Consider the following 114441-nt stretch of genomic DNA (forward strand, 5'->3'; position numbering starts at 1 on the left):
GGGCTCGCTGGGCATGGTGGCGTCCACGCTGCCTGTGCAGTGGGCACTGCCTTTGGTGGGGTGGCGGCCGCTGTTCTGGGGGTTGGCGGCGCTGATCGCGCTGTCGATGGTGGTGATTGCCGTTTGGGTGCCCGGCTGGGCGGCGGGCACACCGGGCGCGGGCGGTGGTGGTGGTGATGCCACGGCGGAGCGCGGCCCCAGCGGTGTCACTGTGCCACCGGGCTATGCGATGGTGTGGCGCCACCCGTATTTCCAGCGCCTGGCGCCCCTGGGCTTCTTTGTGTACGGCGGCATGGTGGCCATGCAGACGCTATGGGCAGGCCCATGGATGCAGCGGGTGGCGGGCTACTCGCCGCTGGAGGCTGCCACGGGGCTGTTCTGGATCAACGTGGCCATGCTCTGCACGTTCTGGACCTGGGGCATGGTCAACCCTTGGCTGCTGCGCAAGGGGCTGGGAGCCGACCGGCTGATGGCTGCGGGCTTGCCGCTGTGCCTGGTGGTGTTGCTGGGCATCATTCTGGCGGGGCCGCAGGCGGGAGGCGGTGCCTGGGCGCTGTTTTGTGTGTCGTGCACGTTTGTGTCGCTGTCGCAGCCTGCGGTGGCCATGGCGTTCCCGCAGGCGCTGGCGGGGCGCGCGCTGTCAGCCTACAACCTGGTGATTTTTGCGGGCGTGTTTGTGGTGCAGTGGGGCATTGGCCTGGGGGTGGACGCCTTTGCCGCGGCCGGCCTGTCCACGGTGCAGTCGTTCCAGGCCGCGATGGCGGTGTACCTGGCGTGCAACGCGGTCGCCTACGCGTGGTTCCTGCTGCAGGGGCGGCGCCATAATGTGTTGCAAACCACCACGCCATGAGCACCACCAGCATCCTCATCATTGCCCACGCCCCGTTGGCCCATGCACTGCGCGAATGTGCGCTGCATGTGTTTCCCGACTGCGGCGACAACGTGGCCGCTCTCGACGTGCAGCCCAACCAGCCGCCCGAAGAGTCGCTGGCGCAGGCCCGCATCATGCTGCAGCAACTGGGCGCAGATTCCACCCTGGTGCTCACCGACGTGTTTGGTGCCACCCCCTGCAACGTGGCGCAGCGCGTGATCGAGAACGTGCGCTCGCGCCTGGTGACGGGGGTCAACCTGCCCATGCTGCTGCGGGCCGTGAGCTACCGCCACGAACCCCTCGACGCGGTGGTCACCCGCGCCGTGGTGGGGGGCACCCAGGGCGTGATGCAGGTGGCCATCTCCGCGCCGCAGAACCAGAACACCCGTAATCGACATGATCAAGACACGTACGACCATCAGCAATAAATTGGGCCTGCATGCCCGCGCTTCGGCCAAGCTGACCAAGCTGGCTGGCAGCTTCCCCTGTGAGGTTTTCATGAGCCGTGGCGACCGCCGCATCAACGCCAAGAGCATCATGGGCGTGATGATGCTGGCCGCCGGCATGGGCACTGAGGTGGAGATTGAAACCAACGGGGATCGTGAACAGGAGGCCATGGATGCCCTGCTGGCCTTGATTGCCGACAAATTTGGTGAGGGTGAATGACTTTTTCCGTCCACGGTCTCGCAGTCGCTCGCGGCATTGCCATCGGCCGTGCCGTGCTGGTGGCGTCCAGCCGTGTGGACGTGGCGCACTATTTTGTGAAGCCAGAACAGGTCGAGGGCGAGATTGAGCGGGTGCGCAACGGCCGCAATGCCGTGGTCGAGGAACTGCAGCGCCTGCAGACCGACATGCCCGCCGATGCGCCGCATGAGCTGACCGCGCTGCTCGACGTGCACCTGATGCTGCTGCAGGACGAGGCCCTCACGGGCGGCGTCAAGCACTGGATCACCGAGCGCCTGTACAACGCCGAGTGGGCGTTGACCACGCAGCTTGAAGTCATCGCGCGCCAGTTCGACGAGATGGAGGATGAGTACCTGCGCGAGCGCAAGGCTGACCTGGAACAGGTGGTCGAGCGCATCCTGCGCTACATGAAGGGCGTGGCCAGCCCCGTGGCGCCGCCGGTCAGCAGCCCGCGCCGCCACAAGCAACTGGGCCTGCAGCAAGACCTGCTGCTCGACGACACGGTGGACGTGCCCCTGGTGCTGGTAGCGCACGACCTCTCGCCCGCCGACATGCTGCAGTTCAAGCAAAGCGTGTTCGCCGGCTTCGTCACTGACGTGGGCGGCAAGACATCGCACACCGCCATCGTGGCGCGCAGCATGGACATCCCGGCCGTGGTCGGTGCGCGCGCCGCCAGTCAGCTGGTGCGGCAGGACGACTGGGTCATCATCGACGGCGATGCAGGTGTGGTCATTGTCGATCCGTCGCCCATCATCCTGGCCGAATACGGCTTTCGCCAGCGCCAGGTGGAGCTCGAGCGCGAGCGGCTGGCCCGGCTGCGCCACACCCCTGCCATCACCATCGACGGCCACAAGATCGAGCTGCTGGCCAACATCGAACAACCCGGCGACGCGGCCACCGCAGTGCGCGCCGGGGCCGTGGGCGTGGGCCTGTTCCGCAGCGAATTCCTGTTCATGGGCAAGACGGGCAACCTGCCCGGCGAGGACGAGCAGTACCGCGCCTATTGCGAGGCCATTGACGGCATGCAGGGCCTGCCCGTCACCATCCGCACCATCGATGTGGGCGCTGACAAGCCGCTGGACCACAAGAGCCACAAGGACAACTACCTGAACCCCGCGCTGGGCCTGCGCGCCATCCGCTGGAGCCTGGCCGACCCGGCCATGTTCCGCACCCAGCTGCGCGCTGTGCTGCGTGCGGCGGCGCATGGCAAGGTCAACCTGCTGTTCCCCATGCTGGCGCACACGCACGAAATTCAGCAGACGCTCGCCCAGGTGGACCTGGCCCGGGGTGAGCTGGATGCGCGTGGCGAACCCTACGGCCCGGTGCAGCTGGGCGCAATGATCGAGGTGCCCGCCGCCGCGCTCATGGTGCGCACCTTCCTCAAGTACTTCGACTTTCTCTCCATCGGCACCAATGACCTGATCCAGTACACCCTGGCCATCGACCGTGCCGACGAGGCTGTGGCCCATCTGTACGACCCGCTGCACCCCGCCGTGCTGCGCCTGGTGGGCGACGTGATCGCCGAGGGGGAGCGCCAGGGCAAGAGCGTGTGCGTGTGTGGCGAGACGGCGGGCGATGTGACCATGACGCGGCTGCTGTTGGGCCTGGGCCTGCGCAGCTTCTCCATGCACCCCGCGCAGATCCTGGCTGTGAAGCAGGAGGTGCTGCGCGCTGACACGCGCAAGCTGGCGCCCTGGGCGCAGCAGGTGCTGGAGGGCGACGAACCTGCGGCGTTGCTGAGCTCTTGAGCGATAGGTTTTGCTCTTAAAATAATAGCTGTTAGCGCTTTATAGATGAGCGCTAGAGGCCAATCTGACGCGTATTTCTCATGGTCAGCGCGCCCGCATCCCCATCACTGCCGCGCTGATGATCATCACCGTGGCCAGTGCGATGCTCCAGCTGAACGAGCGGCCACTCACCACGATCAGCAGCGCGGTGGACGCCAGCGGAGTGATGTAGCTCAGGATGCCGATGTGCCGTGCGTCTCCGAGCTTGAGGGCCTTGTCCCACATAAAAAACGACGCCCCCAGCGGCCCCAGGCCCAGCACTGCCAGCAGGGCCCAGTCGCGCGGCTGCAGCGCCACGGCGGGCTCCAACACCACATGGCACAACAGGGACAGCACGCCGGACACCAGTCCGAACAGGCCGATGGCCGTGGTCGGAAAAGCCGCCACGCGCTTGGTCATGAGCGAGTACGTGGCCCAGATGAATGCTGCGGCCAGCGCGGGCAGGTAACCCCAGGCCAGCGTGCCACTCAGCTCGCGTCCACCCGCAATCGCAATGGCTGCGCCCCCAAAACCCAGCAGCGCCGCCAGCACATGCGGCAGGCGCAGAGCCACACCGGGCAGCACCACAGGCGAGAGCACCACGATGAACAGCGGCCACAGGTAGTTCACCAGATTGGCCTCCACGGGCGGCGCGTGGCGCAGCGCAATGAACAGCAGGAAGTGGTACGCAAACAGGCCATACACACCGAGCGCTAGCGTGCGCAGTGGAATGCGCCACTGCGACGGGTCACGCAGCACAAACGGCCAGGCTGGCACGCTGCCGATGATGAGCGCAATGCCCGTGAGCAGGAACGGTGGAATGTGGGTGAGCGAGACACCCAGCGAGGCGAGGGAGGCCCACAGCGCGATGGCGCCCAGGGCGTACAGGTTGGCTTGCATAGCGCCGAGCTTACGCGCGCAGGACATTCGGAATCGTCGCGCAACGATGGTCCGTCGTCGCGTGGTGATCGTCTGCTGGACGCGGCAGCCTTTGTCAGTGATTCAGTGATCTTCAGCGCGCCGCAGTGCCGCCGTGAGGGCCGAGGGCGAGCGGTAGCCCGTGCGCCGCGCCACTTCGGCCACGGCCATGCCTGTGCCCCGCAGCAGCCGCGCCTGTGCCAGGCGCTGGCCGCGCAGCCAGGCCATGGCACCCATGCCCTGGTCTTCGCGGCACCTGGTAGCGAACTGGCTGGGGCTCAGATGCACCTGCGCCGCCAAGTCGGCAACGCTGAGTTCGCGGTGCCATTGCAGGGCTGCCCAGCGCTGCAGAGCAGGCCAATCGATAGTGCGTTGGCGCGTGGATCGGTGGAGGGATGTATGGGGCGCTGAGCCCGCCAGCCACGCTTCCAGCAGCAATGCCGGGCCGTGGGTCTGCGCCAGCGGGCGGCCTTGTTGCAATGCGCTGGCCAGGTAGTGCGCCAGGGGCAGCGCATCGGTGGGCAGTGCGGTAGTGAGCTGCGCGCTGGCGCACTGCGCCCAGCCGGGGTGGGCGCTGTCGAGCACCAGGCAGACGCTGCCGCGCGACGATTTGAAGTCGTGGCGATCCCCCGGCGCAATCACGCAGCCGCCACCGGGCGCCACGCGCACACCGTGCCCCGCGACTTCCAGGTCCAGTGCGCCGGAGAGACCCAGCAGTATCTGGAAGTGATCGTGGCTATGGCTGCCCGGCGATGCGCCGTAGCGCCGCAGCGAGAGCGATTCCGCTGCGCCCATGATCGTGCTCTGGGTTGCGCGTCCCGCCAGGCTTAAACGCCAGCGGCGTGCGCCTGCTGGTCCGCGTGGTAGCTGCTGCGCACCATGGCGCCAACCGCAGCGTGGCTGAAGCCCATCTTGTAGGCCTCTTCCTCGAACATCTTGAAGGTGTCGGGGTGCACGTAGCGGCGCACGGGCAGGTGGCTGTTGCTGGGCGACAGGTACTGGCCGATGGTCAGCATGTCGATGTTGTGTTCGCGCATGTCGCGCATCACCTGCAGGATCTCTTCGTCCGTCTCGCCCAAGCCAACCATGATGCCGCTCTTGGTGGGAACATTGGGGTGCAGGGCCTTGAACTTTTTCAGCAGGTTCAGGCTGAACTGGTAGTCGGAGCCTGGGCGCGCTTCCTTGTACAGCCGGGGTGCGGTTTCCAGGTTGTGGTTCATCACGTCGGGTGGCGCGGCTTTCAGGATTTCGAGCGCACGGTCGTCGCGGCCCCGGAAGTCGGGCACCAGGATCTCGATCTGCGTAGCGGGCGATAACTCGCGGATGTTCTGGATGCACTCCACAAAATGGCCGGAGCCGCCGTCGCGCAGATCGTCGCGATCCACGCTGGTGATCACCACGTACTTGAGCTTGAGCGCGGCGATGGTCTTGGCCAGGTTCAGGGGCTCGTCCTTGTCCAGCGGGTCGGGGCGGCCGTGGCCCACGTCGCAGAACGGGCAGCGGCGCGTGCACTTGTCGCCCATGATCATGAAGGTGGCCGTGCCCTTGCCGAAACACTCGCCGATGTTGGGGCAGGAGGCTTCTTCGCACACCGTGTGCAGCTTGTGCTCGCGCAGGATCTCCTTGATCTCGTAGAAGCGTGTGGTGGGGCTGCCCGCCTTCACGCGAATCCACTCGGGCTTCTTGAGCACTTCGCCTTGCTCGACCTTGATCGGAATGCGCGAGAGCTTGGCGGCCGCTTTTTGCTTGGCCAGCGGGTTGTAGGCTTCGGTGGATTGCGCTTCGCGGACGACTTCAGGGGTGCTCATGGCATGTAGGCAGGTTCAGGGCGCCAACCGGATGCTGAGCTGCTGGCCCAGCACCTGCGCGGCTTCTTCCCAGGTGGTGTGGACCCCGATTGTAGAAAGGTCCACCGTTTGCAAACCTGCGTAACCGCAAGGGTTGATGCGCGCAAAGGGCTCCAGGTCCATCGCCACATTGAGCGCCACGCCGTGGTAGGTGCTGTGTCGACTGACCTTGATACCCAGGGCGGCGATCTTGCCCAGGCCCTCGAAGTCCGGGATTGGCGCCGCCGTGCCGATGCGCTTTTGCGGACGCTGCTGCAGCAGGGCGTGGCTGTGTGGGTCGTCCAGCCGCACATAGATGCCAGGCGCGCCGCCCACGCGGTGGCCCGTGATGCCAAAGTGCGCCAGCGTGCGGATCACGGCTTCTTCCACGCGGTAGACGTACTCCTTGACGAAGTAACCTGCGCGCTGCAGGTCGATCAGTGGATAGGCCACCACCTGGCCGGGGCCGTGGAAAGTGACCTGCCCGCCACGGTTGGTGGCTACAACCGGAATGTTGCCCGGGTTCAGCACGTGATCACTTTTGCCTGCGAGCCCTTGTGTGTACAGCGGTGCGTGCTCGCACACCCAGAGCACGTCGGGTGTACCGGCCGAACGCGCGGTGGTGTAGTCCTGCATGGCCTGGACGGTGGTGGCGTAGTCCACGCGGCCCAGCATGCGAATGTCGATGGTCATGCGGCAAATATGCTGCAGCCCCGGGGCTACAGCACCACTTTCACCAGGGGGTGTGACGACAGTGCGCGGTACAGGTCGTCGAGCTGCTCCCGGCTGGTCGCGGTGATAGTGATGGTTACTCCGAGGTAATTGCCAGCGCGGCTGTCTCGCAGTTCAATGGTGCTGGCGTCAAAAGTGGGGTCGAACTGGCGGGCCAGTTCAGTGACAGCATGCACAAAGCCGTCCACCTTGGCGCCCATGACCTTGATGGGGAACCTGGAGGGGTATTCGATCAACGAGTCTTTGCGTGGATCGTTAGCCTGTGTGTCGAGGCCATTGGCAGGTGGTGGGCTGGAGGTTGTCATGGTGCGTACTGCTTCGGTTTCAATAGCTGGCGGGGCTTTGCTATTGTGCGCCAGCGGGGTTGTTGTGCTGCCGCTTGGGTGCAGACAGCCTGCCCCAGGCCAGTGCACGGCAGTGCGGGAAGGATCGGAAAGCCGTTGGCCTGTCACCACAACAGCGCATGCACGCGCACCGGTTTTGGGCCGGGCTTGCAGGTCTTTGTCGTGCGTCACGGGTTTTTACTTATAATTAGAGGCTTTGTGAAAGTTGCAGTCTGTAACGCGGGCGTCATTCAACAATGAAAACAATCCCGCCTGAGACTGAAATTGAGGCTGAAGAATCTGACTTCAAGCCCCTGACGGCCGAGGAGGCTGAGGTGTGGCGCAGTCGCAATCCTTCCATCTCTGTGTGGAAGGTGGTGGCGGGTCAGGCACTGGTCGGGATGTTGGTGGCCCTGATGGCCTGGGCTCTGACGGGCAGTGCATCGGTGGGCTGGTCTGCGGCTTATGGTGCGCTGGCTGTGGTGGCTCCGGCAGCGTTGTTTGCACGCGGTGTGTTGCGCCATTCGGCGTCTTCCAAGCCGCGTGCTGCCATGGTGGGATTCTTTGGTTGGGAGATTGCCAAGATCGTGCTGACGGTGGCGCTGCTTGCTGCGGCACCTCGGCTGGTGTCGGGCTTGAGCTGGATTGCCTTGCTGGTTGGCATGGTGGTCGCAATGAAAACGTACTGGGTGGCGCTTTTGGTGCGACCCGGTGTCCGAAAAACCGATTGATATAGAGAAGAGTTGTCCGATGGCCGCAGAAGCGCACGCTCCGACTGCAAGTGAATACATCGTTCACCACCTGCAGCATCTTCAAAACGTCAACCAGACCAAGATTGTTGATTTCACCGTCATCAACTACGACTCGATCATCGTCGGTCTGGTTCTGGGTGTGCTCACCCTTTTGATTCTGTGGTCAGCTGCCCGTAAGGCAACCTCCGGTGTGCCCGGTCGCTTCCAGGCGGCGGTGGAAATGCTGGTCGAGATGGTGGACAACCAGGCCAAGGCCAATATCCACAACGCCGAGAGCCGCAAGTTCATTGCTCCTCTGGGTCTCACGGTGTTTGTCTGGATCTTCCTGATGAACTTCATGGACATGTTGCCGGTGGACCTGCTGCCCGCCATCTGGGCCAAGATCTATGGCGCTGCTGGTCATGATCCCCACCACGCCTATCTGCGTGTCGTGCCTACGGCCGACCTGTCCACCACCCTGGGGCTGGCATTTGCCATTCTGATCCTGCGCTTCTGGTACAGCGTCAAGATCAAGGGCGCTGGCGGCTGGGCGCATGAACTCGTGTCGGCTCCGTTCGGCACCAGCAAGAACCCCATCTTCGCCCTGATTCTGGGCGTCGTGAATCTGCTGATGCAGATCATTGAATATGTCGCCAACACCGTATCGCATGGCATGCGGTTGTTCGGCAACATGTACGCCGGTGAACTGGTGTTCATGCTGATCGCCCTGATGGGTGGTGCGGCTGCACTGTCGCTGTCGGGTGTGCTGCTGCCTGTGGGCCACGTCATCGCTGGCACCATCTGGACGCTGTTCCACATTCTGGTGATCTCTCTGCAAGCCTTCATCTTCATGATGCTTGCACTGATCTACCTCGGTCAGGCGCACAACGCGCACTAACGGTTCCCTTTCGTTTCCCTTTTCTTTTTCAACCTTTCTTTTTTTAACTCAGGAGTCATCATGGAAAACATTCTCGGTCTCGTCGCTCTGGCTTGTGGTCTGATCGTTGGTCTGGGCGCTATCGGCGCTTCCATCGGTATCGCACTGATGGGCGGCAAGTTCCTCGAATCGTCGGCACGTCAGCCTGAACTGATCAACGAACTGCAAACCAAGATGTTCATCTTGGCTGGTCTGATCGACGCCGCCTTCCTGATCGGCGTGGCTATCGCTCTGCTGTTCGCTTTCGCCAACCCCTTCGCTTCGACGTTCTTGGCCAACCTGCCCAAGTAAGTCCCGTTCAACGCCACTCTAGAAAGGTGTTGCCGTGAGTATCAATGCGACCCTGTTCATTCAGGCCATCGTCTTCTTGATCCTGGTGTGGTTCACGATGAAATTCGTGTGGCCCCCGATCGCGAAGGCGTTGGATGAACGAGCCCAGAAAATCGCCGAAGGCCTCGCTGCTGCCGACCGTGCCAAGTCCGAACTGACCGCTGCCAACCAGCGCGTCGAAAAGGAGCTGTCACAGGCGCGCAACGAAACGGCCTCGCGTCTTGCGGACGCCGACCGACGTGCCCAGGCCATCATCGAAGAAGCCAAGGCACGCGCCACGGAAGAAGGCAACAAGATTGTTGCCTCCGCCCGTGCCGAAGCCGAGCAGCAAACGGTGCAAGCCCGCGAAGCCCTGCGTGAGCAGGTGGCAGCGCTGGCCGTCAAGGGTGCTGAGCAGATTCTCCGTAAGGAAGTCAATGCCGGCGTTCACGCCGACCTGCTCAACCGCCTGAAGACCGAGCTGTAAGGGGACACACATGGCTGAACTCGCCACCATTGCCCGCCCTTACGCCGATGCCCTGTTCAAGGCCGCTACTGCGGGTGCGGGCATGGACCTGGCCAGCACCGCTGACTGGGTCGATGAACTGGCGGCCATTGCCGCCAACCCCCAGTTGCGTCAGCTGGCGGACAACCCCAAGGTGACGGCAGACCAGGTGTTTGCCGTCTTCACGGGTGTTGCGCGTTCGGCGCTGTCCGATACGGCCAAGAATTTCCTGCGCACAGTCATCGACAACGGACGCATCAACGCGCTCCCGGAAGTGGCTTCGCAGTTTCGTACCCTCGTGAATCGCCGCAACGGCTCTTCGGATGCCGTGGTGTACAGCGCTTTTCCGATGGACAGTGCCGCACTGTCCGAGGTCAGCGCAGCGCTGGAAAAGCGCTTCGGCCGCAAGCTCAATCTCGCTGTTCAGCAGGACGAGTCCCTGATCGGCGGCATTCGCGTAGTGGTGGGTGACGAGGTGCTGGACACTTCGGTCAAGGCCCGTCTTGAACAAATGAAAGCGGCCCTCACCGCGTAACGCGCGGCGAGGACAGCGAACCAAAGAAAGAAGGAAAGAGTCATGCAACTCAATCCCGCAGAAATTTCTGAACTCATCAAGAGCCGCATCGAAGGTCTGGCTGCCAGCAGCGATATCCGCAATCAGGGCACCGTGGTGTCTGTGTCGGACGGTATCGTTCGCGTTCACGGCCTGTCGGACGTGATGCAAGGCGAAATGCTGGAGTTCCCCGCCACCAAGGACGGCCAGCCTTCCTACGGCCTGGCGTTGAACCTTGAGCGCGACTCCGTCGGCGCCGTGATTCTGGGTGAGTACGAGCACATCTCCGAAGGCGACACCGTCAAGTGCACGGGCCGTATTCTGGAAGTACCCGTCGGTCCTGAGCTGATCGGCCGCGTGGTGAACGCCCTGGGCCAGCCTATTGATGGCAAGGGTCCTATCAACGCCAAGCTCACCGACGTGATCGAAAAGGTCGCTCCGGGCGTGATCGCCCGTAAATCGGTGGACCAGCCTCTGCAAACCGGCCTGAAGTCCATCGACTCCATGGTGCCTGTGGGCCGTGGCCAGCGCGAGCTGATCATTGGTGACCGCCAGACCGGCAAGACGGCAGTGGCCATCGACGCCATCATCGCCCAGAAGGGCCAAGGCGTGACCTGTATTTACGTTGCCATCGGTCAGAAGGCTTCGTCGATCAAGAACGTGGTGCGCGCACTGGAACAAGCCGGTGCCATGGAATACACGATTGTTGTGGCCGCATCGGCCTCCGAATCGGCCGCCATGCAGTACGTGTCGGCCTACTCCGGCTGCACCATGGGCGAATACTTCCGCGACCGTGGCGAAGACGCCCTGATCGTGTATGACGACCTGTCCAAGCAAGCTGTTGCGTACCGCCAAGTGTCGCTGCTGCTGCGTCGCCCACCAGGCCGCGAAGCCTACCCTGGCGACGTGTTCTATCTCCACAGCCGTCTGCTCGAACGTGCAGCCCGCGTGAATGCCGACTACGTCGAAGCCTTCACCAAGGGTGAAGTCAAGGGCAAGACCGGTTCGCTGACCGCACTGCCGATCATCGAAACGCAAGCTGGCGACGTGTCCGCTTTCGTGCCTACCAACGTGATCTCGATCACTGACGGCCAGATCTTCCTGGAAACCTCGCTGTTCAACGCCGGTATCCGCCCCGCCATCAACGCCGGTATCTCGGTGTCGCGCGTCGGTGGTGCTGCCCAGACGAAGCTGGTTAAGAACCTGTCCGGTGGTATCCGTACCGACCTGGCCCAGTACCGTGAACTGGCTGCGTTCGCGCAGTTCGCTTCCGACCTCGATGAAGCCACCCGCAAGCAGCTCGACCGCGGTGCCCGCGTGACTGAATTGCTCAAGCAGGCGCAGTACAGCCCGCTGTCCATCTCGCTGATGGCTTCCACGCTGTTTGCTGTGAACAAGGGCTTCATGGACGACATCGACGTCAAGAAGGTTCTCGACTTCGAACACGGCCTTCACCAGTTCCTGAAGACCAGCCACGCCGCTCTGCTGGCCAAGCTGGAACAGGCCAAGGCCATGGACAAGGACGCAGAAGCCGAATTGACCGCAGCCATCGCCGCGTTCAAGAAGTCGTTCGCTTAAACCGGACGAGGAGCCATCATGGCAGCAGGCAAGGAAATACGCGGCAAGATCAAGTCGGTGGAGAACACCAAAAAGATCACCAAAGCCATGGAAATGGTGGCTGCATCCAAAATGCGCAAGGCGCAAGAGCGGATGCGGGCTGCCCGCCCTTACAGCGAGAAGATCCGCAACATTGCAGCCAATCTTGGCCAGGCCAACCCTGAATACGTGCATCCGTTCATGAAAGTGAACGATGCCAAGACGGCTGGCGTGATCGTGGTGACGACCGACAAGGGCCTGTGCGGTGGCATGAACACCAACGTGCTGCGCGTCGTGACGTCCAAGCTGCGTGAGCTGCAGGGCGCTGGCGTGTCCACCGAGGCGGTTGCCATTGGCAACAAGGGCCTGGGTTTCCTGAACCGTGTCGGTGCCAAGGTGGTTTCGCACGTGACGGGCCTGGGCGACACGCCCCATCTGGACAAGCTGATCGGACCGGTCAAGGTGCTGCTCGATGCGTATGCTGAAGGCAAGATCAACGCGGTGTACCTCTCGTACACCAAGTTCATCAACACCATGAAGCAGGAATCGGTGGTGGAGCAGTTGCTCCCCCTGTCGTCCGCGCAGATGCAGGCCGACAAGACCGAACATGGCTGGGACTACATCTACGAGCCCGATGCACAGACCGTGATCGACGATCTGCTGGTCCGCTATGTCGAGTCCCTGATCTACCAGGCCGTTGCGGAAAACATGGCGTCCGAGCAGTCGGCACGCATGGTGGCCATGAAGGCCGCCACCGACAACGCCGGCAGCGTCATTGGCGAGTTGAAGCTGGTCTACAACAAGACGCGCCAGGCAGCGATCACGAAAGAACTTTCGGAAATCGTGGCTGGCGCCGCTGCTGTGTAAGCAGCTCAACCAACATCTTTATTGGAGCGAAAAATGGCTCAAGTGCAAGGCAAGATTGTTCAATGTATCGGCGCTGTGGTGGACGTTGAGTTCCCGCGCGACCAGATGCCCAAGATTTACGACGCTCTGAAGCTCGACGGTTCGACCCTGACGCTGGAAGTGCAGCAGCAGCTGGGCGACGGCGTGGTGCGTACCATTGCGCTGGGTTCGTCCGACGGCCTGCGCCGCGGCATCATGGTGACCAACACCGGCAACTCCATCACCGTGCCCGTGGGCAAGGCGACGCTGGGCCGCATCATGGACGTGTTGGGTGCTCCCATCGACGAACGTGGTCCCGTGAGCCAGGAACTGACGGCCTCCATCCACCGCAAGGCCCCTGCGTACGACGAACTGTCGCCTTCGCAAGAGCTGCTGGAAACTGGTATCAAGGTGATCGACCTGGTGTGCCCGTTCGCCAAGGGCGGCAAGGTGGGCCTGTTCGGTGGCGCCGGCGTGGGCAAGACCGTGAACATGATGGAACTCATCAACAACATCGCCAAGGCCCACAGCGGTCTGTCGGTGTTCGCTGGTGTGGGCGAGCGTACCCGCGAAGGGAACGACTTCTACCATGAAATGGCCGATTCCGGCGTGGTCAACCTGGAGAAGCTCGAAGAGTCCAAGGTTGCCATGGTGTACGGCCAGATGAACGAGCCCCCAGGCAACCGTCTGCGCGTTGCGCTGACCGGCCTGACCATCGCCGAGTCGTTCCGCGACGAAGGCCGTGACGTGCTGTTCTTCGTGGACAACATCTACCGCTACACGCTGGCCGGTACCGAAGTGTCCGCTCTGCTGGGCCGCATGCCTTCCGCCGTGGGCTACCAACCTACGCTGGCCGAAGAAATGGGCCGTCTGCAAGAGCGTATTACGTCGACCAAGGTCGGCTCGATCACCTCCATCCAGGCCGTGTACGTGCCTGCCGATGACTTGACCGACCCATCGCCTGCCACGACGTTCGCCCACTTGGACTCCACCGTGGTGCTTTCGCGTGACATCGCCTCGCTGGGTATCTACCCTGCTGTGGATCCTCTGGACTCCACCAGCCGCCAGCTGGACCCGAACGTCGTGGGCGAAGACCACTACGCTACGGCCCGTGCGGTGCAAGGCACGCTGCAGCGCTACAAGGAACTGCGCGACATCATCGCCATTCTGGGCATGGACGAACTGGCACCTGAAGACAAGCTGGCCGTGGCCCGCGCTCGCAAGATCCAGCGTTTCCTGTCGCAGCCTTTCCACGTGGCCGAAGTGTTCACGGGCTCGCCAGGCAAGTACGTTCCACTGTCGGAAACCATCCGTGGTTTCAAGATGATCGTGAACGGCGAATGCGATCACCTGCCAGAACAGGCGTTCTACATGGTGGGCACCATTGACGAAGCCTTCGAAAAGGCCAAGAAGGTGGCCTGATTGCCCGGCGGCTGAGCAGCCTACCGCCGCTCGGCCTTCAGCAATCAAGCAACCCACCTTTTCCTAGGAGCAATGATGAACACCATCCACGTTGATGTGGTCAGTGCCGAAGAGTCCATCTTCTCCGGTGAAGCGCGTTTCGTGGCGCTGCCGGGCGAAGCTGGCGAGTTGGGCATCTATCCCCGCCACACCCCGCTGATCACCCGTATCAAGCCGGGCTCGGTGCGCATCGAAATGGCTGACGGTTCCGAAGAGTTTGTCTTCGTGGCCGGTGGCATTCTGGAAGTGCAGCCCAATTGCGTGACTGTGTTGTCCGATACCGCCATCCGTGGCAAGGACCTGGACGACGAGAAGGCCAACGCCGCCAAGGCCTCCGCCGAGGAAGCGCTCAAGAATGCCAAGAGCGAAATCGACCTGGCCAAGGCCCAGTCCGAACTGGCCGTGATGGCGGCGCAGATTGCTGCGCTTCGCAAGTTCCGCCAGAAGAAGTGATTCAGATCTTGGTGGATCTGCCCCAAAACCCGGCTTGGCCGGGTTTTTTTATGCCCGCCTGCTGCAAAACAGCAAGCGGTCATGGAAGTCTGCACTAAGGCAAGGCGGGGGACGTTTCCAGCAGGTGAAGTTGCAGCCCTTCACACGCCACGGAAAGCACATCGCCGCTGTCCGCCTGGAGCAAATGCCGGCTGCTCAGAAAGGCACGCGCTATAGATAGTGAGCGCACGCTCAGCGACAGCGATTCAATCAGCAAGTGGTCTCCTGGAACCAGCTCCAGACAGACATCCGGCATGACTGCAATGGGATGGCCAGGCTGCGAGCCTGTGAGTGCCCACCAACGGTGCTGGTGTGTTTGCACATCCGGGGTGCCCATGCGCAGGGCATGCAGTCCGGTGATTCCCAGGGGGCCGCCCCCGCTGTCCTGCAGGGCCTGCCGATGCTGCGCGCGGCGTTCTACCGGCGTTGCGGTTTCGGGCCAGGGGTAGAGGGCCGCACGCCGATCCCACTCGCAAAAGAACACACAACAGCTTGGAGCGGAAAGCTCAAGCAGCACGGAATTGGTGAAATTGGTGAAGCTTTCGCCCCGGCTGTTCTCGGACTGGAAGGCGCGGGGAGGCTTGCAAGTGATGCCTGCCTCCATCGCGTACTCCAGACTTTCGGCCAAGGGCGAAGCAGGCTCCAGAGCAAAACCGTGGATCAAGGGCGGTTGCGCATGGTCGGGAAGATCGCCGTTGGCGGTCGCTGCCCACAATTCGAGGTCAGTGTTGCCCAGATGGACCCAGCCATACGTGGCGAAATCAGTGCGTTGCAAGGGCCAGGCCACGGGCAACCCGAAGGTCTCGCTGAAGAGCTGAAACAAAGGCTCGGCTGCGTGAAGGCGCAGCATGACATGGTCGATGGAGCGGTAGCTGGAAGCCATTGAGGTGTTCTGGGCCGGTGACTGTGCCATTGTCAATCTCTTCACGATTGGCAGGGCAGAAAAAAGCCGAGGCCCCTCACGGGGCCTCGGCTTTTTGCTTTCAGCATCGGGCTGCAGCCGTGACAACGACCGCAGTACCTCCCGCGCGAATTACATGGCGCTGAATTCGCCCGAAGGGATCTTGCCAGTGCGCAGGGCTTCAGCAGCCTGGGCGCGCACAGCAGCGCGGTCAGCCGTGGACGTGTAGGTCACCACACGCGAACCAGCAGGCTCGATGCTGCGGGTCTGGGCCACAGTGGCGGCTTCAGCGGCCACTTCGGCACGGGTGCGGTTCGTGTCGAACTTCAGGGCAAATTGCGAACCATCGGCTTCGTCAGCGTGGGCGCCGAAAGCAGTGAAAGCGGCAACAGCGGCGATAGAGAGGAAACGGACAGACTTGTTCATGGTGAAACTCCAGTGAAATTCAAAAAATAGGGACGAGGTACTTGGCAATACGAAAACGTGTGAACCGTGGATTCAACAAGAATCAACCACGTTCACCCGAAGGGATCTGGCCAGCTCGCAGGGCTTCTGCAGCCTGGGCACGCACGGCAGCGCGGTCAGCCGTGGACGTGTAGGTCAACACACGCGAGCCTGCCGGCTCGATGGAGCGGGTCTGGGCAACGCTGGCGGCTTCTGCCTGCACTTCAGCGCGGGTGCGGTTGGTTTCAAATTTGGTAGCGAATTGCGAAGCATCGGCTTCGTCAGCCTGTGCGCCGAAAGATGCGAAAGCGGCAACGGCAGCGATGGAGAGGAAGCGGGCGGTGTTGTTCATGATGAAAATCCTTGGAAGTTAAAAAGCGTCTCAAAAAAGCCGGGTCAAAAAACCATTCCTGAACCGGGTTCGGTGAGTCGCCTTGCGGGTTCGGCTCATCGATGGGTTGAACTGTACGCGGGCGAAGTCCAAAGAAAAACCACCGAGTCGCAAACTAACTGTTCCAGTATTGGAAACAATAGGCTGGGAACTTCGGTCGCGGATTTCGTAATGAGCGAGAAGATCGCCTTGAAACAAGGTGATCTAGAGGAAAACCCTGCGGCTCATTTGGAACAGTGAGAATGCCCTGAAAGACATGCACGGTGCAGGAAGCGCCAGCCACTCCCCCAACAAACCGCGCTTCTGCTGGGCCCGCAAATCGCTTGGGCGGGCCGTCAAAAGCCCGCAGCGTCAACCCACTTTCTGGAGGCAACTCCGTGCGATCAGCCTCCCGCCGTGGAGGCTGCGCGAGCGATGTCTAGCGCAGCACCGGTGCGTCCGGCAATTCGTTGTGCCCGGGCGTATCGGGCAGGCGTGGAAAGTGCCGGGCAAGGCGCAAGGACACGGCGTCGACGGCCTGTGCGAGACCCTCTTCGTACTGCTCCTGGCGAAAGCGGGGAGCCATCAGCGCAATCACATCGCGCCATTCGTCCGCTGCCACATGCCGGGCAAGGCCCCGGTCGGCCACGATCTCTATCGCGTGTTCGGGCAGCAGCAGGTAGATCAAGACGCCGTTGTTGTGCTCGGTGTCCCACACGCGGTATTTGCTGAACAGCATGAGGGCGCGTTCGCGCGCGCTGGCGTTGCGGCGCAGGTAGCTCCAGGGCAGGCTGGCTTCGGCGACGATGCGGATCTGGCCCGTGTGCTGCTGCTCGCTGGCAGCCACCCGCGCGGCCAGGCGCTCCAGGGTGTCGCCGGGTAGCGCACGGCGTGCCTGGGGTTCGCCCCAGCGATGGCAGGCCAGGCGCCAGAGGGCGGCCGGTAAGGTCGCTATGGAGGTGGTGGTGGTTGATCCTGGACCCATGTTCACCAGTCCCCCGAGGCGCCGCCGCCTCCAAAATCGCCTCCGCCACCCGAGCTGAACCCGCCACTGTCGCTGCTGCTGCCACCGCCGCTCCAGCCTCCGCCGCCGACACCCGCGCCCCAGCCACCGACCGCCGCACCGCCTCGACCACGCCGTCGGCTGCTGCCACCGCCAGTGCCGCCGAAGATCCAGGTGTAAAGCAGTGCGAGGAGGCCGGCGCCGCCCGCCACGATCAGGCTGGAGGTGACCACAAAGGCCAACAAGCCCACACCGCCGCCCATGAGCAGGCCCCCGAGGCGGCTGCCAAAAATGCTGCGCATCACCGGTCCCGCCACCATCACGCCGAAAAACAAAAAGATGGCGAGGTCCGTCCAGTCGAATCCGTCGCGGCTGGTGTCGGGGCTGTGGACTGCGGTGCCGCTGTTGCTCGCGGGTGCTGGCAACGCCTCACCGGCTATGCGTGCGGAGAGCTGGGTGACTGCGTCGCGCAGCCCGCCTGCATAGTCGCTTTGCTGGAACCGGGGCTTCATGGCGCCGTCGATGATGCGCGCTGCTGCAATGTCGGGGACGGCGCCTTCCAGGGCCTTGGCGACCTCGATGCGCATCTTGCGGTCGTTCTTGGCCACGATCACGAGCACGCCGTCACCCACGTCGCGGCGCCCGATCTTCCAGGTGTTGCCCACGCGGTTGGCGAACGATGCAATGTCTTCGGGAGCGGTGGTGGGCACCATCAGCACCACCACCTGCGCGCCCCGGGTCTGCTCCAGCGTTTGCAGCTGCGTCTCCAACGCGGCCTTGTCGGAGGCGCTCAGGGTGCCGGTCTGGTCGATGACGGGGCCGGTGAGCACGGGCACGGGCAACAGACCGCCGTCAGCATGCGCCCATGGGACTGCAGATGCTATTAATAATATAGCTATCAGCGCTTTATAGATAAGCGCTAGGAGCATATTTCGCTCAAACTCTCAGCGGTGAGGAGTGCCGTGTTCAAGGCTTGGGCTTGGACGCGGAGAAATCCACGGTGGGCGGCGCGGAGATCTGGGCTTCGTTGGCCACGGTGAAGCTGGGCTTGGGCGCATAGCTGAACGCCATGGCCGTCAGGTTGGTGGGAAAGCTGCGCGCGAGCACGTTGTATTCCTGCACCGTCTGGATGTAGCGGTTGCGCGCCACGGTGATGCGGTTCTCGGTGCCTTCCAGCGTCACGCGCAGGTCGCGAAAGCCCTGGTTGGCCTGCAGCGTGGGATAGCGCTCGGACACCACCATCAGCCGCGACAGCGCGCCCGACAACTCGCCCTGTGCCTGCTGGAACTTGTTGAACGCCTCGGGGTTGTTCAGGGTCTCGGGCGTGACCTGGATCGAGGTGGCCTTGGCGCGCGCCTCGACCACGCGGGTCAGGGTTTCCTGCTCGAAGTTGGCCTCGCCCTTGACGGTGGCGACGATGTTGGGCACAAGGTCTGCGCGGCGCTGGTACTGGTTGAGGACCTCGCTCCACGCGGCCTTGGACTGTTCGTCCAGCCGCTGGAAGTCGTTGTAGCCGCAGCCGGTCAATGCGCTGAGCGCCAGCAGGGCGGTCAGCAGGGCAAAAATGCGTTGGATCATGGTGGCTTCGCCAGGTGGAGTTCAGGGACAGTTTGGGGCACAGAGACAAGATGCCAAGGTGCCATCAACCGGCAGCTTGGCTGATTCTGCAACAAGTGCCGTACCTGGTGCCACTTTCCGGGCGGGCCACAAGGCTTTGGGAGATGGCCGCACAATAGCAACCCGCACATGGCGGGCCGCGTGGCCGCCGCGCCACCTTCCATCCCAGACGCCTCACCAACCACCATGCCCCGTTCTCGCGCCAGCGCCGCCACCCTCGGAGGTTCCTCGGACGAAACCGAAGCCGCGTTCTATGAGGCTTTGCAGCGGGGCGACATCGAGCTTTTGATGTCCTGCTGGGCAGAAGACGACGACATCATCTGCGTGCATCCCGGCGGGCCCCGGCTGCTGGGTGCTGGGGCGATTCGCACGGCGTTCGAGGCGATGTTTTCGCATGGCACGGTGCGGGCGCGGCCGTTGCAGGTGCACCGTGTGGTGGCGCTGACAAGCGCTGTGCACAGCGTGGTCGAGCAGGTCGAGGTGATGCTGCCCGACGGCCTGCACCAGGCCGTGGTGCTGGCCACCAATGTCTATCACAAGACCCCGGAAGGCTGGCGCCTGGTGGCCCACCACGCGAGCCCCGGCGTCGCGCCCGATGCGCAGGTGGTGGACGCCCAGCGGCCCGTGCTGCACTGAGTGGTGGGGCCTTGAATCCAAGCCTTTTTAGGGTCTGGCGCTTGATAGAAAAGCGCAAATAGCTATGAAATATGTAGCACCTCGATGGTTGCCCGGTGGACAGCTCCAGACCATCTGGCCAGCCCTGTATTCGCGCCGCGTGTTCGGCCCCCGCCCCGTGTACCGCCGAGAGCGCTGGGACACGCCGGACGGTGACTTTGTAGACGTGGATTTTCTGCTGGAGGAGGGGGCCACGGCGCCTGCGGCACTCCGGCCGCTGTTGGTGGTCTTCCATGGCCTGGAAGGCTCGTCGCGCAGCCATTACTGTGAGGCCTTTGCCGACTGGGCGCGCGAGCGCGGTTGGGCCTGCGCCTTGCCCCATTTCCGGGGTTGCAGTGGCGAGATCAACCTTGCACCCCGCGCCTACCACTCGGGCGACCATGCCGAGATTGGCTGGATGCTGCAGCGCCTGCGCGCCTCGCACCAGGGCCCCTTGGTGGCCGTGGGGGTCTCGTTGGGCGGCAATGCGCTCTTGCGCTGGGCGGCCGAGGTGGGCCAAGACGCCGCGCGCAGCGCCGATGCCGTGGCGGCCGTGTGCTCGCCCGTCGATCTGGCCGCAGGGGGGCACGCCATCGGGCGTGGCTTCAACCGACAGGTCTACACACGCATGTTCATGCGCACCCTGGTGCCCAAGGCGCTGCGCAAACTCGCGCAGCACCCCGGGTTGTTCGATCGCCAGGCACTGATGGCGGCGCGCGACCTGTATGCGTTTGACAACGTGTTCACCGCGCCGCTGCATGGCTTTCGCAACACCGAGGACTACTGGCAGCGGGCGTCGGCCAAGCCGCTGCTGCACCACATCCGCGTTCCGGCCCTGGTGGTGAATGCGCGCAACGATCCGTTTGTCCCGGCCGCCAGCCTTCCGCTGCCGCACGAGGTGCGCAATGGGTTCGTCACGCTCTGGCAGCCTCCACACGGCGGCCACGTCGGGTTTGCCCATGGCCGTCTGCCGGGGCACGTGCGTGCCATGCCCGACGCGGTGGGCGGGTGGTTGGCGGAACACGCAGGGGCTGGGACGCGGGCGGGCGCACAATCGCCGCATGGATGACATCGTCAAACAGGCGCTGGCCAAGTGGCCCAACGTGCCCGACTGCTATGGCTGGCTGGGCCTGGACGCGCGTGGCCATTGGTACCTGCGCGATGATCAGGCCCAGGCAGCAGGGCCGTTTCCACGCAGCAAGGGGTCCTTGCTGCAGCATGAAAAGCTCATCGAATTCATCGCGCGCAATTACGAAGCCGATGGGCAGGGGCGATGGTTCTTTCAGAACGGGCCCCAGCGGGTGTATGTGGAGCTGGAGGCTACGCCCTGGATCTGGCGCATACAGTCCGATTTTTCGGTGGTGTCCCACACGGGCCGTGGCGCGGCGGCGCAGGACTGCCTGGTGGACGCGCAGGGCCATGTCTACCTGACGTCGGCGCTGGGCGTGGGCCTGGTGCATACGCTGGACGTGCCTCTGGTGGCCGAAGCCGTGGAAGCAGGGCGCTGGCTGCCGCAGGAAGTGCTGGCGGAAGAGTTGCCTGATCGCTACGGCTTTGTCATGAGCCCGCAGGGCCAGTGGGGTGCCCGCGAAACCCCTGGGTCACCGCGCATGGTGGATACAAAGCAATCCTGAAAAGCAAAAAAGCCGGTCCACTGAACCGGCTTTTTTTATGCCTGCATGCAATGCCCCAAGGGTGCACCGCACATGCCGCAAGGGGAAGGCTTACTTGGCGGCGGCAGCCATGAACTCGACCGCTGCGCGCAGGTCGGCGTCTGACGCCTGGGCTGCACCGCCACGGGGAGGCATTGCGCCCTTGCCCTTGGCCACGCTGTTGTACAGTGCATCGATGCCGGCAGGCAGGCGGGCCGACCAGGCGGCCTTGTCACCAAACTTGGGAGCACCGGCTACGCCTGCAGCATGGCACACCTGGCAGGCCTGCTTGTACAGGGCTTCGCCTGCGCCCGCGGCGGCGGCCGCTGCCACCGGCGCGGCAGCGGCTGGCGCGGCTTCTGTGGCGGGGGCTGCTGCTGCCACCGGCGTGGCGGGGACGGCGGGAGCGGCTTCTGCGGCTGCCGGAGCAGCACCAGCCGCTGCGGGTGCTGCAGGCTCGGCAAATTTGGCACCGGCAGCATTGGCCATGTAGGCCACGGCCCGTGCGATTTCGGTGTCGTTGAAGTCGCCGCCACCTTGCGGTGCCATCGCACCCTTGCCCTTCAGGGCGGATTGCACCAGCGTTTCAAAGCCGGTCGCGATGCGGGCCGTCCAGGCGCCAGCGTCGGCAAATTTGGGAGCACCAGCGGCGCCGGTTGCATGGCAGGCGGCGCACTGACCCTTGTACACCTCTTCGCCGGCCCGGAGAGGGCGGTTGGCGTCACGGATCTCGACCATGCCCACCTTCTGGATGCGCTCGGCAATGGCTTTCTCAGGATTGACGGCACCAGCGGCAGGCTTGTCTGCCGACGTGACGTACAGGACCAAGCCAATGATGGCAAAGATCGGAATCACAAACGAGAAAAGTACCGCGACCAGCAACTGCTTGGGGTTCTTGATCGGGCCGGTATGGGCTTCTTCGTGGTGGTTGTCGCTCATGACGTCCTCTGGTGTATCGGGGGCTTTGATGAAATCAACCTTAAATTATATCTGCGGGGCTGTTGCCTTCGGGTCAGGCCCGCGCGCGCCCTGTATCTCACCCCACACAGCCTGAGCCTGGCACGCGCCCGAAAACCATGGGGGCTGCGCCAAGCTTGCCGCCGCCTGCGTCAGGAGGGGTTGCCTGCTGTCGCCTCGGGTGCACCGCCGCCCAGGGCCTTGTACAGAGCCACCTGGTTTTGCAATTGGGCAAGTTTCACCTGCACCACAGCCTGTTGCGCCGTGAACAGCGAGCGCTGGGCGTCCAGCAGGTCCAGGTAACTCGACACGCCATTGCGGTAGCGCAGATCAGACAGTTGCAGCCGGGAGGCCTCGGCCTGCGCTTGCAACTGTTGCGCCTGCGCCTGCTCGCCCAGTGTGGCCTGGCCGGCCAGCGCGTCCGACACTTCGCGAAAGGCCGTCTGGATGGCTTTTTCGTATTGCGCGACGGCGATGCTGCGGCCCGCTTGGGCGCTTTCCAGGTTGGCCTGGTTGCGCCCTGCATCAAAGATGGGCAGCAGCAGGGAGGGTGCAATCGTGAACCCCCACGAGCCGCTCTTGAACAGGCCCGACAGCTCGCCGCTGGCGGTGCCTGCCTGCGCTGTGAGCGAGATGCGCGGGAAGAACGCGGCCCTGGCGGCGCCAATGTTGGCATTGGCAGCAATCAGCTGCTGCTCCGCCTGGCGGATGTCGGGGCGGCGGGTCAGTAGTTCGGATGGGAGCCCCGCCGGCAGCTGTGCCATGGCGGGGGCGGCTGCCAGTCTGCTGCCTGTAAGGCTGGCACGAATGTCATCGGGCAGGGCTTGTCCCAACAGCAACGCCAGGGCGTTTTCGTCGAGCGCGCGTTGGCGCTGCTGCTGGGCCAGCGTGGCCCGCGCCGCCTGGGTCAGTGACTCGGCCTGGCGAAAGTCCAGCTCCGAGGCCACGCCTGCATCGAGGCGCATCTTGGTCAATCGGATGGACTCCTCGCGCGAGGCGAGGGTCTGGCGCGACAGGTCCAGCAGTTCTTCATCGGCCAGCAGATTCAACCAGCCGTTGGCTACGGCAGCCACGAGGCTGACCTGTGCGGCGTTGCGGCCTTCTTCGGTGGCGAGGTACTGGGCAAGGGCCTGTTCCTTGAGGCTTGCAATGCGGCCAAAGAAGTCGATCTCCCAGGCCGAAACGGCCAGGCCCACGCTGAACGAGTTGGTCAGATCGCCGGACCCTGCGGCGGGCGCGCGGCTCGCGTTGGCGGCCAGGCCCACGCCGGGGTACTGGTCGGCCCTGCGCACCTGGAATGTGGCGCGGGCCTGCTCGATGTTGAGCACGGCCACGCGCAGGTCGCGGTTGTTGGCCAGGGCCACCTCGATGAGCTGGCGCAGCCGGGGCTCGGCAAAATAATCTTGCCAGGGCGCGGCAGTTGCAGTGCCTGGGGCTGCCGCGTCCGTGGTGGCATAGGTGGCCGGCACTGGCGCTGCAGGGCGCTCGTACGTGGGTATGAACGAGCAGCCGGCCAGAAGCAGGGCCGTTGCCAGGGCGATGGCGGTAGTGCGGGGGTGATTAGTCATGGGTTCCAACTCCTGCTTCTTCTGCGTGGCGGCGGTTCATCTCCTGCTGGCGCGCGCTGCCCTTGAACAGACTGCGCACCACTACGAAGAACACGGGCACGAAGAACACGGCCAGCACCGTGCCGGTGATCATCCCGCCCAGTACGCCGGTGCCGATGGCGCGCTGGCTGGCCGAGCCGGCCCCCGACGCAATGGCCAGTGGCAACACCCCGAGGCCAAAGGCCATCGACGTCATAACGATGGGGCGGAACCGCAGGTGGGCCGCCGCCAGTGCCGACTCGATCACGCTCTTGCCCTGGGCTTGCAGGTCCTTCGCAAATTCGATGATCAAAATCGCGTTCTTGGCTGACAGCCCGATGATGGTGATAAGCCCCACCTGGAAGTACACGTCATTGGCATAGCCGCGCAGCAGGGTGGCCAGCAGCACACCCAGCACCCCCAGCGGCACCACGAGAATCACGGCCAGCGGAATCGACCAGCTCTCATACAACGCGGCCAGGCACAAGAACACGGCCAGGATGGCAAAGCTGTAGAGGATCAGCGACTGGGAGCCCGCCAGCTTTTCCTCGCGCGACTGGCCAGTCCATTCGAAGCCGAAGCCTGCAGGCAACTGGCCGGCGAGTTTTTCCATCTCTGCCATCGCTGCGCCCGTGTTAAAACCAGGGGCCGGTGCGCCCGAGATGCGCATGGCGGGATAACCGTTGTAGCGCACCGTCTGCTGTGCGCCGTTGACCCAGCGCGTTGTGGCAAATGCGGAAAGTGGCACAGGTTTGCCCTGGCTGTTGGCGGCGTTGATCTTCAGCAGATCGTCCGGCTGCATGCGTGCAGGCGCATCGGCTTGCACCACCACACGCTGCAGGCGGCCCTGGTTCGGGAAGTCGTTCACATAGCTCGAACCCAGTGCCGTGGACAGTGCCGAGTTGATCGCATCAAACGGCACACCCAGCGCATTGGCCTTGTCGCGGTCGATATCGATCTGCAGCTGGGGTGCGTCTTCCAGTCCATCCGGGCGCACTTGGGTCAGCACCTTGCTTTGCGAGGCCATGCCCAGCAGCTGATTGCGTGCCTTCACCAATGCCTCGTGCCCGGCGCCTCCTCGGTCCTGCAGGCGGAATGTGAAGCCGCTGGCGTTGCCCAGTTCAGGAATGGGGGGAGGGCTCAGCGGGAAGATGAACGCGTCGCGGATGCCCATCAGCCCGCCAAAAGCGCGGTTGGCCACGTCTTGCGCAGACTGACCCGGGCCGTGGCGCTCGCTCCAGTCCTTCAGGGTCACAAAGGCGAGGGCCGCATTCTGGCCCTGGCCGGAAAAGCTGAAACCCAGCACACCCACCATGCTTTGAACTTCGGGCTGCTTGAGGATGAATTCCTCAACCTGTTGCATCACGGCCAGCGTGCGTTCCTGTGTCGCACCGGGGGGCAGTTGCACATTGACGATGATGTTGCCCTGGTCTTCGCTGGGCAGGAACGAGGTGGGCAAGCGCATGTACACCACGGTCACGGCGCCGATGATGGCGGCGTAAATGACGAGGTAGCGCGCGGCCCGCTTGAGCATGCGCGCAACAAAGCCTTCGTACCCCTTGGCCGTGCGTGAGAAGCTGCGGTTGAACCAGCCGAAAAAGCCGCGTTTTTCATGGTGGTGGCCGGCTTCTACGGGCTTGAGCAGCGTCGCGCACAGTGCCGGTGTGAGCGACAGCGCCATGAAGGCCGAGAAAGCGATGGATGCCACCATCACCGCCGAGAACTGGCGGTAGATGTTGCCGGTGGACCCGGCAAAAAAGGCCAAAGGTACGAACACCGAGATCAGCACCACGGTCACGCCGATGATGGCGCCCGAGATCTGGCGCATGGCCTTGCGGGTGGCCTCCAGTGGCGAAAGACCCTCCTCGCTCATGATGCGCTCGACGTTCTCCACCACCACGATGGCATCGTCCACCACGATGCCGATGACCAGCACCATGCCGAACATGGTCAGCACATTGATCGAGAAACCCAGCGCCAGCAGTGTGGCGAACGTACCCAGCAGTGCGATGGGGACCACGATGGTCGGGATGATGGTGTAGCGCCAGTTCTGCAGGAACAGGAACATCACCAGGAACACCAGCGCCACGGCTTCCAGCAGTGTCTTGGCCACCTGGGTGATGGAGATGTCCACGAAGCGCGAGCTGTCGTAGGGGATGCTCCAGCTCATGCCTTCGGGGAAGTAGTGCGAAAGCTCATCCATCTTGGTGCGCACGGCCTTGGCGGCTTCGAGGGCATTGCCGCTGGGAGACAGTTGGACGCCGATGCCTACAGCGGGTTTGCCGTTCAGGCGTGCAGCCGTGGCGTAGGCCTGTCCGCCCAGCTCGACACGCGCCACGTCCTTGATGCGGACCGTGGAGCCATCGGTGTTGGCGCGCAGCACGATGTTGCCGAACTGCTCCACGCTGGAGAGCTGTCCGTTGACCACCACGGTGGCCGCGATGCCCTGGCCCGCCACATTGGGCAGGTCGCCGATGGTGCCGCTGGCTACCTGCGCGTTCTGCGCACGGATGGCGGCTGTGATCTCGCCCGCCGAGAGGTTGAAGCTCACCATCTTGGCCGGGTCGATCCAGATGCGCATGGCACGCTCGGTACCGAACAGCTGGGCTTGGCCAATGCCTTTCAGGCGCTGCAGTTCGGGCACCACGTTGCGCGATGCGTAGTCGCCCAGCGCCACCGTGTCCGTGGCCGGATTGGTGGACGAGAGCATGGTGAACAGCAGGAAGTTGGAGCGCGACTTGTCCACGCGCACGCCTTGCTGGGTCACGGCCGAGGGCAGGCGTGGCGTGGCTCGCGAGAGCCGGTTCTGCACATCGACCTGAGCCAGGTCGGCGTTGGTGCCGGGCTGGAAGCTCAGGGTGATGCTGCCCGAGCCATCAGCCTGCGCGACGGACTCCATGTAGATCAGCCCGGGTGAGCCGTTCATCTCGCGTTCAATCACCGACAGCACGCTGTCTTCGAGGGTTTGCGCAGAGGCGCCAGGGTAGGCCGCGTTGATGACGATGGACGGCGGCGCGACAGGGGGATACTGGGCGATCGGCAACTGCGTGATCGCCACCCCGCCCATCACCATGATGAACAAGGCAATCACCCATGCAAAGATGGGGCGGTCGATAAAGAACTTGGCCATGCTGGAATGCCCCTTATGGCTTCGATGCCGAAGCGGCCGATGCAGCAGGTGTGGCGGCCTGTGCCGAAGGCGCGCCCGGAGCTTGCCACGGGACGGGTTTTACGGGCGTGCCGGGAGGCAGCATCTGCAGCTTCTGGAAACCGTCCACCATGATCTTTTCTCCGGCCTTCAGCCCCTCAAGAACCACCCACCGGTTGTTTTGTGCGGCGCTGACCTTGATGGTGCGCTGGGACACCTTGCCGTCTTCGCCCACCACGCTCACGGTGTCGCCCTGCTGGGTGCGCGTGACAGCCTGCTGAGGCAGGGTGATGGCATTGCTGGCCTGGGCTTGCTCAATGCGCACGCGCAGGTACAGGCCGGGCAACAGCTCGCCCTTGGGGTTGGGCACCTCGGCGCGCAGCGTGACCTGGCCCGTGGTGGCGTCCACCGACAGGTCGGTGAACAGCAGCTTTCCTGTCTGGGCGTACTCCGAACCATCGCCCATCACGAGTTTGACACTGGCGGCCTCTGCGCTGCCTGCACGCTTGAACTGTCCACTTTCCATGGCCCGTCGCAACTGAAAGACGTCGCCCGCCGATTGGGTGAAGTTCACGTACACGGGGTCGATCTGCTGCACCACCGCCAGGGGCGTTGCTTCGCCTTGTCCCACGAGCGCACCTTCGGTAACCAGAGCCCGGCCGATACGGCCCGAGATGGGCGAGGTCACACTGGCATAACCCAGGTTGATGTCTGCCGTGCGTACCGCAGCCCGGGCAGTGGCCACATCTGCCTGTGCCTGCTTTTCGGCAGCTTCGGCATTCACAAAATCCTGTTTGCTGATGGCGTTGGCACTCACCAGCGGGCGGTAGCGTTCCACTTGAGCACTGGCCTGTGCGAGGTTGGCCTGGGCCTTGGCCAGGCCAGCGCGCGCGCTTTCCGATGCGGCGGCGTAGGGGGCGGGGTCAATGCGGAACAGCGACTGTCCTGCCTTCACATCACTGCCTTCCTTGAAAAGGCGCTGCTGCAGGATGCCTGCGGCGCGAGCACGTACTTGTGCAACCCGCGAGGCCTCCACACGGCCTGGCAATTCGGTGATCAAGCCGACATCGCCAGGCGTTGCCGTCACCACACCCACCTCAACAGGTGGCATTTGCGGCCCTCCAGCGGGTGCTTGGCCATCCGTCTTGCCACAAGAGGCGAGAAACAGTGTTGTTGCTGTCAAGGCAACCAGAGAGACAGCCCTGCGGGTGGGAAAGGCGCTAAAGGAGGGAGTTGCAGATGCATCACGCAGCATGGGAGTCCTTTTTGATGGGCGTCAAGGAATCGGGTTGTAGGGGATGGGCCGCTTGTCGAGGGCCCGACCAGGCCAGAGCCCGACAAAATAAGTGCGCGATTATACATACAGACATGAATGTATAATTGTGACAGCCGATGCCTTTGTGGATCGTGTGGGTACGTAGTGTGTAGAACGAGGAGACAAATACCAATGGCGCGTCGAACCAAGGAAGATGCGGTTGCCACGCGCAACGGCTTGATTGATGCGGCGGAGCAGGTTTTTCGAGAGAAGGGGGTCTCACGCGCTTCGCTGAGTGATATTGCGCAGGCTGCGGGGGCTACGCGGGGAGCGATCTACTGGCACTTCAAGGACAAGGTGGATCTTTTCAATGCCATGATGGATCGGGTGACACTTCCGCTGGAGCAAGGCTACGGGGAGTTTGAGAGCAGCACCTGTCCAGACCCTGTGCAGCGATTGCGCGCGGTGATGGCGCTCGTGCTGCGCGGCGTTGCCTCTGATGAGCGAACGCGCAGGGTTTTTGAGATCGCGCTCTACAAAGTAGAGTATGTGAGTGAGCTTGTGGGGGTGCGTGACCGCCATGTGGCTGCGTCGGAGGGTTTTACACAGCAGCTGGCGCGTGATTTCGCGTTGGGGGCGCAGCACCAGGGGGTTGTCTTGCCGATGGCTCCGATCGAGGCGGCGATTGGTTTGCATGCCCTGTTCGATGGCTTGATTCGAAACTGGATCCTGAGCGAGGGTGGTTTTGATCTTGTGGGTGTTGGTGGTGCCTGTACCGATGCCTTTTTGTTGGGGCTGGGGCTCTCGCTGCCGGTGTCCTCGGGTGCCGAGGTTTGTAGTCTTCCTTCCTGATGTGCCATCCATTTCGTCGTCGTACGGGAGTCGGTTGTGATTGATTCCTTCGACGTGTGGTGGCGTGCGATAATGCGAAGCTGTGCCATTTCGGTCGTGCGGCTGTAGCTCAGTGGATAGAGTATTGGCCTCCGAAGCCAAGGGTCGTGGGTTCGATCCCCGCCAGCCGCACCATGGATTTGTATAGCTTTGCCTCCTGTCATGAACTTGGCGTGGTGGCTTGGCCCTATGAATTTCTCTGGACTGCAAAAACTGGTGCTATAATTCGAAATTCTCCGGAGGGGTGCCCGAGTGGCTAAAGGGGGCAGACTGTAAATCTGTTGGCTTACGCCTACACTGGTTCGAATCCAGTCCCCTCCACCAGTGAATAGAAGTGATGAGGTTGGTGCTTGGTCTCGTTGTTTGCGGGGCTGGGCGCGCAGAGACTGTTGGTCGATGCGGGAGTAGTTCAATGGTAGAACCCTAGCCTTCCAAGCTAATGACGCGGGTTCGATTCCCGTCTCCCGCTCCATTGCTTGTTGTGCTGGTTTGTTGAGTTAGAGATTTTGATGTCGCGCGAGCGGTGTCAAGTTGCCCATGTGGCTCAGTGGTAGAGCACTCCCTTGGTAAGGGAGAGGTCGCGGGTCCGATTCCCGCCATGGGCACCACTTTCAGGTGCGTCCGATTCTGGTTGCGCCGAGATCCAGTTGTATTGGTATAGATTTTTTTCGGAGTCGGAAAAATGGCAAAAGGTAAGTTCGAGCGCACCAAGCCTCACGTCAACGTGGGCACAATCGGCCACGTGGACCATGGCAAGACGACGCTGACGGCGGCCATCGCTACCGTGCTGTCTGCCAAGTTCGGCGGCGAAGCCAAGGCATACGACCAGATCGATGCAGCGCCCGAAGAAAAGGCCCGCGGTATCACGATCAACACCGCCCACGTGGAATACGAAACGGCCAACCGCCACTACGCCCACGTGGACTGCCCTGGCCACGCCGACTATGTGAAGAACATGATCACCGGCGCAGCCCAGATGGACGGCGCTATCCTGGTGTGCTCGGCTGCTGACGGCCCCATGCCCCAGACCCGCGAGCACATCCTGCTGGCTCGCCAAGTGGGCGTGCCTTACATCATCGTGTTCCTGAACAAGTGCGACATGGTGGACGACGAAGAACTGCTCGAACTCGTCGAAATGGAAGTGCGCGAACTCCTGGACAAGTACGACTTCCCGGGCGACGACACCCCCATCATCCGTGGTTCTGCCAAGCTCGCCCTGGAAGGCGACAAGGGCAAGCTGGGTGAAGAAGCCATCATGAAGCTGGCTGAAGCGCTGGACACCTACATCCCCACGCCAGAGCGCGCTGTGGACGGTGCCTTCCTGATGCCCGTGGAAGACGTGTTCTCCATCTCCGGCCGTGGCACCGTGGTGACCGGTCGCGTTGAGCGCGGCATCATCAAGGTCGGCGAAGAAATCGAAATCGTCGGTATCCGCGACACGCAAAAGACCATCTGCACCGGCGTGGAAATGTTCCGCAAGCTGCTGGACCAAGGTCAAGCTGGCGACAACGTCGGCCTGCTGCTGCGCGGCACCAAGCGCGAAGATGTGGAGCGCGGCCAAGTGCTGTGCAAGCCCGGCTCGATCAAGCCCCACACCCACTTCACCGCTGAAGTGTATGTTCTGAGCAAGGACGAAGGCGGCCGTCACACGCCCTTCTTCAACAACTACCGCCCTCAGTTCTACTTCCGCACGACCGACGTGACCGGCGCCATCGAGCTGCCAGCCGATAAGGAAATGGTCATGCCTGGTGACAACGTGTCGATCACTGTGAAGCTGATCAACCCCATCGCCATGGAAGAAGGTCTGCGCTTCGCTATCCGCGAAGGCGGCCGTACCGTGGGCGCTGGCGTCGTGGCCAAGATCATTGCTTAATTAGCAAGGTATACAGGGGTATAGCTCAATTGGCAGAGCGTCGGTCTCCAAAACCGAAGGTTGTAGGTTCGATTCCTACTGCCCCTGCCACTTGAATGTGGCCCAAAACAAGCCCGCCAGACCCTGGCGGGCTTCGGTGTCTTAAGTGATGCCGTGCATCGGAAGCAGGAAATACTCAAAGATGGCCACTTCACAGGTTGAAACAGTCAATACAGGCGCAGACAAGGCCAAGCTCGCTGCGGTGGTGGCTCTGGTCATCGCTTCGGTTGCAGGCTTCTATTTGTTGGGAAAACAAGGCGCTGTGGTGCAGTGGGCTGCGCTAATTGTTGGGTTGGCTGCTGCTGCTGGCGTGTTCTTGGTGTCGGAGTCCGGTCGCCAGTTCGTTGCCTTTGCCAAAGACGCTTGGCGCGAGGTGAAGAAGGTCGTTTGGCCCACCCGCAAGGAAACCCTGCAGATGACGGCCTACGTATTCGCCTTTGTGGTGATCATGGCCCTTTTCCTGTGGTTCACTGACAAGACGCTGGAATGGGTCTTGTACGACTTGATTTTGGGCTGGAGAAAGTCATGACAACCGCTGCGGAAATCACTGGAGCAGAAGCTCCTGCAGGCGCTTCTGCTTCGGCAAATCCCGATCTGCGTTGGTACATTGTTCATGCCTACTCGGGCATGGAAAAGGCTGTGGAGCGCAATATTCAGGAGCGGATTGGTCGCTCGGGTATGCAGGACAAGTTTGGTCGCATTCTTGTGCCGACCGAGGAAGTGGTCGAAATGAAGAACGGCCAGCGCAAGACGACAGAGCGTCGCTTGTTTCCTGGCTATGTGTTCGTCGAGATGGTGATGGACGATGACACTTGGCATCTGGTGAAGCACACCAACAAGGTGACGGGGTTTGTAGGGGGGGCGAAAAATCGCCCTGCGCCGATTTCTGAAGAGGAAGTCCAGAAAATCGTCAGTCAGATGCAGGAAGGCACAGACAAGCCTCGCCACAAGATCGAATTCATGGTCGGCGAACTTGTACGTGTCAAGGAAGGTCCCTTCACCGACTTCAATGGTTCGGTTGAAGAGGTCAATTACGAAAAGAGCCGCGTGCGGGTCTCCGTGATGATTTTTGGTCGCTCCACGCCCGTCGAGCTGGAGTTTGGGCAGGTCGAAAAGACATAGGTCTTTCGGATAACACCTAAGTTCTCCCTGGCAAGGCCAGGGTAAGCAGTTGGATGCCGCACTTTTCGACTCGGTGCGAACATCGTGATAGCGAGTCGTTAACCCCGGGGAGCCAGTTGTTGCGTGGTGCGACAACAGCGTTATGACCCGTAAGGAGTAAAACATGGCGAAAAAAATCGTCGGTTTTATCAAGCTGCAAGTTCCAGCTGGTAAGGCCAATCCATCCCCACCCATCGGCCCAGCACTGGGTCAGCGTGGTCTCAACATCATGGAGTTCTGCAAGGCATTCAATGCGCAGACCCAAGGTGTGGAGCCAGGTCTGCCACTGCCCGTGGTCATCACGGCGTTCGCGGACAAGAGCTTTACCTTCATCATCAAGACGCCGCCTGCGACGACTCTGATCAAGAAGGCTATCAAGCTCGAAAAGGGTTCTTCCAATCCGCTGAAGACCAAGGTTGGCAAGATCACGCGCGAACAGCTCGAAGAAATCGCCAAGACCAAGATGAAGGACATGAATGCTGCGAATGTTGACGCTGCTGTCCGTACGCTGGCTGGTTCCGCTCGCTCGATGGGCGTGACGGTGGAGGGTTTGTAAATGGCCAAGTTGACAAAAAAGCAAAAGGCCCTGCAGGGTAAGGTTGACAGCACCAAGCTGTACGCCTTTGCAGATGCCGTGGTTCTGGTGAAGGAAGCTGCTACTGCTAAGTTCGATGAATCCATCGACGTGGCTGTTCAACTGGGCATTGATGCCAAGAAGTCCGACCAGGTGGTGCGTGGCGCTGTAGTGTTGCCCAACGGTACTGGCAAGACGACCCGTGTGGCCGTCTTCGCGCAAGGTGCCAAGGCGGAAGAAGCCAAGGCTGCTGGCGCTGACATCGTTGGCATGGATGACCTGGCTGCCATGGTGAAGGCTGGTGACATGCCCTTCGACGTGGTGATCGCTGCTCCTGACGCCATGCGCGTTGTGGGTACCCTGGGTCAGATCCTTGGCCCACGTGGCCTGATGCCAAACCCCAAGGTGGGCACGGTTACTCCCGACGTGGCTACGGCTGTGAAGAACGCCAAGGCTGGTCAGGTGCAGTTCCGTGTGGACAAGGCCGGTATCGTGCACAGCACTATTGGCCGCCGCTCGTTCGACAATGAAAAGCTGCAAGGTAACCTGGCTGCACTGATCGACGCTCTGAACAAGGCCAAGCCTGCTTCGAGCAAGGGTCTGTACCTGCGCAAGGTCGCAGTGTCCTCCACGATGGGCGTTGGCGTCCGCGTGGATACGCAATCCATCGCAGCGTAATTGCGGTAAAAAATCTTCGGGCCTGCAAGGGCCTGATGTGGTGGGCTGGGGTGGTCTAACAACCATCTCCAGGCCATCCAAGACCGTTGGTGTGCAGCCTTGCACTTAATCCCTCCGGGGCCAACGCAGATGGCGATCCCGCTGCAGATGGAATTCATTCCGAAACAGTTGGTCGCTGCAACAAGAGCGTGTACGAGGGCGCAAGCCTGAATGCACAATTTAAGGAGTAGACCTTGAGTCTTAATCGCAGTGAGAAAGAAGCGGTCATCAGTGAAGTGACCAGCCTCGCCGCTAAAGCTCAAACGCTTGTGATCGCGGAATACCGTGGCATCACGGTCGCCGACATGACCAAACTGCGTGTGGAAGCTCGCAGCAAGGGCGTGAACCTGAGTGTTCTGAAGAACACTTTGGCCCGCCGTGCTGTGGCTGGCAGCGCGTTTGACGTGGTGGCTGACCAGATGACCGGTCCTCTGATCTATGGCTTCTCCGAAGACGCCGTGGCTGCCGCGAAAGTGGTGGCTGACTTTGCGAAAACCAACGACAAGCTGGTGATTCGCGGTGGCGCTTTCGGTGGTAAGGCCCTGGACGTGAACGGCGTTAAGCAACTGGCCAACATTCCTTCCAAGGAAGTTCTGCTGGCTCAGATTTGTGGCTTGCTTATGTCCCCCATGTCGCGTACGGCCGTTGTGCTGGGCGCACTGGCGGCGAAAAAAGGCGAAGGCGCAGCCGCACCGGCCGCCGAACCTGTTGCGGCTTGATAGCCCGGCAGACAACCAACACAATTGTTAGGAAATCAAAATGGCATTCGATAAAGACGCATTTTTGACCGCGCTGGACAGCATGACGGTTCTGGAACTCAATGACCTGGTGAAGGCCATTGAAGAGAAGTTTGGCGTGAGCGCTGCAGCCATGGCTGCTCCTGCTGCCGCTGGTGGTGGCGCTGGCGCTGCTGCTGCTGAAGAAAAGACGGAATTCAACGTGGTGCTGACCGAAGCTGGCGCTAACAAGGTGTCCGTCATCAAGGCAGTGCGCGAAATCACCGGCCTGGGCCTCAAGGAAGCCAAGGACCTGGTGGACGGCGCTCCCAAGAACGTCAAGGAAGGCATTGCCAAGGCCGACGCCGAAGCAGCCGTCAAGAAGCTGGTGGAAGCCGGCGCCAAGGCCGAACTCAAGTAATTCGGTCTTGCTCAAGGGCTGGAGTGCTCCTCAAAGGGCCTCCAGCCTTTGGTGCTTTCAGAGCGCACCCGAAAGCCGCCGTGCAAACGCTGGTTTTCGAGTGTCTTCTGACAACCCCGACAGCAGAAGACGCCTTGGTTCGGGTGATGTGCAACGCATCACCGTCCGCCATGGTTGGTAGTGGCCAACCGCCAAGCCCGTAAGGACAGCGCTCCTTGCGGGTCAGTCGTCGAAGACCCAGGACTCATGTCTTTGCCCGGAGATCTCATGGCCTATTCCTACACCGAACGCAAGCGAATTCGCAAAAGTTTCGGCACCCGCGATAGCGTGCTCGAAGTTCCTTATCTGCTGCAGATGCAGAAGGACGCCTACACCGCTTTCTTGCAGGCTGATAAAGCACCCCAGAAAAGAACCATCGAAGGCCTTCAGGCTGCATTCGACGCTGCCTTTCCTATCGTCTCCCACAACGGTTTTGTGGAGATGAAGTTCATTGAATACAACCTGGCCAAGCCGGCTTTTGATGTGCGCGAGTGCCAGACCCGTGGTCTGACTTTCGCCTCGGCTGTGCGCGCCAAGGTGCAACTGATCATCTATGACCGCGAGTCCTCGACGTCGCAGTCCAAGGTGGTCAAGGAAGTGAAGGAGCAAGAGGTCTACATGGGTGAAGTGCCCCTGATGACCGACAAGGGCTCGTTCATCATCAACGGCACCGAGCGTGTGATCGTGTCGCAGCTGCACCGTTCGCCGGGTGTGTTTTTCGAGCATGACAAGGGCAAGACCCACAGCTCGGGCAAGCTGCTGTTCTCTGCACGCATCATTCCTTACCGTGGCTCTTGGCTCGACTTCGAGTTCGACCCCAAGGACATCCTGTACTTCCGCGTGGACCGTCGCCGCAAGATGCCGGTCACGATCCTGCTCAAGGCCATCGGCCTGAATCCAGAATCTATCCTGGCGAACTTCTTCGTCAACGATAACTTCCGCTTGATGGACAGCGGTGCACAAATGGAATTTGTGTCCGAGCGTCTGCGTGGTGAAGTGGCCCGTTTTGACATCACCGACAAGTCCGGCAAGGTCGTAGTGGCCAAGGACAAGCGCGTGACGGCCCGCCACACCCGCGAACTGGAACAGTCTGGTACCACGCACATTAGCGTGCCCGAAGACTTCCTGATAGGTCGTGTCGTGGCCCGCAACATTGTGGATGCGGACACTGGTGAGATCATCGCCAAGGCCAATGACGAGCTGACCGAAGCGCTGCTCAAGAAGCTGCGCAGCGCTGGTGTGCAAGACGTACAGTGCATCTACACCAATGAACTCGACCAGGGGGCGTACATGTCGCAGACCCTGCGCATCGACGAAACGGTGGACGAATTTGCTGCACGCGTGGCCATCTACCGCATGATGCGCCCCGGCGAGCCGCCTACGGAAGACGCCGTGCAGGCCCTGTTCCAGCGCCTGTTCTACAACCCCGACACGTACGACCTGTCGCGTGTGGGCCGCATGAAGTTCAACGCCAAGATTGGCCGCGACGAATCCACTGGCCCCATGGTGCTGTCCAACGAAGACATCCTGGCTGTGGTCAAGATTCTGGTGGACCTGCGCAACGGCAACGGCGAAGTCGATGACATCGATCACCTGGGCAACCGCCGCGTGCGTTGCGTGGGCGAACTGGCCGAAAACCAGTACCGCACGGGCCTGGCACGTATCGAAAAGGCGGTGAAGGAACGTCTGGGCCAGGCCGAGCAAGAGCCGCTGATGCCCCACGACCTGATCAACAGCAAGCCGATCTCGGCTGCCCTGAAGGAATTCTTCGGCGCGTCGCAGCTGTCGCAGTTCATGGACCAGACCAATCCGCTCGCCGAAATCACGCACAAGCGCCGTGTTTCCGCCCTGGGCCCGGGTGGTCTGACCCGCGAACGCGCAGGCTTCGAAGTGCGCGACGTGCACGTAACCCATTACGGCCGCGTCTGCCCTATCGAAACGCCTGAAGGCCCTAACATCGGCCTGATCAACTCGCTGGCTCTGTACGCTCGGCTGAACGAGTACGGTTTCATCGAAACCCCTTACCGTCGCGTGGTCGATGGCAAGGTCACGAACGAGATCGACTATCTCTCCGCCATCGAAGAAGGCAAGTACGTGATCGCGCAGGCGAATGCAGTGCTCGACAAGGATGGCCGTTTGACGGGTGATCTGGTGTCTGCCCGTGAGAAGGGTGAATCCATTCTGTGTGGTGCAGACCGCGTGCAGTACATGGACGTGTCGCCCGCGCAGATCGTGTCGGTCGCGGCTTCGCTGGTGCCCTTCCTGGAACACGATGATGCGAACCGCGCGCTGATGGGCGCCAACATGTCGCGCCAGGCCGTGCCAGTGCTGCGTCCTGAAAAGCCGCTGGTGGGCACGGGCATCGAGCGCGTGGCTGCCGTGGACTCGGGCACCGTCGTGACGGCGACCCGTGGCGGTGTGGTGGACTATGTGGATGCGACCCGTATCGTGATCCGCGTCAACGATGCCGAAGCCGTGGCCGGTGAAGTGGGTGTGGACATCTACAACCTCATCAAGTACCAGCGTTCCAACCAGAACACCAATATCCACCAGCGCCCCATCGTCAAGAAGGGCGACATGCTGGTCAAGGGTGACGTGATCGCCGACGGCGCATCGACGGACTTCGGCGAAATCGCCATCGGCCAGAACATGCTGATCGCGTTCATGCCTTGGAACGGCTACAACTTCGAAGACTCGATCCTGATCTCCGAACGCGTGGTGGCCGAAGACCGCTATACCTCGATCCACATCGAGGAACTCGTGGTCATGGCGCGCGACACGAAGCTGGGCGCCGAAGAAATCACGCGCGACATTCCGAACCTGTCGGAGCAGCAACTGAACCGCCTGGACGAGTCCGGCATCATCTACGTGGGCGCCGAAGTGCAACCCGGCGATACGCTGGTCGGCAAGGTCACGCCCAAGGGCGAAACGACGCTCACGCCTGAAGAGAAGCTGCTGCGCGCCATCTTCGGCGAGAAGGCTTCCGACGTGAAGGATACCTCGCTGCGCGTGGACCAGGGCTCGTCGGGCACCGTGATCGACGTGCAGGTCTTCACCCGCGAAGGCATCCAGCGCGACAAGCGCGCCCAGCAGATCATCGACGATGAACTCAAGCGCTTCCGCCTGGACCTGAACGACCAGCTGCGCATCGTGGAGGCTGACGCCTTCGACCGTATCGAAAAGCTGCTGAACGGCCGTGTGGCCAACGGCGGCCCGCAGAAGTTGGCCAAGGGCACGAAGATCGACAAGGCCTACCTGTCGTCCGTCGAGAAGTTCCACTGGTTCGACATCCGCCCGGCTGAAGACGAAGTAGCTACGCAACTTGAGTCCATCAAGAACGCGCTGGAGCAGACGCGCCACAGCTTCGACCTGGCTTTTGAAGAAAAGCGCAAGAAGCTCACGCAAGGCGACGAGTTGCCAGCTGGCGTGCTGAAGATGGTCAAGGTGTACTTGGCCGTCAAGCGCCGTCTGCAGCCAGGTGACAAGATGGCCGGCCGCCACGGTAACAAGGGTGTGGTCTCCAAGATCGTTCCGGTCGAAGACATGCCTTACATGGCCGACGGCACACCTGCCGATATCGTTCTGAACCCGCTGGGCGTGCCCTCGCGGATGAACATTGGTCAGGTGCTGGAAGTCCACCTGGGCTGGGCCGGCAAGGGCATTGGCCAACGCATCGGCAACATGCTGCAGGAACAGGCCAAGGCCGCCGACATGCGCAAGTTCCTCGAAGAGGTGTACAACTCGCGCGGCCGCACGGAAGACCTGTCGCTGCTCAGCGATGACGACGTGATGGCCATGGCTGCCAACCTGACCAACGGTGTGCCTTATGCGACGCCCGTGTTCGATGGTGCTTCGGAAGAAGAAATCAAGGACATGCTCAAGATCGCCTACCCAGACGACATAGCAGAGCGCAAGGGCCTCACGCCCACCCGCACGCAGGCGTACCTGTTCGATGGCCGTACGGGCGAGCGCTTCGAGCGTCCCACCACCATTGGTTACATGCACTACCTGAAGCTGCACCATTTGGTGGACGACAAGATGCACGCCCGCTCGACCGGTCCTTACTCGCTCGTCACGCAGCAGCCGCTGGGTGGTAAGGCGCAGTTTGGTGGCCAGCGTTTCGGGGAAATGGAAGTGTGGGCGCTGGAAGCTTACGGCGCCGCCTACGTCCTGCAGGAAATGCTGACCGTGAAGTCCGACGACGTGGTGGGCCGTACCAAGGTGTACGAATCCATTGTCAAGGGCGAACACGCCATCGAAGCCGGCATGCCGGAATCGTTCAACGTGCTGGTCAAGGAAATCCGTTCGCTGGGCCTGGACATCGAGCTGGAACGCTCCTAAGCAGAAAAGGAAAGAGTCACTATGAAATCGCTACTCGACCTGTTCAAGCAATTCACGCCGGACGAGCATTTCGATGCCATCCGCATCGGCATGGCTTCTCCCGAAAAGATCCGTTCGTGGTCTTTTGGCGAAGTGAAGAAGCCCGAAACCATCAACTACCGCACGTTCAAGCCCGAGCGCGACGGCCTGTTCTGCGCCAAGATTTTTGGTCCCATCAAGGACTACGAATGCCTGTGCGGCAAGTACAAGCGCCTCAAGCACCGTGGTGTGATCTGCGAGAAGTGCGGCGTTGAAGTCACGCAGACCAAGGTGCGCCGCGAGCGCATGGGCCACATCGACCTGGCCGCGCCCTGCGCCCACATCTGGTTCCTGAAGTCGCTGCCATCGCGTCTGGGCCTGGTGCTGGACATGACGCTGCGCGACATTGAGCGCGTGCTGTACTTTGAAGCCTATGTGGTGACCGACCCCGGCATGACGCCGCTGAAGAAGTTCAGCATCATGTCCGAGGACGACTACGACGCCAAGCGCAAGGAATACGGCGACGAATTCATCGCCAAGATGGGCGCTGAGGGTATCAAGGACCTGCTGGAATCCATCGACATCGACATGTCGATTGAGCGCCTGCGTGGCGACCTCACCGGCTCTGAAGTCAAGGTCAAGAAGAACGCCAAGCGCCTGAAGGTGCTCGAAGCGTTCAAGAAGTCGGGCATCAAGCCCGAGTGGATGGTGCTCGAAGTGCTGCCCGTGCTGCCACCGGACCTGCGTCCGCTGGTGCCGCTGGACGGCGGCCGCTTTGCGACCTCCGACCTGAACGACCTGTATCGCCGCGTCATCAACCGCAACTCGCGTCTGCGCCGCCTGCTGGAGCTGAAGGCCCCTGAAATCATCGCCCGCAACGAAAAGCGGATGCTGCAGGAAGCGGTTGACTCGCTGCTGGACAACGGCCGCCGTGGCAAGGCCATGACGGGCGCCAACAAGCGTGCTCTGAAGTCGCTGGCCGACATGATCAAGGGCAAGTCGGGTCGCTTCCGCCAGAACTTGCTGGGCAAGCGCGTGGACTACTCCGGTCGTTCCGTGATTACCGTGGGCCCAACGCTCAAGCTGCACCAGTGCGGCCTGCCCAAGCTGATGGCGCTGGAACTGTTCAAGCCTTTCATCTTCTCGCGCCTCGAAGCCATGGGCATCGCGACGACGATCAAGGCCGCCAAGAAGGAAGTCGAATCCGGCACCCCCGTGGTGTGGGACATCCTGGAAGAGGTGATCAAAGAGCACCCCGTGATGCTGAACCGTGCGCCTACGCTGCACCGTTTGGGTATCCAGGCCTTTGAGCCCATCCTGATCGAAGGCAAGGCCATTCAGCTGCACCCCCTCGTTTGCGCGGCCTTCAACGCCGACTTCGACGGTGACCAGATGGCTGTCCACGTCCCGCTGTCGGTGGAAGCGCAGATGGAAGCCCGCACGCTGATGCTGGCCTCTAACAACGTGCTGTTCCCTGCGTCGGGCGAACCCTCCATCGTTCCTTCGCAGGACGTGGTGCTGGGCTTGTACTACGCCACCCGCGATCGCATCAACGGCAAGGGCGAAGGCCTGGTGTTTGCCGATACCGGGGAAGTGCAACGTGCTCTGGACGCTGGCGAGGTCGAACTGGCCGCCAAGATCACGGTGCGCATGACCGAGTGGACCAAGAACAAGGAAACGGGCGAATTCGTTCCGTCCACCTCGCTCGTGGAAACCACGGCCGGCCGTGCGCTGCTGTCCGAGATTCTGCCCAAGGGCTTGCCGTTCTCCAACATGAACAAGGCGCTCAAGAAGAAGGAAATCTCGCGCCTGATCAACGTGTCCTTCCGCAAGTGCGGTCTGAAGGAAACGGTCGTGTTTGCCGACAAGCTGCTGCAAAACGGCTTCCGTCTGGCTACGCGCGCCGGCATCTCGATCGCCATTGATGACATGCTGGTGCCGCCACAAAAGGCCGGCATCATCGAGCGTTCCGAGAAGGAAGTGAAGGAGATCGAACAGCAGTATGTGTCCGGTCTGGTCACCTCTGGCGAGCGCTACAACAAGGTGGTGGACATCTGGGGCAAGGCCGGCGACGAAGTGTCCAAGGTGATGATGGCCCAGCTGTCCAAGCAGAAGGTCATGGACCGCCACGGCAAGGAAGTGGACCAGGAGTCCTTCAACTCCATCTACATGATGGCCGACTCTGGCGCTCGCGGTTCTGCAGCCCAGATTCGTCAGGTGGCCGGTATGCGGGGTCTGATGGCCAAGCCAGACGGCTCGATCATCGAAACGCCTATCACCGCGAACTTCCGCGAAGGTCTGAACGTGCTGGAGTACTTCATCTCCACCCACGGTGCCCGTAAGGGTCTGGCCGACACGGCGCTGAAGACCGCCAACTCGGGTTACCTGACCCGCCGTCTGGTGGACGTGACGCAGGATCTGGTGGTGACCGAAGAGGATTGCGGCACTTCCAATGGTTCGCTGATGCGCGCCATCGTCGAAGGCGGTGAAGTGATCGAATCGCTGCGCGACCGTATCCTGGGCCGCACGGCGGCTGAAGACGTGCTGCACCCCGAGAACCGCTCGGTGCTGGTCCCAGCGGGTGTCATGCTCGACGAAGACCTCATCGAAGAACTCGAAGCGGCTGGCGTGGACGAAGTGAAGGTTCGCACGGCACTGACCTGCGAAACCCGCTACGGCCTGTGCGCCAAGTGCTACGGCCGCGACTTGGGCCGTGGCGGCCTGATCAACCTCGGCGAAGCCGTGGGTGTGATTGCTGCCCAGTCCATCGGTGAACCCGGCACGCAGCTGACCATGCGCACGTTCCACATCGGTGGTGCCGCATCGCGCGCTGCCATCGCATCGAGCGTGGAAGCCAAGTCCAACGGCGTGATCGGCTTCAACGCCACGATGCGCTACGTGAGCAACACCAAGGGTGAGCTGGTGGTGATTGCGCGTTCGGGTGAAATCATCATCCACGACGAGCATGGCCGCGAGCGCGAACGCCACAAGGTGCCTTACGGTGCAACGCTGACGGTCAAGGCCGACCAGACCATCAAGGCTGGCACCATCCTCGCCAACTGGGATCCGCTGACGCGCCCCATCATCACCGAGTTCGCCGGTCAGACCAAGTTCGAGAATGTCGAAGAAGGTCTCACGGTGGCCAAGCAGGTCGATGAAGTGACCGGCCTGTCCACGCTGGTGGTGATCGATCCGAAGCGCCGTGGCGCTGCCAAGGTCGTTCGCCCGCAGGTGAAGCTGATCGATGCCCAGGGCAACGAAGTGAAGATCCCTGGCACCGACCACTCGGTGACCATCGGCTTCCAGGTGGGCGCTCTGATTCAGGTGCGCGACGGCCAGGACGTGGGCCCCGGCGAAGTGCTGGCGCGTATTCCGGTCGAAGGCCAGAAGACCCGCGACATTACCGGCGGTCTGCCCCGCGTGGCCGAGCTGTTCGAAGCCCGTACGCCTAAGGACAAGGGAACGCTGGCCGAGATGACCGGTACCGTGTCGTTCGGCAAGGAAACCAAGGGCAAGGTCCGCTTGCAGATCACTGATCCTGAAGGCCATGTGTTCGAAGAACTCGTGCCCAAGGAAAAGAACATCCTGGTGCACGAAGGCCAGGTGGTGAACAAGGGCGAATCGATTGTGGACGGCCCGGCCGACCCACAAGACATCCTGCGTTTGCTGGGTATCGAAGAGCTGTCGCGCTACATCGTTGATGAAGTGCAGGATGTGTACCGCTTGCAGGGTGTGAAGATCAACGACAAGCACATCGAGGTGATCGTTCGCCAGATGCTGCGCCGCGTCGTGGTCGAGAACGTTGGCGAGTCCAACTACATCGCCGGTGAACAGATCGAGCGTTCCGAGATCCTCAACACCAACGATGCGTTGCAGGCCGAAGGCAAGATCCCCGCGACCTACAGCAACCTGCTGCTGGGTATCACCAAGGCTTCGCTGTCGACGGACTCGTTCATCTCGGCCGCTTCCTTCCAGGAAACGACCCGCGTGCTCACCGAGGCTGCCATCATGGGCAAGCGCGACGAGCTGCGTGGCCTGAAGGAAAACGTGATCGTGGGTCGCCTGATCCCGGCCGGTACCGGCATGGCCTACCACCAGGCACGCAAGGCCAAGGACGCTATGGACGACGCCGAGCGCCGCGCCATTGCTGAAGCCGAAGCCGCCGAGATGGAAGCCCAGGGTGAAGCAACGGAAGTCGAGGGCAGCACCTCCACCGCGACCGACGCAGCCGCTGACTAAGCCTTCGGGCCGCCTCTGAAAAGCTCCCGTCCTGTCCCTGGCAGGCCGGGAGCTTTTTTCTGGAACCCGCACTTCGATCTTTCGTAGTCTTCGCCTTTCTCCCTCATTTCCTTATCGGGCCGTAACGCGTGGTGCACGCGAGGACGGCAACTGTGCATGTGGTCATCGCCCCTTTTCTGGATTGTTTTTGCCATTGCCGCTTTTTGGGCGCTGGGCGCCTACAACCGCCTGATGCGGCTGCGCTCGGCCGTTGTGCAGGCGTTTGGCAGCTTTGACGCTCACATGGTGCGCCAGCTGTCTTTGATGGGTGAGTATGGTGCGGCGCAAGCCGTACAGCAGGCCCCCTCGGCAGGTGACACGGAGCCAGAGATGGCGGCACTGCAAGGCGCCACCACCCAGCTGAGCGCATCCTTGGCCATGGCGCGGGCGCGTCCCTTGCAGCCAGACGCGGTGGCCGCCTTGGCGGCAGCGCGCGAGGTGCTCCATGCGTCCTGGCAGAAGGCCACACACAACAGTGGGCAAGCGACCCGGGCGCAGACGTCTGTGGCTACCGCCGCTGCGGACGCGCCGCCCGTGTCCCCATCGCTGTGGCAGGTTCGGTGGGACGAGCATGTTCTGCAGAACGACCAGGCGATGCGTGTTTTCAACGAAGCGGTGTTGCACTACAACGCTGCCATTGCCCAGTTTCCAGCCAACCTGCTGGCCTGGGTGTTCGGATTCAAGGCCGCCCGCGGGCTGTAGAAAGGTTGCCAGGACCACAATGAACCCACCCGCACCACGACAACAACCCCCACGCCCTGCGTCCCGCCCCGGGCCTAACAAGCGAGCCGACAGAGCCAACAACGCGCCAGCCCGTGACCGGACGCTTTCCGGCCCGGGCGGCGCCAGTCGCCCGGGGGCGGGCGGTCAGCCCGTAGCGCTATGGCAACAGTTGGAGGCTGTGGCCAGTGCCTTGCAGGCCATTCGCGCCGGGCAGTCGGGCACCGCAGCACTGGCGGCGGTAGACACAGCTCTGCGCCCTGGGGTGCAGTCTCTCCTGTTCCAGGTGCTGCGCCAGGCCGGACGGGCGGAGGCGTTGCGCCGCCAGATGGTTGCACGCACGCCTCCACCGGCTGCGGATGCGCTGTTGTGTACGGCGCTGGCGCTGTGCTGGAACCCTGAGGAGTCGCCGTACGAGCCGTTCACCTTGGTGAACCAGGTGGTGGAAGCGGCCAAACGCAGCGCGTCCACGCGTGCGCAGGCTTCATTCCTCAACGGTTGCTTGCGCCGCTTTCTGCGCGAACGCGAAGCGCTGGTTGCCCGCACCGATGGCGATCCGCTGGCCCGTTGGAACCATCCGGTGTGGTGGGTCGAGCGCCTGCGCAAGGACCATCCCCAGCACTGGGAGCAGATTCTGCAGGCCAACAATGCCCACGCACCGATGACGCTGAGGGTCAATGCACAAAAAACCACTCTAGCGCTTTACCAGAAAGCGCTAGCAGCTATCAATTTAGAAGCAATTCCATCCGGCAGTGTGGGACTGGTATTGCAGCACCCCGTGCCCGTGCAATCGCTGCCGGGGTTTGAAGAGGGCTGGGTCTCGGTGCAGGATGCCGCAGCCCAGATGGCTGCGCCTCTGTTACTTGAAGGTCTGGACCTCACCCGGCCTGTGCGGGTGCTCGACGCCTGTGCGGCGCCTGGGGGTAAAACCGCCCACCTTCTGGAGTGGGCAGGCGTTGGTGCGCCGATACAGGTCACTGCGCTGGAGATCGATGCCACCCGCAGCGCGCGCATTGGTGAGACCTTGCAGCGCCTGGGGCTGCGCGCCCAAGTGGTGGTGGCTGATGCGGCGCGTCCGCAAGACTGGTGGCAGCAGCATTGCGATGGTGCCCAGTTCGATGCCATCTTGCTGGATGCGCCCTGCACGGCCTCGGGCATCGTGCGCCGCCATCCGGATGTGCGCTGGCTGCGCCGCGAGAGCGATATTGCGCAGCTTGCAGGCCTGCAGGCCCGGTTGCTCAAGACCCTGTGGCCGCTGTTGCGCTCTGGCGGACGGCTGCTGTATTGCACGTGTTCCGTGTTCCGTGCCGAAGGCGACGACCAGGTGCAAACGTTTCTTGCACACAACACCGATGCGCAATTGCTGCCGTCGCCGGGTCATTTAATCCCCGCCAACGGGGACAAGCCCGGAGCTGTCCCGGACAATCGGTCGGGTGACCACGACGGATTTTTTTACGCACTGTTGCAAAAATCGCCGCAATGAGTTCCGTGGGGCTCGTTGGGTGGCGATCTGTGCGCTCTTTCTCTGGGTGGCATGGGCCGCAATGGTGCAGTCGGCTATCGCTGGTCAGCCGGTGGACCCCGAGGTGGGCGAACTTCGGCTGGACCGTGCCGAGGATGGCCTCTACCTCAGCACCACACTGCAATTTGTGCTGCCGGAGCTCGCCGAGGATGCGCTGTACAAGGGCATTCCCATGTTCTTCGTGGCCGAGGCCCAGGTTTTGCGAGACCGCTGGTACTGGTCTGACCGCCAAGTGGCTGAAACCACCCGCTATCTGCGGCTAAGTTATCAGCCGTTGACGCGACGTTGGCGTCTGAACATCTCCCCGGTACCTTTCACCAACAGTGGCCTGGGGGTGGTTTTGGGTCAGAATTTTGACAGTTATGCCGATGCGTTGTCGGCCATTCAGCGCATTTCGCGATGGAAGATCGCTGAACGCGATGTGATTGAGGCAGATGCCGTCCATACGGTCAATTTCCGGTTCCGGCTTGATATGTCGCAGTTGCCCCGACCCTTCCAGATCGGTGCCGTCGGGCGCTCGGGCTGGAATCTCCTGGTGTCCCGCAGCCAACGCCTGGCTGCAGAGACCTTCGCCAAGTGAGCCCTCCAGAGTCTTCTCAGACGGGAGCTTCCGCGTCGGCCCATGCCGCCGCACGCCAGTCGCGCGCCGTGCGCTGGGCCGTGGGGGTTGGAGCCGCCATCATGTCGGCCATCGGCATGGTGCTGTTGTTCCTTCTCACCCTGGCCACCAACAACCGCGCGCTGTACGAGCGCAACTACGCCTGGCTTTTTGGCGTGAACGTTTTGGTGGCCGTGCTGCTGCTGGCCGTGCTCGTGTGGGTGGCAGTGCGGCTGGGCATGCGCTTGCGCAAAGGGCGCTTTGGCAGCCGACTGCTGGTCAAGCTTGCAGCCATCTTTGCGCTGGTGGGGCTGATGCCGGGGCTGCTGATCTATGTGGTGTCCTACCAGTTTGTCACGCGGTCCATTGAGAGCTGGTTCGATGTGAAAGTGGAGGGCGCTCTGTCAGCGGGGGTGAACCTGGCCCGTGTGTCGCTGGATTCGCTGGCCGCCGACATGGCCTCAAAAGCGCGCAATGCCAGTGCCCAAGTGGCGCAGGTGCCCGATGCTGCGGCTGGTCTGGTGTTGGAGCGCATCCGCGACCAGCTGGGAGCCACCGACGTCGTACTCTGGAATGCTGCGGGCCAGGCGGTAGCCAGTGCAGGCCAATCGCGCTTTAGCCTGAACCCCGACCGGCCCGGCGTGGCGTTGCTGCGCACCGTGCGGCAGCAGCGCGCCACCGCGCAGATCGAGGGCCTGGACGATATTTCGGACCCTGCCGCAGCACAGAATGCGCGCGTGAAAGTGCTGGCGCTGGTCAGCAGCCCCAGCGTCGGCTTGCTCGTGGAGCCCCGATACCTGCAGGCCACATTGCCCCTGCCGCCTGCGCTGGTGGCCAACGCCATCGCCGTGCAGGAGGCCAACCGCGAATACCAGGAGCGAGCCTTGGCCCGTGGGGGGCTGCGGCGCATGTATGTGGGCACGCTCACGCTGAGCCTGTTCCTGGCTGTCTTTGGCGCCGTGTTGCTGGCGGTATTGCTGGGCAACCAGCTGGCCCGCCCGCTGCTGGTGCTGGCCGAGGGGGTGCGCGAGGTGGCGGCTGGCAATCTCAGCCCCAAGGCTGCATTGCAGGGCAAGGATGAGCTGGGTGGACTTACACGCTCTTTTGCACTGATGACCCAGCAGTTGTCCGACGCCCGCCATGCCGTGGAGCAGAGCATGGGCGAAGTCGATGCCGCACGCGCCAACCTGCAGACCATCCTGGACAACCTCACGGCCGGGGTCATCGTGCTGGATGCCCAGGGCTTGATCCGCTCGTCCAACCCCGGTGCCACCCGCATCCTGCGCGCACCGATGGCGGCCTATGAGGGGCGTCCCCTGTCCGAAGTGCCCGGGCTCGCCGAGTTTGCGGCGTCGGTGCAAGGGCACTTCGACGCTTTCCTGGGCGACCACGAACGCCATGGACTGGACCACTGGCAGCAGCCTTTTGAGCTGCATGCGTCTTCTGGCGGCGTCGGGCAACACGCTACCAGCCTCGTCGCGCGGGGGGCGGAACTGCCCGATTCGGCCAGACTGTTGGTTTTTGACGACATTTCGGAAATTGTTTCCGCCCAGCGCGCGCAGGCTTGGGGTGAGGTGGCGCGGCGCCTGGCGCACGAAATCAAGAACCCGCTTACGCCCATCCAGCTGTCTGCGGAGCGGCTGGAAATGAAGCTCTCTGGCAAGCTGCCCGGCCCTGAACAGGCCATCCTCGCCAAGTCCGTCAAGACCATCGTGGATCAGGTCGATGCGATGAAGCGGCTGGTCAACGAATTCCGCGATTACGCACGCTTGCCTGCTGCAGAACTCCATGCGCTGGACCTCAATGCCCTGGTGGCCGACGTGCTCCATCTCTACGGCGAAGAGAACGCCGCCGTGCGCGTAGAAGCCGAGCTGGACCCGCGCTGCCCCTCTATCGCAGGCGATGCGCAGCAGCTGCGGCAGGTTGTGCACAACCTGCTGCAAAACGCGCAAGACGCCACCGAGCAGGCGCGCGCTGGAACCTCGGAGCCCGTCCCCCCGGTACGCATCAGCACTCGCTGGAGTGAGTCCTCGCGCCGCGTGCGGCTCACGGTTTCTGACAGCGGGGGGGGCTTTCCTGCGCACATCCTGCAGCGCGCCTTCGAGCCCTACGTCACCACCAAGCCCCGGGGCACCGGCCTGGGTCTGGCCGTGGTCAAAAAGATTGCCGATGAGCACGGTGCGCGCATTGACTTGTCGAATCGGACCGAAGATGGCGTATTGCGGGGGGCCCAAGTGTCGTTATCATTCGCCCCTGAACCAGCGGTGGCGTCATAACAACACCGCCCCGCAGTACCCCAAGGCGCTTCAACACACATGGCAAACATTCTGGTGGTCGACGATGAGCTCGGCATTCGTGATCTGCTGTCGGAAATCCTGAACGACGAAGGTCACAGCGTAGACCTCGCAGAAAACGCCACCCAGGCGCGCACGGCCCGGGCAGGCAACACCTACGACCTCGTGCTGCTCGACATCTGGATGCCGGACACCGACGGGGTTTCGTTGCTCAAGGAATGGGCCACAGCGGGCGTGCTGACCATGCCCGTGATCATGATGAGTGGCCACGCCACCATCGACACCGCCGTAGAGGCCACCCGGATCGGCGCCTTCTCGTTTCTTGAAAAACCCATCACCCTGCAAAAGCTGCTCAAGGCGGTGGAGCAGGGCCTGGCACGCAACGCTGCCCACCAGTCCGCCCCGGTGGCTGCTGCCCCAGCGCCCGTCCATACCCCGGCCGACCCCACGTTTTCGCAACTGCCTACTGTGTCGGCCATCATGGCTGGCGTCGAGGCTGGCCCGCACGCGCACCAAGGGTTTGACCTGGACCGCCCCCTGCGCGAAGCGCGCGATGGGTTTGAAAAAGCCTATTTCGAATTCCACCTGGCCCGCGAAGGCGGTTCCATGACGCGCGTGGCCGAAAAGACGGGCCTGGAGCGCACGCACCTTTATCGCAAGCTGCGCCAGCTGGGTGTCGATCTGGGCCGGGGCAAACGCGGGTAGGCTTGCAAGAAATTATTGGCGGTTTCGCCAAAACGGCATTTTTTTCTGGTTATAATTTGAGGCTCAGGCCCGGTAGCTCAGTCGGTAGAGCAGAGGATTGAAAATCCTTGTGTCGGTGGTTCGATTCCGCCCCAGGCCACCAAATATGATGCGCCCCAGCGCCCGAAAGGGTTCTGGGGCGTTTCTACTACCGAATCGGTTCTTTCTACAACTCTTCCTGTTCCGCCATGGATGCAGTTCGAGACCTCCTCGCCTCATTTCAGACCTATCTGAAAGATCGGTTGGCCAACCCTCTGTACGTTTGCTATCTGATAGCGTGGGGCGTGCTGAATTTTCGGTTGCTTTTGGTGTTGTTCGGCGACCAGTCGACAGCTGAAAAAATCACTTACATCGATACGCGGCTTTATCCGGAGTGGTGGCATTGGGGATGGTTTGCGTTCGCCTATCCTCTCTTGGTCGCGGTCACATTCGTACTGATCAGTCCATTTGTACATCGGTGGGTCACGTGGTTTCTCAAGGAGCGTGAGAAGAAAACAATTGAACTCCTTTTGGAAGTGGCCGGGGAGACTCCACTGCCTCGAGCTTCAGCATTGCGCTTGAGGGAGGCGCTAACGTCCGAGCGTCGGCGTCGGATTGATGAGGTCCGCACCCTGTCTGAGAAATTCGAGGAGGTGGAGGCTCAGTTGGATCTGGCGCTATCCCAGAAAAAGGAGTTGGAAGAAAGACTCGCGCAAACGGGGTCTAGTGCTCAAGATTCCGACTCTCTGGGTGCTGAGCAAAAAAGTGAGCAGGTCGTAGATCCAGACGAACCGGAGAATCAAAGCGTTGAGCGGAAGTTCAGTCTGCAGGAGGATGACTTCTATGGAGTTGCTCAGGGAACCGTTGGGTCGCTGGCTCGGCGAGGATTGACAGCCGATCAAGCGATGGCACTTTATGCAGTTCGCAATAAGCGGAGGTTCACGGGGGAGATGTTAGCTGCGCAGTTTCCTGGCGCTGAGCCTCACTTGGTCGCTACCCTTATAGATCAACTATTGGGTCTAAAACTGATCTTTCGGGATGCTAGCGCCAATGGAGTTTTCGAAGTAACTTCCGCTGGACGACAAGCTTTGAGCGCCATCCTCCAGCGGGGTTTTGTGCCTCATAGCCCTTCAGCGTAGCGGTCTGACGAGTTCTCCTTGTCGAGCGCGAATGTAGTGCTCGGTCATTTCTCGATTCTTGTGGGCCAGCAGTTTCTGAGAATGGGCCAGGTCGCCAGTGTCGGTGGCCGCCTTCGCTCGAATGTCCCGGAACTGGAAATCCACCTTCGCCAGCGTGCGCGCCTTGTCAAAGCGTGAGCGCAGCGCCCCCTGGGTGAGCGGCTGTCCGTTCTCGTCCTGAATCAGAAACGCGCTGATGGCCTTCCTGGGCCGTTGGTTGATGCGTTCGATCACGGCGGCCAGCTCGCCCGTTATCTCGATGCCCAGGCGTGTCCCGGTTTTGTTCTGCACAATCCACAAAGCCCCATCCCGAATGTCGGTGCACTTGATCTTGAGCACATCGGCCGGCCGCTGTCCCGTCAGCAAGGCAATGTCCATCGCATCTACCACTGTGCAATGTGCGTTAGCCCGCACGCGGTCGAATTCCTCATCGGTGACATAGCGCGAGCGCCCCGTTTCCTTGAAGCCCTTCACGCCCTGGCAGGGGTTCTGCGCCGTGGTGAAACCCCACTCCCGGGCCTTGTTGAATATGTGCGAGAACAGGGCTTTCTCGCGGTTGGCGCGCACCTTTGCCACCTGGCCGCGCAGGTCCATGTACTGGCGGATGTGCATGGGCGCGATGGCCTCGATGGGCATGTGGCCGAACACGCGCAGCAGGTTGGCGAGTTCCTTGTCGTTGTCGCGCCGGGTCTGCACGCTCTTGGTGGGGAACACCTCGCGCACGTACCGCCTAGCCACCACCGAAAAAAGCCGCGTTGATTCGTCGTCTCGCACACCTTCACGCAGGGCCCACAGGCGCAGGGCTTCGGCCCGGTCGTTGGAGAGCTTGCTCCACACGCGGGGCAGGGTGCCGCTCACGTGGTACCAGACATTGCCCTTGCGGTGGAAGCGCGGTGGGTCATCGAAGTTGGATTGTCTACGACGCCCCATTACGCCCCCTGCAGCGCCCGGAAATTGGGCTGGTAGCCCTGTTCCTCGGGGGCCCCGCAACCCAGCATCTTTTCAGCGTATTTGCGTGCCACGATGGCTTGACGATTGCCGTTGATCTCAAAGCGCCAGCCCTTGGTGCGCAGCCATTGCACTTGGCGCGATGGCAGTCGAAAGCCGGTGAGCGTGCTTACTTCGTCGGGTGTGAGGAATAGGGGATCGCTATTCATGGTGCCGCAGGTGCAAAAAGGTTCGGGCGTCCAAGGCACGAGTAGGGCCCTGCGACGTTTTTCATTCCCCCGATGTATTCGAAAACCTTTTGCGCAGTGATGCGCTTGCCGCTGATGGACACCCGCCAGGGCGTTTGCACGCAAACCCCCGAAGCCCGATCCACCAAGCCAACACCTTTAATCCGCACAAATTTGCTGCCGACTCCGGCGAGATGCTTGAGCCATGTGGGCAGGTTGAACCATTGTCGAATCTGCTGAGCGACCGGGACGAATCCGCCTGCTCCGTGAAGTCGAGCACCCTTCGGAAGTCCGCCCTCGATATCCAGCTTGCTGACGTATTTGCAGAGATATCCGATAGGGCGCTTGGCCCACTCGATTCGTGTGCTTCCATGGGGCCACCATCCTTGTTTGTCGGGTTTGGGGAGAGTCAGGCCCTTGGGGAGCCAGATAAGCACGTGGTAGTGCAAAGCGCCTCGTTGTTGAAGCTCTGCAACCCAGACGTACAACATGCGATAGCCTCGGCGCTGCAGCCATTGGCGGATGTGCTTGACCAGCAGGGAGATATGGCAAGGCTCGAACGCGTCGACATCGCGGTAGGTCAGCGTGAGCATGGCCGTGCGAGTCCTGAATCCGGACCACGGCTGTTGGAACAAGTGGGCAGCAGTGAGGACTGAACGTCGAAGGCGTGTGAGTCGTGCCTTCTTCTGATCTATCTCTACTTCGTCTGGACTGAGCGTGTCACTTGTTTTAATTGAGACAAGCCCAGCAGGCGCTTGCGCGCCCGCCGCGCGCTCCGCCTGCGCGCCGGCGCCCGCAGGCGCCCTGCTGCCGGTCGTTGGTGTAGATAAAGGGAATTTCATGTCCCCTATTTAAAGGGGATTTGAAACTCCAGTCAAGGGATTTGTAGTTCCCTTATTCGGTCAGCTCGCGCTTGTCGATGGGGAGCGCTGGCTTATCGTCGCCAGAAACCAGCTTCCAGAAGTTGGATGCGGCCTGAATCAGCGCGTAGGCATTGGTTCGATCCGCATCCGGACCGAACTCATCGAACACTTCCGTGATCTTGATGCCCAGAAGCGTTTCGTACTTCTTGATCGTCTTCTTGCTGTGAATCAGCTGCAGCACCTTCCAACCGTAGTGGAAGCCCATCATGTACATGCCCAGGGCCGATTCCAGCTCATCGATCCGATAGCCGCCAGCGCGTATAGCGTTATCCATCAGCGCGTAGCGTTCCGCCGCCTGCTCTTTGGTGGCGATGGGTGTTTTGCGTGGCTTGGGTTTGCTGGGCATCGGCTAAGGATAGCAGGGAAGGGGACATCATGCCCCCTGTCAGCGGTGCTTGTTCCGCAACGATTTCTGACGAAATCGATGCGGCTATGTAGGTGGTTGGCCAACGTCCGCGGTGCACCTGATATCGAACGTGGGTTGCCCACTCGGCCGGCGTTTGAGCACTCCGCCTACCCTCGTGACGGTGGAAGTTGCAGAACCAGCATGCCGCAACCAGATTCCACTGGGAATCGCTTCCCTTCTCTACTTTCGGGATTAAGTGCTCCGCTGTGCAGCGGTTTATTGCATCTGAGGCGGTTGCCGGTGCCATGGGACGCTGGCAATAGTAGCAAAGGCCTTGTTGTTGGTGAAATGCGCGCTGGCGTCGCTGACGAAGGTTGGGCATTGTTTAGCTCCGAGAAAATGCACTAAGAACTTCCGCGAGGAAGTCACGAGGTGCACGCCCGGGCTGAGCCACAAGAACGCGCTGGGGGGCGGCTCTGAGAGCCAACCAGACAGTCTGCTGATGCAGACACTTCACCAGTTAGGTGAGCGGTAAAAATTTAACAATACTCGTGCGGATCGTCAAGTCTCCGACCTTCTACAATCGCCTTCCTTTTTCGAATTTCGCCTTTGAACCCATCCATGCGGAGTAAAGGTGTTTGTAGACAGTATTTTTCGCAAGTCTTTGATTTCAAGGGCTTTTGTTTGTGGATTGAAAATCCTTGTGTCGGTGGTTCGATTCCGCCCCAGGCCACCAAATAAAAGCCCTTGATTTTTGCTAATCAAGGGCTTTTTCCATTCTGCATGCGGTGTCCACGGCGCTGGGTCGTGCCTCGGAGGGGCTCTGGACGGGTCTCCTGTCGCGCCACCAAGCTGCCCAGAGCATTCTTCTCGCCGCAGCACCGCATCCGATGTTTGCGTTCACCGAGGCTGTGGCGGGTGTGCGTTGAACACTTCCTCATCGCTTCGACACTTCACCCATGCCCCTCCTGAAGGACACCACCCTCGGTATCGACTTTGGCACTTCCAACTCCGCGATGGCCGTGCGCCAGGGGGCGGGGTTGGCGCGGATGATTGCGCTGGAAGGGAGTGCGCACACACTGCCCACTGCACTGTTCTTCAACGCAGAGGATCACCGCACGCACTTTGGTCGCGATGCCGTGGGCCAGTATCTGGCGGGCACCGAGGGGCGTCTGATGCGGTCGCTCAAGAGCCTGCTCGGTAGTGCGCTGCTGCAGGACAAGACGGCGGTGCACAACAAGATGGTGAGCTACCAGGACATCATCAGCCTCTTCTTGCGCATGCTGGTGCAAAGGGCGCGCGATGAGCTGGGCGGCATGCCTGCCCGGGTGGTGATGGGGCGGCCGGTGCATTTTGTGGATGGGGATGCCGACCGCGATCAGCAGGCGGAAGATGCGTTGCGCCAGGCTGCGCTGGATGCGGGGTTTGCCGAGGTGTCGTTCCAGCTGGAGCCGATTGCCGCAGCGCTGGACTACGAACAGCGCATCGCGCAGGAGTCCCTGGTGCTGGTGGTGGACATTGGCGGCGGTACCTCGGACTTCACGGTGGTGCGGCTGGGGCCGGAGCGCATGGCGCGCGCCGAGCGCGGCAGCGATGTGCTGGCCACCACCGGCGTCCACGTGGGTGGAACCGACTTTGACCGGCGGCTGAGCCTGGACCTGTTGATGCCCTTGCTCGGGTTTCGGCACACCGGGCCCACGGGGCGCGAGGTGCCCAGCCGGGTGTTTTTTGACCTGTCCACCTGGCATCTGATCCAGTGGCTGTACTCGCCGCGCGCGCTGCGCGATGCGCAGAACCTGCGCACCGATTATTCCGATGCACGGCTGCACGCGCGGCTCATGCGGGTGCTGCACGAGCGCCTGGGGCACCGCATGGCCAACACGGTGGAGCAGGCCAAGATTGCGGCCTCGCTGGCCGATGCCGAAGCGCCCATGCCGCTGGACTGGATCGAGGCCGGGCTCGGTGCCGCCGTGACACCGGAGGGACTGGCGCAGTCCCTGTTGCAACCCCTCGAACAGGTGGTCGCCTGCGCGCAGGAATGTGTGCAGCTGGCGGGCTTGGGTGTGCAGGGGCTGGATGCAATCTATCTCACCGGGGGCTCGTCGGCCCTGCGGCCGCTGCGGCAGGCGCTCAAAGCGGCGTTTCCCGACACTCCGCAGGTGGAAGGCGATTTGTTTGGCGGGGTGGCGGCCGGGTTGGCGGTGTCAGGGCGATAGATCCGGAGGGGGCGGCGGCACCAGGGCCGGTGGTGGATTCGCTGTGGCGGATGAAATGCTATTAAAAATATAGCTATCAGCGCTTGTCCATCAAGCGCTAGGTGCCAATTTGACCTGAAATCCGAGGTGTTATCAGCTCCCGGCGTCGCCTGCTTCGTCCTCATCTTCCCCGCTCGCGCCGCTGCGCTTCCACGCCAGGGCCGTGTCGTACAGCACATTGCGCGATGCACCCGTGATCTCGGCAGCCAGGCGCACGGCGGTTTTCAGCGGCAGCTCCTGCACCAGCAGGCGCAACACCCGCAGGCTGGCGCCATCGTCACTGGCCACCGCCACCGGGTGCAGCAGCACCACAAACTCGCCGCGCGAGCGCTGGGGCGCGCCGTCCAGCCACGCCGTCAGCTCACTGGCGGGCCGCGTGGTCACTTCCTCGAACTGCTTGGTCAATTCCCGCGCCAGGGTCACCGGGCGATCGCCCAGCACCGCCAGGGCCAGGGCCAATTCGTTGATGCGGTGGGGGGCTTCGAGCAGCACCACGCAGCGCGGCTCGTGGGCCAGCTGCTGCGCAATCACCGTGGCGCGCTCCGCGTTCTTCACGGGCAGAAAGCCCGCAAACACGAAGCCGCCATGCTCGGTGCTGTGGGCCACGGCACCGGCCACGCTCAGCGCCGTGGTGATGCTGCTGGCGCCGGGCAGGGGCACGGCACGCAGGCCGGCCGCCTGCACGGCGGCTACCAGCCGGGCGCCGGGGTCGCTCACGCCAGGCGTGCCTGCGTCGCTCACATACACCACGCGCTGCCCCTGCTGCAGCCGCTGTACCACGTTCTGGGCGGCCTCGGCCTCGTTGTGCTGGTGCACGGCCAGCAGCTGGGCGGCACCTTTGTCGATGCCGTAGGCGCGCAGCATGGACTGCGTGTGGCGCGTGTCTTCGCAGGCCACGGTGTCGGCCATTTGCAGCACGTGCAGCGCGCGCAGGGTGATGTCGGCCAGATTGCCAATGGGCGTGGCCACCACGTACAAGGCGCCCTCGGGATAATGCTGCGCAGCCGCCGCTTCGCGCGCGGCGCCCTGGGCTGAAGCGAAAGATGCGCTCAATGAAATTCCTTGGAAAGAGAAAACCGGCGGGGGGCTCTGGCCCGGCTGCCCCTGCCGCCACCACGCGCGAACGCGGCAATGTGGCGGAGGACCAGGCCCTGGCCCATCTGCAGGCGGCTGGCCTGCAACTGGTGGTGCGCAATTATCGGACGCCCGGGCGCGGCGGTGGCGAGATTGACCTGGTGATGCGCGAGCGGGATGGCACGCTGGTGTTTGTGGAGGTGCGCAGCCGGGCGGGCAGCGCGTTCGGCGGCGCGGGGGCCAGCATCAGCGTCACCAAGCAGCAGCGCATCATTTTTGCGGCCCGGCACTACCTGCTGCGCCTGCCATCACCGCCGCCCTGCCGTTTTGATGTGGTGCTGGTCGAGGCTTCGGTGCAGTGGCTCAAGGCGGCCTTTGATGCGCAGTGACCCCATCCGTTCCCTGTCCCCCATTCGGGCTCCAACGCAATGCCAGTGACTACGGTTTGCTACAAAAGCTGTAACACGCGGCGGGTATCATCGAGCCCTCATGCTTGAGCAACGCATCCAACAGCATTTCATCGACAGCGCCGACCTGAAGTACCAGGCCGCGCAGGTTTTGAGCCACCCCATCGCCGCCGCCGTGCAGGCCGTCCTGGCCTGTGTGACCAGCGGCGGCAAGGTGCTGGCCTGTGGCAACGGCCCCTCGGCCGCCGAGGCGCAGCAGTTCGCTGCGTTTTGCGTGGCGGGTTTCGAGCGCGAACGCCCCGAGCTGGCAGCGCTGGCCCTGACCTCCGACAGCACGCTGCTGACGGCCGCCACAGGAGGTACCCACGACGCCGCCCAGCAGTTTGCCCGCCAGGTGCGTGCGTTGGGCCAGGCCGGTGACGTGCTGCTGGCCCTGTCGGTGTCCGGCAACGACGCCAACCTGCTGGCCGCTGCCGAAGCCGCCCACGAGCGCGACATGACCGTGGTGGTGCTGACCGGCCGCACCGGCGGCAAGCTGGCCGCCATGCTGCGCGAAACCGACGTGTTGATCAGCGTGCCCCACGACCGCGCAGCCCGCGTGCGCGAAGTCCATGCCCTGGTGCTGCATTGCCTGAGCGATGGTGTGGACGCCCAGTTACTTGGTGAACAGGAGAATCCGCTATGAAGCAAACAACCATGAACCGTACCCAGCGCACGGTGTGCACCGTGCTTGCCGCTGCCGCCCTCGCTGCAGGCCTGTCGGCCTGCGCGCCGCTGATCGTCGGGGGCGCCGTAGTGGGTGGCGTGATGGCCGTGGACCGCCGCACGGCGGGCACCCAGATCGAGGATGAAGGCATCGAACTGCGCGCGGCCAACCGTATTCGCGAGACTTTTGGCGACCGCGTGCACGTGAACGTGACGAGCTACAACCGCCAGGCCCTGCTGACGGGCGAAGTCCCCAATGCGCAGGAGCGCCAGGCCGTCGAGCAATTGGTGTCGCAGGTGGAGAACGTGCGCTCGGTGGTGAACGACCTGACCATCACCACCTTCTCCAGCACCCTGAGCCAGCGTTCCAACGACACCTTCATCACCGGCAAGGTCCGCGCCAGCCTGGTGGACGCGCAGGACATCTCGGCCAATTCCTTCAAGGTGGTGACCGAGCGCAACGTTGTCTACCTGATGGGCCGTGTGTCGCAGCGCGAAGCCAACCGGGCCACCGAGATTGCGCGCGGGGTGAGCGGCGTGAGCAAGGTGGTGCGTGTGTTCGAGATTGTCTCGGAAGAAGAACTGCGCCGCATCGCTCCGCAGCCTGCACCCGTCACCACGGATGACACCAAGCCCTCTGGGGGCTGAAGATCGTTTTCAGCCGGCTCGACAGCCTGCACAACTGGTAGATCAAAAAAATCCCGGCTCGCACCACGCAACCCGGGATTTTTTCTTGGGGACTCCGCACCGCGCGCGGCTGCGTGAAACTGGCGTGGCCGAGGCCAGCACCCCCGCGCAAGGGCCGCCAAGCTGCGAATGCAGAGTTGCACTTGCGGGCGCTGGGGGAGGGCGCGAAGCGCCCACGGGGTGCTTTATTTCAACCGCTGGATGAGGGACGATGTATCCCAGCGGTTGCCTCCCATTTTCTGCACATCGGCATAAAACTGGTCCACCAGGGCCGTCACCGGCACGCGTGAACCGTTGCGCTTGGCCTCATCGAGCACCAGGCCCAGGTCCTTGCGCATCCAGTCCACGGCAAAGCCAAAGTCGAACTTGCCGTCCACCATGGTCTTGCCACGGTTGTCCATCTGCCAGCTTTGGGCGGCGCCTTTGCCGATCACGTCGAGGACCTGTTTCATGTCCAGCCCCGCGTTCTGGCCAAAGGCCACGGCCTCGGACAGGGCCTGCACCAGCCCGGCAATACAGATCTGGTTGACCATCTTGGCCAGCTGGCCCGAGCCACTGGCACCCAGCAGCGTGAAGGCACGCGAGAACGCCATGGCTACGGGTTGGGCTGCCTCGAAGGCTGCGGCATCGCCGCCGCACATCACGGTGAGCAGGCCGTTCTGCGCGCCAGCCTGGCCGCCCGACACGGGGGCATCCACAAACTGCAGGCCCAACGCCTGGGCGGCTGCGTACAGCTCGCGCGCCACCTCGGCCGATGCCGTGGTGTGGTCCACAAAAATCGCACCCGGCTTCATGCCCGCAAAGGCGCCGTCCGCACCCAGCGTCACAGAGCGCAGGTCATCGTCGTTGCCCACGCAGCAGAACACGATGTCCGCGCCCGCAGCGGCTTCGCGCGGCGTTGCAGCGTGTTTTGGCGCATTGGCGCTTGGATACTCTGCGCACCAAGCTATTGATTTAGTAGCGGTCCGGTTGTAAACCGTCACCTCATGCCCGGCCAGTGCAAGGTGTCCGGCCATCGGGTAGCCCATCACACCCAAGCCCAGAAAGGCGACCTTGCGGGAAGGGGTGGCGTCGTAGTTGCGGGGGTTGGTGCTTGGCATGGAAATGGTTCTTGTGAGAAAAGGCCGCCATGTCGACGGCGTTTGAAACTGGCGCGGCCTGGGCCAGCGGACGCCGTGGAACTGGCTTTGCCAGGCCACTGGCGTCGTCCCCCTTCCCGCGCCGCGCGAGAGAAGGGGGAAGCGGCGCAGCCGCTCAGGGGGTTGTCACACGATCGCGAAATGCTCGGTACCCGAAGCCAGGTCTGGCGACTTGGCGCGCTGGCTGTTGAGCTTGATCTGCAGGCGCAGGTCATTGAGCGAGTCGGCGTTGCGCAGCGCGTCTTCGTAGCTGATCACGTTGGCCTCGTACAGGTCGAACAGCGCCTGGTCAAAGGTCTGCATGCCCAGGTTGCGGCTCTTTTTCATGATCTCCTTGATCTCGGAGACATCGCCCTTGAAGATCAGGTCGGAGATCAGCGGCGTGTTCAGCATGATCTCCACCGCAGCCGCACGGCCCTTGCCGTCCTGCTTGGGGATCAGGCGCTGTGAGACCATGGCGCGCAGGTTCAGCGACAAATCCATCAGCAACTGCGCGCGGCGCTCTTCAGGAAAGAAGTTGATGATGCGGTCCAGCGCCTGGTTGGCGCTGTTGGCGTGCAGCGTGGCCAGGCACAGGTGGCCGGTTTCGGCAAAGGCCACGGCATGTTCCATCGTCTCGCGGTCGCGGATTTCGCCCATCAGGATCACGTCGGGCGCCTGGCGCAGCGTGTTCTTGAGGGCCGCTTCCCAGCTGTCGGTATCCAGCCCCACTTCGCGCTGCGTGACCACGCAGTTCTTGTGTGGGTGCACGAATTCCACCGGGTCTTCCACCGTGATGATGTGGCCGAACGAGTTCTCGTTGCGCCAGTCCACCATGGCGGCCAGCGTGGTCGATTTGCCCGAGCCCGTGGCACCCACCAGGATGCACAGGCCGCGCTTGGTCATCGTCACTTCCTTGAGTACCTGCGGCACGCCCAGGCCGTCGATGGTGGGCAGCGTGAGCGGAATCGTCCGCATCACCATGCCCACGTGTCCTTGCTGGATGAAGGCGTTGACGCGAAAGCGGCCGATGCCGGAGGGCGAGATGGCGAAGTTGCACTCCTTGGTGCGTTCAAAGTCGGCCACCTGCTTGTCGCTCATGATGGCGCGCGCCAGCGTGAGCGTGTGGTTGGGGGAGAGGGGCTGGGGCGACACCTTGGTCACCTTGCCATCCACCTTGATGGCGGGTGGAAAGTCTGCGGTGATGAACAAGTCGCTGCCGTTGCGGCCCACCATCAACTTGAGCAGGTCATTGATGAATTTACTGGCCTGATCGCGTTCCATCAGAAGTTCTCCCGGGGCTGTTCGTCGGCTGGACGATCATTGATCTTGTCGTGGCGCATCATTACTTGTGGTTGTCGCTCAGGCGCGCACTCACCACACGCAGGCGCAGCGACAGCTTGCGGGCCAGCAGTGCAATCAGGCTGGCTGCAAGCTGCGGGTCCTTGGTCATCATGTCGTCCATGGCTTCGGCGCTCAGCACGGCGATCTCGCAGTCAGTGAGCGTGGTGCAGGCCGAAAAGCGGATGCCGCTGTCGAGCAGCGACATCTCGCCCAGGATGTCACCGGGCCGCGTCTCGGCCAGGCGCAATTGCTCGCCCCAGGGCTGCACACGGTCCACGGCGATGGTGCCCGTGAGCAGCACCACCATGAAATTGCCGTACTCGTCCTGGCGGATCACATCGCGGTTGGACGGGATGGCCGCAAATTCGAAGAAGCGCTCCATGCGCTCCACGGCGTCCTTGTCCAGGTGCGCCATGTATTTGTCCTTGGCCCACAGACCTTGCAGCAGCTTGCCGCCTCGGCTGGTGGGCAGGCGTTTGGCGCCTACTTCCACGGCACGTGCCTCCCAGGGCACCAGCATCGAATCGTCTACGCCCTGGCCTGCAAAGGCCGTGGAGAACAGCACGGAATCCGTGTGGTCTTCCGCAGGCTTGCCGCCCCGGGTTTTCATTTTCAGAAGGCTCAGAATGCCTTTCATATCGGGCTCCGGTATGCGGCGCCTGCAGGGGCCGCAAAGTCGTTCATGGGTGTGTGCTGCGGGGGGCTCAGCCAGGGAAGTTCTCGGGGATCTTGGCCTTGCTGCGGGCCTCGGCCGGGCTGATGATGTTGCGGCGCACGAGGTCGGTGAGGTTCTGGTCCAGCGTCTGCATGCCCACGCTGTTGCTGGTCTGGATGGTGGAGTACATCTGCGCCACCTTGGCCTCGCGAATCAGGTTGCGGATGGCGCTGGTGCCCAGCATGATCTCGTGCGCGGCCACGCGGCCCGAGCCATCCTTGGTTTTGCACAGTGTCTGCGAGATCACGGCCTGCAGCGATTCGGACAACATCGCACGCACCATTTCCTTTTCTTCGGCCGGGAACACGTCGATGATCCGGTCAATCGTCTTGGCAGCGCTGGAGGTGTGCAGTGTGCCAAACACCAAGTGGCCCGTTTCCGCCGCCGTCATGGCCAGGCGGATGGTTTCGAGGTCGCGCATTTCACCCACCAGAATGGCGTCCGGGTCCTCGCGCAGTGCGGACTTCAGCGCGGCGGCGAACGACAGCGTCATCGGCCCCACTTCGCGCTGGTTGATCAGGCACTTCTTGGATTCGTGCACGAACTCGATCGGGTCTTCCACCGTGAGGATGTGGCCGTATTCGGTTTCGTTGAGGTAGTTGACCATGGCGGCCAGCGTGGTGGATTTGCCCGAGCCCGTAGGCCCGGTCACCAGCACCAGGCCGCGCGGCTTGAGGGCCAGGTCGCCGAAGATCTTGGGTGCGTTGAGCTGCTCCAGCGTCAGGATCTTGCTTGGAATGGTCCGGAACACGGCGGCGGCGCCCCGGTTCTGGTTGAAGGCGTTGACGCGAAAACGTGCCAGGCCTTCGATTTCAAAAGAGAAGTCGACTTCCAGAAACTCTTCATACGTCTTGCGCTGCGCGTCGCTCATGATGTCGTACACCATGGCATGCACCGTCTTGTGGTCCAGCGCATCGACGTTGATGCGCCGCACATCGCCGTGGACCCGGATCATGGGCGGCAGGCCTGCGGAGAGGTGCAGGTCGGAGGCCTTGTTCTTGACGCTGAACGCGAGCAGTTGGGTAATGTCCACGGAATCCCTCTATCGTTTGGTACGCTTGCCAAACATTATGACCACGATTGCTAACAACCTCCAACAGGTTCTGGGCAGGATGGCGCAGGCGTGCAAAGCCGCCGGGCGCGATCCGGCCAGCGTTTCCTTGCTGGCCGTTTCCAAGACCTTTGGCGCCGATGCGGTGCTGGAGGCCGTGGTCGCCGGCCAGCGCGATTTCGGCGAAAACTACATCCAGGAAGGCGTGGACAAGATTGCGGCTGTGCGCGCCGCCTTGCCCGATGTGGCGCTGCAGTGGCACTGCATAGGCCCCATTCAGAGCAACAAGACCCGCCTGGTGGCCGAGCACTTTGACTGGGTGCATACGGTGGACCGGCTCAAGATCGCCGAGCGCCTGTCGGCCCAGCGGCCCGATCACCTGCCGCCGCTGCAGATATGTATCCAGGTCAATATCGATGGAGGCCCCACCAAGTCAGGTGTGGCTCCTGCTGAAACGCTGGAGTTGGTGCGGGCTGTCGCAAAACTGCCACGGCTGGTGGTGCGGGGGCTCATGAGCATTCCGGACCATGCTCCTGAATTGGAAGCGCAACTGGCAATCCACACCAGCGCCAAGAGGCTTTTTGACCAAATATCTGCCTTGGGCGAACCGGGCCTGGGGAAGTTCGACACCCTGTCCCTGGGCATGACGGCCGATCTGGAGGCCGCCATCCGGGCGGGCAGCACGCTGGTGCGTGTGGGCACCGGTGTGTTTGGTGGACGGGCCTACCCCGCCGCTTGAACGGGTTCAGCCCGGCAGCGTGAAGCGCGCCACGCAGTCCAGCGCCGCTGTCACATCCGCCTCGCTCACATCCAGGTGCGTCACCCAGCGCAGCCGGGTCGCGCCGCCATACAGGCTGCTGGTGACGCGCACGCCGTGCTGCGCCAGCCAGGCGGTGAATGCGGGCGCCACCTCTGCATGCAGGTCGGTGAAGAGGATGTTGGTCTGCCACGGCAGCACGGTGAGCTTGCCCTGCAGCACAGGGTGGCTGCGGTTGGCTTCAGCCAGCCCTTGCGCCAGCCGGTCCAGGCGGGCGTGGTCTTCCGCCAGGCGCCGCACATGGTGCTGCAGCGCATAGTGGCCCGCAGCGGCTAGTACCCCGGCCTGGCGCATGCCACCGCCCAGGATCTTGCGGGTGCGGCGCGCCTGCCGGATGAAGTCGCGCGAGCCCAGCACCAGCGAGCCCACGGGCGCGCCCAGGCCCTTGCTCAGGCACAGCGATGCGGAATCAAAGTGGCTGCACAGCGCGCGCGCTTCCGCATACACATCGGTGCCGTTGCGCGCGGCATTGGCCGTGGCAGCGTTGAACATGCGTGCGCCGTCCAGGTGCATCGCCAGCCCCCGGCTGCGCGCCAGCTGTGCCACCTCGGCGATGTAGGCGGGGGGCAACACCTGGCCGCCGGTCGTGTTCTCCAGCACCACCAGGCGGGTGCGGGCAAAGTGCGGGTCGTCGGGCTTGATCGCGGCGGCGATGTCGGCCAGACGCAGGGTGCCGTCAGGCTGCGTTTCCACGGGCTGGGGCTGGATGGAGCCCAGCACCGCCATGCCACCCGCCTCCCAGCGGTAGGTGTGCCAGCTCTGGCCCACGATGGCCTCGTCGCCGCGCTGGCAGTGGCCCCACAACGCGATCAGGTTGGTCTGCGTGCCCGAGGGGGCGAACAGCGCGGCCTCAAAACCCAGCAGCTCGGCGGCATGTTCCTGCAGTGCGTTCACTGAAGGGTCGTCGGCAAACACATCGTCGCCCAGCGGGGCCTTGAACATGGCCTCGCGCATGGCGGGCGTGGGCTGGGTGACGGTGTCGCTGCGAAAGTCGGGCATGGGCGCGGTCCTTGTGGGTCGGGTCAATGAATGCAATGACCGGCCATGGTAGCGGCGGCCTGTGGCGGTTGCCGCTGTGGGGATTTCGGCGCCCTTCGGCGCCGTGGCATCAAGGCCGCGTCATCTTGCACTCGGTGCCTTGGGCTATTTCATTGCCGGTGTAGGCCGCATCGGTGCGAAAGCCATAGTTGGTGCCTTCCCAGCCCACCTTCACGGCCTTGCCGTCCACCGGCGCGATGGTGTTGACCACCTGGGGTAGCAGCAGCTGGTGGTCTTCGCCGCGCATGCGCACGGGGCCCACCACCGAATCAATCGTCAGGTCTTCCAGCGCGCGAGCCACCTTCACCGGGTCGGTGGACTGGGCCTTGTTGATGGCGGCGGCGAGGAAGCGCGGCGTCATCTCGATGCGCGGCGCGAGGAAGTCCTTGCCCGTCTTGGTCTTGTAGGTCTTGGCCAGCGCGTCCACCTTGGGGGTGTCGGCCTGTCCGGGGTGCCATTCGGCCACCCAGGTCAGCTGGCCTTGCTTGGCCTGCGACACCGCCAGCACCGTGCCGGGGATGGAGCCCGCGCTGTGGTTGAAGTAGCGCAGGTTGTAGCCCGCGTCACCCGCCGCCTTGAGCAGCAGCGTCATGTCCTGCCCCCAGTTGCCGGTGATGACCGAGTCGGCCTCGGTGCTCTTGACCTTGGCGAGGTAGGGCGCAAAGTCCTTCACGCGGCCGATGGGATGCAGCGCCTCGCCCACAAACTGGATGTCGGGCCTCGCCAGGCCCACCATCTCGCGGCCATAGTGCGCCCACTGCTTGCCATGGGCGTAGTCCTGGTTCAGCAGGTACACCTTCTTGATGTCCGGCTGCTTCTTGATGTAGTTGGCGATGGCCTTCATCTTCATGGCCGTGTTGGCCTCGAACTGGAAGTGCCAGAAGTTGCACGCCTTGCCCGTCAGCTCGGGGTCGATGGAGGAGTGGTTCAGCACCAGGATCTCCTTGCCCGGGTTGCGCTGGTTGTGGCGCGCTGCCGCCTGCACCAGCGCCGTGACCACCGATGAGCCCGAGCCGCCCGTCACGATGGCCTTGGCTCCCTGGTCAATGGCGGCCTGCAGCGCGCTCTGGCTCTCTTGCGCAGAGAGCTTGCTGTCGAACTGCAGCAGCTGCAGCTTGGTGCCCTTGAGCACGCCGCCCTTGGCGTTGATGTCCTCGATGGCGTACTGCGTGTGGGTGAGCATCAGCTCACCCACGTTGGCGAACGGGCCCGACAGCGGGTCGATGTAGGCGACCTTGAAGGTCTCCTGCGCGCTGGCGGCCGTGCCGATGAGTAGTGCCGCCGCAGCGGCCAGGGGGGTGAGGGACACGGTTTTCATGGGTTTTGTCTCCGGTGGTTGTTGTGCTGGGTGTAGGGGTGCTGCGGTGCGCGTCAGGCTGGGTTGCGCTTGCGGGTTCGCCGCAGCCCCAGCACACGCCAGGCCAGCTGCGCCAGCTCCTGCGCCACCTCGTCTTGCGACAGGCGGCCGTCAGGGCGGTACCAGTTGTAGAGAAAGCCGGGCAGGCTGCAAGCGGCCAGGGCGGTGATCTTGGTGTCGTTGAACTCGAACATGCCGTCGTCGCGGCCCTGTTCGAGCAGCGCGCACAGCCGGTCGTAGAAGTGGTTCGCCAGGTCCTTTTGCGCCGCCAGGTACTCGGGCCGGTACACCTGCGGCTCGCGGTACGGGAAGAAGGCCGAGGGGTGGTGCTCCAGCGTGGCGCGGATCAGCCGCTCGATGCCTTCCGTCACCTTCACATGGGCAGGCCGGTCATCGTCCGCCGCAAAGTCCATCGCAGTGAAACATGCCACGGCAGGCGCCCACGACAGCGTCTCGAAGATCTCCTGCTTGTTGCGGAAGTAGTAGTACACAAAGGGCTTGGTCACGCCCAGCTGCTGCACGATCTGCTCGATGGTGGTATTGGCGTAGCCCTGCGCATCGAATAGCGCCTCGGCTGCGCGCAAGATGCGTTCGCGCTTCTCGTCCGACCCGGCCGTGGCGGCCTTCTGGCGGCCGCTGGCCTGCACGGGGGGCTGCTGGTTCATCGGTGTCCTTTACGCGACGTTGAAGTTATACCCATGGGTAGCATTGTTCTACCGGGCGGTATATATTGGCAAGACGCTGGCGGGTGAGAGCGCTCAGAGAAAACCCTGAGTGGCCGCCAAGAACCAGCGATTCCAGACACCTTGGAGACAACGCCATGCCTTCTACCGCACCGCAGCTGCCGCTGCACGAACACCTGCGCCGCCACGCGCGCGAAACGCCCGACCGCATCGCTTACCTCTGGTACGGCCAGCCCCTCACCTGGGCGCAGCTTGATGCGGCCAGTGATGCATTTGCCGCGCGCCTGCAGGCGCTGGGTGTGGCCAAGGGCGAGCCCGTGGCACTGTTCATGAACAACTGCCCGCAGTACGTGATGGCGCACTACGGCATCCAGAAGATCGGCGCCATCGTCTGCCCTTGCGGGCCGCTGAACAAGGAGCATGAGCTGGAATACCAGCTCACCGACCTGCAGGCGCGCGTGATCGTCGCGGCCGATGTGCTGCTGCCCGTGGTGGACAAGGTCCGCGCCAAGACCGCGCTGCAGCAGGTGTTTGTGGTGCGCTATGCCGAGCTGCTGCCCGAGGGCGAGCCCAGTATCGACGTACCCGCCGAGCTCCTGGCCATGCGCGCCGCCATGGCGCCGGTGCCTGCGGGCTGCGAAGACTTCCTGGCCGCCACCCGCACCGGCGCACGGCCTGCGCCCGTGGCGCTGTCGATGGACGACGTCTCGCTCATGACCTACACCTCGGGCACCACCGGGTTACCGAAGGGCGCGATGCTGAGCTATGGCAATGCCACGTTCAAGACCGCTGCATCGGCCGACTGCAACGGCATGACGCCCCACGAAACGCTGCTGGCGGTGGCGCCGCTGTACCACATCGCCGGCATGGTGATGGGCGTGAACCTGCCGGTCTATACCGGCGCCACCGCCGTGCTGCTGTACCGTTTTGACCCGCTGGGCGTGGCCCAGGCGCTGGAGCGCCACCGCGTGACCTGGTGGTACAGCATCGCGCCCATGAACGGCGCGCTCATGCAGGTGCCCGGCGCACGCGACATGGACTGGAGCGCGCTGCGCCGCAACCCGGTCACGAGCTTCGGCATCACCTTCACCGAGGCGCTGGCCCAGCAGTGGCAGCAGTTCGCACCCAACTGCATTGCGCACGAGGCGGCCTATGGCCTGTCGGAAACGCACACCGTGGACACCGCCATGCCGGTGGACGCCATCCGCTGGGGCACCCAGGGCAAGCCCGTACCGGGCAACACCCTGCGCATCGTGGACCCCGACACCGGCGCACCGCTGGCCGTTGGCGAGGTGGGCGAGATCACCATCCACGGCCCCGGCAACTTCAAGGGCTACTGGAACAAGCCCGAGGCCACGGCCAAGACGCTGCGTGACGGCTGGGTCTACACCGGCGACATGGGCAAGATCGATGCGGACGGCTACCTCACCTTCATCGGCCGTTTCAAGGAAATGATCAAGGTTTCGGGCTACAGCGTGTTCCCCGAAGAGGTCGAGACCTTGCTCATCAAGCACCCCGCCGTGGCCCAGGCCGCCGTGATTGGCGTGCCCGATGCGGAAAAGGGCGAGGTGGTGCGCGCCTTCATCGTCAAGAAGCCCGGCCAGGATGTGGACGCCGCCGGCCTGGTGGCCTGGTGCCGCGAGAACATGGCGCCCTACAAAGCCCCGCGCGAGGTGCGTTTCATCGACGCACTGCCCGCCACGGGCGCGGGCAAAGTGCTGCGCCGCCTGCTTCGGGATGCATGAAACACCCCCTGAGTCGCCTGCGGCGCCTTCCCCCTCTCTCTACGCGCTTCGCGCTAGGGAGGGGGACGCTCCCAGCGCGGCGGGGCGGCCCTTGCGCGGGAGCCCTGGTGTGGGCCCCGTCAGTTGCAAGCGTAGCGAGGCAAGCGCAGTTCTATGAGTCCATCAACTAGAAAAAATGGCCGCCAGCGCTTATCAGTCAAGCGCTAAAAGCTATAAAAAAAGAATCAAAACCATGACCTTGCCCCTCTTTGCCAAAGTCCTGATCGCCAATCGGGGCGAAATCGCACTGCGTACGGTGCGAGCCCTGCACGACCTGGGCATTGCCAGCGTGGCCGTGTATGCCGACGATGACGCCGCCAGCCCCCATGTACACGCAGCCAGTGCGGCCGTGGCGCTGGGCGCCGCCGGCCCGGCGGCGTACCTGGACGGTGCGCGCCTCATCGCCATTGCGAAGGCGCAGGGCTGCGACGCCGTGCACCCTGGCTACGGCTTCTTGAGCGAGCGCGCCGACTTTGCCCGCGCCTGCGCCGAGGCGGGGCTGCGCTTCATCGGCCCCACGCCTGCGCAGCTCGCGCTGTTCGGCGACAAGGCGCAGGCCCGTGCGCTGGCGCAGCAGCAGGGCGTGCCGCTCATGCCCGGCACGCAGGCGGCGGTGACGCTGCAGGAGGCGCAGGCCTTCTTCGCGCAGCACGCCCATGCTGGCATCGTGATCAAGGCCATCGGCGGCGGCGGTGGGCGTGGCATGCGCGCGGTGGCGTCGGCCGATGACTTGCCTGCGGCCTACGCGCGCTGCCGCAGCGAGGCGCAGGCCGCCTTTGGTGTGGACGGCGTGTACGTGGAGCGCCTGATGGACAACGCCCGCCATATCGAGGTGCAGGTGCTGGGCGATGGGCGCGAGGTGATCGCCCTGGGCGAGCGCGAATGCACGCTGCAGCGGCGCTTTCAGAAGGTGGTGGAGATCGCGCCCAGCCCTTCGCTGCCCGCGCCGCTGCGCGAGCGCATCACCACCGCCGCACTGTCCATGGCGCGCGCCGTGGCCTACGAGGGCCTGGGCACGTTCGAGTTTCTGGTGGACCTGGCCTCGAACGACCTGCCGTTTGTGTTCATCGAATGCAACCCACGCCTGCAGGTGGAGCACACCATCACCGAAGAGGTCACCGGCGTGGACCTGGTGCAGGCGCAGATCGCGCTGGGCGCAGGCCGCACACTGCAGGACATTGGCCTCGACCCTGCAGTACCGCCCGCCGTGTTGGGCTTTGCCGTGCAGTGGCGCATCAACGCCGAGACGCTGGACGCACAGGGCAACGCCACCCCCGGCAGCGGCACGCTCAGCCGCTTTGACCTGCCCGCAGGCCCCGGCGTGCGTGTGGACACGCACGGCGCAGCAGGCGCCACGCCGTCGCCGCACTACGACACGCTGCTGGCCAAGCTCATCGTGCACACGCGCAGCCCGCACTTTGCGGATGCGCTGCGCCGCTCGCAGCGCGCGCTGGCCGAGTGCCGCATCGAGGGCGTGGCCACCAACCTCGCGCTGCTGCAGGCGCTGGCCGCGCGGCCCGAGATGGAGAGCCAGCAGGTGCACACGCGCTGGCTGGAATCCGTGTTGCCTGAATTGCTGGGTGCTTCCAAAAACATAGCTGCCAGCGCTTATCCCTCAAGCGCTAGCGGCCAAAAATACTCAAATTTCTCAATGCCTGCACCCGAAGGTGCCGTGCTGGCCCCCATGCCCGCCCGCCTGGTGCAGCTGAGCGTGGCCGAGGGCGACGTGGTCGCCGCAGGCGCCGAGCTGGCCGTGCTCGAAGCCATGAAGATGGAGCATGTGCTGCTGGCCCCACACGCGGGCCGCGTCGGCGCGCTGCTGGCCGTGGCCGGTGCCTACGTCGCGCAGGGGCAGCCGCTGCTGGTGCTGGACCCGGTGGACGATGCGGCCGATGTCGAAGTGCAGGGCGGTACGGCACATGACCCGGACCACATCCGCGCCGACCTGCAACGCGTGATCGACCGCCACGCCTTCACGCTCGACGCCGCGCGCCCCGACGCCATGGCCAAGCGCCACGCCCAAGGCGGCCGCTCCGCGCGCGAGAACATTGCCGACCTGTGCGACGACGGCAGCTTCATCGAATACGGGGCCCTGGCCATCGCCGCGCAGGCGCGCCGCCGCAGCAAGGAAGACCTGATTGCCAACACGCCCGCCGACGGCATGGTCACGGGCATTGGCGGCATCAACGGCGCACTGTTTGGCGACGAGAAGTCCCGCGCCGTGGTCATGTCGTATGACGCCACCGTGCTCGCAGGCACCCAGGGCGCTCGCAACCACGCCAAGACCGACCGCATGCTGGGCATTGCCCTGGCGCAGAAGCTGCCGGTGGTGCTGTTTGCCGAGGGCGGAGGCGGGCGCCCGGGCGACACCGACATGCCCGTGGTGGCGGGGCTGCATGTACACACGTTTGCGAGCTACGCGGCGCTGTCGGGCCAGGTGCCTGTCATCGGCATCGCTGCGGGGCGCTGCTTTGCGGGCAATGCGGCGCTGCTGGGTTGCAGCGACGTGATCATTGCCACGCGCGCGAGCAACATCGGCATGGGCGGCCCGGCCATGATCGAAGGTGGCGGGCTGGGCGTGTTCAAGCCCGAGCAGATCGGACCGAGCCGCGTGCAGCACGCCAACGGCGTGATCGACGTGCTGGTCGATGACGAGGCCGGGGCTGTGCAGGCCGCACGCCACTACCTGTCGTTCTTCCAGGGCCGTACATCGCAGTGGTCTGCACCCGACCAGCGCCTGCTGCGCGCCGTGGTGCCCGAGAACCGCCTGCGCGTGTACGACACCCGCACCGCGATGGCCGGCCTGGTGGACGACGGCAGCCTGCTGCTGCTGCGCACCGGCTTCGGTGCGGGCATCCACACGGCGCTGGCGCGCATCGAAGGCCGCCCGGTGGGCCTGCTGGCCAACAACCCGCAACACCTGGGCGGCGCCATCGACGCTGACGCGGCCGACAAGGGCGCGCGCTTCATGCAGCTGTGCAACGCACATGGCCTGCCCATCGTGAGCCTGGTGGACACGCCCGGCTTCATGGTCGGCCCCGAGGTCGAAGCCACGGCCCAGGTGCGCCACGTGAGCCGCCTTTTCGTCACCGCCGCCAGCCTGCGCGTACCCACCTTCAGTGTGGTGCTGCGCAAGGGTTACGGCCTGGGCGCCATGGGCATGACGGCCGGGGGCTTTCATGCGCCCGTGTTCACTGTCGCTTGGCCTACGGGCGAGTTCGGCGCCATGGGCCTCGAAGGCGCAGTGCGCCTGGGCTTTCGCAAGGAGCTGGAGGCGCTGCCCGAGGGCGCCGAGCGCGACGCGCTGTTTGCCAAGCTGCTGGCCAAGTCCTACGCCAACGGCGAGGCGATGCACATGGCCGCCACGCTGGAGATCGACGCGGTGATCGACCCGGCGGACACCCGGGCGTGGCTGGCGCGGGGGTTGGCATCGGCGCAGGTGGCGCCGCTGGGTCCACGTTGCATCGATACCTGGTGAAGCAGCACGGCACCTGACACGGTGGTGCCTATCGGTGCATCAGGGCGAGCTTTGCGCCGAGCCCGACAAACGCGGCCGCAAAGCCGCGGCGCAGCCACACCAGCGTGCCGGGGCGCTGCAGCACCTGGTCACGAAACCGGGCGGCAAAGACGCCATAGCCCAAGAACACCACAAAGGTCATGGCCATGAAGACCAGCGAGAGCTGGAGCATGCGCCACGCGGGCTGCGCTTCACCCGGTGCGATGAACTGCGGCAGAAAGGTGAGGAAGAACAGCGACAGCTTGGGGTTGAGCAGGTTGATCAGCATGGCTTCCGCGATACGCCCACTGGCAGCGCGTGTGGGCGCGTCAGTGCGAACCTCCAGGGTGGCGGGCGAGCGCCACGTGGCCCAGCCCATGTAGACCAGGTAGGCGACCCCCGCGTAGCGCAGGACTTCGAATGCCGTGGCGCTGGCGTTGAGAAGTGCGGCCAGCCCGGTGATCGCCGCCAGCAGGTGCGGCACGATGCCGAGCGTGCAGCCCAGCGCCGTCACGGCGGCGGCCCGCGCGCCGCCCGAGAGTCCGGCCGCCACGGTCAGCAGGGTTCCTGGCCCCGGCGAGACGACCACGATGAGCGAGGTGATGAGAAATTCGATGCCCATGGCGAGAGGCCGCGCGGCGGCGGCGTGAAGTGGCGATGCCCGCAGCATCCGCCAACCCCCGCACAACGGTCTTGAACGAAATTGCAGGGGCCGTGCTGTCAGCTGCGTGCGCGAACATAGGCGCCCGGTGTGATGCCAAAGCTGCGCGTGAAGAGGCGCGTCAGGTGGCTTTGGTCGGCAAAGCCACTGGCTGCGGCGACGTCGGCCAGGGGCGTTCCCGCACCCATCAGATGGCGCGCAAGCTGCAGTCGGCGCTGCAGCAGGTAGGCGTGTGGCGTGAGGCCCGTGGCCTGGGCAAATTGGCGCACGAGCTGGTAGCGGCTCAAACTTGCTGCATCGGCCAGTTGTGCGAGGCTCCAGGGCGCGGTGGGATCGTCGTCCATCATGGTGCGAGCCCTGGTGATGGACGCGGCGGATTGTTGGTGACCCTTCGGCCGCAGCAGGCCGCTCAGCACCCGCAACAGGCATTCCTCCACATGCAGCGCTGCGGCCGAGTGGTTGGGGCGATGGGTGGCCGCGTCGAACAGCGCCAGTACCTGGGCCGCCAGCCGCGCATCGCGCATCGTCGGAGCATGGAATTCGAAAGCGGAGCCGAGCGGGCCCGGATGCACCTCGGCCGCCAATGGCGCCACCAGGGCAGGCTCCAGGTAGAGCATGCGCCAGGCGCGTCCACGCTCGTCCAGCGGCATGCCATCGTGGACTTCGCCGGGGTTGACCGTGATGGTGTCGCCTGGGCCCGATTCCACAATCCCCCGGCCGCTGGCCGATTTCTGCGCACCCCGTTCGATCACGCCGAGGCCGAACTGCAAGTGCATGTGCCTGCCGAAGACGAGGCGGGAGTCGGCCTGCATCGCTTCGATGCCGGGCAGTGCGGTGGGCAGGAATCGGAAGGGTTTTTGCTGCATGGCGCGCGGCCTTGGGGTGGCGCGGGGCCATGATAAGCTGACCTGATCGTCCCTTTTTCGTACCCCAGTTTCACACGCGGAGACTCCCCTATGCCCGGCCTTTTGCCCGATATCGACCCCGATGGTTTGCTCGAATTTTCGGTGGTCTACACCGACCGCGCGCTCAACCACATGTCCAAGCGCTTCACCGGCGTGGTGCAGGACATTCTGGGAACGCTCAAAGAGGTCTACCACGCCCACACCGCCGTGCTGGTGCCCGGCAGCGGCACCTTTGGCATGGAGGCCGTGGCCCGCCAGTTCGCCAACCGCGAGAAGGTGCTCATCGTGCGCAACGGCTGGTTCAGCTACCGCTGGACGCAGATCTTTGATGCCGACAAGGGCCTGGGCGGTGGTTCCGTGGTGTGCAAGGCGCGCCAGCAGGGCAGTGGCCCGCAGGCGCCCTGGGCACCATGCCCCGCTGAGGAAGTCGCCGCTACCATCCGCGCAGAAAAGCCCAAGGTGGTGTTTGCGCCCCATGTGGAAACGGCCAGCGGCATCATCCTTTCGGACGACTACATCCGCACGCTGACGGCGGCTGCGCATGAGGTGGGCGCGCTGTTTGTGCTGGACTGCGTGGCGTCGGGCGCGATGTGGGTGGACATGCAGGCCACGGGCGTGGATGTGCTCATCAGCGCGCCGCAAAAGGGCTGGAGCGGATCGCCCTGCTGCGCCATGGTGATGCTGTCCGAGCGTGCGCGCGAAGCCATCGAGGGCACCACCAGCAGCAGCTTCTCGTGCGACCTCAAGAAGTGGATGCAGATCGCCGAGGGCTACGAAAAGGGCCAGCACGCGTACCACACCACCATGCCCACGGATGCGCTGGTGCGCCTGCGCGAGGTGATGGCCGAGACGCGTGAATATGGATTTGCCAAGGTGCGTGACGAGCAGATCGAATTGGGCGCCAAGGTGCGCGCGCTGCTCGAATCGCGCGGCTTCCCCAGCGTGGCGGCCGACGGCTTCAAGGCGCCCGGCGTGGTGGTGAGCTACACCACCGACCCCGGCATCCAGAACGGCAAGAAGTTCATGGAAGTGGGCCTGCAGACTGCTGCGGGTGTGCCGCTGCAGTGCGATGAAGGGCCGGACTTCAAGACCTTCCGCATCGGCCTGTTTGGCCTGGAGAAGTGGCACAACGTGGACCGCACCGTGGGCCATTTGTCGAAGGCGCTGGACCAGATTGCGGCGGCAGCCTGACAGGTTGCGGTCCAGGTCGGCGGGCTTGCTCGGATGAACGCCGAGACTGAAAGCGCAACCCTCACCTTGCGCCGGGCCAAGCGCCAGGCACTGGGCCTGTTGTTGCTCGTGACGGCCGTGTTCATCGCCACCAGTGTGGTCGAACGCGGCCTGTGGCTCAATGGCGTCAAGGCCATGGCCGAGGCCGCCATGGTGGGCGCGCTGGCCGACTGGTTTGCGGTGGTGGCGCTGTTCCGGCGTCCGCTGGGCCTGCCCATTCCGCACACGGCGGTCATTGCGCGCAACCAGGCGCGCATCGGCCGCAACCTCGCCACCTTTGTGCGCGACAAGTTCCTGGATGTGCCCTCGCTGGTGTCTTTGATCCGCCGCCACGACCCCGCCGAGCGGCTGGCGCAGTGGCTCACAGCCCCCGGCAACGCCGCGCTGCTGGGCCACCAGGCCAGCCGCCTGGCATCAGCCGCGCTGGAGATGGTGCAGGACGCGCAGGTGGAGCGCTTCATCCAGAAGGCGGCGCGCGCATTGATCGGGCAGGTGGATCTGTCGCGCGCGCTGGCGGCGGTGCTCGACACCCTCACGCACAACGGCCGCCATCAGGCCCTGCTGGACGACGTGCTGGCCAAGCTCATCGAACTGCTGCAGAACGAGCAGACCCGCACCTGGGTCGCGCAGTCCATCGTGGCCTGGCTCAAGAAGGACCACCCGCGCACCGAGAAGTTGTTGCCCAGCGACTGGCTGGGCGACAAGGGCTCGGCCCTGCTGGCCCGCGCGCTGGAGAGCCTGATGGCCGATGTGGCCGCCAACCCCCAGCACGCACTGCGTGCGCAGTTTGATGTGGCGGTGCAGCGCTTTATTGAGCGCCTGCGCAGCGACCCGGAATGGGAGCGCAAGGGCGAGGAGATCCGCACCTGGCTGCAGACCGACGCCACGGTGGCAGGTTATGTGCAGACCTTGTGGCTGGATCTGCGCGGCGCTCTGCAACGCGACCTGGCCGATGCCGATTCGGTGCTGGCGCGGCAGGTGGGCAAGCTGGGGTTATGGCTGGGCGAGTCGCTGGCGGGGGATGCGGCGCTCAGGCAGTCGTTCAATGACCGGCTGGAGCGGTGGGTGGAGGGGCTGGCGCCGGATGTGTCGGCGTTTATTGCGCAGCACATCGAGGACACCGTGCGGCGATGGGATACCGAAGAGATGACGCAGCTGGTCGAGCTGAACATTGGGAAGGATTTGCAGTACATCCGCATCAACGGCACCGTGGTGGGCGGGTTGATTGGGCTTGTGCTGTTTGTGGTGTCGCACGCGGGGGAGATTTGGCGGGCGGTGGTGGGTGGCTGAGGCTGCCGCAGTCTGAGTACCACCCCCAACCGTTCGGGCTGAGCCTGTCGAAGCCGGGGCGCCACCCCGTCTGTTCGGGCTGAGCTTGCCGAAGCCGGGGCTCGTGTGTTGATTTGGCCGCGTGCCTTTGCAAAGGGCGGAGGCCGGGAGTCGCCCGGCATGCGAGTAACTTTCTTTCGCGTCGCCGAGAGGGTGTAGAAGAAATAAATTAAAATCCTGTCGCACTGACCAAGCAGGAGCAATGCAATGGCAAAGACAGGCCGACCGCCCGTGATATCCACTGGGGAGTACGCAGCCTTGCGCGAGGTAGTGCGCGACAACCCCCAGGCGACACTGCCGGAGTTGGCCCTGGTCTGGGGCGAACGCATGGGCCGCAACGCCCCCAGCACAGTGACCCTGCGTGCAGCGCTCAAGGCCGCTGGGTTACAGCGGACACGACCCAAGCAGCAACTGGCACGCGCCAACCCCCAGCAGCCTGGCACCCGCTACGGCTACACCGCCCTGCATCGCCCCAGCAGCGACTCGGGCATGGCCCTTGCCCTCACAGACGCTGAATGGGCACTGGCCCAGGACTTGTTCGAACCAGAGCCCGGCGCGCGAGGTCGGCCTGCAACGTACTCTCGACGCAGCGTGGTTGAAGCGTGCTGCTACGTGCTGCGCACCGGCTCGTCCTGGCGCAACCTGCCCACCCAGATCTATCCTCCCTGGCAGTCGGTGCAAAAAGCCTTTGTACGCTGGGCCCGTCAAGGCAAGTTTGAAGCGCTGCACGAGCGTCTGCGCCAGCAGTGGCGGCAACGTGTGGAGCGCGCAGAGCAGCCCAGTGAAGCCGTGATCGACTCCCAATCCAACCGTGGCAGCCCTCAGGGCGGAACGCTGGGCTTTGATGCGGGCAAGAAGGTTCAAGGGCGCAAGCGCCATCTGGTCGTGGATACGCTGGGATTGCTGCTGGCGGTGGTGGTCACCAGCGCCGCTGTACCGGACCGCGCAGCGGCTGGGCAAGCAGTGGCACAGGCGTGCGCACGCACAGGCGGGTCGTTGAAGGTGTTGTGGGCCGACAGTGCATATGCCGGGCAATGTGCTCAGGAGATCGAAAAGGTGCACCGGGTGCAGGTGCAGATAGTGCGAAACAGTGGCCGTCACCGTTGGGATGACGCTCAGCAATCGTTGTGGAGCGAAGAGCAGCCGGTGGCCATGCCCAAGAAGCGTTGGGTGGTGGAGCGCACCCATGCATGGCTGGAGCGTAACCGAAGGCTTGTGATGCACCATGATCGCAAGCCGTTCTATGCGCAGGCATGGGTGTGGCTGGCGCAGGCGCGGATGCTGCTGGGGCGGTTGAGATAGATTTCTTCTACACCCTCCGAAAGAAAGTCACCAAAGAAAGGGCGACCCCCAGTCTGCGACCCCTTCGCGTTGCGAAGGGGCAAACCTGCGTCGGGACGGTTGCGGGGTGCGCCGTGGAACTCGCTTTGCTGCTGCGCAGCGCCGCTCGGACAGCCACGGCGAGTCAGTTCACGAGGCATGGGCGCTTCGACGCCCATGCTCACCCCGCAACCGCCCCGACGCAGGCGCAGCCAGCAGGGTGGGGGAGCCGAACAGCCAACAGCCGAACAGCCACGCGGGCCATCGCGTTGCTCGGCCGCGGCCGCGCTGCGTCAGCTAGCGTGCCGCCTCATCCGCCGCCATGTTGGCCGCGTGTTCTTCCTGAAGATGCTGCGCAATCTGCGTCCAGGCCAGCTTGGCGTCGGCGTCTTGCGCCCAGGCGTAGCAACTGGCGATGTGCATGGCCGTCACCGCATGGTGCGGGTCGAGCGCAAAGGCCACCTCGCACTGCAGCGCCGCCTGCCGCCACATCGCGGTCGCATCTTCAGATCCTTCTTTCTGCAGCGCATGGGCTTCTGCCACCCACGCCTGCCCCAGGCGAAACGCTGCTGCGTGTTGCTTGGGGTCGGCGTCATGCGCGCGTTGAAACAACACCCTCGCCTCACGCCACAACGCGCGTGCTGCTGCAAAGTCTTGCGTGGCTACGGCCTGTGCTTGTGTGACGAGGGCGTTGCCGGTTTGAAGGAGGGCGGAGGCGGCGTCGCCGGGCATGGGATCGGCGGATGGAAGATTGCTGCGGGTCTTTGGAGGTTTTGCTTGGTGCTACCGGCACCAGCCGGTGACCGTTAGAGAAAGCGGGTACTCAACGGTTGATATGAGGGATCCCGCTAGACGGTTAGACGCCGCTCATCTCGCGGAATTGAAGTTGTGGTGCAGCTTGAACTTGATGTGTTGATTCGTGGCCTCTAGCACCTCAAGTTCTGCTCCTTGATAAGCGATTCGATTGGATTCAGACAGGTCGTACTCAACATTGTTGTTGAAAGCCGGACGCGCCAAGTTGTTTGAAAACTCGCGATAGGCAACATTGATTCTTGACCCTACTTTCCCGTTGTAGATAAGGGTTCGCTGAAAAGCATCTTGGGCGAGGACGGGGCGCTTGACCCACTCAACGTCGCCGGTTGGTTCGCAGGTGAAGTTGTTGTAGACGGAAACAATGCATAGTTCCGTTCGACCATTTCTTGCCATGACCGCCTTGCTTCGGTCTGCGATGAAAATCTTGTCTATGCGCCCAGCTTCTTCATCTCTCGGTGAGAAAAATTCGGACGCCCCATCCTCTCCGTCCTTCAAGTAATAACCAGGCTGAAGGGTGTAAGCGATGCCGATCTTCCGTGCTGACCTCAAGTACAGGGCCTCATGCTCTCGATACTGGCCTTGCTTCAACATGATGTCTCCGATGCGAACAGTGCTTACAACGCCTAGAGGGGGTTCGCTAACCGCGACCGTTCTAGGGGCATAGTTGTAAACCGGCGTGGCACAACCGGAGATGAGGACAGAGAGAGCTATGCAATAGGCGCGTACGTTCATAGATTGGCTCCGGATATGTGATGAAACCGGCAGGCTTTCACTGGGGAATTATCACTTGCGAAAATGTGAGATGCGGCACTCACAGGGCAAAGTTCTGGCTGCGGGAGCGCTTGATTGGTGCATCTCAGGACGCTGTTGATGAGCGATGTGCAGCGTGGGCTTCGAGCCCATATCCACCAATGCCAAGTGACCAATCCTTCAAAACCGCGGCAAATCCGGATGCTTGATCTGCCCCCCTCGCACCAACATCTTCCCGTACTCCGCACACCGATTCAGCGTCGGAATCACCTTCCCCGGATTCAGCAACCCCGCCGGGTCGAACGCATGCTTCAACCCAAACATCTGCGCGTTCTCCTCCGCAGAAAACTGCACACACATGCTGTTGAGTTTCTCCACACCCACGCCATGCTCGCCCGTCACCGTGCCGCCCATGGCAACGCTGGTTTCCAGGATCTCCGCGCCAAACAGTTCGCAGCGGTGCAACTGGTCGGCATCGTTCGCATCGAAAAGGATCAGCGGATGCAGGTTGCCGTCGCCCGCGTGGAACACGTTGGCGCAGCGAAGCTGGTATTTCTTTTCCATCTCCTGGATGGCCAGCAGGATGTCGGCCAGGCGCTTGCGCGGGATGGTCGAGTCCATGCACATGTAGTCGGGGCTGATGCGGCCGCTGGCGGGGAAGGCGTTCTTTCGACCGCTCCAGAAGCGCAGGCGCTCGGCTTCGTCGTTGCTGACCGAAATGGCGGTGGCGCCTGCAGCGCGGAGCACGTCGCTCATGCGGCCGATTTCTTCCTCTACTTCTTCGGGCGTGCCATCGCTTTCGCACAGCAGGATGGCTTCGGCCGTCAGGTCGTAGCCCGCGTGCACAAAGTCTTCGACGGCGGCGGTCATGGGCTTGTCCATCATCTCCAGGCCGGCGGGGATGATGCCAGCCGCGATGACCGCAGCCACCGCGTCGCCCGCTTTGCGCACGTCGTCAAAGCTGGCCATGATGCAGCGCGCCAGCTGCGGCTTGGGGATGAGCTTGACCGTCACTTCGGTGGTCACGGCCAGCATGCCTTCGCTGCCGATCACGGCGGCCAACAGGTCGTAGCCGGGGGCGTCCAGGGCCTCGCTGCCAAATTCCACCGGCTCGCCTTCCACGGTGAAGCCTTTCACCTTGAGCACGTTGTGCACGGTGAGGCCGTATTTGAGGCAGTGCACGCCGCCCGAGTTCTCGGCCACGTTGCCGCCGATGGTGCAGGCGATCTGGCTGCTGGGGTCGGGCGCGTAGTAGAGGTTGTAGGGTGCCGCCGCCTCGCTGATCGCCAGGTTGCGCACGCCACACTGCACCACGGCCGTGCGGCTTTCGGGGTTCAGGTCGAGGATGCGGTTGAATTTGGCCAGCGACATCGTCACGCCCAGGGCGTGGGGCATGGCGCCGCCCGACAGGCCCGTGCCTGCGCCGCGCGCGACCACGGGCACCTGAAGCCGGTGGCAGACCTGCAGCACGGCCTGCACTTCGTCATACGTTTCGGGCAGGCACACCACCAGGGGGCGCTGGCGGTAGGCGGTGAGGCCGTCGCATTCGTACGGAGTGGTGTCCTCGTTGTGCCAGAGCAGTGCGTGGGCGGGCAGCACGCGGCCCAGGGCCTGGACAACCTCGGCCTGGCGCGCGGCGCGTTCGGCGGGTGTCGGGAGCGGGGCGGAAGAAGTGGCGGTGATCATGGCCGCCACTGTAGGGGATGGGGACGGGCGGGGTGTGAGGTTTTCTGCAGGTGTTTGTGAAAAACACCGAGATGCTCACTAATTGATAGCTTCTAGAGCTTGTTGGACAAGCGCTGGGGTTGATTTTTGCCTGAACTTGGTGGAGGAGGGCGCGGCTCGGGCGAGGGCAGCCGAGCAAGGGCCGCCCCGTAGCGAGGGCTGTGTCCCCCTTCCCGGCGCAGCCGAGAGAAGGGGGAAGGCGCCAAAGGCGATTCAGGGGGATGCCTCGACTACGCCATGGTTTTGCGCAGCCACTCGGCAAACGCCGCGCATTCCCACCGGTCCATGGTGCCGGTGCGCCAGCACAGGTAGTGGGCGTGGGGGCTGGCAGTGTCGGTGTCAAACAGGCGCACCAGCGTGCCGTTCTCCAGCCACGGTGCGCCCAGCTTCAGGCGCACCAGCGCCACGCCCATACCGGCAGCGGCGCCGTCGCACATCAGGCCGATGTCGTTGAACTGCGAGCCCTCGCTGGGCTCGGCCCAGTCGAGGCCCGTGGCGGCAAACCAGGTGCGCCAGGGCTCCAGCGGGCTGCGCAGCAGGGGCACGCCCTCCAGGTCTTCGGGGCGGTCAAAGGGCCCGTGCTCGCGCACGAACGCGGGCGAGGCCAGGGGCGTGACCACGTCGCGGGCCAATTCCACATGCTCCACGTCGGCATAGTGGCCGGGGCCAAAGCGCACCATCAGGTCTGCATCCTCGGCCACCACGTCCAGCAGCGGGATGGACACCTGCAGGGCCAGGTCGATCTCGGGGTAGGCCTCGGTGAACTGGCGCAGGCGCGGGATTAGGATGGTGCGCGCAAACGTGGGTGTCACGGCCAGCTTGAGCCGCCGGCGCCCGGGCGCGGCCGCCTGGCCGGGGAACCGCTGCAGCGCACCCAGACCCTCGCGCACGTGGGCCAAGTAGGCGCTGCCCTCGGTGGTTAGCGAAAAATCGGCCCGGCCAAACAGCCGCACGCCCAGGATCTGCTCCAGCTGCTTGACGCGGTGGCTGACCGCGCTGGGCGTCACGCAAAGCTCGTCAGCCGTCTGCGTCACGCTGCGCAGGCGGGCCAGGGCCTCGAAGGTCAGCAGGCACTGGATGGGCGGGATGCGCCGGGCTGCGTTGCTGAGGAAAGAGGACGGAGGTGCCGTGGCCATGAGATAAGTGTGTGCTTGTGGGTGAGCGAGTGCTTGACCATGAATAGCTCGCGGCGTCCTACAGGGGCGATGAGGTAGGGAGCTAAAGGCTACTGTTGGTGCCCAAAGTGCTTTTCATAGAAACGGGTTTCTTACGAATGCGAATATTGAGCAAGATCGGATGCAGAAATGGCCTTGGCTCCTACCAACTGGTAGTGTCTTTCTTCTACAACCTTCACGCTTCCTTCAACTACCGTCAGTTCGAACATCGCGATACGTTCGTCCGACATGAACTGAGCAGAGACGCAACGGCAAATGAGACCTGGAAAAGCTTGGACACAAAGCGCAATATCCTGCTGGGTCTGTACTACGCCATGCTTGTCAGAACCACCCTTTGCTTGCACAGGGATCACGAACTGGCGCCCGTGCTTGTCCAGTCCCACGTAGATTTCATCTATCTCAATCTGACCGATACCCTTCACTGTGGTCCTGAGGTGATTCTGAAGAGAGTAGGCCGCAATACCGAGGAATACATCGATCAGCCTGTTGTATCGAACTTTCGCCAATAGTGCTTGCTCATCGCCCAAAGCGTAAGCATTGATGATTTCAGGCGTTGAGTCCGGTACTTTGATGGTAAGAAGGTCACTTCTAGGCAATATTCGATTGAGTTGAGCGAGGCGGAAGCGATAGAGGGAGCGACCAGCGCCCTCGATGATCCACTCTAGTCCAGGCTTTGCCGTTCGAAGAATGCTTGCGGGAAACTCGTTGCGATATCGGAAGTAGTAGATCAAATCGCCTAGATTTTTGGGCAAAGTTAAGCCCAGTTCAGCCGCCACACCAACGATCTCGTCCCGAGTGAAGTCAAAAAGCTCGACACCTACAGAGTAATGATTGTGGAAAACGCGTTCAATGATGGCTGCATAGCGGTTGAGGCCCGAAGAGGACGCATCTTCGTCACTGGTGGTGATTTTTCTAGACATAAGCCTCTTCAATGTCCATGGTGAAACTATCCCGCCTCCCGCTACGCGTGCGTTGAGCGATCACATTCCGCGCAACTCCGTAGTGGCGCGAAGCGTCTAGCATATGCAAGGTCAACAATGAAACATCGCCGAGCCGCAGTGCTTTTAAGGGCTTGACGGGTGGCAAACCCAGTGCAGTGATTATTTGAGAAGCTACAGCACGTCCAAGCCGAGGTGGAACACTATTGCCTATTTGCCTGAATCCGTGCCACTTGGTGGCGTGAAAGCGGAACCAGTCAGGATATGAGTGCAACCGCGCAGCTTCGCGAACGGTAATTACGCGCGCGTATATCGGGTGAATGGGGCGAGGGGATGTGAAGGCACCTCTTGCACTGTCTGTGCCAGCGCGCAATGTGTTGCATAGCCCTTTCGGGTGCAGCTTCTTAAATCGACTGACTGGTTCGGTCTCTCCCGCTGGAGTTTCTATGAAGCGGGCCTTGGACGTGTCCGAATGGCGTGTTCGAAGACTACTTGTGAGCAGGTTTTGGTCGAAGTGTCTCTGGTAGCTGAAATCGGTCGGATCGATGAGCTGACCTCTCAGGTACCTTGCATACACTGCGTCAGTATTCCAATGCGCTACTGTTTCATCACGCTCTTGGAGGGATGCAAAAACATCTGCGTCGGGGAGATCTCCAATAGCGTCCCAAACGGATGTGCGCACTGCCTCACCTTTGGGATAGGCTGGCTCAACTTGGTCTGAGCGGGCGCCTATCAAAAATAGGCGCCGTCGATCTTGCGGGACTCCATAGTCAGCTGCATTGAGCACCTGATATGGGGAGATGATTTGATAGCCTGCTGAGGTCAGTGCATCAATCAGTTCTTCCAAAAAAAGGGCGTGCTTGCCAAGAGTGAGCCCTTTGACATTTTCAAAAACGAAATATTTAGGCGCGAGTTCCCGTACCAGTCGGACGTAGTGAAATACCAGTTGATTGCGCGCATCATCTAACGCTCGCTTGCCGATCATGGAAAAACCTTGGCAGGGGGCTCCTCCGAACACCACGTCGATATCTGTTTTTCCAAGGGACGCCATGCGCCGGATGTCATCTCCCGTGATGTCAACAACCGACGCACATATGACTTTCGTATGCGGAAAGTTGAATTCATGCGTCGCGCAGTGAATGGGATCAATCTCTACTGCCGCAGCAACGTCAAATCCCGCTTGCTCAAAGCCAAGGGATAGCCCCCCCGCCCCTGCGAACAGATCTACGCCAATAGGGCGCTTACGCTCTGAAGTATGCATCTTGATGGCTGTAATTAAACACAGCTAGTATCGCACTAGAGTGGCGTTGGAAAGCCCCCTTAACGGAAGACGACGGTCTTGTGGCCGTTGAGCAGCACGCGGTGCTCGCTGTGCCACTTCACGGCGCGGGCCAGCACCTGGCTTTCGGTGTCGCGGCCCCGGGCCGTGAGGTCTTCGACCGTGTCGGTGTGGTCGGCGCGGGCCACGTCCTGCTCGATGATCGGGCCTTCGTCCAGGTCGGCCGTCACATAGTGGGCCGTGGCGCCGATCAGCTTCACGCCCCGGTCATGGGCCTGGTAATAAGGCTTGGCGCCCTTGAAGCTGGGCAGGAAGCTGTGGTGGATGTTGATGGCCCGTCCGGCCAACTTTTGACATAGGTCAAGAGAAAGTATCTGCATGTAACGGGCCAATACCACCAACTCGGCACCTTCGCCCTCGATAATCTCAAGCTGCTTGGCTTCGGCTTGGGCTTTGGTGCTGCCCGTCAGCGGGATATGGTGGAACGGCACGTTGTAGCTGGCTGCCAGCTGATAGAAGTCGCGGTGGTTGCTGATGATGGCGCGGATGTCGATGGGCAGCAGGCCACTCTTCCAGCGGAATAGCAGGTCGTTGAGGCAGTGGCCTTCCTTGCTGACCATGAGCACGGTTTTCATGGGCGCTGCTGTTGCGTGCAGGCGCCAATGCATGTTGTAGGGTTCTGCAAACGTGGCCAGGCGGGCCTTGAGCGTGGCGTGGTCGTGCAGGTCGCAGGCAAACTGAACGCGCATGAAGAACAGGCCCGTGGCGTGGTCGTTGTACTGCGCGGCTTCTTCGATGTTGCCGCTGTGCTCCAGCAAAAAGCCCGAAACGGCATGCACCAGCCCCAGGCGGTCGGGGCAGGACAGGGTAAGGATGTAGGCGTTGGTCATAGCGGTGCGATTGTCGCAGCATGGCCTGAGCGCTTGTCGAACAGGGAAATCAATGACCAATCCGGGCGATGCGTCGCGTATTGTCCCCTGGCGGGGAATGCTGCTGTACCTGGTGCTGGGGGTGGCCTGGGTATTCGTGGGCGACGAGCTGCTGGCCCGGTGGGTGAGCGACCCGGTGCTGCTCACGCGCTTTCAGACCTGGAAGGGCTGGGGTTATGTGCTGCTGACCAGCTGCCTGGCCTGGTGCATGCTGCGCAGCATGCGCCGCGCCGAAAAGGTGCGCGTGGCCATGGCCAGGGAGCTGTCGCAGATCGTGCGCCACGTGCCCGCTGGCATCGCGCGTGTGGCGCCAGACGGGCGGTTCCTGTGGGCCAACAACCGCCTGTGTGATCTGCTGGGTGCGCCGCTGGCGCGGGTGTGCACCCTGAACTTTCGCGACGTGATGCTGGCGGCCGACCGTGAATGGGCGGCGACCCAGCTGTCGCGCCTGCTGGCGGGCGAGATTGACCACTACGTGGGCGAACGCGAATGCCTGCGCCCCGGTGATGGCCGCAAGGTGGCCGTGCTGTGCACCGTAACGCTGGTGCCCGAGGCCGATGCCGAGCCCGCCCACCTGGTCTGCGTGGTGCAGGACCTGGACGAGATCAAGGCCGCCCGCGCCGCACTCAAGAACAGCGAGGCCCGCCAGCGGCTGGCCGCGACGGTGGTGGACAACACCATCGAGGGCGTGGTGGTGACCGATGCGCAAAGCCGCATCCTGTCGGCCAACGCCGCCGTCACTCGCCTGCTGGGCTATACCGAGGAGGAGCTGCTGGGCCAGACGCCGCGCGTCTTCAAATCGGGTCGGCACGACAGGGCGTTCTACGACGCGATGTGGAGCACCTTGCGCCAGACGGGCCACTGGCAGGGCGAGATCTGGAACCGCCGCAAGAACGGCGAGGTGTTTCCCGAACACATGTCCCTGTCGGCCGTGCGTGACCCTGCCGGGCAGATCACGCACTACGTGTGCATGTTCACCGACATTTCTGAAGAAAAGGTGCAGCAGCAGCGGCTGGAGTTCCTGGCGCACAACGATGCGCTCACGGGGCTGTCCAACCGCGCGTGGTTCGGCCACCAGCTGGAGCAGGCCGTGCAGTCAGCGCGCGTCAGTGGAGAGCACATTGCCGTGCTGCTGCTCAACCTTGACCGTTTCAAGGACGTGAATGACAGCTACGGCCATGCCACGGGTGATGAGGTGCTCAAGCACATCGCACGGCAGGTGCAGTCGGCCCTGCGGCCGGGCGACGTGATGGGGCGGCTGGCGGGCGACGAGCTGGCCGTGGTGGCGCGCCACCTGCGCCATGCCGACGGCGCCGCTGCCGTGGCACGGCACCTGATCACCGCCGTGGCCGAGCCCTGGCGTTCGCCCGATGGCTTTGAACTGGTGGCGGGGGTGAGCGTGGGCATCTGCATGTTCCCCGAGCATGCGAACACCACCGAGCTGCTGCTGCAGGGCGCCCACGCGGCGGTGTACGGCGCCAAGGCACGGGGCCGGGGCGCGTGGTGTTTCTTCCACGAGGCCATGACCCAGGCCGCGCGCGAGCGGCTGGCGCTGGAGTCGCGCCTGCGCTTGGCGCTGGCGCAGGGCCACCTGCAGATGTACTACCAGCCGCAGGTGGACATTGCCACCGGCCGCATCCAGGGCGCCGAGGCGCTGGTGCGCTGGAACGACCCGGTGGAGGGCCTGATCTCGCCCGCGCGCTTTATCCCCGTGGCCGAAACATCGGGCGTCATCGGCCCGCTGGGCGAATGGGTGCTGCGCGAGGTTTGCCGCCAGGGCCAGCAGTGGCGCCTGGCGGGCTTGCCCGACCTCACGCTCGCCGTGAACGTGTCACCGCGCCAGTTCCACCTGACGGACCTGACCGGTTGCGCATCGAGCGCGCTGGCCGATTCGGGCTTTCCGCCTGCGCTGCTGGAGCTGGAGATCACCGAAACCGCCCTGGCCGAGCGCACCGAAGAGGCCCGCCAGGTGCTGATGCGCCTGCGCGCGCTGGGCCTGCGCATTGCGGTGGATGACTTTGGCACAGGATATTCGTCGCTCGCGCAGCTCAAGCGCTTTCCCATCGATGTGCTCAAGATCGACCAGGGTTTCATCCGCGACATTCCGCAAAGCGAGGACGACATGGCCATCAGCGCCGCCATCATCGCCATGGGGCACAGCATGGGGCTGTCGGTGCTGGCCGAAGGGGTGGAAACCGACGGCCAACTGGCCTTTTTGCGCGAGCGGGGCTGTGATGCATACCAGGGCTACCTGTGCAGTCGCCCCGTGCCCGCCGATGACTTCGCGGCGCTGCTGCGGGCACAGCCCGTGACTGCGGCACCGTAGGTCACGGTGCTGGGCGCGCCGGGCGCCACTTCTCGCGCAGTTCTGCACAGGCATCGCGGGGTGGCAGGGCAGGGGTTTCAATCACCGCATCCGCGTCGCCTGGTTTGCTTGCTTCACTTTTGATAGCTGTCTGCGCTTTACCGGATTGCGCCAGGGCCACTTTTGACACCAAACCGGCTGGCCAGTGGGTGGGCACTCCCAGGCTGCGCAGCACATGGCCGCCCCCGGCCACCAGTAGCACCGTCTGCCCGGGGCGCAGGGCCTGCTGGGCGGTGCGCGCCATGCTCGCGTCGCGGGCGATCTGGATGCGGGCCATGGGGGCAATTTGCGATTCCGGTAGCAGGCCGCAGTGGCCGTCGCGCAGCGCCTGGTACTGCTGTGCCAGTGCGGGGGCGGGCAGGTGCTGGTCCCAGCGGGCCTCGCCCATCGCGGCGCGCATCTGGGCACGCGGCAGGTTGCCACCCAGCACCGGCACGCCAGCGGCCACGGCGGCCATCACCACGGGGCCATAGGCTTTCCACGGCCAGGCGGCGTCGTTCCATTGCAGTGCGGCCTGGGCCTGGGCGTCGGTGGCGTCGCGCGGCAGGGCCTGGGTGCTGTGGCCGCTCTCGGCCATCTCCATCACCACGGCCGCCAACTGGCCTTTTGCGGCCAGCCACAACACGGCTTCGCGCTGCAGGCGCTGGTGGTCGGGCGCATCGTGCTGTTCGCCGAGCAACAGCACATCGGTGGGGAGCAGGGCCTGCAGGCGGTCGGGCCACGCGGCGAGTGGGGTGCTGGGGGGCGTGGTGCCCGTGCTGGCACAGCCTGCCAGTGCTCCCGTGGCTATCAGGGCTCCGGCCAGCAGCAGGCGGGCACAGAGGTGGGTGTCGGGTGGTCGTTGCATGGCGCCATGCTACGCGGGTGAGACTTGACCCAGGTCAAGAGTCGGCGCAAGCTCGGTGCCTACACTGCCCTGCATGCGCACCAAGCCCACCCTGTCCACCAAGCTCCTGGCCATGGGCGCGGGTTTTTTGCTGGTGGCGCTGGCCTCCATCAGCCTCACGCTGTGGGTAACCTGGAAACTCGAAGGCGGCGCCGCCGCAGTCAACGAGGCCGGCCGCCTGCGCATGAACATGCTGCGCATGGTGCTGGTGCTGCAGACCGAGCCCGCCGAGGCGGTGCAAGAGCGTGCCCGCCTGTTCGATGCCAGCCTGGACCTGCTGCGCACGGGCGACCCCTCACGCCCGCTGTTTGTGCCCTGGAGTGACGAGACCCGCTCGCGCTTCGAGGCCATACGCACCCAGTGGGCCCAGGCGCGCAGCGGCTGGGTGACCACGTTGCCCCCCGATCGCGCGCAGACCTTGGCGCAAGCCGATGCGTTTGTGCAGCAGGTCGATGGTTTTGTGGATGCCATCGAGATCCAGATTGCAGGCTGGACGGCGGCGCTGCACCTGTTCCAGCTGTTCATGATGGCGCTGGCCATTGTTGCCGCCGTGACCTTCATGGCCGCAAGCTATCTGCTGGTCATCAACCCCGTGGCGCGCCTGCAGCAGGCCCAGGCCCGGCTGCGCCAGGGCGAGCTCGGCACCCGCCTGCCGGTGGATACGGATGACGAGTTCGGCCAGCTGTCGGCGGGCTTTAACCTCATGGCGCACGCATTGCAGGCATCGCACGACGACCTGGAGCACAAGGTGGTGGAGAAAACCGCCAGCATCGCCGTGCAGAACCAGCGCCTCGCCGCGTTGTATGAGGTGAGCGCGCTGGCTTCCACCGCAAGCAGCCTGGAGCTGCTGGCCCAAGGCTTTGTGCAGCAGATCCGCCGTGTGGCCGGGGCCGATGCGGCGGCCGTGCGCTGGTCCAACGAGGCCAACGAGCGGTATGTGCTGCTGGCTGGTGACGGCCTGCCCCGCACCATGGCCGAGGGCGAGCACTGCCTGCACACCGGCAGTTGCCTCTGCGGCCAGCCCCAGGCCCAGGCGCGCACGCGGGTGATCCCCATCACGCCATCAACCACCGTCGCCTTGCCACATTGCCGCGAGGCGGGTTTTGAAACCATGGTGACCATCCCGGTGCAGATGCAGCAGCGCTTGCTGGGTGAGGTGGACTTGTTCTTCCGCTCGCCCATTGAGCTGACCGATGAACTGCGCGACCTGCTCGAAGCCATGACGCGCCACTTGGCCAGCGCCATGGAAGGCCTGCGCGCCACCGCACTGGAGCGCGAAGCTGCCGTGGCTGAAGAGCGCAGCATGCTGGCGCGCGAGTTGCACGACTCCATCGCCCAGTCGCTGGCCTTCCTCAAGATCCAGACGCAGCTGCTGCGCGACGCCGTGAACCGTGGTGACGAGGCCAAGCGCGACCGCAGCATCAGCGAGCTGGACGTGGGCGTGCGCGAGTGTTATTCCGACGTGCGCGAGTTGCTCGTGCACTTTCGCACCCGCACCAGCGACGAGGACATCGAGTCTGCCTTGCGCGCCACGCTGTCCAAGTTCGAGCACCAGACCGGCATGGCCACCACGCTGGGCATGGTGGGCCATGGCCTGCCGCTGGCGCCCGATTTGCAGATCCAGGTGCTGCACATGGTGCAGGAAGCGCTGTCAAACGTGCGCAAGCATTCGGGCGCCACGCGGGTGGACCTGCTCGTGCACCGGCATCCGCGCTGGCGCTTTGAGGTGCAGGACAACGGCAAGGGCTTCGACGTGGCCACCGTGCCGCCCGATTCGCTGCATGTGGGCCTGGGCATCATGCGCGAGCGCGCCCACCGCGTGGGCGCCGTGCTGCAGGTTGAATCCACCCCGGGCCAGGGCACGCGCGTGTGCATCGAGCTGCCCACGGTGACCGCTGCCACCACCATGCCCCCCCAGCCCGCACCTCCGTCCGCAGCGGCCATAGCGCCCCAAGGCGCGGCGTCTGGCGAAGAACTCACACCCGCCGTGGCCGCAGGCCGGGTGGCCACCACCGCATGACCCCTACCACCGCCATCCCCTTGGCCCCCCCCGCCGGTGCGGGCCACCAACCCCCCGCAGAGCCGCCTGTGACGCTGCTGGTGGTGGACGACCACACGCTCTTCCGCCGGGGGCTGATTGCACTGTTGGGGCAGGACGCGGGCCTGCTGGTGGTGGGCGAGGCGGGCGATGCCGCCGAGGCCCTGCGCCTGGCGCCGCAGCTGTTGCCCCAGGTGATCCTGCTGGACAACCACCTGCCCGGCGTGATGGGCGTGGACGCCATCCGGGGCCTGCGCGAAGTCTCGCCCGCCTCGCGTGTGCTCATGCTCACCGTCAGCGAAGACGGGCAGGACCTGGCCGCCGCACTGCGCAACGGCGCGCAGGGCTACCTGCTCAAGACCATCGACGGCGATCTTTTGGCCCAGGCCATCCGCCGCGCGGCCCGGGGCGAGCCCGTGGTGAGCCCCGAACTCATGGGCAAACTGGTGGCCGCGTTCCAGTCGCAAGGGGTGGCCGAAGCAGCTGCGCTCATCGCCCCAGCCGGGCCCGCCGGGGCGGGTGCGTCCACGCAGCCGCCCGAGGCTGCCAACAACGGCGCCGCGCCCCTGTCCCCTCGTGAGGAAGACGTGCTGCGCGAGATCGCGCGCGGTGCCAGCAACAAGGAAATCGCGCGCACACTCGACATCGCCGAGACCACGGTCAAGATCCATGTGCAGCACATCCTGCGCAAGCTGGGCCTGAGTTCGCGCGTGCAGGCGGCGGTCTACGCATCGGACCGCCAGCGCTAGTGTGCAACACCACACTAGGAGTAGCGCGGCAGTGCAACCGCCGTGGTCGGCCAGGGATTTACGGCTGACCACCCTGCGCGCAAGCCGGTCCACCTGCGCAAGCGCGCGCTGCGCGAGGCCCGGCGCATGAAGCCATCACGCCCGCTACATCGCCAATCGCACATAGCGCGTCGCCCATAGCGCAAAGCGCCTGTCGTCATGCAACCCCTGGGGGTGGGGCGCAGCGCGGGGGAACTTCATAGACTTCTTTCCAGTGTTCTACCTGCCACTGGCCAACGGCCGCATTGCTGAGGAAGCCTCTGATGTCCCCCGAACAAATCCATCTGGTTCGCCAGAGCTTTGCGCAGGTTGCTCCTGTCGCCGCGAAGGCGGGTGCGCTGTTCTACGCCAAGCTGTTCGCCCGCGATCCCGCTATCAGCGGGCTGTTCGCCTCGTCCGACATGAACGAACAGGCGCGCAAGCTGCTGGACATGATCGGCAGCGCCGTGCGCATGCTCGGCCAACCCGAGCAGCTGGACGCCGCACTGCGCGCACTTGGCAAACGGCACGCGGGCTATGGCGTCGAGGCCGCGCACTACGACACGGTGGGCGCGGCGCTGCTCGACACACTGGCCGAAGCACTTGGAGGCGCCTTCAACCCCGCCACGCGCGAGGCATGGGGTGCCTTATATGCCCACGTGGGCACCACCATGCGGGCGGGGGCCGCAGGGGCGTAGCGTTGCAGCGTGGGCGGTTTGCTTGCCCAGGTGACCGATCCTTGTCTGGTTGCACGCCCCGGGGCATGATGCTTTTGTCAGCACCCGGTGCCGGGGCGCTGGCCCCCATCGATACAGGAGCAACAACGCATGAAAATCACCTCCTTGCGCCGCTTCGGCGCAGCCGCAAGCCTGGCAGCAGTCTCCCTTGCTACCGTCTTCGCCTCTGTCACTGCCATGGCCGACACCACCAAGCCGCTGCTGTTCAAGATCGTTACGGTCAAGGACGATGTCATCGTTGCCGTGCCGCCGGACGAGGCCGGTGCCCCGCGCCCCGAAGCCGCCGCCATTGGCCAGGCCCTGGCCGCCAAAGGCGCGCTCACCTTCTGGCAATACGCGACACGCAAGGCAGCCGACGGCGCACTGGAAATGGCCCCCCGGGCCAAGATCAGCGTGCTGGCGCACGACAGCCTGCGCGTTGAGCCCTACACACCAGCGGTGCGGGTTGTGCCGATGCCGTAGTGGCGCTTGGCTGGCCTGGGAGTGTGGGCAGCAGAAGGAGCACCGGCTGCAACGCGCGATAAACCGGTCTCGCGCGGTACTGCCTCCTGCGCCCAGGGGCCCGCTCTGGGCTTGTCGGAAGCACCACGCGATCCTCGGTTTTCGCACGTTTCGCTTCGATGCCTTCTGCCGCTCACACTCCTAGCTGGACCTGCCCTGATCGGGCTGAAAAAGCCGAAGGGAGCGAAGCCCGGGTGTTTCTTCATGAAGCCCCTTTTGAACGGGCTCTTACCCTCGCTCCACCGGAGGCTCCTCAACGGGGCACCAGCAGTCGGGCTTGCAGCTCCAGCCGGTTTTGCACCCCCAGCCGTGTGTAAATCTGGCGGCGGTGGTAGGTGGCGGTGTTGGCGCTGATCCCCATGCGTTCGGCAATCTGCGCCTCTGGCAGGCCCCGCGCCAGCCAGTAGGCCAGCTCGTGCTGGCGCTGCGGCAGCCCCAGCGCGCGCAGCGCGGGCAGCAGGTGCGCCACGCGCGGCACCCGGTGGGTGATCTGAATGCCCACCGCCTGGCCTTCGCCCGCTGCGGCGGCCATCTGCGTGGCGCGCAGGCTGAACCAGCCGCTGGCGTTATGCAGATCCAGCTGCGGCAGGGCCGACGCGGGGCCGGCGTGGCTGTCACCCTGCCGCCCTGCAAAATGCAGGCGCTGCAGCAGCGCCTGCAGCGCCGGGGGCAGCTCTGAGCGGCGGTGCCAGCTGGGGCCAAAGGCCAGCGCCAGCAGCAGGTTGGACTTTGGCGACGTCCACAGCAGCCGCCCCTGGGGCGTGGTCACCAGCATGGCACTGTCGTGCACCACGCTGTCCTGCGTGTCCAGCTCCCCCGGCTGCAGAATCCGCGCCAGCCAGGGCTCCAGCCGCCCCAGTATGGCCAGGTCCCGCGGCTCAAAGCGCGACGCCGCCATGCTGCGGTACAGCTTGATCGTGCCCAGGCCCTCGCCCTGCGGCGTGCGCAGCACCAGGCTCAAGCAATCAAACACTTCCGCAGGCAGAAGCGTCAGGTTGTAGAAATCGCTGCGCAGAAGCTCGCTGACGGGCACGGCCAAAAGTTGCTCCAGCACTTGTGGTCCATGGTCAAAGCGCACAGCCTCCGCAAATTGGTGGCCGCTGCGGCGCATTACTTGGCGCTCGCTGGCCATCACTTCTGGCTCGAAGTATGTGTGGATCGTGGCGCTTCCGACGGATGGCTCCAGATACGCATCCATCCCCCCCTGGCCGCCTGGATAGAAGTAGGCGCCCGAGTCAAACCCGATGACTTGGTGCAACTCGTGCAACACGGGCTCGATGAGCTGAGGCCCGTTGAAATCAAGGCAAGCCATCTGCTGCAGGCGCGCAATGGCCCGCTGCTGGATGCGGGTGAGGGGCATGGAAGGGGCTGAAAGGTTTGCTGCGGCGCATCAACGCAATGCGCGTGCTGCAACGTAGCACATCGAATGTGTCGTTGCCCAACCCCTGGGGGTGGGGCGCAGCGCAGGGGGGCTCCATAAACTTCTTTTCAGCCCAACCCCCTTCCATTGAGGCTTTCATGCTCTCGATGAGATAGCGCGCCTGAAAAGCCAATCCGCCCAGACCATGCCATGAAAAGAACCGATGTTTTCCCCGCCCCGGCCTACCACCCGATCTGTGCTGCGGGTTGCGTGGGGGTGGCCATGCACCACCTGGCGCGGCGGGCCCCATTTGCTCATCAAAAGATAGCTGCTAGCGCTTGTTAGATAAGCGCTGGAGCCACTTTCTATGCAAATTTCACTGACCAGTGTCTTGTCTCTTGCCCGTCTGCACCCGAGGAAATCTATGCCGTCAATAACCCGCTTTGGGCACCCCCCACGTTCGTTTTGGCCCCAGGTGGCCACGGCGGTTGCTGCGTTGCTGCTGTCGGGGGCGGCGTGTGCGGACATGGCGGGGGGGCTGCTGGTGTCGCCCACGTCGCTGAACTTTGGAAGTGTTGCGCTGGGCGCCACCAGCGCCAGTCAGCAGGTCACGGTAACCAACACTACCTCCGCGCCGATCGGGCCGCTGAGTGTGGGCAGTGGAGTTAGTGCTCCTTGGGGTTCCGGTACAGGTTGCAGTGGCGTCACGCTCGCGGCCGGTACGAGTTGCTCCAGCACGTACACGTTTACGCCGACGGCGCTCGGTCCACAGGTGAGCTCCGGAGAGGGCATCACGATCAATGGCGTGAAGGTGCCAATGAGCTTCGTCGGCACTGGTGTGCAGGGTCTGCGGGTCACCCCCACCAGCTTGAATTTTGGTGACGTGATTGTGAACACGACCAGTCCCGGCCAAGTGTTGACGGTGACCAACATCACCTCTGCCCCCGTCACTATTGCAAGCAGCAGCGCTGGGGCAATGGCGCCTTTTGCCTACAGCGGCAACTGCCCTGGCATCACACTGGCCTCGGGCGCCAGTTGTACCTACACCTACACCTTTCTCCCTGCGACCCTTGGAGCAAGAGCTACCCCTGCGGGAACCGAATTTGTCGTCAATGGCCAAGCAACGCCGATCTCCCTTCAAGGCACGGGGGTTGCATCTATCCCCCCGGGGTCACTGCTGGTCACTCCTTCGGCATTTGATTTTGGTGATGTTCCTATCGGGTCCACTAGCGTGCCGCAAGCCGTCACCGTCACCAACCCCACTGGCGCGGCTATTGCACTGAACCTAAGCGGAGGCGGTACAGGCGCTGCGCCGTTCAATACTTTTCAGGGCGACTGTGGCGCGAGCTTGGCGGCGGGATCGACTTGCACGCTGCGCAACTTTTCCTTCAGTCCCATTGCGACAGGGTCGCAAACCGACGGTGCCGCGATTCAGGTCAATGGTGTCAGTTACACCTTTGGCGTTTCGGGTCGTGGCGTATCTGGCGTTACGGTAGGTCCTGCCAATCTGGATTTCGGCCCGGTTCTGGTCGGCGCGGTCAGCCCGCCGCGAGCCATAACCGTGACCAACCCTACGGGTGCGGCTATTTCACTGAACCTAAGCGGAGGCGGTACAGGCGCTGCGCCGTTCAACACTTTTCAGGGCGACTGTGGCGCGAGCTTGGCGGCGGGATCGACTTGCACGCTGCGCAACTTTTCCTTCAGTCCCATTGCGACAGGGTCGCAAACCGACGGTGCCGCGATTCAGGTCAATGGTGTCAGTTACACCTTTAGCGTTTCGGGCATCGGCATCAACGCTGGGCAGTCCCTTATCGCCCCGGTCATCACCAGCGCCCCACCGCCCGGCGGCACGGCAGGCGCACCCTACAACTTCATCGTCACCGCCACGGGCACGACGGCATTCACTTTCTCCGACGCTGGCACGCTACCGCCCGGGCTGACCATCAATCCCAGCACAGGCGCCATCACCGGCACGCCGTCTGCAGCTGGCAGCTACAACGTCACCCTCGCGGCCGCCAACGGAATCCTGCCCAACGGGGTGCAGGCATTCACCATGAACATCGCGCTCGCTCCTGTTGGCAGCGTGACGGCAGTGCCCACGCTGGGTGAATGGGGCTTGCTGTTGATGGCCTGCCTGGTGGGCGGCGCAGGCTGGTGGCAGGTGCGGCGCCGCACCACATCGCGCTGGCCTTCAGCATGAACACGCACACACGCCCTCGGCTGCGGGGGAAGCACCGCCAGCCCTGCGCTGCTGGGTTGCAGACTGCCTTGTGCGTGCCAGGCGGCGCACGGCCCAGTGGGCTCAATGTGCTCTTAAAAATATAGCTTCCTGCGCTTATCGAATAAGCGCTGAAGGCCATTTTTTTATCAAACCACCAATCGGCGACTTCTCTCACTTGGCGACAAACACCATGAAAAAATACCTTGTATTCCTGGCTGCGGCCCTTTTGCAGGCGGGCGCCTGGGCTGCCACTTATACCTACTCGGGATCCACCTATGCGCCCTCGGCAATCACTGACTACACCAATTGCACGGTAGGTACGTGCGGCAACTTCACGGCAGCCATGTCGCAATCGGGTTCATTCACAACAGCGGCCCCGCTACCAGCTAACTTGAGCAACGCCGACATTGCTTCGCTGATCACCAGCTTTTCTTTCAGCGATGGGCTTACCCAATACAACAACTCGGATCCCGAAACCACCTTGTACAGCGCCCAGGCATATACCGATACCAGTGGCGGTGTCTTGGAGATAAATCTCACCTTCTTTCATTGGCAAGCCAGCCCCCATGTGATTGGCTCCCGGATAGATACGATGGTTTTGCGCCAAGGGGTGCGTAAAAATGGCCATTGCCAAGGCGTAGTGTTCCAAACGCCCAGTGGTCAAGATGTGTGCTCAGGTGTGGCTTTCGATGCCTCCAGCAGTGCTATCGGTCCAAATCCTTCCACCATCGGCTCCTGGACTGTCACCGGCCTTCCCCCCGTCGGCGCCACCGCAGTTCCCACGCTGGGCGAATGGGGTCTGCTGCTGCTTGCCTCTCTGATGCTCGGCGCGGGCTGGATGGCGGTGGGTCGTCGGCGCGTGTGAGTGCAAAGCTTGCGGGCACCGGGCGGAGTCAGAGCGTTGACCATCACGGGCGCCCACGGAATACTGCCCAGCGGCCTGCAGGCATGCGCCATGAATTTGCTATCACAAAAGTAGCTGCTACTGCTTTCCAGATAAGCACTAGCGCCAGTTTTTGCATCAATCAACCTCCCCTTCCACTTCGCGCACTTGGCGACCCATCCCCGTGAAAAAGTACCTCGTATTTTTGGCTGCGGCCCTGGTGCAGGCGGGCGCCTGGGCGGCCACTTACACCTACGCTGGTGTTCCGTACGCAGCCGCAGCCATCACCAACTACAGCAGCTGCACGGCTGGAACCTGTGGCAACTTCACGGCGGCGATGGCGCAATCGGGGTCGTTCACCACCGTCGCCCCGCTGCCCGCCAATCTGAACAACGCCGACATCGCTGCCCTGATCACCAGCTTTTCATTCAGCGATGGGCTGACCCCCTTCATCAGCTCGGACCCTGACACCACCTTGGTCGGCGCCCAGGCGTCCACCAATGCCAGTGGGGGTGTGTTGGCGATAGAACTCAACTTCCAGCATTGGGCAGACAGCTCCCATGTGTTTGGCAGTCGCATCGACGTGATGGTCTTGCATCTTCTGGCGCGCAAAAATAGCCAATGCCAAGGCGTCATATTCCCGTCGCCTAGTGGTCAGGATGTGTGCCAACACGTGGATTTCGATGCCTCCAGCAGCCGAGTCACTTTTTCATCCACTGTCGCCCCTGGCACCTGGACCGTCACCGGCCTTCCGCCCGTGGCCGCCAACGCAGTTCCCACCCTTGGCGAATGGGGCCTGCTGCTGTTGGCCTTGTTTATGATCAGCGTGTGCTGGATGACGATGAGCCGCCGCCGCATGTGAGTGCCGCGTTATTGGGCGCTGGGCGGAGTCAGCGCCTTTCTCAGATTTCCTACGGATCTTCGGCCCTGGGGCCGCTCCATGGCGGGCAAGCGCAGCCTGGTCAGATGGGGTGGGCATCCCAGCGCCATCCCGGGGCTGCAGGGGCTGCCCGGGTGGCATAGTTCTTTCGAACGATGGGCCCAAGCCGCGCACTAGTCCTTCTGCCGCACCACGTGCTGGTCGAGCGAAGGATGTGCAAAGGTCGCTGCAAACGCGACCATTCCTCTCATGCAAAAAGAGAGGAACCGCGCAATGGCACATACCCCTTTGCCCCCGGGCGACAGCCCACAGCGCACCCGCCAGGCTTGGTCGGTGCTGATCGTCAGCACCTTCGCTTTCACGGTCTGTTTCATGGTGTGGATGATGTTCGGCGTTATCGGCATCCCTATCAAGAAGATGCTGAACCTGAACTCCACGCAGTTCGGGTTGCTCATGTCCATGCCTGTGCTCACGGGCTCGCTGGTGCGGGTGCCGTTGGGCATATGGACCGACAAGTTCGGCGGCCGCATCGTGATGGCCGCCGTGATGGCCACCACCGTGCCCGCCATCTGGCTAATGGGCTACGCCACGGAATACTGGCACTTCCTGACCATCGGCCTGTTTGTGGGCCTGGCGGGGGGCTCGTTCTCGGTGGGCACGCCCTATGTGGCGCGCTGGTTCCCCAAGCACCGCCAGGGCACGGCCATGGGGGTGTATGGCGCTGGCAACTCGGGCGCGGCGGTGAACAAGTTCGTCGCACCGGTGCTGCTGGTGGCATTTGGCTGGACCATGGTGCCGCAGGTGTATGCGGCCATCATGCTCGGCACGCTGGTGCTGTTCTGGTTGTTCAGCTACAGCGACCCGGCCCACCTGGTGCCCAGCAACGTCAAGTTCACCGACCAGCTCAAGGCGCTCAAGGACCCCAAGGTGCTCAAGTACTGCCAGTACTACAGCATTGTGTTTGGCGGCTATGTGGCACTGTCGCTGTGGATGGTGCAGTACTACGTGGGCGAGTTTGGCCTCGATATTCGCGTGGCGGCACTGCTGGCCGCGTGCTTCTCGCTGCCCGGTGGTGTGCTGCGCGCCATCGGCGGCATGCTCTCTGACAAGTACGGCGCCCACAGCGTGACCTGGTGGGTGATGTGGGTGAGCTGGATCTGCCTGTTTTTGCTGAGCTACCCGCAGACCGACTTCACCATCGTCACCGTCAACGGCCCCAAGACCTTTCACATCGGCCTGAATGTGTACCTGTTCACGGGCCTCATGTTTCTGCTGGGCATTGCCTGGGCCTTTGGCAAGGCCAGTGTCTTCAAGTACATCAGCGACGACTACCCCCAGAACATCGGTGCCATCAGCGGCATCGTGGGCCTGGCCGGTGGCATGGGCGGCTTCATCCTGCCCATCCTGTTCGGCGCGCTGATGGACCTCACCGGCATCCGCTCCAGCGCTTTCATGCTGATGTACGGCGTGGTGTGGGTCTCGCTCATCTGGATGTACTTCACCGAAGTGCGCCGCACCGATCTGATGGCCACGCAGGCAGCACCGGCTGCTGCGGCTGGCCGCTGAACTTTCACTTTCCAAGGAAACACCATGTCTGCCACACCCGCCAGTAGGCGCCAGGGGCGTCTGCTCACCCTCTGGGCTCCTGAGGACAAATCGTTCTGGGAGCGCGAAGGCGAAGCCATCGCCAAGCTCAACCTGTGGATCTCGGTGCCCGCGCTGTTCCTGGCCTTTGCCATCTGGCAGGTCTGGAGCGTGGTTGCCGTGAGCCTGCCGGGCCTGGGCTTCAAGTATTCGACCAACCAGCTGTTCTGGCTGGCCGCAGCGCCCGCGCTCAGCGGCGCCACGCTGCGTATCTTCTATTCGTTCATGGTGCCGCTGGTGGGTGGGCGCCGCTGGACGGCGATCTCCACCGCCAGCTTGCTGATCCCTGCGATTGGCATCGGCTTTGCGGTGCAAGACAACACCACGACCTATCCCACCATGCTCATCCTGGCGCTGCTGTGCGGCCTGGGCGGCGGCAACTTCAGCTCCAGCATGGCCAACATCAGTTTCTTCTTTCCGAAGGAGCGCAAGGGCTCAGCGTTGGGCGTGAATGCAGGCCTGGGTAACTTGGGCGTTTCGGTGGTGCAGTTTCTGAGCCCGCTGGTCGTCACGGCAGGCATCTTCGGCATCTTTGGTGGCGAAGGCCAGACCATCGTCAAGAACGGCCAGACCGTGCAGGTGTGGACGCAGAACGCCGCCTTCATCTGGGTGCCATGGATTGCGCTGACGGCGCTGGCCGCCTGGTTCGGCATGAACGACATTGCCGACGCCAAGGCTTCCTTTGCCGCGCAGGCCGCCATCTTCAAGCGCAAGCACAACTGGCTGATGTGCGTGTTGTACCTCGGCACCTTCGGCTCGTTCATCGGCTATGCAGCGGGATTTCCGCTGCTCATCAAGAGCCAGTTCCCTGGCATCAACCCGCTGGCCTACGCCTGGCTGGGCCCGCTGGTGGGCGCCGTGATCCGCCCCTTTGGTGGCTGGCTGGCCGACAAGCTCGGTGGTGCGCGCGTCACGCTGTGGAATTTCATCGTCATGGCTGTGGCCGTGATGGGTGTGACGTTCTTCCTGCCCTCCGGTGGCCCTGGCGGCAACGAAGGCCAGTTTGCAGGTTTCTTCGTGTGCTTCCTGGTGCTGTTCCTCACCACCGGCATCGGCAACGGCTCGACCTTCCGCATGATCCCCGTGATCTTCCTGACCGAAGCCATGCGCGGAGTGGACAAGCACAACGCCGCCGCTGTGGCCAGCGCCAACAAGGAGGGCAACACCCTGGGCGCGGCCACGCTGGGCTTCACCGCCGCCATGGCCGCCTACGGCGGGTTCTTTATCCCCAAGAGCTATGGCAGCTCCATCGCGCTGACCGGCAGCCCCCACGCCGCACTGTGGACGTTCTTCGCCTTCTATCTCGTTTGCATCGTGATCACCTGGTGGACCTACGCACGCAAGCACGCCGAGATGCCTTGCTAGTCAACCCCAGAACAGAAATCAGAAAAGGAGCCCTTCGATGAGCCATTTCCTCGATCGCCTTTCGTACTTCTCGCAGCCCCGCGAGACCTTTGCCCAAGGCCATGGCGAAACCAACGGTGAAGACCGCACCTGGGAAGACGCCTACCGCGACCGCTGGGCGCACGACAAGATCGTGCGCAGCACCCACGGCGTGAACTGCACTGGCTCCTGTTCGTGGAAGATCTACGTCAAGGGCGGCATCGTGACCTGGGAAACCCAGCAAACCGACTACCCTCGCACCCGCCCTGATCTGCCCAACCATGAGCCCCGTGGCTGCGCACGCGGCGCCAGCTACAGCTGGTACCTGTACAGCGCCAACCGCGTGAAGTACCCCATGGTGCGTGGCCGCCTGCTCAAGCACTGGCGCGCCGCCATCGCCCTGGCCAAGAGCCCTGTGGACGCCTGGGCCAGCATTGTCGAAAACGATGCCTCCAAGCGCGAATGGCAAAAGCAGCGCGGCCTGGGCGGCTTCGTGCGCAGCACCTGGGACGAAGTCAACCAGATGATCGCTGCGGCCAATGTCTACACGATCAAGAAGCACGGTCCTGACCGCATCATCGGCTTCTCGCCCATCCCGGCGATGTCGATGATTTCGTACGCCGCTGGCAGCCGCTACCTGAGCCTGATCGGCGGCGTGTGCATGAGTTTTTACGACTGGTACTGCGACCTGCCTCCCAGCAGCCCGCAGACCTGGGGCGAGCAGACCGACGTGCCCGAGTCGGCCGACTGGTACAACAGCTCGTACATCATTGCCTGGGGCTCCAACGTGCCCCAGACGCGCACGCCCGATGCGCACTTTTTGACCGAGGTGCGCTACAAGGGCACCAAGGTGGTGTCCATCACGCCCGACTACTCCGAAGTCGCCAAGCTGGGCGATCTGTGGATGCACCCCAAGCAGGGCACCGACGCCGCCGTGGCCATGGCCATGGGTCATGTGATCCTCAACGAGTTCTACTTCAAGGACGGTGGCAAGGGCCGTAGTGCGTACTTTGACGACTACGCGCGCCGCTACACCGACCTGCCGCTGTTGGTGGTGCTCAAGGAAAAGACGCTGCCCGATGGCCGCACGGTGATGGTGCCCGACCGTTATGTGCGCGCCAGCGATTTCCCAGGCCAGCTTGACCAGTCCAACAACCCCGACTGGAAGACTGTGGGCTACGACGAGCTGGGCCAGGTCACGCTGCCCAATGGTTCCATCGGCTTTCGCTGGGGGGCGGACGGCCGCCCCGACCAGGGCCTGTGGAACCTGGAGAACAAGGAAGCGCGCACCGGCAACACCGTCAAGCTCAAGCTGTCGGTGATCGAAGATGGCGAGCAGGCCCACGACATTGCCGATGTCGCCTTCCCGTACTTTGGCGGAGTGGCAACGCCCAACTTCACGGCCAACGAACAAGGTGGCGACGTGATGGTGCGCCGCGTGCCGGTGTCCCACCTGGAGTTAGCCGGGCACGAAGCCCAGGGCCGCGTGATGGTGGCCACCGTGTTCGACCTGTTGGCGGGCAACTACGGCATTGACCGAGGCCTACCGGGCGAAGAGCCTGGTGGCGGTTACGACGCCGACCGTCCCTACACCCCCGCATGGCAAGAGGCCATCACCGGCGTGCCGCGCGAGCAGATCATCACCGTGGCGCGCCAGTTTGCCGACAACGCGCACAAGACCCAGGGCAAGTCCATGGTGATCATCGGCGCGGCCATGAACCACTGGTACCACAGTGACATGAACTACCGGGGCATCATCAACATGCTGATGCTGTGCGGCTGTATTGGCCAAAGCGGTGGCGGCTGGGCGCACTATGTGGGCCAGGAAAAGCTGCGCCCACAGACGGGCTGGACGGCGCTGGCCTTTGCGCTGGACTGGATCCGCCCACCCCGCCAGATGAACAGCACGAGTTTCTTCTACGCTCACACCGACCAGTGGCGCTACGAGAAGCTGGGCATGGAGGAAATCCTCTCGCCCCTGGCTGACAAGAAGGCCTACCACGGCGCGCAGATCGACTACAACGTGCGCGCCGAGCGCATGGGCTGGCTGCCATCAGCGCCCCAGCTCAAGACCAACCCCATGCAGGTGGCCAAGGATGCCGCTGCAGCGGGAATGGACGCGAAGGATTACGTCGTCAAGTCTCTGAAGGACGGCACGCTCACGATGAGCTGCGAGGACCCGGACCATCCGTCCAACTGGCCGCGCAACATGTTCGTGTGGCGCTCCAACATCCTTGGCTCGTCGGGCAAGGGGCATGAATACTTCCTCAAGCACCTGCTAGGCACCACCCACGGCGTGCAGGGCAAGGACCTGGGCAAAGACGAAGCCAAGCCTGAGGAAGTGCAGTGGCACACCAACGCACCCGAAGGCAAGCTGGACCTGCTGGTCACGCTCGACTTCCGCATGAGCACGACCTGCCTGTATTCGGACATCGTGCTGCCCACGGCCACCTGGTATGAGAAGAACGACCTCAATACCAGCGACATGCACCCCTTCATCCACCCGCTGTCCACGGCGGTGGACCCTGCCTGGCAGGCCAAGAGCGACTGGGAGATCTACAAGGGCTTCGCAAAGGCCGTGAGCGAGGTCAGCGTGGGTCACCTGGGCGTGGAAAAGGACGTGGTGCTCACGCCCATCATGCACGACACGGCGGGTGAAATGGCCCAGCCCTACGGCGTGCGCGACTGGAAGCGGGGCGAGTGCGAACTCATCCCCGGCAAGACGGCGCCGCAGGTCACCGTGGTCGAGCGCGACTACCCCAACCTCTACAAGCGCTTCACCGCCCTGGGCCCCTTGATGGACAAGGCAGGCAACGGCGGCAAGGGCATCGGCTGGAACACGCAGACCGAAGTCGGCCAACTGGGTGACCTGAACGGCCGTGTGAAGGAAGAGGGCGTGACGCAAGGCATGCCCCGCATCGTGACCGACATCGACGCCACCGAAGTGGTGATGATGCTGGCCCCCGAAACCAACGGCCACGTGGCCTGCAAGGCTTGGGAGGCACTGGGCAAGCAGACGGGGCGCGACCACGTGCACCTCGCGCTGCACCGCGAAGACGAGAAGATCCGCTTCCGCGACATCCAGGCGCAGCCGCGCAAGATCATCAGCTCGCCCACCTGGTCGGGCCTGGAAAGCGAAAAGGTCAGCTACAACGCCGGCTACACCAACGTGCACGAGTACATCCCATGGCGCACCCTCACGGGCCGCCAGCAGTTCTACCAAGATCACCCGTGGATGCGTGACTTTGGCGAAGGCTTCGTGAGCTACCGCCCACCCGTGCACCTCAAGACGCTGGAAGAAGTGGAAGGCAAGAAGCCCAACGGCAACCGCGAGATCGCGCTCAATTTCATCACGCCGCACCAGAAGTGGGGCATCCACAGCACGTACAGCGACAACCTGATGATGCTCACGCTCAACCGGGGTGGCTCGGTGGTGTGGCTGAGCGAGGACGACGCGAAGGTCGCTGGCATCGTGGACAACGACTGGGTCGAACTCTTCAACGCCAACGGTGCCATTGCAGCCCGTGCGGTGGTGAGCCAGCGTGTAAACCCCGGCATGGTGATGATGTACCACTCGCAAGAGAAGATCATCAACACGCCCGGCTCCGAGATCACCGGAACGCGCGGCGGCATCCACAACTCGGTCACGCGCATTGTGCTCAAGCCCACCCACATGATTGGCGGCTATGCGCAGTTGAGCTACGGCTTCAACTACTACGGAACCATTGGTACCAACCGCGACGAGTTCGTGCTGGTGCGCAAGATGGATCGCGTGGACTGGCTCGACGACGAGCCCGTGTCCAGCACGGCAGCCCACGCCTGAAGCCGAAGACAAGGAGAAACACGATGAAAATTCGCGCACAAATCGGCATGGTGCTGAACCTGGACAAGTGCATTGGTTGCCACACCTGTTCCGTCACCTGCAAGAACGTCTGGACGAGCCGCCCCGGGGTGGAATACGCCTGGTTCAACAACGTCGAAACCAAGCCTGGCATCGGCTACCCCAAGGAATGGGAAAACCAGGACAAGTGGAACGGCGGCTGGGTGCGCAACCCTGACGGCTCCATCGCCCCCCGTCAGGGCGGCAAGTGGAAGCTGCTCATGCGCATCTTCGCCAACCCCAACCTGCCCCAGATCGACGACTACTACGAGCCCTTCACGTTCGACTACGACCACCTGCAGTCGGCGCCTGAAACGAAGGCCGCACCCACGGCCCGCCCGCGCAGCCTGATCACCGGCAAACGCATGGAGAAGATCGAGTGGGGCCCGAACTGGGAAGAAATCCTGGGCGGCGAGTTCAGCAAGCGCAGCAAGGACAAGAACTTCGACGATGTGCAAAAGGACATCTACGGCCAGTTCGAAAACACCTTCATGATGTACCTGCCGCGCCTGTGCGAGCACTGCCTGAACCCGGCGTGCGTGGCATCGTGCCCCTCGGGCTCGATCTACAAGCGCGAGGAAGACGGCATCGTGCTGATCGACCAGGACAAATGCCGTGGCTGGCGCATGTGCGTCAGCGGTTGCCCTTACAAGAAAATCTATTACAACTGGCAGTCGGGCAAGGCCGAGAAGTGCATCTTCTGCTACCCCCGCATCGAAGCGGGCCAGCCCACCGTGTGCTCGGAAACCTGCGTGGGCCGCATCCGCTACCTGGGTGTGCTGCTGTATGACGCAGACCGCATCCAGGAAGCTGCCAGCGTGGAGCGCGACCGCGACCTGTACCAGGCGCAGCTCGACATCTTCCTGGACCCGAACGACCCGGACGTGATCAAGCAAGCCCGCATCGACGGCATCCCGGACAGCTGGATGGACGCCGCGCGCAACAGCCCCGTCTACAAGATGGCCGTGCAGTGGAAGGTGGCCCTGCCACTGCACCCCGAGTACCGCACGCTGCCCATGGTCTGGTATGTGCCACCGCTCTCGCCCATCACGGCCGCTGCCAACGCGGGCCATGTGGGCGTGAATGGCGATATCCCCGATGTGTCGCAGCTGCGCATCCCCGTGCAGTACCTGGCCAACCTGCTCACCGCTGGCGATACCGGCCCTGTGGTGCGGGCCCTGGAACGCATGCTGGCCATGCGCACCTACCAGCGCGACAAGCATGTGGAGCAGCGGCAGAACCTGGCCGTGCTCAAGCAGGCGGGCTTGTCGATGGCCGAGGTGGAGGAGATGTACCACGTGATGGCGATTGCCAATTACGAAGACCGCTTCGTCATCCCGTCGGCCCATCGCGAGTACGCCGAGAACGCCTTCGACATTCGGGGTGGTTGCGGTTTCTCGTTTGGCAACGGGTGTTCCGAGGGCGCCACCGAGACCAGCATGTTCGGCGGCAAGAAGCCCCGCACGATCCCCATCAAAGCCACTGTTTGAGTGCAACGGAAGGAATCACCATGTTCAAGAAGAACCCGACCTCCGTGCGCCTGACCTTGCGCGCTCTGGGCTACCTGCTGAGCTACCCCGATGCGCAACTGCGCAGTGTGATGCCGCAGCTCATCGACGCGCTGCAGGCCGAGCAAGCCCTGACGGCTGATCGCATGGATGAGCTGAAGGCAGTGTGCGAGCACCTGGCTGCACTTGACCCGCTGGAAGCCGAAGCCCGCTACGTGGACAACTTCGACCGGGGTCGCCAGACCTCGCTGCACCTGTTCGAGCATGTGCATGGCGACTCGCGCGACCGGGGGCCTGCGCTCATCGATCTGCTGCAGACCTACGACAAAGCAGGTCTGAAGTTTGAAGCCGAAGAGCTGCCCGACCACCTGCCGGTGGTGCTGGAGTTCGCCTCCACCCAGCCGCCCGAAGTGGCCAAGGAGTTCCTGGGCGAAATGGCCCACATCCTGAACGCGCTGTTCAGTGCGCTGGTGGCAAGAAGCAGCCCCTATGCCAGCGTGATTGCTGCGGTGCTCGAAGTGTCGGGCCAGCGCGTGCAGTCGGTGGCGCTCACGCCCGAGCCTCCCATGGACGAGGTCTGGGCCGAGCCCGAAGCGTTTGGCGGTTGCAGCACCCAGGGCCAGGCCAAGCCTGACCAGCCGCAGCCTCTGCATTTTGTTCGTACCCCCCGCACCGAGCGGGCACCAGAAGGAGTCTCCGTATGACCGCCTGGCTTGACACCCTCTTGTTTGGCATCTATCCCTACATTTGCCTGGCCGTCTTTTTCATTGGCAGTTGGGCGCGGTTCGACCGCGACCAGTACACCTGGAAAAGCGATTCGTCGCAGCTGCTGCGCACCGGCAGCCTGCGCTGGGGCAGCAACCTGTTCCATATCGGTGTGCTGTTCCTGTTCTTTGGCCATACCGTGGGTATGCTCACGCCGCACTTCCTGTACGAAGGCTTTATCACTGCAGGTGCCAAGCAGATCATGGCGATGGTGACGGGCGGTATCGCGGGCGTGCTGGGCTTCATTGGCCTGTCCATCCTGCTGCACCGGCGCCTGTCGGATGACCGCATCCGCGCCACGTCCAAGACCAGCGACATCCTGATCCTGGTGCTGCTGTGGCTGCAGCTGGCGCTGGGCTTGGCCACCATTCCGCTGTCGGCGCAGCATCTGGACGGCTCCATGATGATGAAGCTGGCCGAGTGGGGTCAGCGCGTGGTGACCTTCCGCAGCGGCGGCGTCGAGCTGCTGGCCGAAGCGGGTTGGATCTTCAAGGCCCACATGTTCCTGGGCATGACGATCTTCCTGGTTTTCCCGTTCACCCGCCTGGTGCATGTGTGGAGCGGCTTTGGCACGCTGGCCTATGTGCTGCGCCCCTACCAGGTGGTGCGTGCGCGCCGCCTGAACCTGCCACCCGGCCACACGCAGTCGCAAGACCGCCGTGGTGTTTGAGTTCGTACCGCATAAGGAGCACACCATGAGCGGATGTGGAACCGGTAGCTGCGGTTGCAGCACCAGTGCAACCAGTCAGAGCGCCCCCCAAAGCGCGCTTTCCCCCGAGCAAACGGCCGCTTACGAGGCGCTGTCTGCCACCGTAGGGGCGACTGTCATGGCAGACACGCCCGCCATGGCGGCCCCTCGGCCCACGGGGCTCGCCCCGGTGGCGCGCATCAACGGCGTGGCATTGAACTCAACGGCCGACTGGCTGGATGACGAAGCCTTGCGCCAGCGTGCCTGCACCGAACTGCTGCGCCAAGCGGCCCAGCAGGCGGGTTTGCTTTCAGCAGACGATGTGCCCGGCGTCGAGGGAGCCATCAGCACCGAGGCTTCCAACGCCATCGAGCAGCTGCTGGAGCGTGAGCTACCCATCCCGGACCCATCGGAAGAAGCCTGCCGCCGCTACCACGACGCCCACCCTGCAGCACACGCCCAGGGCGAGCGGGCCCAACTGCGCCACGTGCTGTTTGCCGTGACGCCGGGCGTGGATGTGAAGCAACTGCGCCTGCGTGCCGAGGCCATGTTGATTGACTTGCGCTGTGCGGACGATGGTGGCGCCAAGTTTGCCGAGGCGGCTGCGCAGTGGTCCAACTGCCCCAGCGGCCAGCAAGGCGGCGACCTGGGCTGGCTGACCCGCGCCGACTGTGCCCCCGAGTTCGCCCGCGAGGTGTTTGGGAGCGCCGAGATCGGTGTGCTGGCACGCCTGGTACACAGCCGGTTTGGCCTGCATGTGGTGGAGGTGGTGGCGCGCGATCCGGGGCAGCAGCCATCGTTCGAAGAGGTGCGCCAGGCCATCGCCCTCACGCTGCGCCAGCAGGCCTGGGTGAACGCATTGAGACAGTACCTGCAATTGCTGGCCGGCGCTGCCGTGGTGGAGGGCGTGGCACTGGACGCGGCCGATTCACCGCTTGTACAGTAGTTGCATTGCACGCCATCTGATCGCACCATGCCCGACGAGCTGCTTGATCGCCTGCGTCGTTTCCATGACGACGCCTTTCCCCAGTACCGCGAACAGTTCCAGACGCTGGTGGACGAGGGGCAGCACCCCACCACCTTGTTCATCGGCTGTTCCGACTCGCGCCTGGTGCCCTATCTGTTGACCGGCGCGGGCCCGGGGGAGCTTTTCCTGGTGCGCAACGTGGGTGCGTTCATCCCGCCGTATGACGGATCTCACGGCCACCATGGCACGACGGCAGCCATTGAGTTTGCAGTGCTCAACCTGCAGGTGCGCCGCATCGTGGTGTGCGGCCACAGTCACTGTGGGGCTATCAAGGCGATGTATGGTGAGGTTTCGCCCGAAGCGCCCAACCTGAACCGCTGGCTGGACCTGGGGCGCGAGGCTCTGTTGCCCATGCAGGCGGGCCCCGAGGTGCTGCGCCGCACTGAGCAGCGCGCCGTGGTGCTGCAGCTCGAACGCCTCATGGAGTACCCGATGGTGCGCAGCCGTGTGCAGTCAGGGCAGATCAGCCTGCACGGCTGGCACTACGTGATCGAGGAAGGAGAAGTCCATGTGTTTGATGTCAAGACGGGCGGTTTTGTGCCGGCCTCGCTGGCGGACAACAGCGGCACCGGCCCCTACCACCCTTACGTGGAGCATGATGGGCAAGTTCTTCTGGACGAGCTTTGACCTTGTCCGGCATTCTCGCGGCAGATCCGTGAGGAATGAGGCCCTCTTGATGGAACGCAAGACCTCACTGGCGTGAAACCCAAATCATCGGCCCCCATGAAACGCGAACCTCAGCCCCCCCTCAAGCCCACCTCGTCCCTGCAGCCCATCAGCCTGGATGTATTGCGCGAGAAATACCTCAAACCCGGCGAAACCACCGCCGACGAGCTGTACCAGCGTGTGGCGCGGGCTCTGGCCTCGGTCGAAAAACCGGAGCTGCGCGATAAGTACGAAGCCTTGTTCCTCGCCAACCTGAAGGCAGGCGCCATCGGTGCGGGCCGCATCATGAGCGCGGCAGGCACCGACATACAGGCCACCCTTATCAACTGCTTTGTGCAGCCCGTGGGTGACTGCATCCAGGGCGTGGATGACGAAGGCTTTCCGGGCATCTACGAAGCGTTGCGTGAGGCGGCCGAGACCATGCGCCGTGGCGGGGGCGTGGGCTATGACTTCTCCCGCATACGTCCCAAGGGCGCACAGGTGAAGGCCACCGCCTCCATGGCATCGGGGCCGTGCAGCTACATGAACGTGTTCGATCAGTCCTGCTCCACCGTGGAGAGCGCGGGAGCGCGGCGGGGGGCGCAGATGGGCGTGCTGCGCATCGACCATCCCGATGTGCACGAGTTCATCACGGCCAAGCGCACGCCAGGGCGCTGGAATAACTTCAATGTGTCGGTGGGCGTTTCGGACGAGTTCATTGCAGCCGTGCAGAACAACGCACAGTGGGAGCTGGTGCACAAGGCTCGCCCCGGCGCTGCGTTGCTCGCCCAGGGCGCCCGTCAGCGTGCAGACGGCCAGTGGGTGTATGCCACCGTGCCCGCACGCGAGCTGTGGGACACCATCATGAAGTCGGCCTACGACTTTGCCGAGCCTGGTATCCTGTTCCTGGGGCGCATCAACGAAGACAACAACCTGCACTACTGCGAGGAGATCGCGGCGACCAATCCCTGTGGTGAGCAACCGCTGCCGTCGTACGGTTGTTGTGACCTGGGCCCCATCATCCTCACCCGCTTTGTGCGCCACCCCTTTGGTTTTGGCGGCGTGGCGGCGTTTGACTTTGACGCGTTCACCAAGGCCGTGGCGCTGCAGGTGCGCGCGCTCGACAACGTGCTCGATGTGACCTATTGGCCCTTGCCGCAGCAGCGCGACGAGGCGATGGCCAAGCGCCGCATTGGTGTGGGCTTTACCGGCATGGGCAACACGCTGGCCATGCTGTGTCTGCGCTACGACCTGCCCGAGGGCCGCACCATGGCTGCGCGGATTGCCGAGTACATGCGTGACGCAGCGTACGCCGCATCGGTGGACCTGGCTCGTGAGAAAGGGGTATTTCCGAAGTTCGATGCCAACGGCTATCTGGCCGAAGGCACGTTTGCCAGCCGCCTGCCGGAATCGCTCCAGGCTGCCATCCGCCAGCATGGCATCCGCAATAGCCATCTGCTCTCCATCGCACCCACGGGCACGGTGAGCCTGGCCTTTGCCGACAACGCTTCCAACGGCATCGAGCCGCCGTTTTCGTGGATGTACAAGCGCAAGAAGCGCGAGTCCGACGGCAGCACGACCGAATACGCGGTGGAAGACCATGCCTGGCGCCTGTACCACGAGCTGGGCGGGGATGTGGAGGCGTTGCCAGACTACTTCGTCTCGGCCCTCGCCATGCCCGCCGAAGGCCACATCGCCATGATGGAGGCCGTGCAGCCCTTTGTGGACACGGCCATCTCCAAGACTGTCAACATCCCTGCCGACTACCCCTACGAAGGGTTCAAGGACCTGTACCTTCAGGCCTGGCGCGCCAAGCTCAAGGGCCTGGCCACCTACCGACCCAACGCCATCCTGGGGTCTGTGCTGGAGACCCACGCTGCACCTGCGCCCACGCTTGCTGCTGCGCCCATGGTGCCACCCGCACCCCCGGTGGATCCCATGCGCACCGTCATCGAAAGCCGCCCCCAAGGCGGTCTCTCTGCCGTGGCGGAGAAGCTCGAATACTGGACGCAAGAGGGCCACAAGACCCTGTACCTCATCGTGTCCTTCCTGCCCGTGCCCACGGGCGTGGGCAACGGTACGGTGGACCGCGCCATCGAGTTCTTCATGCCCGTGGGCCAGAGCGGCGAGTCGCAGCAGTGGATCACGTCCAGCATGCGCATGCTGTCGCTCGCAGCGCGCGGCGGTTTTCTGGAGCGGGCGCTGTCGGACATGCGCAAAGTCGCCTGGGACCGCGGCCCGGTGCGCCTGGGCACCCATCGCAAGGACGACGGCACGCTGGTGCCCATGTGGCACGACTCCGAGGTGGCGGCAATGGCCTATGCCATCCAGAACATCCTGGCGCGCCGCGTGGCCGACCCAGTACAGCAGCAGCTGCCGCTGGATGAGCCTGCACCGCCCCCGGTGGCAGTGCCCCAGGCCATGGCGGGCAAGAAATGCAGCGAGTGTGGCGCCCACGCCGTGATCCGCAAGGATGGTTGCGACTACTGCACGCAGTGCGGGCATCTGGGGACCTGCGGGTGACCTCTCGCCCCGTCATCCCCCTGCGCACCGCGTCGGGAAAACCGTCGCCGGAGATGCTGGCGTCGCTGGACAGGCAATGGCGCTGGCGCTATCTGATGCTGGCACCGCACCGGTTGGGGTTTTTCCTGGCCATGGTGGTGCTGGTGGTGTCAGGGGGGTGGTGGGCGTTGGTGCAGGTGGCGCGGTCCAGCGGTGGGTGGGGGCTTTATTACGCGGTGTCTCCCACGCTGGTGCACTCGGCCGTGATGGCGTTCGGATTCATTCCCCTGTTCTTTTCCGGCTTCCTGTTCACAGCAGGCCCTAAATGGCTCGGGGTGGAGCCTTTGCCAGTGGAGGCGATTCGCGCACCGCTGGTGGCGCAGGCGGTGGGGTGGCTGTTGTGGCTGGCGGGCGCGCACCTGTGGGTGGGCGTGGCGCTGGTCGGGTTGGCGGTGGCGACGGCGGGCCTCGTCTGGATGACCGCGCAGTTCTGGGGGCGTGTGCGGCGCAGCCAGGCCGAGGACCAGTTGCATGCTCGCACCATCGCCTGGGCTTGTACGCTGGGATGCATCAGCCTTGTTGGGCTGTGGCTGGGGCTGGCCGTGGGCACCCATGCGCTCGCACGTGCCTGGGTCTTCACCGGCCTGTGGGGGTTTGTAGTGGTGGTGTATGTCACGGTGGCGCACCGCATGATTCCATTTTTCACCTCCAGTGCCATGCCCATGGTGCAGGCTTGGCGGCCTTTCTGGGTGCTGTGGCTGATGCTGGCGGCCGCCGTGCTGCAGGTGCTGGCGGTGTGGCTGGATTGGCTCGGGTTGCCTGCCAGCGCTGCGGGGCCGGCCTGGGGGGTGGTACACGGCACGCTGCAGTTGGTGATCGGGAGCGTGCTGGTCTGGCTGGCCTGTGTCTGGGGGCTGGTACAAAGCCTCAAGAACAGGTTGCTGGCCATGTTGCATATCGGTTTCCTGTGGCTCGGCCTTGCCTTTCTGCTCGGAGGGCTTTCGCGGTGGCTGGCGTGGGGCTATGGCATGGGAACCCTGGGCCTGGGAGCGCTGCATGCCCTGACCATGGGCTGCCTGGCATCGCTGATGCTGGCCATGGTGACGCGGGTGTCGTGTGGGCACAGTGGCCGTGCGCTGGTTGCTGACCACACGGCGTGGACATTGTTCTGGCTGCTGCAGGTGGCTACCGTGTTGCGCATTGCAGCAGAAGTGCCGGGCGTTTTTGGCATGGCGTGGGTGTGGGTGCTGCCGGTGGCGGCTTTCCTGTGGGCCGCCACCATGGGCGTATGGGGTGTGCGGCTGGGCCGGTGGTACGGTTGCCTGCGGGCCGACGGCCGGCCGGGTTGAAGAAGCTTCTTTCAAGGACCTGTGATGGCTGTCATTCCCTGGCCTTTGCACCATGCCCCCCGGCAGGCGCCAACTGCTGCGCTCCCGCCAGACGATACCGCCGCCATGGCCGCCGCGCTGATCCACTCGCGCCAGACCATCCTGCCTAAACGCCTGACTGCTCCCGGACCCAGTGCGGGGGAACTGGCCCAGATTCTCAGCGCTGCGGCCCACGCGCCGGACCACGGCCAATTGACGCCCTGGCGTTTTGTGCTGGTGCCCGCCGCCGCGCGGCCGGCGTTGGCCGACGTGTTTGCGCAGGCTCTGTGCGAACGAGATCCTGCCGCCACGCCCGAGCAGGCCGAGCAGGCCCGCGAAAAGGCCTACCGTGCCCCGGTACTCATGCTGGTGGTGGTAGATAGCCAGTGCGGCGACCCCGCCATCGACCTGTCAGAGCGCTTGGTGTCCGCTGGCTGCGCAGTGCAGAACATGTTGCTCATGGCCACTGCACAGGGCTTCGGATCGGCCCTCACCAGCGGCAAGGCCCTCAAGTCCCCCGGATTGCGCGGCCTGTTCCAGCTGGACGCCTGGGAGCAGGCGCTGTGTTTTGTCAGCATTGGCACCGTGCAATCGCGCAAGGCGGCGCGTGCTCGACCTGTAGTAGACAGCTATGTGAGCACGCTAGACCCGCAAAAGGGCGTGGTGCCAGGCTTCTGAGAAGACCAAGCCTCCCTCGCAGCATTTTTAATTCATCGAAATTTTTTATGAACATTTCCAGCTTCGACGATCTACTTGAGGCGGCACGCATGCAGCCTGAACCCCAGCGGCTCCTGTTCGTGTTTGCTGCCGTTGAATTGCCCGACGATGCCACCCCCGCGCAGCGAGCCCGGTTTGAAGCCGGGCAGGGCGGCGCGCTGGTGCCACTGATGTGCGTGGACAAGACGCCACAGGAGCTGCCTTCGTTCGACGCTCTGGTCGGTGAGGCCAGCCAGTTCACGGCCCCTGGCCACGACTGGGCCATGGTGTTCGCAGCCGCCATGTCGGGCACCCTGAACAAGGCGCCCACCAGCGCCGATGCCGAGGCGCCTTTGCAGCGCATGGTGGATGCGATCAAGGGCGGTGCGCATGGTGCCTACATCCCCTTCGACCGCCAGGGCCAGCCCGTGCGCTTTGGGTGAGGCGAGGATGGCGTCCACTTCTGCACCTGCTCGCCACGTTCCTGGCTTCAGCGCGCCTGCAGTCGGGTTCGAAGAGCCCTTCGCCATGCTGGAGGCCTGCCACGAGCGCGTGCAGCGCACGCTGGCACTGCTGGACCGCCTGCGTGAACATGTCCGCCAGCAAGGTGCCGATGAGAGCGCGCGCCAGGCCGCGCGCGATGTGTTGCGCTACTTTGATGTCGCTGCGCCATTGCACCATGAGGATGAGGAGCTCCATGTCTTCCCGCTGTTGCTGGCCCAGGCTGCACCGGAGATGAGGACTCTGGTGCAGCGGCTGCAACAGGACCATGTCGACATGGTGGCTGACTGGGCGGCGGCGCGAGTTCCGCTACAAGCGCTGGCGCAGGGGGAAATCGAAGGCTTCTCGGAATCGGCAGAGGCGCTTTTTGATCGATTTGCGGCGCGTTATGCGAGCCATATCCACCACGAGGAGCGCCAGGCCTACCCCGCGGCGCTGCATCTTTTGGAGCCCGCTGTGCTGGGCAGGATGGGACAAGAAATGGCACACCGGCGGGGCGCGCCTGAGCGCTGAAAAGCTCCGCCAGTGCGCTCTGCGCGCCCAGAAAGAGGAGGCCACAGGACCCGCTTTCCATGGCGGTTTGCTTTGCGGTGGACTTGGCTGTAGTCCCTGGAGCCGCCCGGCTGGCGCTGGACGGCGGTTCGGTGCCGCGCAGGTGTTTACCATGGCGGGATGTCAATCTCTCATCTGTATCGGGAAGCACCTTGACCGACACAAAGAAACCCCATTTCGGGCAGTCCTTCAAGCCTGGTGCCATACCAGCCAGCCAGCCCATTTTTAAATTCGGAATCAACTATGGAACGGGCTTGGTTGCGGGCGTTAGATCTGTGGAGTCGCCCCTCCCCGATGATGCGACGGTGTGCAACACCCGAGGCAATGAATGGCTGAT

At 63.5% G+C, this 114441-nt stretch carries 103 protein-coding genes, 6 tRNA genes and 1 pseudogene (2 of these 110 cut by a window edge); 71 read left to right on the plus strand and 39 right to left on the minus strand.

Annotated elements, in window-relative coordinates; all coding sequences use genetic code 11:
- The 4 genes in view from ACT89O_RS02105 to ptsP are tightly spaced (each overlapping or abutting the next) and all read left to right on the plus strand, a layout consistent with a single transcriptional unit that may run on beyond the window.
- A protein-coding gene (locus ACT89O_RS02105) for an MFS transporter (protein ID WP_431151596.1) crosses the window boundary here: on the plus strand, positions 1-850 show its 3' portion. 437 nt of this gene lie to the left of the window's left edge; 850 of the gene's 1287 nt are visible here — the last part of the coding sequence; the start codon falls outside the window, past its left edge; its stop codon occupies positions 848-850.
- The gene (locus tag ACT89O_RS02110) at positions 847-1299 is read left to right on the plus strand and encodes a PTS sugar transporter subunit IIA (protein ID WP_055395004.1); all 453 of its coding nucleotides are present in this window, start codon (positions 847-849) and stop codon (positions 1297-1299) included. Before ACT89O_RS02105 ends, ACT89O_RS02110 begins: the two co-directional genes overlap by 4 nt.
- Entirely contained in the window at positions 1268-1537 is a 270-nt protein-coding gene (locus ACT89O_RS02115) for an HPr family phosphocarrier protein (protein WP_055395006.1), read from the plus strand. Before ACT89O_RS02110 ends, ACT89O_RS02115 begins: the two co-directional genes overlap by 32 nt.
- The gene (gene ptsP, locus ACT89O_RS02120) at positions 1534-3303 is read left to right on the plus strand and encodes a phosphoenolpyruvate--protein phosphotransferase (RefSeq protein WP_055395009.1); all 1770 of its coding nucleotides are present in this window, start codon (positions 1534-1536) and stop codon (positions 3301-3303) included. Before ACT89O_RS02115 ends, ptsP begins: the two co-directional genes overlap by 4 nt.
- Positions 3304-3387: 84 nt before the next feature.
- Here ptsP and ACT89O_RS02125 read toward each other — a convergent pair whose 3' ends face one another.
- From ACT89O_RS02125 to ACT89O_RS02145, 5 genes are all read right to left on the minus strand, one after another.
- Entirely contained in the window at positions 3388-4221 is an 834-nt protein-coding gene (locus ACT89O_RS02125) for a DMT family transporter (RefSeq protein WP_055396222.1), read from the minus strand.
- 102 nt (positions 4222-4323) lie between these two features.
- Entirely contained in the window at positions 4324-5034 is a 711-nt protein-coding gene (locus ACT89O_RS02130) for an AraC family transcriptional regulator (RefSeq protein ID WP_487261681.1), read from the minus strand.
- Positions 5035-5066: 32 nt separating this feature from the next.
- Positions 5067-6047 carry a lipoyl synthase gene (gene lipA / locus ACT89O_RS02135; protein ID WP_055396226.1) on the minus strand — a complete coding sequence of 327 codons (981 nt, stop codon included), beginning with the start codon at positions 6045-6047 and terminating at the stop codon, positions 5067-5069.
- Between the two features lie 15 nt (positions 6048-6062).
- Entirely contained in the window at positions 6063-6758 is a 696-nt protein-coding gene (gene lipB, locus ACT89O_RS02140; protein ID WP_487261682.1) for a lipoyl(octanoyl) transferase LipB, read from the minus strand.
- A gap of 26 nt (positions 6759-6784) precedes the next feature.
- Positions 6785-7102, minus strand: a complete 318-nt coding sequence (locus ACT89O_RS02145) for a YbeD family protein (protein ID WP_055396230.1) — start codon at positions 7100-7102, stop codon at positions 6785-6787.
- Between the two features lie 275 nt (positions 7103-7377).
- Between ACT89O_RS02145 and ACT89O_RS02150 the strand changes: the two genes are divergently transcribed.
- The 9 genes from ACT89O_RS02150 to ACT89O_RS02190 all read left to right on the plus strand — a co-directional run bounded on the left by ACT89O_RS02150 (position 7378) and on the right by ACT89O_RS02190 (position 14550).
- The gene (locus ACT89O_RS02150) at positions 7378-7851 is read left to right on the plus strand and encodes an ATP synthase subunit I (protein ID WP_487261683.1); all 474 of its coding nucleotides are present in this window, start codon (positions 7378-7380) and stop codon (positions 7849-7851) included.
- A 19-nt stretch (positions 7852-7870) separates the two neighbouring features.
- On the plus strand, positions 7871-8749 hold the full coding sequence (atpB, locus tag ACT89O_RS02155; protein WP_121422014.1) for a F0F1 ATP synthase subunit A: 879 nt from the start codon (positions 7871-7873) through the stop codon (positions 8747-8749).
- A gap of 60 nt (positions 8750-8809) precedes the next feature.
- Entirely contained in the window at positions 8810-9079 is a 270-nt protein-coding gene (gene atpE, locus ACT89O_RS02160) for a F0F1 ATP synthase subunit C (RefSeq protein ID WP_007847749.1), read from the plus strand.
- A gap of 34 nt (positions 9080-9113) precedes the next feature.
- Positions 9114-9584, plus strand: coding sequence for a F0F1 ATP synthase subunit B (locus tag ACT89O_RS02165; RefSeq protein WP_007847746.1), 471 nt, complete (start codon positions 9114-9116; stop codon positions 9582-9584).
- 10 nt (positions 9585-9594) lie between these two features.
- Entirely contained in the window at positions 9595-10137 is a 543-nt protein-coding gene (locus ACT89O_RS02170) for a F0F1 ATP synthase subunit delta (RefSeq protein ID WP_055396238.1), read from the plus strand.
- A 42-nt stretch (positions 10138-10179) separates the two neighbouring features.
- The gene (atpA, locus tag ACT89O_RS02175) at positions 10180-11733 is read left to right on the plus strand and encodes a F0F1 ATP synthase subunit alpha (RefSeq protein ID WP_055396240.1); all 1554 of its coding nucleotides are present in this window, start codon (positions 10180-10182) and stop codon (positions 11731-11733) included.
- A gap of 18 nt (positions 11734-11751) precedes the next feature.
- Entirely contained in the window at positions 11752-12618 is an 867-nt protein-coding gene (gene atpG, locus ACT89O_RS02180; protein WP_055396242.1) for a F0F1 ATP synthase subunit gamma, read from the plus strand.
- Between the two features lie 33 nt (positions 12619-12651).
- Positions 12652-14058: a F0F1 ATP synthase subunit beta gene (gene atpD / locus ACT89O_RS02185; protein WP_055396243.1), complete on the plus strand. Its 1407-nt coding sequence runs from the start codon at positions 12652-12654 to the stop codon at positions 14056-14058.
- Between the two features lie 75 nt (positions 14059-14133).
- Entirely contained in the window at positions 14134-14550 is a 417-nt protein-coding gene (locus ACT89O_RS02190) for a F0F1 ATP synthase subunit epsilon (protein WP_010467232.1), read from the plus strand.
- Between the two features lie 94 nt (positions 14551-14644).
- Here the strand turns inward: ACT89O_RS02190 and ACT89O_RS02195 are convergent, their stop codons facing one another.
- From ACT89O_RS02195 to ACT89O_RS02220, 6 genes are all read right to left on the minus strand, one after another.
- Positions 14645-15472 (minus strand): hypothetical protein, encoded by an 828-nt coding sequence (locus ACT89O_RS02195; protein ID WP_487261684.1) that lies wholly within the window; start codon positions 15470-15472, stop codon positions 14645-14647.
- Positions 15473-15622: 150 nt separating this feature from the next.
- Positions 15623-15916 carry a DUF4148 domain-containing protein gene (locus ACT89O_RS02200; RefSeq protein ID WP_121419969.1) on the minus strand — a complete coding sequence of 98 codons (294 nt, stop codon included), beginning with the start codon at positions 15914-15916 and terminating at the stop codon, positions 15623-15625.
- Between the two features lie 82 nt (positions 15917-15998).
- A complete protein-coding gene (locus tag ACT89O_RS02205; RefSeq protein WP_121419970.1) occupies positions 15999-16286 on the minus strand; it encodes a DUF4148 domain-containing protein in 288 nt (95 codons plus the stop codon).
- A gap of 457 nt (positions 16287-16743) precedes the next feature.
- Entirely contained in the window at positions 16744-17289 is a 546-nt protein-coding gene (locus tag ACT89O_RS02210; RefSeq protein ID WP_487261685.1) for a TPM domain-containing protein, read from the minus strand.
- 2 nt (positions 17290-17291) lie between these two features.
- On the minus strand, positions 17292-18236 hold the full coding sequence (locus ACT89O_RS02215) for a TPM domain-containing protein (RefSeq protein WP_487261686.1): 945 nt from the start codon (positions 18234-18236) through the stop codon (positions 17292-17294).
- Positions 18237-18273: 37 nt separating this feature from the next.
- Positions 18274-18885, minus strand: coding sequence for a LemA family protein (locus ACT89O_RS02220; protein WP_370460100.1), 612 nt, complete (start codon positions 18883-18885; stop codon positions 18274-18276).
- A gap of 225 nt (positions 18886-19110) precedes the next feature.
- Between ACT89O_RS02220 and ACT89O_RS02225 the strand changes: the two genes are divergently transcribed.
- The 3 genes from ACT89O_RS02225 to ACT89O_RS02235 all read left to right on the plus strand — a co-directional run bounded on the left by ACT89O_RS02225 (position 19111) and on the right by ACT89O_RS02235 (position 21212).
- Positions 19111-19560: a YybH family protein gene (locus ACT89O_RS02225; RefSeq protein ID WP_055401297.1), complete on the plus strand. Its 450-nt coding sequence runs from the start codon at positions 19111-19113 to the stop codon at positions 19558-19560.
- A 64-nt stretch (positions 19561-19624) separates the two neighbouring features.
- Positions 19625-20647 carry a YheT family hydrolase gene (locus tag ACT89O_RS02230; RefSeq protein ID WP_487261687.1) on the plus strand — a complete coding sequence of 341 codons (1023 nt, stop codon included), beginning with the start codon at positions 19625-19627 and terminating at the stop codon, positions 20645-20647.
- Positions 20640-21212, plus strand: a complete 573-nt coding sequence (locus ACT89O_RS02235; protein WP_487261688.1) for a DUF2946 family protein — start codon at positions 20640-20642, stop codon at positions 21210-21212. The genes ACT89O_RS02230 and ACT89O_RS02235 overlap by 8 nt, the downstream gene beginning before the upstream one ends.
- 90 nt (positions 21213-21302) lie before the next feature.
- On the opposite strand, the gene ACT89O_RS02240 is transcribed toward ACT89O_RS02235, so the two are convergent.
- From ACT89O_RS02240 to ACT89O_RS02255, 4 genes are all read right to left on the minus strand, one after another.
- Positions 21303-22169: a c-type cytochrome gene (locus ACT89O_RS02240; RefSeq protein ID WP_487261689.1), complete on the minus strand. Its 867-nt coding sequence runs from the start codon at positions 22167-22169 to the stop codon at positions 21303-21305.
- Between the two features lie 170 nt (positions 22170-22339).
- Complete coding sequence (locus tag ACT89O_RS02245; protein WP_487261690.1) at positions 22340-23755, minus strand: efflux transporter outer membrane subunit; 1416 nt, start codon at positions 23753-23755, stop codon at positions 22340-22342.
- Positions 23748-26903 carry an efflux RND transporter permease subunit gene (locus ACT89O_RS02250; protein WP_487261691.1) on the minus strand — a complete coding sequence of 1052 codons (3156 nt, stop codon included), beginning with the start codon at positions 26901-26903 and terminating at the stop codon, positions 23748-23750. The genes ACT89O_RS02245 and ACT89O_RS02250 overlap by 8 nt, the downstream gene beginning before the upstream one ends.
- Positions 26904-26916: 13 nt before the next feature.
- Positions 26917-28176 carry an efflux RND transporter periplasmic adaptor subunit gene (locus tag ACT89O_RS02255; protein WP_121422023.1) on the minus strand — a complete coding sequence of 420 codons (1260 nt, stop codon included), beginning with the start codon at positions 28174-28176 and terminating at the stop codon, positions 26917-26919.
- 192 nt (positions 28177-28368) lie between these two features.
- On the opposite strand from ACT89O_RS02255, the gene ACT89O_RS02260 reads away from it, so the two are divergent.
- The 22 genes from ACT89O_RS02260 to ACT89O_RS02365 all read left to right on the plus strand — a co-directional run bounded on the left by ACT89O_RS02260 (position 28369) and on the right by ACT89O_RS02365 (position 50240).
- Positions 28369-29028 carry a TetR family transcriptional regulator gene (locus ACT89O_RS02260; protein WP_121507808.1) on the plus strand — a complete coding sequence of 220 codons (660 nt, stop codon included), beginning with the start codon at positions 28369-28371 and terminating at the stop codon, positions 29026-29028.
- Positions 29029-29126: 98 nt separating this feature from the next.
- Positions 29127-29202: transfer RNA gene (locus tag ACT89O_RS02265), tRNA-Arg, on the plus strand.
- 103 nt (positions 29203-29305) lie between these two features.
- A tRNA-Tyr gene (locus tag ACT89O_RS02270) sits at positions 29306-29391 on the plus strand.
- Positions 29392-29465: 74 nt separating this feature from the next.
- Positions 29466-29539: transfer RNA gene (locus ACT89O_RS02275), tRNA-Gly, on the plus strand.
- 61 nt (positions 29540-29600) lie between these two features.
- Positions 29601-29675, plus strand: a tRNA-Thr gene (locus ACT89O_RS02280).
- A gap of 74 nt (positions 29676-29749) precedes the next feature.
- Complete coding sequence (tuf, locus tag ACT89O_RS02285; RefSeq protein ID WP_056642984.1) at positions 29750-30940, plus strand: elongation factor Tu; 1191 nt, start codon at positions 29750-29752, stop codon at positions 30938-30940.
- Positions 30941-30954: 14 nt separating this feature from the next.
- Positions 30955-31030 (plus strand) — tRNA-Trp (locus ACT89O_RS02290).
- 91 nt (positions 31031-31121) lie between these two features.
- On the plus strand, positions 31122-31508 hold the full coding sequence (gene secE / locus ACT89O_RS02295; RefSeq protein ID WP_121422025.1) for a preprotein translocase subunit SecE: 387 nt from the start codon (positions 31122-31124) through the stop codon (positions 31506-31508).
- Entirely contained in the window at positions 31505-32101 is a 597-nt protein-coding gene (nusG, locus tag ACT89O_RS02300; protein WP_082437456.1) for a transcription termination/antitermination protein NusG, read from the plus strand. The genes secE and nusG overlap by 4 nt, the downstream gene beginning before the upstream one ends.
- A gap of 163 nt (positions 32102-32264) precedes the next feature.
- Positions 32265-32696, plus strand: a complete 432-nt coding sequence (gene rplK / locus ACT89O_RS02305) for a 50S ribosomal protein L11 (protein WP_010467238.1) — start codon at positions 32265-32267, stop codon at positions 32694-32696.
- On the plus strand, positions 32697-33392 hold the full coding sequence (gene rplA / locus ACT89O_RS02310) for a 50S ribosomal protein L1 (protein ID WP_055398510.1): 696 nt from the start codon (positions 32697-32699) through the stop codon (positions 33390-33392). It abuts the gene before it with no gap.
- Between the two features lie 233 nt (positions 33393-33625).
- Positions 33626-34150 (plus strand): 50S ribosomal protein L10, encoded by a 525-nt coding sequence (gene rplJ, locus ACT89O_RS02315; protein ID WP_055398511.1) that lies wholly within the window; start codon positions 33626-33628, stop codon positions 34148-34150.
- 40 nt (positions 34151-34190) lie between these two features.
- Positions 34191-34568, plus strand: coding sequence for a 50S ribosomal protein L7/L12 (gene rplL, locus ACT89O_RS02320; RefSeq protein WP_008907085.1), 378 nt, complete (start codon positions 34191-34193; stop codon positions 34566-34568).
- A 267-nt stretch (positions 34569-34835) separates the two neighbouring features.
- Positions 34836-38948, plus strand: a complete 4113-nt coding sequence (gene rpoB, locus ACT89O_RS02325) for a DNA-directed RNA polymerase subunit beta (protein WP_055398512.1) — start codon at positions 34836-34838, stop codon at positions 38946-38948.
- Between the two features lie 21 nt (positions 38949-38969).
- Positions 38970-43205, plus strand: a complete 4236-nt coding sequence (gene rpoC, locus ACT89O_RS02330; RefSeq protein ID WP_487261692.1) for a DNA-directed RNA polymerase subunit beta' — start codon at positions 38970-38972, stop codon at positions 43203-43205.
- A 156-nt stretch (positions 43206-43361) separates the two neighbouring features.
- Positions 43362-43946: a LemA family protein gene (locus ACT89O_RS02335; protein WP_487261693.1), complete on the plus strand. Its 585-nt coding sequence runs from the start codon at positions 43362-43364 to the stop codon at positions 43944-43946.
- A gap of 190 nt (positions 43947-44136) precedes the next feature.
- The gene (gene rsmB / locus ACT89O_RS02340) at positions 44137-45447 is read left to right on the plus strand and encodes a 16S rRNA (cytosine(967)-C(5))-methyltransferase RsmB (protein ID WP_487261694.1); all 1311 of its coding nucleotides are present in this window, start codon (positions 44137-44139) and stop codon (positions 45445-45447) included.
- Positions 45448-45508: 61 nt separating this feature from the next.
- Positions 45509-46066: a DUF4390 domain-containing protein gene (locus ACT89O_RS02345; RefSeq protein ID WP_487262808.1), complete on the plus strand. Its 558-nt coding sequence runs from the start codon at positions 45509-45511 to the stop codon at positions 46064-46066.
- Positions 46063-48360, plus strand: a complete 2298-nt coding sequence (locus ACT89O_RS02350) for a sensor histidine kinase (protein ID WP_121422030.1) — start codon at positions 46063-46065, stop codon at positions 48358-48360. Before ACT89O_RS02345 ends, ACT89O_RS02350 begins: the two co-directional genes overlap by 4 nt.
- A 39-nt stretch (positions 48361-48399) precedes the next feature.
- A complete protein-coding gene (locus ACT89O_RS02355) occupies positions 48400-49083 on the plus strand; it encodes a response regulator (RefSeq protein ID WP_487261695.1) in 684 nt (227 codons plus the stop codon).
- A gap of 66 nt (positions 49084-49149) precedes the next feature.
- Positions 49150-49225: transfer RNA gene (locus ACT89O_RS02360), tRNA-Phe, on the plus strand.
- Positions 49226-49310: 85 nt separating this feature from the next.
- Positions 49311-50240 (plus strand): hypothetical protein, encoded by a 930-nt coding sequence (locus tag ACT89O_RS02365; protein ID WP_487261696.1) that lies wholly within the window; start codon positions 49311-49313, stop codon positions 50238-50240.
- Here the strand turns inward: ACT89O_RS02365 and ACT89O_RS02370 are convergent.
- The 5 genes from ACT89O_RS02370 to ACT89O_RS02390 all read right to left on the minus strand — a co-directional run bounded on the left by ACT89O_RS02370 (position 50232) and on the right by ACT89O_RS02390 (position 53105).
- Complete coding sequence (locus ACT89O_RS02370; protein WP_487261697.1) at positions 50232-51209, minus strand: tyrosine-type recombinase/integrase; 978 nt, start codon at positions 51207-51209, stop codon at positions 50232-50234. The two genes, ACT89O_RS02365 and ACT89O_RS02370, sit on opposite strands and share 9 nt — an antisense overlap.
- Positions 51209-51436, minus strand: coding sequence for a DUF4224 domain-containing protein (locus tag ACT89O_RS02375; protein ID WP_487261698.1), 228 nt, complete (start codon positions 51434-51436; stop codon positions 51209-51211). The genes ACT89O_RS02370 and ACT89O_RS02375 overlap by 1 nt, the downstream gene beginning before the upstream one ends.
- A complete protein-coding gene (locus tag ACT89O_RS02380) occupies positions 51433-52047 on the minus strand; it encodes a rolling circle replication-associated protein (RefSeq protein WP_487261699.1) in 615 nt (204 codons plus the stop codon). Before ACT89O_RS02380 ends, ACT89O_RS02375 begins: the two co-directional genes overlap by 4 nt.
- Positions 52048-52348: 301 nt before the next feature.
- Positions 52349-52723 (minus strand): hypothetical protein, encoded by a 375-nt coding sequence (locus tag ACT89O_RS02385; RefSeq protein ID WP_487262909.1) that lies wholly within the window; start codon positions 52721-52723, stop codon positions 52349-52351.
- Positions 52644-53105, minus strand: a complete 462-nt coding sequence (locus ACT89O_RS02390; RefSeq protein ID WP_487261700.1) for an HNH endonuclease — start codon at positions 53103-53105, stop codon at positions 52644-52646. The genes ACT89O_RS02385 and ACT89O_RS02390 overlap by 80 nt, the downstream gene beginning before the upstream one ends.
- 577 nt (positions 53106-53682) lie before the next feature.
- Between ACT89O_RS02390 and ACT89O_RS02395 the strand changes: the two genes are divergently transcribed.
- A complete protein-coding gene (locus tag ACT89O_RS02395; RefSeq protein WP_487261701.1) occupies positions 53683-54939 on the plus strand; it encodes an Hsp70 family protein in 1257 nt (418 codons plus the stop codon).
- A gap of 132 nt (positions 54940-55071) precedes the next feature.
- On the opposite strand, the gene rsmI is transcribed toward ACT89O_RS02395, so the two are convergent.
- Positions 55072-56031: a 16S rRNA (cytidine(1402)-2'-O)-methyltransferase gene (rsmI, locus tag ACT89O_RS02400; protein ID WP_487261702.1), complete on the minus strand. Its 960-nt coding sequence runs from the start codon at positions 56029-56031 to the stop codon at positions 55072-55074.
- Here rsmI and ACT89O_RS02405 point away from each other — a divergent pair.
- The 3 genes from ACT89O_RS02405 to ACT89O_RS02415 all read left to right on the plus strand — a co-directional run bounded on the left by ACT89O_RS02405 (position 56031) and on the right by ACT89O_RS02415 (position 57812).
- Complete coding sequence (locus ACT89O_RS02405) at positions 56031-56441, plus strand: YraN family protein (RefSeq protein ID WP_055398398.1); 411 nt, start codon at positions 56031-56033, stop codon at positions 56439-56441. The genes rsmI and ACT89O_RS02405 overlap by 1 nt on opposite strands.
- A 100-nt stretch (positions 56442-56541) precedes the next feature.
- On the plus strand, positions 56542-57144 hold the full coding sequence (locus ACT89O_RS02410; protein WP_055398399.1) for an SIS domain-containing protein: 603 nt from the start codon (positions 56542-56544) through the stop codon (positions 57142-57144).
- Positions 57141-57812 carry a BON domain-containing protein gene (locus ACT89O_RS02415; protein ID WP_055398400.1) on the plus strand — a complete coding sequence of 224 codons (672 nt, stop codon included), beginning with the start codon at positions 57141-57143 and terminating at the stop codon, positions 57810-57812. Before ACT89O_RS02410 ends, ACT89O_RS02415 begins: the two co-directional genes overlap by 4 nt.
- A gap of 224 nt (positions 57813-58036) precedes the next feature.
- Here ACT89O_RS02415 and ACT89O_RS02420 read toward each other — a convergent pair whose 3' ends face one another.
- The 4 genes from ACT89O_RS02420 to ACT89O_RS02435 all read right to left on the minus strand — a co-directional run bounded on the left by ACT89O_RS02420 (position 58037) and on the right by ACT89O_RS02435 (position 62061).
- Entirely contained in the window at positions 58037-58951 is a 915-nt protein-coding gene (locus tag ACT89O_RS02420; protein WP_487261703.1) for an NAD(P)-dependent oxidoreductase, read from the minus strand.
- Positions 58952-59116: 165 nt separating this feature from the next.
- A complete protein-coding gene (locus tag ACT89O_RS02425) occupies positions 59117-60253 on the minus strand; it encodes a PilT/PilU family type 4a pilus ATPase (RefSeq protein WP_055398402.1) in 1137 nt (378 codons plus the stop codon).
- Positions 60254-60314: 61 nt separating this feature from the next.
- On the minus strand, positions 60315-60950 hold the full coding sequence (locus ACT89O_RS02430; protein WP_055398403.1) for a Crp/Fnr family transcriptional regulator: 636 nt from the start codon (positions 60948-60950) through the stop codon (positions 60315-60317).
- A 67-nt stretch (positions 60951-61017) separates the two neighbouring features.
- Complete coding sequence (locus ACT89O_RS02435; protein WP_055398404.1) at positions 61018-62061, minus strand: type IV pilus twitching motility protein PilT; 1044 nt, start codon at positions 62059-62061, stop codon at positions 61018-61020.
- 37 nt (positions 62062-62098) lie between these two features.
- On the opposite strand from ACT89O_RS02435, the gene ACT89O_RS02440 reads away from it, so the two are divergent.
- Positions 62099-62818, plus strand: a complete 720-nt coding sequence (locus ACT89O_RS02440; RefSeq protein WP_487261704.1) for a YggS family pyridoxal phosphate-dependent enzyme — start codon at positions 62099-62101, stop codon at positions 62816-62818.
- 6 nt (positions 62819-62824) lie between these two features.
- Here the strand turns inward: ACT89O_RS02440 and ltaE are convergent, their stop codons facing one another.
- The 3 genes from ltaE to ACT89O_RS02455 form a co-directional block, all read right to left on the minus strand.
- Positions 62825-63895, minus strand: coding sequence for a low-specificity L-threonine aldolase (gene ltaE, locus ACT89O_RS02445; RefSeq protein ID WP_487261705.1), 1071 nt, complete (start codon positions 63893-63895; stop codon positions 62825-62827).
- Positions 63896-64004: 109 nt separating this feature from the next.
- Positions 64005-65252, minus strand: a complete 1248-nt coding sequence (locus tag ACT89O_RS02450) for a branched-chain amino acid ABC transporter substrate-binding protein (protein ID WP_487261706.1) — start codon at positions 65250-65252, stop codon at positions 64005-64007.
- A 53-nt stretch (positions 65253-65305) separates the two neighbouring features.
- On the minus strand, positions 65306-65956 hold the full coding sequence (locus ACT89O_RS02455) for a TetR/AcrR family transcriptional regulator (protein WP_063459232.1): 651 nt from the start codon (positions 65954-65956) through the stop codon (positions 65306-65308).
- A 155-nt stretch (positions 65957-66111) separates the two neighbouring features.
- Between ACT89O_RS02455 and ACT89O_RS02460 the strand changes: the two genes are divergently transcribed.
- Entirely contained in the window at positions 66112-67719 is a 1608-nt protein-coding gene (locus ACT89O_RS02460; protein ID WP_487261707.1) for an AMP-binding protein, read from the plus strand.
- A gap of 232 nt (positions 67720-67951) precedes the next feature.
- Positions 67952-71236, plus strand: a complete 3285-nt coding sequence (locus ACT89O_RS02465) for an acetyl-CoA carboxylase family protein (protein ID WP_487261708.1) — start codon at positions 67952-67954, stop codon at positions 71234-71236.
- Positions 71237-71264: 28 nt separating this feature from the next.
- Here the strand turns inward: ACT89O_RS02465 and ACT89O_RS02470 are convergent, their stop codons facing one another.
- Both ACT89O_RS02470 and ACT89O_RS02475 read right to left on the minus strand, forming a co-directional pair.
- Positions 71265-71876 carry a LysE family translocator gene (locus ACT89O_RS02470; protein ID WP_431151623.1) on the minus strand — a complete coding sequence of 204 codons (612 nt, stop codon included), beginning with the start codon at positions 71874-71876 and terminating at the stop codon, positions 71265-71267.
- 98 nt (positions 71877-71974) lie between these two features.
- Entirely contained in the window at positions 71975-72781 is an 807-nt protein-coding gene (locus tag ACT89O_RS02475) for an AraC family transcriptional regulator (protein WP_487261709.1), read from the minus strand.
- Positions 72782-72871: 90 nt separating this feature from the next.
- Here ACT89O_RS02475 and ACT89O_RS02480 point away from each other — a divergent pair, with 90 nt between their 5' ends.
- The 3 genes from ACT89O_RS02480 (at position 72872) to ACT89O_RS02490 (ending at position 76681) form a co-directional block, all read left to right on the plus strand.
- Positions 72872-74011, plus strand: a complete 1140-nt coding sequence (locus tag ACT89O_RS02480) for a pyridoxal-phosphate-dependent aminotransferase family protein (RefSeq protein ID WP_487256745.1) — start codon at positions 72872-72874, stop codon at positions 74009-74011.
- A gap of 33 nt (positions 74012-74044) precedes the next feature.
- Positions 74045-75340, plus strand: coding sequence for a DUF445 domain-containing protein (locus ACT89O_RS02485; protein ID WP_487261710.1), 1296 nt, complete (start codon positions 74045-74047; stop codon positions 75338-75340).
- Positions 75341-75586: 246 nt separating this feature from the next.
- Positions 75587-76681, plus strand: a complete 1095-nt coding sequence (locus tag ACT89O_RS02490; protein ID WP_487260675.1) for an IS5 family transposase — start codon at positions 75587-75589, stop codon at positions 76679-76681.
- 315 nt (positions 76682-76996) lie between these two features.
- Here the strand turns inward: ACT89O_RS02490 and ACT89O_RS02495 are convergent, their stop codons facing one another.
- The 7 genes from ACT89O_RS02495 to purU form a co-directional block, all read right to left on the minus strand.
- On the minus strand, positions 76997-77431 hold the full coding sequence (locus ACT89O_RS02495) for a hypothetical protein (protein WP_487261711.1): 435 nt from the start codon (positions 77429-77431) through the stop codon (positions 76997-76999).
- A gap of 135 nt (positions 77432-77566) precedes the next feature.
- Positions 77567-78244 (minus strand): hypothetical protein, encoded by a 678-nt coding sequence (locus ACT89O_RS02500; protein WP_487261712.1) that lies wholly within the window; start codon positions 78242-78244, stop codon positions 77567-77569.
- Between the two features lie 198 nt (positions 78245-78442).
- Entirely contained in the window at positions 78443-79948 is a 1506-nt protein-coding gene (locus ACT89O_RS02505) for an FAD-linked oxidase C-terminal domain-containing protein (protein ID WP_487261713.1), read from the minus strand.
- Positions 79949-80217: 269 nt separating this feature from the next.
- Positions 80218-81123, minus strand: a complete 906-nt coding sequence (locus ACT89O_RS02510; RefSeq protein WP_487261714.1) for a LysR substrate-binding domain-containing protein — start codon at positions 81121-81123, stop codon at positions 80218-80220.
- Positions 81124-81254: 131 nt separating this feature from the next.
- Positions 81255-82082, minus strand: a complete 828-nt coding sequence (locus ACT89O_RS02515) for a hypothetical protein (protein WP_487261715.1) — start codon at positions 82080-82082, stop codon at positions 81255-81257.
- Positions 82075-83361: a DNA cytosine methyltransferase gene (locus ACT89O_RS02520; RefSeq protein ID WP_487261716.1), complete on the minus strand. Its 1287-nt coding sequence runs from the start codon at positions 83359-83361 to the stop codon at positions 82075-82077. Before ACT89O_RS02520 ends, ACT89O_RS02515 begins: the two co-directional genes overlap by 8 nt.
- Positions 83362-83420: 59 nt before the next feature.
- Complete coding sequence (gene purU, locus ACT89O_RS02525; RefSeq protein ID WP_176888061.1) at positions 83421-84269, minus strand: formyltetrahydrofolate deformylase; 849 nt, start codon at positions 84267-84269, stop codon at positions 83421-83423.
- A 52-nt stretch (positions 84270-84321) separates the two neighbouring features.
- Here purU and ACT89O_RS02530 point away from each other — a divergent pair, with 52 nt between their 5' ends.
- Complete coding sequence (locus ACT89O_RS02530; RefSeq protein WP_306555897.1) at positions 84322-86634, plus strand: putative bifunctional diguanylate cyclase/phosphodiesterase; 2313 nt, start codon at positions 84322-84324, stop codon at positions 86632-86634.
- Between the two features lies 1 nt (position 86635).
- On the opposite strand, the gene ACT89O_RS02535 is transcribed toward ACT89O_RS02530, so the two are convergent.
- Positions 86636-87520, minus strand: coding sequence for a ChaN family lipoprotein (locus ACT89O_RS02535; RefSeq protein WP_055398419.1), 885 nt, complete (start codon positions 87518-87520; stop codon positions 86636-86638).
- Between the two features lie 73 nt (positions 87521-87593).
- Here ACT89O_RS02535 and ACT89O_RS02540 point away from each other — a divergent pair, with 73 nt between their 5' ends.
- From ACT89O_RS02540 to ACT89O_RS02555, 4 genes are all read left to right on the plus strand, one after another.
- Positions 87594-89579 (plus strand): type IV pili methyl-accepting chemotaxis transducer N-terminal domain-containing protein, encoded by a 1986-nt coding sequence (locus tag ACT89O_RS02540; protein WP_487261717.1) that lies wholly within the window; start codon positions 87594-87596, stop codon positions 89577-89579.
- Positions 89576-90346, plus strand: coding sequence for a response regulator (locus tag ACT89O_RS02545; protein WP_255484802.1), 771 nt, complete (start codon positions 89576-89578; stop codon positions 90344-90346). Before ACT89O_RS02540 ends, ACT89O_RS02545 begins: the two co-directional genes overlap by 4 nt.
- A 302-nt stretch (positions 90347-90648) precedes the next feature.
- Positions 90649-91062, plus strand: a complete 414-nt coding sequence (locus ACT89O_RS02550; RefSeq protein WP_055398421.1) for a globin family protein — start codon at positions 90649-90651, stop codon at positions 91060-91062.
- A 129-nt stretch (positions 91063-91191) separates the two neighbouring features.
- Complete coding sequence (locus ACT89O_RS02555) at positions 91192-91563, plus strand: hypothetical protein (RefSeq protein WP_487256753.1); 372 nt, start codon at positions 91192-91194, stop codon at positions 91561-91563.
- A gap of 292 nt (positions 91564-91855) precedes the next feature.
- Here ACT89O_RS02555 and ACT89O_RS02560 read toward each other — a convergent pair whose 3' ends face one another.
- Complete coding sequence (locus ACT89O_RS02560) at positions 91856-92962, minus strand: helix-turn-helix transcriptional regulator (RefSeq protein ID WP_487261718.1); 1107 nt, start codon at positions 92960-92962, stop codon at positions 91856-91858.
- A gap of 424 nt (positions 92963-93386) precedes the next feature.
- On the opposite strand from ACT89O_RS02560, the pseudogene ACT89O_RS02565 reads away from it, so the two are divergent.
- From ACT89O_RS02565 to ACT89O_RS02650, 18 genes and pseudogenes are all read left to right on the plus strand, one after another.
- Positions 93387-93719: pseudogene (locus ACT89O_RS02565) on the plus strand (choice-of-anchor D domain-containing protein); the annotation flags it as partial.
- Between the two features lie 60 nt (positions 93720-93779).
- Entirely contained in the window at positions 93780-95162 is a 1383-nt protein-coding gene (locus tag ACT89O_RS02570; RefSeq protein WP_487262809.1) for an IPTL-CTERM sorting domain-containing protein, read from the plus strand.
- Positions 95163-95373: 211 nt separating this feature from the next.
- Complete coding sequence (locus tag ACT89O_RS02575; RefSeq protein WP_487261719.1) at positions 95374-96048, plus strand: IPTL-CTERM sorting domain-containing protein; 675 nt, start codon at positions 95374-95376, stop codon at positions 96046-96048.
- A 202-nt stretch (positions 96049-96250) separates the two neighbouring features.
- Complete coding sequence (locus ACT89O_RS02580) at positions 96251-96928, plus strand: IPTL-CTERM sorting domain-containing protein (RefSeq protein WP_487261720.1); 678 nt, start codon at positions 96251-96253, stop codon at positions 96926-96928.
- A gap of 291 nt (positions 96929-97219) precedes the next feature.
- Entirely contained in the window at positions 97220-98512 is a 1293-nt protein-coding gene (locus tag ACT89O_RS02585; RefSeq protein WP_055398425.1) for an MFS transporter, read from the plus strand.
- A 24-nt stretch (positions 98513-98536) separates the two neighbouring features.
- Positions 98537-99955, plus strand: coding sequence for an MFS transporter (locus ACT89O_RS02590; protein WP_055398426.1), 1419 nt, complete (start codon positions 98537-98539; stop codon positions 99953-99955).
- A 37-nt stretch (positions 99956-99992) separates the two neighbouring features.
- Positions 99993-103796 carry a nitrate reductase subunit alpha gene (locus tag ACT89O_RS02595; protein ID WP_487261721.1) on the plus strand — a complete coding sequence of 1268 codons (3804 nt, stop codon included), beginning with the start codon at positions 99993-99995 and terminating at the stop codon, positions 103794-103796.
- Between the two features lie 23 nt (positions 103797-103819).
- Positions 103820-105343, plus strand: a complete 1524-nt coding sequence (gene narH, locus ACT89O_RS02600; RefSeq protein ID WP_487261722.1) for a nitrate reductase subunit beta — start codon at positions 103820-103822, stop codon at positions 105341-105343.
- 20 nt (positions 105344-105363) lie between these two features.
- Complete coding sequence (gene narJ, locus ACT89O_RS02605) at positions 105364-106065, plus strand: nitrate reductase molybdenum cofactor assembly chaperone (protein ID WP_121507780.1); 702 nt, start codon at positions 105364-105366, stop codon at positions 106063-106065.
- A complete protein-coding gene (gene narI, locus ACT89O_RS02610; RefSeq protein ID WP_055398430.1) occupies positions 106062-106796 on the plus strand; it encodes a respiratory nitrate reductase subunit gamma in 735 nt (244 codons plus the stop codon). Before narJ ends, narI begins: the two co-directional genes overlap by 4 nt.
- Positions 106797-106953: 157 nt before the next feature.
- The gene (locus ACT89O_RS02615; RefSeq protein ID WP_487262810.1) at positions 106954-107760 is read left to right on the plus strand and encodes a peptidylprolyl isomerase; all 807 of its coding nucleotides are present in this window, start codon (positions 106954-106956) and stop codon (positions 107758-107760) included.
- A gap of 27 nt (positions 107761-107787) precedes the next feature.
- Positions 107788-108468 carry a carbonic anhydrase gene (locus ACT89O_RS02620; protein ID WP_121422054.1) on the plus strand — a complete coding sequence of 227 codons (681 nt, stop codon included), beginning with the start codon at positions 107788-107790 and terminating at the stop codon, positions 108466-108468.
- A 96-nt stretch (positions 108469-108564) separates the two neighbouring features.
- Positions 108565-111009 (plus strand): adenosylcobalamin-dependent ribonucleoside-diphosphate reductase, encoded by a 2445-nt coding sequence (locus tag ACT89O_RS02625; RefSeq protein ID WP_487261723.1) that lies wholly within the window; start codon positions 108565-108567, stop codon positions 111007-111009.
- Positions 111006-112337 (plus strand): NnrS family protein, encoded by a 1332-nt coding sequence (locus ACT89O_RS02630; protein WP_487261724.1) that lies wholly within the window; start codon positions 111006-111008, stop codon positions 112335-112337. The genes ACT89O_RS02625 and ACT89O_RS02630 overlap by 4 nt, the downstream gene beginning before the upstream one ends.
- A gap of 24 nt (positions 112338-112361) precedes the next feature.
- The gene (locus tag ACT89O_RS02635) at positions 112362-113033 is read left to right on the plus strand and encodes a nitroreductase family protein (RefSeq protein ID WP_487261725.1); all 672 of its coding nucleotides are present in this window, start codon (positions 112362-112364) and stop codon (positions 113031-113033) included.
- Between the two features lie 47 nt (positions 113034-113080).
- Positions 113081-113494, plus strand: a complete 414-nt coding sequence (locus ACT89O_RS02640; RefSeq protein ID WP_055398435.1) for a hypothetical protein — start codon at positions 113081-113083, stop codon at positions 113492-113494.
- Between the two features lie 7 nt (positions 113495-113501).
- Complete coding sequence (locus ACT89O_RS02645) at positions 113502-114065, plus strand: hemerythrin domain-containing protein (RefSeq protein WP_487261726.1); 564 nt, start codon at positions 113502-113504, stop codon at positions 114063-114065.
- Positions 114066-114256: 191 nt separating this feature from the next.
- On the plus strand, positions 114257-114441 hold the start of the coding sequence (locus ACT89O_RS02650) for an O-linked N-acetylglucosamine transferase, SPINDLY family protein (RefSeq protein WP_487261727.1). 2032 nt of this gene lie beyond the right edge of the window; only the first 185 of its 2217 coding nucleotides appear in the window; it begins with the start codon at positions 114257-114259; its stop codon lies off the right edge, out of view.

The sequence above is a fragment of the Acidovorax sp. NN32 genome, from assembly GCF_057597245.1.

Coding starts and splice junctions, on each gene's coding strand:
- ACT89O_RS02110 (WP_055395004.1), top strand. CDS start 847: ATGAGCACCACCAGCATCCTCATCATTGCCCACGCCCCGTTGGCCCAT.
- ACT89O_RS02115 (WP_055395006.1), top strand. CDS start 1,268: ATGATCAAGACACGTACGACCATCAGCAATAAATTGGGCCTGCATGCC.
- ptsP (WP_055395009.1), top strand. CDS start 1,534: ATGACTTTTTCCGTCCACGGTCTCGCAGTCGCTCGCGGCATTGCCATC.
- ACT89O_RS02125 (WP_055396222.1), bottom strand. CDS start 4,221: ATGCAAGCCAACCTGTACGCCCTGGGCGCCATCGCGCTGTGGGCCTCC.
- ACT89O_RS02130 (WP_487261681.1), bottom strand. CDS start 5,034: ATGGGCGCAGCGGAATCGCTCTCGCTGCGGCGCTACGGCGCATCGCCG.
- lipA (WP_055396226.1), bottom strand. CDS start 6,047: ATGAGCACCCCTGAAGTCGTCCGCGAAGCGCAATCCACCGAAGCCTAC.
- lipB (WP_487261682.1), bottom strand. CDS start 6,758: ATGACCATCGACATTCGCATGCTGGGCCGCGTGGACTACGCCACCACC.
- ACT89O_RS02145 (WP_055396230.1), bottom strand. CDS start 7,102: ATGACAACCTCCAGCCCACCACCTGCCAATGGCCTCGACACACAGGCT.
- ACT89O_RS02150 (WP_487261683.1), top strand. CDS start 7,378: ATGAAAACAATCCCGCCTGAGACTGAAATTGAGGCTGAAGAATCTGAC.
- atpB (WP_121422014.1), top strand. CDS start 7,871: ATGGCCGCAGAAGCGCACGCTCCGACTGCAAGTGAATACATCGTTCAC.
- atpE (WP_007847749.1), top strand. CDS start 8,810: ATGGAAAACATTCTCGGTCTCGTCGCTCTGGCTTGTGGTCTGATCGTT.
- ACT89O_RS02170 (WP_055396238.1), top strand. CDS start 9,595: ATGGCTGAACTCGCCACCATTGCCCGCCCTTACGCCGATGCCCTGTTC.
- atpA (WP_055396240.1), top strand. CDS start 10,180: ATGCAACTCAATCCCGCAGAAATTTCTGAACTCATCAAGAGCCGCATC.
- atpG (WP_055396242.1), top strand. CDS start 11,752: ATGGCAGCAGGCAAGGAAATACGCGGCAAGATCAAGTCGGTGGAGAAC.
- atpD (WP_055396243.1), top strand. CDS start 12,652: ATGGCTCAAGTGCAAGGCAAGATTGTTCAATGTATCGGCGCTGTGGTG.
- ACT89O_RS02190 (WP_010467232.1), top strand. CDS start 14,134: ATGAACACCATCCACGTTGATGTGGTCAGTGCCGAAGAGTCCATCTTC.
- ACT89O_RS02195 (WP_487261684.1), bottom strand. CDS start 15,472: ATGGCTTCCAGCTACCGCTCCATCGACCATGTCATGCTGCGCCTTCAC.
- ACT89O_RS02200 (WP_121419969.1), bottom strand. CDS start 15,916: ATGAACAAGTCTGTCCGTTTCCTCTCTATCGCCGCTGTTGCCGCTTTC.
- ACT89O_RS02205 (WP_121419970.1), bottom strand. CDS start 16,286: ATGAACAACACCGCCCGCTTCCTCTCCATCGCTGCCGTTGCCGCTTTC.
- ACT89O_RS02210 (WP_487261685.1), bottom strand. CDS start 17,289: ATGGGTCCAGGATCAACCACCACCACCTCCATAGCGACCTTACCGGCC.
- ACT89O_RS02215 (WP_487261686.1), bottom strand. CDS start 18,236: ATGCTCCTAGCGCTTATCTATAAAGCGCTGATAGCTATATTATTAATA.
- ACT89O_RS02220 (WP_370460100.1), bottom strand. CDS start 18,885: ATGATCCAACGCATTTTTGCCCTGCTGACCGCCCTGCTGGCGCTCAGC.
- ACT89O_RS02225 (WP_055401297.1), top strand. CDS start 19,111: ATGCCCCGTTCTCGCGCCAGCGCCGCCACCCTCGGAGGTTCCTCGGAC.
- ACT89O_RS02230 (WP_487261687.1), top strand. CDS start 19,625: ATGAAATATGTAGCACCTCGATGGTTGCCCGGTGGACAGCTCCAGACC.
- ACT89O_RS02235 (WP_487261688.1), top strand. CDS start 20,640: ATGGATGACATCGTCAAACAGGCGCTGGCCAAGTGGCCCAACGTGCCC.
- ACT89O_RS02240 (WP_487261689.1), bottom strand. CDS start 22,169: ATGAGCGACAACCACCACGAAGAAGCCCATACCGGCCCGATCAAGAAC.
- ACT89O_RS02245 (WP_487261690.1), bottom strand. CDS start 23,755: ATGACTAATCACCCCCGCACTACCGCCATCGCCCTGGCAACGGCCCTG.
- ACT89O_RS02250 (WP_487261691.1), bottom strand. CDS start 26,903: ATGGCCAAGTTCTTTATCGACCGCCCCATCTTTGCATGGGTGATTGCC.
- ACT89O_RS02255 (WP_121422023.1), bottom strand. CDS start 28,176: ATGCTGCGTGATGCATCTGCAACTCCCTCCTTTAGCGCCTTTCCCACC.
- ACT89O_RS02260 (WP_121507808.1), top strand. CDS start 28,369: ATGGCGCGTCGAACCAAGGAAGATGCGGTTGCCACGCGCAACGGCTTG.
- tuf (WP_056642984.1), top strand. CDS start 29,750: ATGGCAAAAGGTAAGTTCGAGCGCACCAAGCCTCACGTCAACGTGGGC.
- secE (WP_121422025.1), top strand. CDS start 31,122: ATGGCCACTTCACAGGTTGAAACAGTCAATACAGGCGCAGACAAGGCC.
- nusG (WP_082437456.1), top strand. CDS start 31,505: ATGACAACCGCTGCGGAAATCACTGGAGCAGAAGCTCCTGCAGGCGCT.
- rplK (WP_010467238.1), top strand. CDS start 32,265: ATGGCGAAAAAAATCGTCGGTTTTATCAAGCTGCAAGTTCCAGCTGGT.
- rplA (WP_055398510.1), top strand. CDS start 32,697: ATGGCCAAGTTGACAAAAAAGCAAAAGGCCCTGCAGGGTAAGGTTGAC.
- rplL (WP_008907085.1), top strand. CDS start 34,191: ATGGCATTCGATAAAGACGCATTTTTGACCGCGCTGGACAGCATGACG.
- rpoB (WP_055398512.1), top strand. CDS start 34,836: ATGGCCTATTCCTACACCGAACGCAAGCGAATTCGCAAAAGTTTCGGC.
- rpoC (WP_487261692.1), top strand. CDS start 38,970: ATGAAATCGCTACTCGACCTGTTCAAGCAATTCACGCCGGACGAGCAT.
- ACT89O_RS02335 (WP_487261693.1), top strand. CDS start 43,362: ATGTGGTCATCGCCCCTTTTCTGGATTGTTTTTGCCATTGCCGCTTTT.
- ACT89O_RS02345 (WP_487262808.1), top strand. CDS start 45,509: ATGGTGCAGTCGGCTATCGCTGGTCAGCCGGTGGACCCCGAGGTGGGC.
- ACT89O_RS02355 (WP_487261695.1), top strand. CDS start 48,400: ATGGCAAACATTCTGGTGGTCGACGATGAGCTCGGCATTCGTGATCTG.
- ACT89O_RS02365 (WP_487261696.1), top strand. CDS start 49,311: ATGGATGCAGTTCGAGACCTCCTCGCCTCATTTCAGACCTATCTGAAA.
- ACT89O_RS02370 (WP_487261697.1), bottom strand. CDS start 51,209: ATGGGGCGTCGTAGACAATCCAACTTCGATGACCCACCGCGCTTCCAC.
- ACT89O_RS02375 (WP_487261698.1), bottom strand. CDS start 51,436: ATGAATAGCGATCCCCTATTCCTCACACCCGACGAAGTAAGCACGCTC.
- ACT89O_RS02380 (WP_487261699.1), bottom strand. CDS start 52,047: ATGCTCACGCTGACCTACCGCGATGTCGACGCGTTCGAGCCTTGCCAT.
- ACT89O_RS02385 (WP_487262909.1), bottom strand. CDS start 52,723: ATGCCCAGCAAACCCAAGCCACGCAAAACACCCATCGCCACCAAAGAG.
- ACT89O_RS02390 (WP_487261700.1), bottom strand. CDS start 53,105: ATGCCCAACCTTCGTCAGCGACGCCAGCGCGCATTTCACCAACAACAA.
- ACT89O_RS02395 (WP_487261701.1), top strand. CDS start 53,683: ATGCCCCTCCTGAAGGACACCACCCTCGGTATCGACTTTGGCACTTCC.
- ACT89O_RS02405 (WP_055398398.1), top strand. CDS start 56,031: ATGAAATTCCTTGGAAAGAGAAAACCGGCGGGGGGCTCTGGCCCGGCT.
- ACT89O_RS02410 (WP_055398399.1), top strand. CDS start 56,542: ATGCTTGAGCAACGCATCCAACAGCATTTCATCGACAGCGCCGACCTG.
- ACT89O_RS02415 (WP_055398400.1), top strand. CDS start 57,141: ATGAAGCAAACAACCATGAACCGTACCCAGCGCACGGTGTGCACCGTG.
- ACT89O_RS02420 (WP_487261703.1), bottom strand. CDS start 58,951: ATGCCAAGCACCAACCCCCGCAACTACGACGCCACCCCTTCCCGCAAG.
- ACT89O_RS02425 (WP_055398402.1), bottom strand. CDS start 60,253: ATGGAACGCGATCAGGCCAGTAAATTCATCAATGACCTGCTCAAGTTG.
- ACT89O_RS02430 (WP_055398403.1), bottom strand. CDS start 60,950: ATGAAAGGCATTCTGAGCCTTCTGAAAATGAAAACCCGGGGCGGCAAG.
- ACT89O_RS02440 (WP_487261704.1), top strand. CDS start 62,099: ATGACCACGATTGCTAACAACCTCCAACAGGTTCTGGGCAGGATGGCG.
- ltaE (WP_487261705.1), bottom strand. CDS start 63,895: ATGCCCGACTTTCGCAGCGACACCGTCACCCAGCCCACGCCCGCCATG.
- ACT89O_RS02450 (WP_487261706.1), bottom strand. CDS start 65,252: ATGAAAACCGTGTCCCTCACCCCCCTGGCCGCTGCGGCGGCACTACTC.
- ACT89O_RS02455 (WP_063459232.1), bottom strand. CDS start 65,956: ATGAACCAGCAGCCCCCCGTGCAGGCCAGCGGCCGCCAGAAGGCCGCC.
- ACT89O_RS02460 (WP_487261707.1), top strand. CDS start 66,112: ATGCCTTCTACCGCACCGCAGCTGCCGCTGCACGAACACCTGCGCCGC.
- ACT89O_RS02465 (WP_487261708.1), top strand. CDS start 67,952: ATGACCTTGCCCCTCTTTGCCAAAGTCCTGATCGCCAATCGGGGCGAA.
- ACT89O_RS02470 (WP_431151623.1), bottom strand. CDS start 71,876: ATGGGCATCGAATTTCTCATCACCTCGCTCATCGTGGTCGTCTCGCCG.
- ACT89O_RS02475 (WP_487261709.1), bottom strand. CDS start 72,781: ATGCAGCAAAAACCCTTCCGATTCCTGCCCACCGCACTGCCCGGCATC.
- ACT89O_RS02480 (WP_487256745.1), top strand. CDS start 72,872: ATGCCCGGCCTTTTGCCCGATATCGACCCCGATGGTTTGCTCGAATTT.
- ACT89O_RS02485 (WP_487261710.1), top strand. CDS start 74,045: ATGAACGCCGAGACTGAAAGCGCAACCCTCACCTTGCGCCGGGCCAAG.
- ACT89O_RS02490 (WP_487260675.1), top strand. CDS start 75,587: ATGGCAAAGACAGGCCGACCGCCCGTGATATCCACTGGGGAGTACGCA.
- ACT89O_RS02495 (WP_487261711.1), bottom strand. CDS start 77,431: ATGCCCGGCGACGCCGCCTCCGCCCTCCTTCAAACCGGCAACGCCCTC.
- ACT89O_RS02500 (WP_487261712.1), bottom strand. CDS start 78,244: ATGAACGTACGCGCCTATTGCATAGCTCTCTCTGTCCTCATCTCCGGT.
- ACT89O_RS02505 (WP_487261713.1), bottom strand. CDS start 79,948: ATGATCACCGCCACTTCTTCCGCCCCGCTCCCGACACCCGCCGAACGC.
- ACT89O_RS02510 (WP_487261714.1), bottom strand. CDS start 81,123: ATGGCCACGGCACCTCCGTCCTCTTTCCTCAGCAACGCAGCCCGGCGC.
- ACT89O_RS02515 (WP_487261715.1), bottom strand. CDS start 82,082: ATGTCTAGAAAAATCACCACCAGTGACGAAGATGCGTCCTCTTCGGGC.
- ACT89O_RS02520 (WP_487261716.1), bottom strand. CDS start 83,361: ATGCATACTTCAGAGCGTAAGCGCCCTATTGGCGTAGATCTGTTCGCA.
- purU (WP_176888061.1), bottom strand. CDS start 84,269: ATGACCAACGCCTACATCCTTACCCTGTCCTGCCCCGACCGCCTGGGG.
- ACT89O_RS02530 (WP_306555897.1), top strand. CDS start 84,322: ATGACCAATCCGGGCGATGCGTCGCGTATTGTCCCCTGGCGGGGAATG.
- ACT89O_RS02535 (WP_055398419.1), bottom strand. CDS start 87,520: ATGCAACGACCACCCGACACCCACCTCTGTGCCCGCCTGCTGCTGGCC.
- ACT89O_RS02540 (WP_487261717.1), top strand. CDS start 87,594: ATGCGCACCAAGCCCACCCTGTCCACCAAGCTCCTGGCCATGGGCGCG.
- ACT89O_RS02545 (WP_255484802.1), top strand. CDS start 89,576: ATGACCCCTACCACCGCCATCCCCTTGGCCCCCCCCGCCGGTGCGGGC.
- ACT89O_RS02550 (WP_055398421.1), top strand. CDS start 90,649: ATGTCCCCCGAACAAATCCATCTGGTTCGCCAGAGCTTTGCGCAGGTT.
- ACT89O_RS02555 (WP_487256753.1), top strand. CDS start 91,192: ATGAAAATCACCTCCTTGCGCCGCTTCGGCGCAGCCGCAAGCCTGGCA.
- ACT89O_RS02560 (WP_487261718.1), bottom strand. CDS start 92,962: ATGCCCCTCACCCGCATCCAGCAGCGGGCCATTGCGCGCCTGCAGCAG.
- ACT89O_RS02570 (WP_487262809.1), top strand. CDS start 93,780: ATGAGCTTCGTCGGCACTGGTGTGCAGGGTCTGCGGGTCACCCCCACC.
- ACT89O_RS02575 (WP_487261719.1), top strand. CDS start 95,374: ATGAAAAAATACCTTGTATTCCTGGCTGCGGCCCTTTTGCAGGCGGGC.
- ACT89O_RS02585 (WP_055398425.1), top strand. CDS start 97,220: ATGGCACATACCCCTTTGCCCCCGGGCGACAGCCCACAGCGCACCCGC.
- ACT89O_RS02590 (WP_055398426.1), top strand. CDS start 98,537: ATGTCTGCCACACCCGCCAGTAGGCGCCAGGGGCGTCTGCTCACCCTC.
- ACT89O_RS02595 (WP_487261721.1), top strand. CDS start 99,993: ATGAGCCATTTCCTCGATCGCCTTTCGTACTTCTCGCAGCCCCGCGAG.
- narH (WP_487261722.1), top strand. CDS start 103,820: ATGAAAATTCGCGCACAAATCGGCATGGTGCTGAACCTGGACAAGTGC.
- narJ (WP_121507780.1), top strand. CDS start 105,364: ATGTTCAAGAAGAACCCGACCTCCGTGCGCCTGACCTTGCGCGCTCTG.
- narI (WP_055398430.1), top strand. CDS start 106,062: ATGACCGCCTGGCTTGACACCCTCTTGTTTGGCATCTATCCCTACATT.
- ACT89O_RS02615 (WP_487262810.1), top strand. CDS start 106,954: ATGGCAGACACGCCCGCCATGGCGGCCCCTCGGCCCACGGGGCTCGCC.
- ACT89O_RS02620 (WP_121422054.1), top strand. CDS start 107,788: ATGCCCGACGAGCTGCTTGATCGCCTGCGTCGTTTCCATGACGACGCC.
- ACT89O_RS02625 (WP_487261723.1), top strand. CDS start 108,565: ATGAAACGCGAACCTCAGCCCCCCCTCAAGCCCACCTCGTCCCTGCAG.
- ACT89O_RS02635 (WP_487261725.1), top strand. CDS start 112,362: ATGGCTGTCATTCCCTGGCCTTTGCACCATGCCCCCCGGCAGGCGCCA.
- ACT89O_RS02640 (WP_055398435.1), top strand. CDS start 113,081: ATGAACATTTCCAGCTTCGACGATCTACTTGAGGCGGCACGCATGCAG.
- ACT89O_RS02645 (WP_487261726.1), top strand. CDS start 113,502: ATGGCGTCCACTTCTGCACCTGCTCGCCACGTTCCTGGCTTCAGCGCG.